This is a genomic window from Klebsiella sp. BIGb0407 (assembly GCF_024807845.1).
Taxonomy (GTDB): domain Bacteria; phylum Pseudomonadota; class Gammaproteobacteria; order Enterobacterales; family Enterobacteriaceae; genus JGM124.
Map to the genome: position 1 here is coordinate 173015 of NZ_JANUEQ010000004.1, position 115343 is coordinate 288357.

The following is a 115343-nucleotide window of genomic DNA, read 5'->3' on the forward strand; positions in this document are numbered from 1 at the left end:
ACCTGGAAAGTAAATATGGTTGGTTAGTCACCCGAGATGACATTGTTTATCTGACATTGCGATTAAATCGGCTGTCATTCGCGCCATAGTATTATTTAAAACAAACAACACCAGGGAAATAATAAAATTATTTCCTTCAGCTTTCTATCGCCATAAAAAAATATATCAGGTGAAATAATGAAATTCGAAACTGAGTCTCTAAATATTATTGAAAAGGTGGGAGGTAAAGAGAATATTGTCGGTCTTATTCACTGCGCCACGCGCCTGCGATTTACGCTCAAGGACTATGCCCGCGCCAATACCCGGGCGCTAAAAGAACTACCTTATGTACTGACAGCAATAGAAAGTGGTGGACAATATCAAATTGTTATCGGTAGTTCCGTGGTGGAATATTACGAGACTATTCTGGCACTCACCGGAAAAACGAAAGCTATAGCCGATAACGAACAAGAGAGCAGCCAGACTAAAAAAACAAAATTTAATATGGATGCAGTGTTTGAAATCATCTCCAGTGCCTTTAGCCCATTGATTCCGGCAATGGCAGGTTCCGGGATGCTGAAAGCATTGCTCACCGTATTAGTAGAAGCAAAGCTGCTTACTGACTCCAGTGATGTTTATGCCGTATTAAATGCGGCAAGTAACGCAATATTCTATTTTCTGCCGGTATTCCTGGGAATTACGCTCACCCATAAAATCGGCGGAAATATGTACGTCGGGGGGACTATCGGTGCCGCGTTGCTAGAACCCGCCTTTACGGGATTAATCGGTAAAACTGACGCCTCATTTTTAGGCTTAGGGCTTACCGCCGTTAGCTACTCAACAACGATTTTCCCTATCTTTATCGCGATATTTATTTACTCCTATTTGGATAAGCTACTAAAGCGCATTATCTATAAAGATATTCAGCTGTTCGCAGTACCCATGTTTTCTTTGATGCTGATGGTGCCGTTTACTGTTCTGTTCTTCGGGCCATTCGGCACGGTTCTCGGTGATGGTTTATCCCATGGCGTGATGTGGCTTATTAGCCAGAGTAAACTGTTATCAGGCATTGTTATCGGCGGTGGCTTGCCCTTTATGGTTATGCTGGGGCTTCACTGGGGCTTCTCACCGATAACCCTCGAAAACCTGCGCGTTGCCGGAGGAGACCCGATTGAAGGGATGGCTGTTGCCTCTGTTTTCGCTCAGATAGGCGTTGCCATTGGTTTTTATCTGCGCTCACGTAAACACTCAAAAATGCGCGCATTGACCGGGCCTATCATTCTGACCGGACTGCTGGCGGGTGTAACCGAGCCCATCGTCTATGGCCTGATTTTACGCTACAAACGCCTGATGGTTATCGTGGCGATTGCCGGCGCTATCGGCGGTGCCATCTGTGGCGTCACAGGCGTGACGATGAATGCCTATGTTTTCCATAATATCTTTGCAATCCCGGTCTATACGCCAAAACTGGGCTACTTAGTTGGCATTATTATGGCGCTGGTTTCCGGTGCCCTCCTCGCCTATTTCTTTGGTATCAAAAAAGGGGAAGACAGTGAGATGTTCCCTGAACAAAAAACGCCTCAACCCGAGAGTACTGTCCAGTCCGTTGAGACTTCCGGTGAAGTGGCTTCTACCGACAGCGTGATCTTTTCTCCGCTGAGAGGTGAAGTGATCCCTTTAAGTGAAGTTCCTGATGATATTTTCTCCAGCGGGGTTGTCGGCCAGGGGGTGGGTATTATTCCTTCAGAAAATACCGTTTATGCCCCATTCGATGGTGTTGTTTCCTCTATGTTCCCATCCCTTCACGCCATAGGTGTGACATCAAATAAAGGTGATGAAGTTCTTATCCATGTGGGCATTAATACCGTCCATCTTAACGGCAGCGTATTTATCCCCTGCGTCCAGGTCGGCGACTCAATAACCGCAGGCCAGGCTCTGATTATTTTCGATAGAGATGCCATTCTTGAAGCCGGTTTTTCGCTGGTGACTCCGGTGATCTATATCAACGATAACGATACTGCGAGTGACGTTCATATTGAGCAAACGGGCGTGGTTAATGAGCACCAGCCATTATTTAAGCTAATTCATCATAAATAAATTAACGCTATCCGGGATAGATCCGGATAAGCCTGAACATACAGTTAAACAGGAAAAGAATAATGCAGAAAGATTTTCTCTGGGGCGGTGCTGTCGCGGCTCATCAAATAGAAGGTGCCTGGAATATCGGTGGTAAAGGAATCAGTATTGCCGATGTTATGACCAACGGAACAAAAGAGACACCGCGTAAAATTACGCTGGGTATCCTTGAAGGAAATTTCTATCCAAATCATGATGCGATCGATTTTTATCACCAGTATCCGCAGGATATCGCATTATTTGCTGAGATGGGTTTTAAATGCTTTCGTACCAGTATTGCCTGGACGCGTATTTACCCTCAGGGGAATGAAATTACCCCGAATGAAGAAGGGCTAGCTTTCTACGATGCACTTTTTGATGAGTTACTGAAATATGGCATCGAGCCGGTTGTTACGCTTTCTCACTTCGAAATGCCCTGGTATTTAGTTGAGCAATTTGGCGGCTGGCGCAGCCGGGAAACGATTGACTTTTTTACCCGATTTTCAGTCACTGTAATGGAGCGTTATCAGCATAAAGTTAAATACTGGATGACATTTAACGAAATCAATAATCAGCAAATCATCGATAATCCTCTCTATGCCTTTACTAACTCCGGCATTATCTTTGAGAAAGATGAAGACCGCCAGCAGGTTGTCTATCAGGCCGCTCATTATCAGTTTGTCGCCAGTGCCAGGGTCGTTGCCGCGGGCAGAAAAATTAATCCCGCATTCCGGATAGGTTGCATGATAGCCGCCACGCCAAATTATCCGCTGACCAGCGATCCGCTCGACAATCTGATTGCTCAACGTGAAAACGAAAGGCAACTCTTCTTTACCGATGTTCAGATCCGCGGGAAATATCCGTCCTGGGTACTGAAAGAGTGGAAAATAAAAGGCTATGAGATAGATGTCACTGATGAAGACCTCTCTCTATTACCACATGGAATCGTCGACTATATCGGTATCAGTTACTATCTGAGCAATACAGTATCTGCCAGCGAAAGAGGTGAACGCCTTCAAGATAATCTGCTGGGCAGTAGCTGTCTGGTCAAGAATCCTCATATAGCGTCGACAGAATGGGGCTGGTCGGTTGACCCGACTGGATTACGTTACTTCCTCAATATGCTCAATAACCGCTATAACTTACCCATATTCATTGTTGAGAATGGCTTCGGTGCCAACGATGTCTTAACTCCAGAGGGGGTTAACGACCTTGATCGTATCGACTATTTGACGCTGCACATTGAAGAAATGAAAAAAGCGATAGAGATAGATGGTGTGGATGTGATGGGTTATACCATCTGGGGCTGTATCGACTTAGTTTCCTTTACCACCGGCGAGATGAAAAAACGCTACGGGCTGATTTATGTCGACCGGGATAACCAGGGTAACGGCAGCGGAGTACGCAGTAAAAAACGCTCCTTCCAGTGGTACAAAAACGTTATCGCTACTAACGGTGATACTTCCCTGCCAGACGCTGAATAGTTCAGGTAATAAATCGGGTTCGTAGAGTGCGAGCCCGATACCCACACCGGGCTCATATCGACCTTACGCTCATCCTTCATTCTCTTCCCTGTCTATTCCCTGTTATAAAGTGATTTCATATCAATACATAACATGTGCCTATTAATCATTATAATTAAAATAAATACATTATCTATTTGCATCAAAATAGTGCGTGCGCACTATTTTAGCCTTACATTAATTTAACTCATTAATAATACGGCTTATTTATATATAAGAAAAAACAATGAACAATGCATGATTCACCTTTATCGTGCAGCGTTAAGTTTATTATTAATTTATAACAATTGAGATTGAACGACTGTTCAACTCTATGCTACTTTGATTTCACGTTATAAAAAACCGACACCTTAGATTCAAGAGAAATCAAACAATGCCCACAAATCAAAGGCAAACCGAACTTATTTCAGCCACATTAAAATGCTTAAAAAAAGAAGGATTTAAAGGGTTATCAATAAGAAAAATAGCGGATAAGGCTAATGTTTCCGTTGGCTTAATAAACCATCATTTTGGTAGTTTAGATAAACTGATATCACTTTCCTATGAATATATGGCAGACGATATACTCTCTGCGTTGCAACAAGCCTGTGAGAAAGAAAAAGAAAACCCATTAATAAGCATAGATATATTTATCGAGGAAAGTTTCAACCCATCATTGCTTGATCCTGATTTGCTTAATGCCTGGCTTGTATTCTGGGCGATGAGCAGACACAGTCCGGAGATAGATAAATCTCACTCACTGACTTATTCGAGATATCTTGATTTTATTTCCCAGTTATTAACCGATATATGGGAAGCTGAACATAAAAATGAATGTGATATCAGATTAGCGACTATTTCTTTTTCGTCAATGCTTGATGGTTTATGGGTAGAGAGTTGTTTGAATTCGGCAGTGTTTAAATCTACCGATGCAATAATTATTTGTCAGCGCTGGGTAAAGTCCTTCCGCGCCGGAATGTTTGAAATGAGTATTTAATTCTGAGGTTAATATGATTAATGAAGTAAGAAAAGCGGTTTATAACTGTGTACCTTATGCTGCGGGTAAAAGCATGGAAGACGTGATGGAAGAGTATGGACTCGCTCATGTGATTAAAATGGGTTCTAATGAAAACCCTTACGCACCATTCCATCTGTCAGCAAAACGGATGATGGATGAAGTGGTTAAGATCAATAATTATCCTGAAAAAAACTTTATCCGCCTTAAGCATATTCTTGCTGAGAAGCACGGCTTTTCACATACACATGTTGGTTTAGGCCATGGTGCAGGCGGTGTGTTAGATACCCTGGCAAAGACCTTTATTAACCCGGGCGATGAGGTCATTACCTCTGTTGAAACCTATGGACTGTATAAAGAGATCTCAAAAGGAATGGGAGCAGAAGTGAAGTTTATCCCTCTTGATAAACAGTTCACTATTGATCTTGCAGCTATAAGCGCAGCTGTCAGTGAAAATACTAAACTTATTTGGGTTTGTAATCCTAACAACCCTACTGGCACCACGATTAAACCACAGGCATTTTATTCCTTTATTAATACCCTGCCTGACCATGTCTGGGTCGTTTTAGATGAAGCTTATATTGAGTTTGCCAGAGAAGAGAGTCTGATCGATGTACAGAAACTGATTGAATCTGGCAAGAAGATAATAAAAGTGGGTACCTTCTCTAAATACTACGGTTTAGCCGGTGGGCGAATTGGTTTTTGTATTTCTCATCCCGAGGTTATTTCAGCCTATGACACCATTAGCGAACCCTTTAATGCGAATAGAATCGGACTGGCAGGTGCCGTCAGTGTGCTGACTGAAGATTTAGAGAACTGTACTTTCTACGGTAATAAAATTATCGACTCCCGAGAAAAACTGATTAAAGAACTTCGCCACTTAGGCTGCGTCTGTGGCGAGTCGGATGCCAACTTTGTGTTTTTCTCGACCGATTATCTGGCAAATGATATCGCGAACGATTTATTAAAAGAAGGCGTTATCGTCAGGCCATGCGCGGGCTGGGGATATAAAAATCATATCAGGGTCACCGTAGGCACTGAAGAGCAAAATGCTATTTTCATTAATATATTCTCTACCACATTAGATAAAATGAAAGGATTAACGCTATGAATATATATAAAAAATATATCACTCTGCTGTTATTAGGTTTTTCCGGTGGAGCAATTTTTGTTTTCCCTTATCTTAAATATATTTTTTATGATGATGTTTTAGTCTCACTGGGGATCGGCAATGCTGATTCCGGGCTCTTGCTGACCGCCTATTCACTGGGTTGTGTTGCCCTTTATATACCCGGAGGCATACTGGCTGATAAACTTTCACCCCGCGTCTCGATTGTAACATCACTCTGTGCAACCACCGCGCTGACACTGGTTTTCGCCTTTTTCTTTAACTTTGCTGCAGCCATTGTTGTTTGGTTCTTAATGGCCTTTGCCTCAGGGTTTATTTTCTGGTCTGCGGTACTCAAAGCGGTACGTATTATCAGCGAAGAGAAAAATCAGGGCATGATGTACGGTGTCTATTACAGCGCAAACGGAGCGGCAACGGCGCTTATCAACTATGCATGTTTAAAGGTATTTGGCTACGCCGGTGGCGGAAGTGAGGGTTTACTGATGGCCGTGCTGCTAATGGCTTTCTGTACCGGGATTTCAGCACTCGGGCTCTTTTTCTTCCTTAAAGGATTCGAAAAGTCAGAAACTAAAAAAGAAGACCAGTTCAGTTTTGCCGACCTTTCACAGGTCGTTAAGAACCCATCTGTCTGGATGGTGTCAGTTATCTTCTTTTGTACCTATGCGGTCTATTCTTGTAGCTCCTACTACACGCCTTATTTAACCTATCTGGGTCTGTCATCTGATAGTTCTGCGGAGTTAAGTATTCTGCGAATTAATATTGCAATGATGGTTGCCTCACCTATTGGCGGCTATCTGGCAGATAAAGTCTTCAAATCAACAATAAAATGGATTGCCTACGGTTCAACACTACTGGCGCTGTCGATTCTGGCAACCTTCTATGTCGGAGGAAGTAATCTGATACTCACCAGCATACTTTCTATCCTCCCCGGCTGGGTAGTAATGTCAATGTACGGGATTATGTTCTCAGCATTAAAAGAGATTAATGTTCCGGTTAAAGTCTCTGGTACGGTTATTGGCGTCACATCTATTATTAGTTATTCACCCGATCTGTTTATGAACACCCTGTATGGTACGGTACTGGATCACTATAGCGGTACGGCAATCATCACTGCCTATCAAATAATATTTACCAGCCTGGCTGCTATTTCGGTACTCGCAGTGATTCTCTCTCTATGTGTACTGTATCGTATTAAAGAAAATAAAATCAGAACAGCTGAGCCTCTTATTAATTAAACACCAGAATTATTCAGCGAGTATTATTAATGAAAATAGTGATATGCGATCATAAAGAATCGCTTGATAGAGATGTGTCCGCAGAAATAAAATTATTTAAAGATATGCTGGGAGAAAAAACTCATGTTATTGTTCACGAGTATGATGGTGATAATGAAAAATTAAAAGAGGTTATTTCTGATGCCGACGGGGTGATGACTTCCTATGTCTCTTTCACTGATGAAATAATATCTTCAAGTCGAAAATTAAAAGCGATTTCAATAAATGCCACAGGATATAATTTCATTGATCTGGCATCAGCGCATAGAAATAATGTCAAAATAGCGGTTATCTCTGAGTACTGTACTCAGGAGGTTAGCGAACATGCATTCTCTCTTGCTTTAGCGGTTGCCAGAAATCTAAAGAAATATAGCCGAAGTATTGATATTGATAAAAAGTACAGCTTTAACTGTGTACAGGGTATGTTCAGACTCGAAGGCGCTACCTTTGGCATCATGGGGCTGGGTAAAATCGGGCGTTCTGTTGCCAGAAAGGCTCAAGGATTTGGTATGAAGGTGATTGCCTTTTCTCCATCCTGCCCGGAGTCTGCTGCTAGCGAACTCGATATTACTTTAGTCGATAAACAGCAATTATTCAGAGAGAGTAACTTTATTTGTCTGACGATGTCGCTGAATAAAGGGAATACCCGCATCCTTGATCATGAGGCATTTGCCATGATGGAGAAGAAACCTATTATTGTTAATGTTTCTCGGGGACAGATGATCGATGAAAATGCATTAATTTATGCGCTGGATAACAACCTTATTTTTGGTGCCGGACTGGATGTATTAGTCGATGAAAGCGATCAGTATATAGCCACTTCACCATTGACCGAAAGAGATAATGTTATTTTAACGCCTCACGCTGCATTTTATTCTGATTTTTCAATGCAGGAGAATCAAAGAATTGGAGTAAGTAATTTAGTTAATATATTAACCAATAAAATAGACAAGGTTGCGCGTATCGTTAGCTAGAGTATTAATACCCCTGTTATTTTATCGCTATTAAAACAATATGACTCATTAAAAATGGGCTTTCATAGTGAATGCCCATTTTCTTTTTTAATAAATAACCTTACAGCTATAACTAAGAATGATGTTACCTCTATCGTCAGTACCAGGCTAAACTGGAGCAACAGGTCTTGCTTTCGACGTTTTTCATACGAGGTAATACATGAACTCCAGAATCATTAAGTTACAGCCAACGGAATCCCCCCGCAAATTTGAACAAGTTCCGCCAGTCTTCCTTACCGATGAAACCCTGCTGTCACGTAAAAATAAAATTCTGGCGGCTATGGCAGCAGAGAATTTTGATGCCCTGGTTATCTACGCCGATAAAGAGCATGGCGGTAACTTTGAATACCTGACAGGTTTTATTCCCAGGTTTGAGGAAGGGCTGCTGATTCTGGAAAAAAATGGCCAGGCAACGGCCATTTTAGGAAATGAAAATCTTAAAATGGCCAGCCACTCAAGGATTGAAGTCACCCTTAAACACAGCCCGTATTTTTCACTGCCAAACCAACCAATGGATAATGAAAAATCGCTGGAAGATCTGTTTGCTGAAGCCGGTCTGAACAAAATGGCTCGAATCGGCCTGGCTGGCTGGAAAATGTTTACCTCAAGGTTCGCAGATAACAAAAAACTTTTTGACCTGCCCTACTTTATTGTCGATGCGATAAAAAACAGCACTTCAAAAAATGCAGTCCTGGAAAATGCGGCGCATCTGTTTATCAGTGGTGAAAAAGGGGCAAGAAGTACCTGCAATGCAAATGAAATAGCCCATTACGAATACGGGGCAAATCTGGCATCAAACTGTATTCTCAATGCGATGGATGCGGTTGAGTCTGATATCACTGAGGCCGAACTGGGTAGCTATTTAACAGCAGAAGGCCAGTACAATACCGTGGTGGTGATTGCCGCCACCAGCCCGCGCTTTGAAAAAGCCAATCTCTACCCTTCCTATAAGCCTGTCGAGAGAGGACAGCCATTATCCTTAACCACCGCGTTTAAAGGCGGACTTTCCAGCAGAACCGGTTTTGTGATTACGAATGAAAGCGAGCTACCCGCTAATCAGCATGACTATCTCGACCGGGTTGCGAAACCTTATTTTTCTGCCATAGCCACCTGGCTTGAGCGTATTGCAATCGATATGCCGGGAGGTGAACTCTATAACATCGTTGAAGAGGTTTTACCCCAGGATAAGTATGGCTGGCACCTGAACCCTGGCCACCTGACCGCAGATGAAGAGTGGATGTCTTCGCCAATCTATAAAGACTCCAGAGAAAAATTAACCAGCGGTATGATGCTCCAGATTGATATTATTCCTTCTATTCCCGGGTATACGGGAAGTAGTGCAGAAGAGTGTATTGTGCTGGCGGATGAGTCACTGCAGAAAAAAATTCAGTCCGCTTATCCTGAATTGTGGCAGCGTATTACTGTGCGTCGCGACTATATAATCAACACACTGAATATAAAACTGAGCAAAGATGTCCTGCCACTGTCTAATACGGTGGCTTACTTACGTCCTTTCTTGCTGGCGAAGAATACATCACTGACCTGTTAAATCAGTCAGGATCAGGTATCTCCGGGTGCCGAACACAGATAAAATATCTGCTTCGGCACAGCATTCAGGTAAGGGAAACGGTTAGATGATCCGCAGTATTTATATTGATAATTATCGTTCTGTTAAAAATGTATTTCTTGAGCTGGATAGACTTAATATTGTATTCGGCCCGAATGGATGTGGTAAATCTAATATTTATAAAGCGATTCAGCTTCTGTCAGGAGCGGCCTCAGGTCAACTTTCTGAGATGTTCAGTAGTGAAGGCGGGATACAAAACACCATGTGGTCTGGTAAAAATTCAGACGCAAAAGCTCGCAGAATTTGCTTATCCTGTGAAACCGATGATTTTGACTATGAGTTACAGATAGGGTTTCCTGACACTGCCCCTGATAATCCAACGCTCTTTAAGTTAGATTCCGTCGTTAAAGAAGAACATATCTGGACTGCGGGTTATAAGCGACGCCCTTCATCGCAAGTTCTTAAACGAAAAAACCAGGTGGTTTTTTTGTCCAATATCCATGGTGAAAAAATCACTCACAGTGATGCTATCTATGAAAATGAATCTTTCTTCGGGCAACTGGGTGAACCCCATCTTTACCCGGAGGTTTCACAGTTAAGAGAGACTATAAAGAACTGGCGGTTTTATCATGAATTTGACGTTTCAAGAAAATCACCAATAAGACAACCGCAAATTGGATTCAGATCGCCTGTTCTTTCAAGCGATGGTTCAAACCTTGCTTCTGCTTTCCAGACCATTGTTGAAATTGGTGATATTGAACTGCTCACAGACATACTGTTAACCGCATTCCCGGAGTGTTCTTTTTTCTGCAAGAACGATAATGCGCGTTTTATGTTGTACATGAACAGACAAGGGCTTGCTCGTCCCCTGGAAACCAGCGAGATGTCGGATGGCACACTACGCTTTTTATGCCTTGCGGTAGCATTACTCAGCCCTCGCCCGCCTAATTTTATCGTTCTCAATGAGCCTGAAAATAGTCTGCATCCGCAAATGTTACCCGCTCTGGCTAAACTGATATCACAAGCCAGTCGATACTCTCAGATTTGGCTGACAAGCCATTCTCATGAACTGGCGACACTTATCGGGAAATATGTTGAGTTTCAGCTATATGAGCTCTCTATAAGCAATGGGCAAACCTGTATTCACAGAGTCTGAGTCATTTCTTGCGCTGATATTTTTCTGGCAATAACGGTACCGGACGTTTGTCATCAATCAAATGAAGTATGGCTAAGATTGGGTGATGCCATAACATTCTGGGGCCTGCCCAGCGCATGATTTTTTTCATTTCTTCGCGTTTGGCCGGCTGATAACAGTGTACCGGGCATTGCTTGCAGGCTGGTTTTTCTTCGCCGAATACACATTTATCCAGCCGTTTAACGGCATATTCATACAGTGCCTGGTAGTGCTCGGGGCCGGCAACGGCATCCGGGTTGCTGCGCTCATAGAGTGCAATCATTTTATAAATAGTCAGCTTTTCTCTGGGTATCCGCTTTCCAGTCATAATATTGTTCACTCCAGCCTGAAGATGATGTTCTGATATCAAAATTGGCATGCAGTTTATCGTGTTTTAATCGAGGCTATATTGATCAAAGAGGGAAACCCGATGCTATGCATCAAGTTTCCCTCCGGGACTGACAAAATATCAAGGATTCAGTTGCTGGCTTAGCGCCTGCAATTCAGGGGTACTTTTTATCCCCTCGACTACCAAATCGGCAACAGCCCGAGCGCCTTTCTCCTGAAAATGCGTGGTATCCGGTGCGGTTCTTATTCCCGCTTTTTGTGTTTTATACCAGGGATAGCGGGGATCGTTTGCATCGACGGCCAGCCAGTAGTCCATCCAGTCATCGGAATGCGCGTTAGCAAACTCAATGGTCGCTTGTTCTAAGTCGATAAGCGGAACCTGATTAGCCGCAGCGGTTTGCCTGATTGTGGCAATATAGTCGCCGCTAAACAAATATCCCGGTTTTGCTGAGGTAAAATGACTACTGACAACTTTGTCCTGCGGGCCTTGCTGAAATGCCGTTTTACCCTCGCTATTTTTTACCCTGGTCGTCGGAGTGAACAGGATCGGGATTGCCCCTTTCTCACGGGCAAGTGCGATATATCTTTCCAGTGAATGCTGGAAAGAGAGCTCGGGTTTACCTTCCGGATACTGAGGGTGTCCCTGACTATCGTTCGGGTAAGAACACAGATTTGCCACATCCGCGGCGCCACGAACCGCTTTATTGCTATTACAATTCTGATCGTTATGACCGTGAGCAATAAAGACATAATCGCCCGGCTGTAAATAACGCCCCATCTGCTGATACCAGCCACCGTTGTAAAAATCACGACTCGCACGCCCGGCTCTGGCACCGTTCAGTACTACGACACCAGAATCAGGACGGAAAGACTCCTGAAAGACTTGCCCCCATCCCATACGAGGCAAACGGCTAACTTCATAGCTGGCTGCGGTTGAATCACTGACAATCAGCACCCGCGTCTGTGCTTTAGCTATTGCTTGTTTATCCTGTTCAGCCCGTTCAAGGTCAAAAGGCTCCCAGGCACCGCTATTATTCAGCCCGGCTATTGGGCGAAAAGCGCTGTCAGTCAGGGTGACATGCCCCGCCTGGCCAGTGTCATTGTGATAACCGCGATTAGTATTAATCACCGCCAGAATCCGGGTCATCGCATCCTGGCTTTGAACAGGGGTGCGAACCGGATCAATAACCGAAATATCTTCCCCTGCCAGGGCAAAGGCATCTGCCATGCCCTGGCGAAAATTCGCCAGAGGGAGATCCAGAGAAACCTGGCTCAGTTCAGCGGGTGTCACATTTTCAACAAACTGCTGCGGACCGATATATCCAAGTTTTCCGGCTGCTTCAGAAACCATACGATCGCTGAATGGCGTGATATTTCCGGTATTGACCTGATTGCTGTTCAGGGTCAGAACCAAGGATGCCATACAGCGAGCACGGGGGATATTATTGTAGAGACAATTATCGCCTTCGTTAGCCGCTATGGCACTTAAGACCAGAGGAGGTACAAGCCCGTCGACAGGTAATCTATAGCGCCCTTCACTGTTAGTATCAGTACTCAGCCGCTCTCCCCGGCTGTCCGTTACCTGCACTCGGGCATCTTTGAAAGGCGAGTCTGTAAGAACAATTCCCTCCAGGATAGTCGTAGCCTGAACCAGACCCGGAAGAGCACAAAGTAACGCTGCCATCGTCATTTTATGACGCATCACGAACCCCTTGCATTAGAAACGGTAAGTAAAACCGGCCTTTAACAAGGCCTCACGACTGTTGCTGGTTTTGCTTTTAGCCACATCTTCGGCGGCAAGATTGAGCTGCCAGTCAGGAAGGAATATCCAGTCGGCTTTTACGTCTTGCTGATAATCGCTCTTCTTATTATTGGCCAGAATATAATCAGCGTTATAGTAATTCGCCTGATAGGTCAGAATCAGCGTATCTAAGGCGGCAAAGGCAATCCCCCCCTCGAGACGGTGACGATGTCTGTTCTGCTCGCCTTCTCCGGCTGCGGAGCGGTTAATCTTGCGATAATCGTAACGATACTGGGTATATAAGGTCAGGGGGGAAATGACCTGCCAGCTTAATTTGAGCCCAGGCGTGTAACGCGCACCCGCTTTTTGCGTATCGCCTACATCACCTGTTGTTGCCTCGCCACTCTTACCTCCAGAGTAGAAACGCGCCTCCATATTCGGCGTTAACGTCAACGTATTGTTCAGCGCATAATCATAGCCGACGGTCATAGAGTAAGAGTTAGATACGACGTCATCCAGTGCAACATTTTTACCTTTGTTGTAAAGATGAATAGTAATATCCACCCACGCCTTTTCATCAGTCTGATGGAGTATTCCAAACTCATCGCCATGATATTTATTTTGTGTGCCATAGCTATGCTGATAATGGAAGTACGTTTCTGACGCGACTACACTGCCGCTCAGCAGCAATAAACTAGCGAGCATATTTCCCAGGTATAATTTTTTCATCATGATAATCACTTAATTATTTAGAATTAATTGAACTGGTAATTAACACCGATTTTGATTTTCCCTTGGCGGGATTTAGAAGTACTGGAAACAGAGACATCATCCACTTCCAGATAAGGTCGCCACTGCTGATAACGGTATTGGATTTTAAACTGATGTTCATAGTCAGTCTTCTTACCGTTATAAACAGCATATTGGTTTGACGTGAATACACCCTTACTGTATGACGATGACTCATTTAAGTTATCACCGACATAATAGTTAAACACATACCCTAAGGATATATTAGGAATACCGCTCCATGTCACCCCAGTATCAAAGCGATTACGTGCGGTATCTGATTTAGACCGATACTGATCTCCGGCATAACCAAACTTGTCACTGCTGCTGATGGTTTTATAACGATCGCTTCTGGATATTTTTTTAATTTCATAGCGATAGCGACCATAGACTGACCAGTCTTTATTAATGCTATAACTGTATTTAACGCCCGGCTGGTAGTTAACGGAAGTACTGCCGAAAGAGACTTCAAATGAAGGAGTTAGCGTATTTCCCTTCATTGGCATTTTGAAGTCTTTCTGAATAACCAGTCCTCCTGACCCGCCTTGCATATCATCCCACGCCACATCATAATTTTTGCCACCTCCGGAGGAAGTACCAAATTTCACTTCATATTGCCAGAGGGATGGCGTTTTATGGATTAACTTAAATGAATCGTTATGCCGTCGGTCCTGGGTTTTAAAATTATGTTCAATCTGTATTGTTGTTTTGCCTTCTGCGGCATACAGACTCTGTGAAAAACCGATAACGGACAAACCGATAACTATTTTTTTGATTGTATTACTGCTCATGGCTTCCTCATCATAAAATAATTAAATATCAAAAACAGTGAAAATTAAAAATTTAACTTAAGTTATACGCAGACACAGAATATCACTCTAAAAATAGAGATGAAAAAGAGGGTAAAAAGATAATCAGTTGTTAATGGTCAATGTTAAATCTCAAAAAACCTTAACATCACCAACGTATAAATATAGTCAAAACCACTACCCCATAAGGAAAATTTATGAACGGAAAGCAGTTTATGTTTTTTTGAAACATTGTTTTGAGATCACCATCAAGAAAAACAGATCAAATGTAAAAAACAGAAAATAACATCAAAGAATATCCGAAAGACGAAAGCCCACATTATTGCCAGGATATTTTCCAATTTCAGTTAATATTTACCTCTATCGTATAAGATAACAATAGCGATATTGAAGGTGGATATTGACCATGATTTTATGGCAGATGCGGAGATGTACCAGCGCACTAAGAAAGAATTTTCAGTAAGACTGAAGGTCATGAGGGGCTTAATATCCTGGAGAGGCTGGCGTGAAAACCCTGAGCCGAAATATTCGTCTATTGATTATTTTACCCGGAGATAACAAAAGCGCGACTATGAGAATGGAGTTCTGACGCCAGCATCAAGCCAATCCACTGATGAAACATCGCACCCTGAATGGCAAATTTTAAGGAAAAAAAACCTGCTCAGGACCTGAAATATCAGTTCCGTGAACAGGCTTCATGCGTCAAAAAAACACAAATGACAAGTTGCTCCGCTTTAACAGAGCAACGCTATGCTTTAACTGATTTTTCTGGCAAGCATGGTAGCAAATCGTAGTTTAATCGGATTGCCCTGCTCATCCGTTTTATGGAGTGCGCCAACATCTTCGTTATATTCAATAAATTCCCAGCCTTCATAATACTTCTGAAGCTCACCGGGTTTAAACGTAAATGAAAAGAAGGGTAAGGTGCAGGGATAATCTTCGGTATCCATAGCGGCGATAATTAAGTTATAGCCGTTGACCACAGTATGCTGCTGCATACGGGTGATGAGAGACGGAATCTGTTCTCTATTCAAGAACATAAAGACAACGGTCGAGAGAATAAAATCATAATTTTCTTTAATCTCAACACCATTAAGATCTTTCACCTCAGCATGGATATTAGCCAGATTCTCTAAGGCTGATAAATGTTTTACCTTCTCGATAGAGTTTTCATTAACATCCCAGGCCGTCACGTCAAAATTTTTCAAGGCCAGGTATAAAGAGTTACGTCCGCCGCCACAGCCTAAATCTAACGTTTTTCCCGGTGGGATGATTTTTGCCGCATCGATAACATCTGGATGCGTGGCGGTTAACTGATATTTTTTAGCAAAGTAGTCTTCTTTAGTGCAGTAGAAAGCCAGCTGGCATTGCAGATCGTCAGAGAATGAAACAATGCGATGCCATTGCTGCGGCTCGACAAAAGGCGTCTCGCTTTCCGGGGTGAAAATCAATGATTGCGTTATTTCACCCGCTTCAGTCATCAGGCCGAAAGTAAGAGAGCCTTGAAGAATCGTCAGTTTTCCCCAGGTTCCCTCTTTAGTATTGTGTTTCTGGGTGAAACTTTCTGGCAGGGTCTGGCTGTTCCACTGAGGCATGGTTTTATAAAGCATCAAATCATTCATCAAATTATTCCTATTTTTTTCAATTAGTTAATTCACGTAACATCATAAATGCTTTTGGCGTGTGCTGTTCGCTTACAATAAAAGCGCGCAACTGTTTCATCGCGTCAAAACCCCGGGCGGCGATACCTTCAGTACTTAAGCTTAGCTCCCAGTTCAAGTCATCGCGCTGAGTATCGCCCGCTAAAAAGAGCGGCAGATCGGGGGTTTTAACTTTTAACAGCATCGGCGGAAAAGTCACAGATTCTGCCGCGCCAAGCAGATTTTTAGCCAGCGTCATCGAGCTCATTTGAATCGGCTGCAGGAATGGCATGACCTTACCTTCGATTTCCGCACAATCGCCCAGGGCATAAATATCCCGATCCGAGGTTTGTAGCTGTCGATTAACGCAAATTCCACGTCCCGTTTTTAGCATCGCCGTCGTCGCAAGTTGGGTATTGGGCTGTATACCAATAGCCGCAATCACTGCATCAACCTTAATGATATGGCCATCAAGCAAATTTACCGACAATTCAGCGTCCGTTTTTTCTATGCTGACCAACTCATTATTGAGCAAAGTGCGAATGCCCATATGACTCAGTTTATGCTGTAAACGACAGCTAAGTTCAGCGGGCATCAGTGAAGCGAGCAAACTATGGGCTCTATCGATAACGGTCACCTGCTTACCCGCACGATGTAGATCCATCGCCAGTTCGGTGCCGATAAGTCCGCCCCCTAGTACCAAAATGCGCTTTGCCGTTTGTAACAGGCTCTGATGCTTACGGTACTCCTGCTGACTATTAAAGGTCACCATATATTCGTGACCGGGAACCTTCGGCACTATCGCCTGTGCCCCGGTAGCCAGCACCAGTTTCTGATAGCTGAATTGCTGCTCGCCACAAATAATATATTTCTTTTCACTGTTAATTGCCGTGACGCGGGTATTTATCTGTAACTTAAGATTATTTTCTTGAGCAAATTGCTCAGCAGACATCTGAGTCAAATCATCTGCTGATTGTTTAAGGCTAAACACATGACTGAGATCGGGCTTGTTGTACTGAGTGCAGCTATCCGCGGCAACCAGCATAATCGGGATCTGTTTATCCTGGCGACGAATATTGGTCACTAACTGACGAGCAGCGAATCCAGAGCCAATAATGATAATCTGTTCTGACATATTTACTCCGATTACAGTGGATCAAAAACAGATTTACCCAGAGCACAGCCAGGGCATAAGAACGACTCAGGAACATCAGACCAGGTTGTTCCTGGCTCAACACCCTGCATCGGCTCGCCAATAGCGGGGTCATAAATCCACTGGCAGACCGTACATATCATTGACTGCCCGGCGTTAACGGCGTCTTGAGCCACTGGCTCTGACACTTCAGCGATAGCCACTTCTTCAAGGGGATGCAACGCCCACTCACGGGCGATCTTGCGACCATGCTCACGGCACTCTTCAAGCGCTTTGCCATCCGGACGCCATTTCATTTTCAGCGCCAGAGATATATCAAAACCGGCATCCATCAGTCGGGTCTGAATGCGATCAACCGCCCCACCCGTCCAGCCAAAGCTACCAAATGCCGCTGCTTTTTTATTCCGGAAGCGTAAACCAGCCAGCTCCTCAAGCATGCCTGCCACTTTAGGCATCATGACATTATTCATGGTTGAAGAACCCACGAGGACTCCTTTAGAGCGGAATACTTGGGTCAGAATTTCATTCTTATCATGGCGCGCTACATTATAGATTTTTACCGCGACAGAAGGGTCAGTCTCATGAATACCTTGTGCAATCGCATCCGCCATCATTCGGGTATTGGCTGACATGGTATCGTAGAAAATAGTGATACGGTCTTCCTGGTAATCATTCGCCCATTCAAGATATTTGTGAACAATCTGCGTTGGGTTATCACGCCATACCACGCCGTGGGAGGTGGCAATCATATCAACGGGCAAATTAAAGCCGAGTATTTCATTTATTTTCGGTGCAACCAAACGACTGAATGGCGTCAGGATATTGGCGTAGTAGCGGGTGCATTGCTCATAAAGCTCAATTTGATCCACTTCATCATTAAATAAATGTTCGTCACAATAGTGCTGACCGAAGGCATCATTACTGAATAATATTGCATCGCCCGTCATGTAGGTCATCATACTGTCAGGCCAGTGCAGCATAGGTGTTTCAACAAAAATAAGTTTCTTTCCATTACCGATATCTAAACTATCACCGGTTTTCACCGTATGGAAATTCCACTCCGGATGGTGATGATGACCGTTAATCGAATCGATAGCATTGGTGGTGCAATAAATAGGGGTATTAGGAATAAGCGCCATTAGCTCGGTTAATGCGCCCGCATGATCTTCCTCGGCATGGTTAATCACAATGAAGTCGAGGGCATTCAGGTCTATTTCTTGCTGTAGGTTACGTACAAACTCGAGACTGAATTTTTGATCAACAGTATCGATCAGAACATTTTTTCCCTCTTTGATTAAATAGCTGTTATAGCTGCTGCCTTTCAGGGTTTTGTATTCAGTACCATGAAAATCACGTACTTCCCAGTCACGCTGTCCGACCCATTGAACGTTGTTTTTTACTTTAATCGCCATGTCAGTTTACCCAATAAAGTTATTTGTCTTCACTTACTAGAGCAAACCGCGTGCCAGTTTTTATCTATATGATTTTAAACAAAATTAAAATATGACAAGTCATTTTGACACAGATAAAGTATAGTCATAAAGACAATAACTGTGTCGGAATGACAAATATGCGTTTATCCATTCAATCTCTGGCAAAAATTGCCATCGAGTTACAGCATGGTTTATCTGGAAAAGATCGTTTTCAGACATTGATCAGTAGCGTCCGGGAAATCCTGGACTGTGACGCTTCAGCCCTGCTTCGCTATGAAAATCAGCTCTTCAGGCCTCTGGCAATTGATGGTTTATCCGCCGATGTTTTAGGTCGCCGTTTCTCACTCAATGCTCATCCCCGACTAGAGGCTATCGCTCGCGCCGGGGATGTAGTACGTTTTCCTGCTGACAGTCAGTTACCCGATCCTTATGATGGCTTAATTCCGGGACACGATGAACTAAAGGTCCATGCCTGTATCGGCCTGCCGCTCTTTACCGATCAGCAACTTATTGGAGCTTTAACCTTTGATAGTCTGAATCCTGAGCAATTTGATGATTTTAGTGATGAGGAGTTACGTTTAATCGGTGCCCTGGCATCATCAGCACTCAACAATGCCTTGCTCCTTGATGCACTAGAAAAGCAGGCATTACCCGGCTCTAATCGTCCTTTGGGGAATAAACAACATATCACCAGCACTGATGAAGAAATGATTGGCCTTTCTGCCCCCATGCAACAGTTAAAACATGAAATCACGGTGGTAGCAGGTTCGGAACTTAATGTACTGATAACCGGCGAAACGGGCGTAGGTAAAGAACTGGTCGCTAACGCAGTACATCATTTATCGGCACGAGCATCTCAGCCACTCATCTATTTAAACTGTGCAGCACTGCCAGAAAATGTTGCTGAAAGTGAGCTTTTTGGTCACGTGAAAGGGGCATTTACCGGGGCGATACATCATCGTATGGGCAAGTTTGAAATGGCCGATAACGGCACGCTGTTCCTTGATGAGATAGGCGAGTTATCGCTAGTGCTCCAGGCGAAATTGCTGCGCGTTATTCAGTATGGCGATCTCCAGCGTGTCGGGGATGATAATACCCGACGCGTCAATGTCCGTATTCTGGCAGCAACCAACTGTGACTTAAAAAAAGCCGTGCTGGACGGGACTTTCCGTATGGACTTGTTCCATCGTTTAAGCGTTTTCCCACTCTCGGTTCCCTCACTGAGAGAGCGTCGCGACGATATCGTGCTATTAGCCGGGTTCTTTGTGGAACAGATTCGAAATAAGCTGGGTTTACTACAATTGAGTATTCCGGCTGATACCTTAGAGATGCTACAAAACTATGCCTGGCCGGGTAATGTGCGCGAGATGAAACATGCTATTGAGCGCGCTGCGGTACTTGCCAGGGCATCACAGAACTCTGCCGAAGTGAAGTTGTCCCGTGAACTGTTTAATCTGGCAATCGCTGATTTATCAAATACTAACCTGCCAAGTGTTACACCTGATGATGACTGGTCTCAGCAAAGTCTTCAGCAGGCTACCACAGTATTCCAGCGCGAGTTAATCAGTAAAACATTACAGCAAAATAAGATGAATTGGTCTGCCTGTGCGCGGGCGTTAGATCTAGATGCTGGTAACCTTCACCGACTGGCAAAACGTTTAGGGATAAAGTAGATATCTCTTATCAGAATAATGCCGCATGACGGGGGCAGTTATCATGCGGCATAAACTTGCTGTTTATGGGTAAAGAAGATAATTCTCACGCATCTTACGGTAAGCTTCTGAGTTCTTCTCCCAGCTCGCCTCAACCAGTTTGATGGCTTGTTCTTTAGGCATCTTTTGCTTCGTTGCTTCAAGCAACAGAGTTTCCAGAGAGCGGTCACCCGTTACTTTGGCAAGCCAGGTAGGACGTATTAAGAATGCCTCATCCTGATGTTTCAGATACTGAGCCTCTTTGTCATCTGCCAGCACAGGGGCATAACCGGCATTGACCATCTGATACCACCAGTCGACAAATAACGCGATACTCGGCTTAAGCCCCGGAATAGACTCACTGGTAAGACGTTCCCCGCAGACTTCTTTACCCGCCTGAGGCCAGCCCGCTTTAGCCTGATTAGGGTCGACGTTATAACAAGTATCCACATAGAAGCGCTTATCCGGGAAACCTAGCTGTTCAAAAGGATGATCCGATCCACGTCCGCTATTGACGCTCGTCGCCTCAAATACGCCAAGAGAGGGATAAAGCGCAATCGCTAAATCACTGCGTAAATTAGGTGACGGGTATACCGGTAATGAATATGGCGTCTGGTGAGTGTAATTACCCATCTTCACGACGTGTAAATTTGACTCAGGCATTTGCCAGCTTTTATTACCGTGACCACTCCAGCTCTTATCATCAAAATGGGTCAGCCAGCCTTCTCCGACGATCATTTTAGCAAACTCACCGGAAGTCAGGCCGTGTACCATAGGAACCGGATGAATACCAATCCCCGAGATATACTTCTCATCCAGCAAAGGTCCGTAGACAGCGCCACCCAGGGGGTTAGGCCGGTCTAATACCATCAGCTCTTTCTTTTCCTGCTGCAGACTTTCCATCACATGATGCATAGAGACGGTATAGGTAAAATAACGCACCCCCACATCCTGCAGGTCATAGATAACCACATCAACATTTTCTAACTGCTCTGCGGTCGGATGAGCGCGGCTACGGTTATCTTTATCGCGCCCATATAACGAAACAATCGGCAGACCGGTTTGCTTATCCAGATGGTCATCATCACCGAAACCTGCATCTTCTTTTCCACGCAGCCCATGCTCTACGGAAAATAGTGTTGTTACGGTAAAACCATATTGTTTTTCCAGCGCACGCAGTTTTTCAATTGCATGCTTGCCCTGCGAGTCAATAGAGCTTTGATTAACCATCAGCCCTACCCGCTTACCTTTTAACAGCGGGCCATAAACCTCAGGCTGGTCGAGGCCCAGGACAATTTTCTCTTCAGCATAGCTATTACCAGCTGACAGAGTTAGAGCGAAAAAAAGTATCTTAAGAAAACGCATCTTAATGTATCTCTCTGTTTAAATATTAGAAATTATGGCGTAATTCTAATGCCCAGAACCAGAAGTGATTCTGTGTTCTATTATTCGCACTATCCCAAGTTTGTTCAGGACGATAGTATACATCAGCAAATAACGATGTTTGTTTCGTAAATGGATAAATCGCTTGTATACCGTAACGACTACGGTCTTTTTCTTTATGTAAAAACTCTCTATTTGTCGAGTCACGGAAACTTTGCTGACCACGAACTAAAGAGTAACGCGTATAAGGCATCAGGTTAATGCCATTATCAAATTTATACCGATAGATAGCCCAGAGGAAATGCTCTTTATTATATAAAGTATTTACCAGTTGCTCATCAATATAAAGATAGTTCAGCCAAAGTGAATTATGTTTATTAAACGTAAAGTTAGCGCCGGCAAAATGCTCATTAATCTGGCTCCAGTCACGTTTATAAACGCCGTAATCTCCTTTCGCTCTGGCATAATCCAGTTTTCTGTCGATAAGCCTGAAGGACAAACTGGCATTTAAACTCACGTTAGGGTTCAGCGTATAGTTGATTTGTGGGCGGAGCCAAATTTCATGACGTTCTTCCCCTTTTCTGACATCTCCCATATAAGAAGGTGCGGCCAGAGCAGGATTACTGATTGAAGGATAATGCCAGTTATCATTACGATACCCAAGACGGAACTTAGCATTACCTTTACGATCCGCAAGTGTGAAAGGGAAAGTGCGGGTCGCGCCAACCTGCCAGCGTGTTCTGTCATACTCTGAATTATGATCCAGATAGGTTTTCAGGATCTGAACATCGTACATCCACAGGGAATTGTTCTGGTAGATGAAGGCACCAAAATAGGGAGACGTTGCCATGCTGCCGTCAAGAAATTTCCAGTTAGCATCACTGTCAATTTCCTGCTCTGTTCCAATATAAGTCTCAAAATTCCATTTTTGATCTTTAATTGTTTTTTGCGCTGCATCACGCTCATTTTCGAGTTTTTTTAGTTTTTCATTTAACTTAAAAATCTCCTGATCATAATCTGTTTCAAAAGCATCAGCACTTACAACATGCGTGGTCAGAGATAAGATTATTGCGATATTAATCTTTATAATACTTTTTATTATTTTCACCGAACAATTCCTTGCTATTATAATTTACCAGGATAATCCATGACCACGAGCATAAAGAGTGGTTTTACCATCAGGAGATTTAATATTAACCGGCAGCTTACCTTGCGGAATATTTAAAGGTACAGCACCAGGTTTATCACTAACAAACAGCGTCCGTAGTCCACTTAAGATATTGGTCTCGAGTGCATTACGTACATTATTCGTGACGTCAAAACCCGTTATACCGTAAATAGCAATGTTCGACTTAACATCATGTAAATAAGCGATGTCATATGGATTTCGGGTCGAAATAACTACCAGAGGTATGTTTTTAATTTTGGCACGGTCAATAATTCTTTGGGCATTAGCCGGATTTTCTTTTAAGTTATAGGTCGCAAGAATAATCAAGTCTTGCCCCTCAATATCACTATCAATAGTCTGATTATCTAAACCATCCTGCCCAAGCTTGGCCACCCGAGTATCGAGAGTCATATTAACCTTGGTCTCTTTAGCAATACTGGTAAGGTGTTTAGCAATCAGCTCGTTGCGAGGCTGCTCATCAGAGTAGATGAAAAACTTGTTATGATTTTTCAGTTTCCAGGGAAGCATCCCTTCATTTTTAATAACAGTAATCGCTTTCGCAGAGATATCGTTTTCAGTCGCTTTATGCTCAGCTGAGGCCACAATAGTCGAAGCCTTCTCGGCTGACTTATGGCCTGCCGAAATTTGTTTCTCAAGCTTGGTTTTAACAATACGCGTTGCAGACTCATTAATGCGTTGCATCAACTGAGGATCTTTTTCTGCCTGCTCTTTAATCGTGCCATAGAGCGCATCTAGCTTTGTCACTTCCTGAGGATTGCTGACAGCTACTGGCATCAGAATAATATCATTACCGGCTTTTATTGCTTCGGCAACAGCCCAGTTAGTATCAAAATTACTGCTAATAGCCCCCATTTCCATCGCATCGGTGACAATCAGTCCCTTGAAACCAAGTTGATTACGCAGTGTTTCCGTCAAAATAGGGTGTGACAGAGTCGCCGGGGTTCCTATTGTTTCGCCCTTTATATTGGTTAATTGGGCATTATCCAGAGCTGGCAGAACTACGTGGGCGGTCATAATGGCATCGGTATAAGGCATAGCATCAACAAAAGGAGGCAATTCGGTAGTTTGCCATGCCGCTTTGTCTATTTTTATAACAGGAAGCGCAAAATGCGTATCTGACACAACGTTACCGTGTCCGGGGAAATGCTTCAGTGAGGTCATAATACCGTGGTGATGAATACCACGAATATAGCTTTTGGCTAAGTCGCTGACCCACTCTGGGGAGTCGGAATAAGAACGGACTCCGATAACGGGGTTATTCTGGTTGTTATTAACATCCACCACTGGGCCAAAGTTAAAATTAAAACCCAGCGCAGAGAGTTCCTGACCATGAATATCACCTGCTATTTCGGTAAGTTTCTGTGAGCGAGTCGCACCAAGAGCCATATTACCCGGCATTTCTGTACCGACACGCAGACGAGTGACATAACCCCCTTCCTGGTCTGTGCTAATCATGAGCGGCAGATTACTTCTCGCATCCTGAAGCGCATTAATTAATTTTACCGTTTGAGGAGTGTCTATCAAGTTTTCACGGAACAGAATGACCGATCCCAGATGATACTTAGCGATAATCTCAGCAAGGGCTGAATTCAGTTCGGTAACAGGTTGCTTTTGCTCCTGCCCCTCTCCCTGCCAGGAACGAAAATCCATCATCACTATCTGACCTATTTTCTCTTCCAGACTCATCTCTGCCACCAGCTTTTCCGCGGCAGTCTGAGGCGCCTTCCACATTTGGTGTAACTGAGAGTCTGGAATAACTTCAGCATGACTTATTGCGCTACAAAGTAGAGTGACAAGTAGTAGTTTTTTCATGAATCTAGCTCCTGACATAGCCCTGGATATTATTAAAAATAAAAAATCATAATTAATTAGCAACTTCTAAGAATTGTCTAAATCAGTTAACCATACAGCTGGTTTCACTTATGCTTTTACGACAATTTTCCATTAATCAGTTCCCTGAAATCATTTCAATGACTGTTTATTTACCATATTTATTCAGGTAAGGAATAAAATATTCCTATCAATGTGAAATGAGTCACATTAAAACTAAAGACACCGTAAAAAAGCATACCAAACGACAAACAAAACAAATAACTAATTGTTATTAAACACATTTATGATAGCGTTTTATGTAGGAATGTATGATTTATTGGAATTTTTTATTCTAAGAGACCAAGAAAAGTCTTAGCAAAAGAGATTTCCCAGCCAAGAAATCGGCTAACTTCAGCGCTGTGCTGGTTCACAAAACCCAAAAAACAGCGTTAAGCAAACACCGAATTGCAATAAGAATAAGCTTAATATTTTTTATACGTTAATTAATTATAAAAACAGTCTTAATTTATCTTTTCCATTCAAGTCTTTTTAACCCCTCTCAAATAATACACGGATCCCGGAACAGCTATCACAACTACATCTCATTAACAAATCCATAATAAAATTTTTAATCAGCAATCATAAAAAGCATGAACGTTTAATAAAAAACAAAAAAACACACTAAAACACCATTTAAAAAAAACCAAATTAATCATATACTTTCACTTTCTGTATAATAAATAATTGTCAGCATAGAATCAGCTAAGGCATTAAGATTAAATATTAACTAAAAAACAAAATACAAAACTTGGCTCTAGCCAGGATAAATAAAGAGTGATTTTATCGCTGTAACGTAAAGGCAAACATAAGTATGAATGCAGAATCATGGGATACCGTTACCATCGTCGATGACCACCCACTGGCAAGAATGGCCATTCGTGGCGTTCTTGAAAAACAAAGTTTGACAATTGTAGATGAATTCGAAGATGGGCTTTCAGCATTCAACTCTCTGATAAATAAACCTTCAGATATTGTTATTATCGATGTTGAAATTCCAGTAATGAATGGCGTTGAACTGGTAGAGAAACTGCGTAGTTGTGGGTTTAGCGGCCTGCTGATTGTCGTCTCTGCGAAAAATGAACGCTATTACAGTAAAAAATGTGCCGAAGCCGGTGCAAATGCATTTATCAGTAAAAGACAGGAAATGGGTAGCATTATTTCTGCTATCGAATCAGCAAAAAAAGGGTACAGTTTTTTTCCTTTCTTTCTAAAAGAAAAAAATGACATATTGACGGATACTGAGCGTCTGGAATCCTTGTCAACTCAGGAATTGAAGGTGATGAACCTGATGCTAAGCGGGCTCGATAATCAGCACATTAGTGAAGCTATGAAGATCAGTAGCAAAACGGTAAGCACATATAAAACCAGACTGATGGAGAAACTAGGTTGCAACTCGCTGATCGCACTTATTTCTTTTGCCCATAAGAATAAATTAAGTAAACAATGATAAAAATCGTTCTGTTTATCCTGACCATCCTGACGACCACTGTTTGTCTCAGCTCAGCTCAGGCTATGGCCTTCGATAAGCTGGAACTTATTTCACAGCAGAACTTCCCCCCTGTACCGGTTATTTTAACAGAGGATGATAAACAGTGGCTTAAACGTAAAAACACTCTGCATATCGGCGTTTATCCTCAAACTCACTCACCTGTCGTAGAAAGCATGTTTACGGGTCAATATCGTGGGATTAATGCCGATTATCTTACGGTTATTGAGCGCTCTCTTGGAATCAAGGTGGAAGTGATTAATTTTGGTAATCAAGAGAATGCAATAAAAGCGTTGAATAATGGTGAGCTGGATAGCGTTTTAACCGGACTTGAATATCCTGTTCAAATCAGCCCGTCAATTATATCATCGGTTACAGTCGCACACTCCTGGCCTAATTTAGTTGCAAACATATCAAATATTATGTCCCCTCTTGCCAGTAAAGAGAAGGTACGAGTTTCTACTGTCGGAGACTATCCTGGTAGCGAATTTATCTATGAATCATTTCCCAATGCTGAAGTCATACATTACAAGGATTATGAAACAGCACTCAATGCTATATCCTCAGGAGAGGATAACTATTTCATCGGTGATTCATTAACGACCAGTATCTGGCTTGCTCAAGAGTATAGAAATACATTAGTCACTTTAAAATATTGGAATCAGCCGCAAAAGAAAAGCGTATTCTTATTTTCTGAAAAACAGTTAAGATTACAAAACATTTTCAATAATACATTGAATAGTATAGATAAAGGCATACATAGCCTGATAGCACACTCCGCTATTGATATAGGTGATTTATCCTTTCTTCTTGAACCAGTCAAATTTACGACAGGTGAAAAACAGTGGCTAAGCCAGAATAAAAAAATTCGGGTCATTGTTAACCCCTGGTATATTCCTTTTACTCTGATGGACAGTGAACAAGAAATTAGAGGCATCAGTGGTGATGTACTAAATTTAATCAGCTTGCAGACTGGATTAACGTTTGAATCAGTAATAGTAAACTCTTATGAAGAAATGGTTGATGAAATAAATAAAGGTGGCTGGCATATTATGGTGCCGGCGATTTATGATGATAATAGTAATATATTTTCTTATACACAGCCGTTTGTCATTACTCAGTTTGTCAGCGTGGTAAATAAAGAACAACATAGCAATGCAGCATTAATACCAGGAATGCGTGTTGCCATAACGGATGAACACCCTTTACAGTCAGCATTAAAAAAACAATATCCAAATATAGAGTGGATACCGGTAAAAAATGCCAGCATTGCGTTAAATTTACTTGCCAGTAATAAAGTCGATGCCGCTATTGCAAATCGCTTAGTGGCACGTTATCTAAGTGAGCACTATTATCCCGATCAGCTTATCTGGCAGACAGTACCAGGAGCAATACCCGCTGCACATTCTATTGCAGTAGCCCCCGATCAACCCGAATTAAAAGCAATTTTAGACAAGACCCGGAATACCATTCCGCAACGTGAAATATTCCAGATAGTCAGTAAATGGCTACGCATGCCCGGCTATAATATTGACACTTGGGAACTGTACAATAAACCTTTTTATCTTGTTGCTTTACTCGCAACTTTACTGGTCGTCAGCAGTATCATATGGGTCATCTATCTGACAAAAGAAATACGTAAAAGAAAACGTTCACAACGTTTGCTGGTTAAAGAGAAACTTAAAGCACAACGCGCAAGTAAAGAAAATAGAGAATTTCTCTCCAGAATGAGCCATGAAATCAGAACACCTGTTAGCGCCATTATCGGATATCTTGAATTATTGCAAAATGCATCGGCCAATTTTAAATCAGAAGATAAAGTTTCAGTTAACCAGGCCACTCAGGCTTCGCATTCACTGCTTAAACTGATCGGTGAAATCCTTGATCTTGAAAAGGTCGAGTCAGGTATTATTGAAGTTACGCCGACATGGGGAAAAATTAACGACCTGATAACAACTAAAGTTGCTTTATTTCATGCTGTTACCAGTAAAAAAGGTATCGCTGTCGACTATATATCGACCCTTCCTCCCAGCCAGATGGTCTTTCTGGATTTTCAGCTTTTGGGGCAGGTGCTGAACAATATCATTGGTAATGCGGTGAAGTTTACTCAGCAAGGTAGTATTAATATCTCTGTTTCATTACAAGATAAGACACTTATTATTGTTGTTACTGATACCGGCGCAGGTATTTCGAAAAACGTACAATCACATATTTTTGAAGCCTTCATTCAGGCAGATAATCAAAGTGCAGAGCAGGGTTCAGGACTTGGACTCACCATCTGCAAAGTACTGATGACTAAAATGGATGGGACGATATCTTTAGAAAGCGAGGTAAATAAAGGTACCACACTGACGATTACCCTTCCGACAGAAACAATAACGGATGATAACCTGGAAGCCGTTCCTGCAATCACTCTTCCTACTAGTGTTGATAGTCAGTTACGTATACTGATTGCAGACGATCAGCCTGCCAGTCGTTTATTGTTACAACGCCAGCTTGGCATACTGGGTATCGAATCTGATGGGGCCGCTGATGGTCAGGAAGTGCTTTCCCTGTTAAGCCAGTCTCCCTATGACGTTTTAATAACTGACATTAATATGCCGGTGATGGACGGCATTAACCTGGCTAAAACAATACGCGAGCACAATACCAGCCTGATTATCTATGGGCTGACGGCAACAGCACAAATGCATGAGCGTGAACGCTGCCTGGCCGCAGGCATGAATGATTGTTTTTTTAAGCCGATAAATATTTCACAACTCAACTTTTTGCTTTCAGAGATAAAGCCCCAAGATTACCCCTGCTTTGATATTAAGCGCCTGACGGTATTAACCCAGGGAAACAGATTATTGATGTTAAATGCCCTAAAAGACGCGCAGCAGGAGAACTATAACGATCTTTCTAACGCGCATCAGGCCCTCGCTGGCTCTGACTATCAGGCGATGAAGTATCATATTCATCGCATACACGGGACTGCTCTTTTATTAGGTGCCAAAGATCTGGCCTGCCAGGCGCTGCTACTGGAGGATAAATTACAGGGATATGAACCTGATTCCGGTATCGATTCTGATAACGACTTCTTAGCCATGCTGGAACATATTCGTCAGTTACTGGCTGAATTGGATCTCGCAGTAGAAGATTTCAAACCATGAATGACATCCACTCATCTGCCATTTTTAGCGAGATGAAATTAGTGATTAAAATAAAATACATTGAACAAGTTCAAGCATGAAATTAGATATTAAAATTCACCTGTGAATTATAGATATGCTAATGTTTTTTATTTTTAACTACATCCAGAAATAAAATAAAACCTCTTAATCGAATAAAAAGACCACTTTCCCCCGCCATTTTCGCATTACCATATAATACATCCATAGGATGTAAAGAAAAGTTCCGTTTTTAAGTATATTTCGCAGTAACAATCTTATTTAATGCCCGTCATAAAATATTAAAACCAATATCAATACCACTGGAAAGTATTAACAACTCAATCAAAAAACATACTGAGAGAAGGCTTACGCCAGGGAATCGTATTATAATGAAGAGAGTTCCAAGAGGACTAAAGCATGCAATTATATTCCGGCTATTTTGCGGCCTGTTACTATTTTCAGTAACTCACCGAATAGCACAGGGAAATACATCCCAGACAGCGGAGCAACATTTCTCCCACTTACTTCAACAGCAAGAACAGCAGCAGAAAGCGCGTAATGAAACATTAATACCACGGGTACCTGATATTCATATTACCGATGATTCCCCACTGATTTCCCGGATTCAATTTCCGGTAGAACAACCCTGCTTTATGATTCACACCGTAACACTGAATGGGCAGGACACACTGCCGCACTGGGTACCTCTTACTCGCCTGGCAAATCAGGCCAGCGGACATTGTTTAGGCGTTAAGGGAATTAACCTGGTGATGGAAACCCTTCAGAACCGCCTGATAGGCCATGGCTGGATAACAACGCGTGTTCTGGCTCCATCACAAGACTTAAGTTCAGGTGTACTTCGCCTACAAATCGTCCCCGGGAAAGTACGTGATATTACTCTGACCGCGAGCTCCTCGACCTATAGCAACCTCTATACCCTGTTACCTGCCCACTCAGGTCATCTGCTGGACGTGCGTGATATTGAACAGGGGCTGGAGAATCTACAGCGCTTACCCACTGTCAGCGCCAGTATGAAGCTGAGGCCAGGCGATATTCCCGGCGAGAGCGATATCGTTATTGAACGCACTCAGTCACGCATGTGGCGCCTCGGTGCATGGCTGGATGATACCGGAAGCAAAAATACCGGGTTGTACCAGGGTGGGGTCATGCTGGCTCTCGACAATCCAACATCATTAAGCGATCTGTTTTATCTCACCGCTGGCAGAGACCTACGGTTTGGCGGCCAGCATAAAAGTAGCCAGAATTATTCCGCCCATTACTCCGTTCCCTTCGGCTACTGGCTGGCAGCCATAACTGCCAGCGACTATCTCTATCACCAGACACAGCCCGGCAAATATCACGATATTAACTATTCAGGCCGCAGCCAGTCACTGGACTTGCAGCTGAACAGGGTACTGCATCGCAATGCCACCTCAAAAACGACAGTAAGCTATAAAGTACGGGTTCGTGACACAAAAAACCTCATCAATAACACCCCCTCTCCTGACCATAAGATTCGACGAACCAGTGCCTGGCGTACCGGGCTGTCACACCGTCATTATCTCGGTCCGACAACCTTGGATACTGGAGTGAATTATCAGCAGGGAACCCGCTGGTTTGGCGCATTGCCGGTATATACAGAAAACGGCAATGACTCTGCAACATCAAAAATTCTTACCTGGAATGCTTCCCTTACGACACCCTTCTCCGTAGTCGGACAAGACTTTAGCTGGAACATCTTATGGCGTCGGCAAATCAGTCATACCCCTCTGACACCGCTGGATGAGTTCGTTATAGGTAACCGCTGGACGGTACGTGGTTTTGATGGCGAACGAACCTTGAGTGCTATCAACGGCTGGATGCTGCAAAACACCCTCTCCTGGCGCACGCCACTGCCATCACAGGAACTGTACTTTGGAAGTGATTATGGTGCGGTGAGTGGCAGTAGCTCCACACAGACTGACTTGACGGGTAAACATATCGCCGGACTTGCACTGGGTCTCCGAGGTACAGAATCTCTATCCGGTCTTAGCTATGACCTCTCTGCGGGTATCCCGCTATCAAAACCCGACGGCTTTAAAACAGCGCCCATGACAATGACCTTTAGCCTGAACTGGAACTGGTAATTTTTCAGTGCCGACGTAAGCCTGGCTGTCTTTTACCCCTGACGGTGGACTGATATATGAATAAGCTTCTTTACCGTATTATTTTCAATAAAGCCCGTGGCATGCTGATGGTCGTGGCCGATATTTCCCGTAACGGTCGAACAGGTGGCTGCCATAGTGAACGCAGTGAACCAATATTGCCCCTGCTGGCCCGTGTCGCTCCGCTTCGATTTGTTCTCTGGCTGGCGGCAGGATGGGTCAGTCTGCCGCTGAATGCCGCTATCGTGGCTGACGGCAGCGCACCGGGTAATCAGCAGGCAACTATCCTCGCCACAGCAAATGGCCTGCCACAAGTCAATATTCAGACTCCGAATGAACACGGCGTTTCGCGTAACCAGTATAGCCAGTTTAATGTCGACAGCCGCGGTGCCATCCTCAATAACAGTCAACATAACACCCAGACACAGCTGGCTGGCCAGATAACCGGTAACCCCTGGCTGGCACAGCAGGAAGCCCGCATCATTGTTAATGAAGTTAACAGCCGTAACCTCAGCCAGCTTAACGGATTTATTGAAGTTGCAGGACGCAGAGCCGATGTGGTGATTGCTAACCCTTATGGGATCCACTGCAATGGCTGCGGTTTTATCAATGCCGAAAAGGTGGCTCTGGTCGCAGGCCAGGCCCGTATGGAAGGGGGCAAGCTTAAGGGCTTCGACGTTAATGGCGGGCGTATCAATATTACCGGCCAGGGGCTGAATACCCTTGGTACTGACTACACCCAGCTGATAGCCAGGGCAGTAAAGATCAATGCCCGGTTGCAAGCTGGCAGCGAGCTAAAAGTGTCTGTCGGACATAACGAAACCGATGCCAGGGGTAATATTACCCGCGTTAAAGCGCAGGATAAATCTGAGCGCCCCGTCTTTGCGCTTGATGTTGCCGTACTAGGGGGAATGTATGCGAATAAAATTGTTCTGGAAGGTACTGAACAGGGAGTCGGCGTACGCCACGCCGGAGAACTGGGTGCTCTGGCAGGTGAGTTATCACTTAGCAGCAACGGCAAACTGTTTAATAGCGGTCAGATCTCCGGGCAAGATAGTCTGAAAATAGCGGTCAAAGACGAGATACATAATACCGGAGGCCTGACCACAAACGGCAACCTCAAGTTATCCGCGGGCGGGAAGCTACATAATGAAGGCCTTATTCGTGGCGGCAAAGATGTCAGCCTCGCCGCTGCCGTAATCGATAGCACCAGAAAAAGTACGCTGGCAGCAGGTGGGGATCTTCAGCTTACAGCTAACGGGGAACTCAAAGCGCAAGGACAGAACCTGGCAAGTGGCAGTCTGTACGCCAGCGGCAGTCATATTTTTCTGGAAAAGAGCCAGACAGATGCCCGAACCGTGGCGCTCAAAGCCAGACAAGGAGAAGTACGCACAGCTAACGCTGCTATTCGGGGCCGCGACAAAGTCACCGTAAAAACGCAGAGTAAACTGGATAATAACGGCGGCCAGATATCTGGTGGCATTCTGAACCTGCACGCTCCTGAACTTAACAATACTGACGGGTTACTACAGCAGGAAGGAACTCAGGATCTGGTACTGTCAGGCGACCTGATAGGCAATAACCGGGGTAAATTACTCAGCGGGGGTAATACCTACCTGCAGGCTGCTCGCATCGAAAACCAGGCCGGTACCCTGGCAAGCAATGATCACCATCTGTCGCTCCGGGCTGACAGCCTGAATAACCAGCATGGCAGTATCCTCGGGGGCACCCTGTCGGTTCATATTGCTGACTCAATTGACAATATGAGTGGACATCTCATGTCACAAGGCTTTCTGTCGCTGGAAGCGGCTAAACTGAATAATCAGCAGGGAGTGGTAACCACGCTCGGTGACGGGCAATTGACTCTGCGCAATAAGCTGGATAACACGGCGGGTCTGCTACAAGCAGGCGAGACATTAGAGCTGGATGCACGACAGATAGCCAACCGCAATACGCGACGGCCGCGCAAAGGGCTGGAAGCCAAAACACTCAGCCTCACGGCTGACAAAGTGGATAACACGGAGGGCAACATGCGGGCGACACACCATTTGAACATCACCGCCAATGCTCGACTTGAGAACCCGCAGGGTTTGCTTTCCTCGGGAGGTCAGCTACAGATCCAGGGGCAGAAGACGGACATCAATAATCATCGGGGCACGCTGATTGCGACGGGTGATACAACTATTCAGATTTCAGCACTCAAAGGTCATGGAGACTTGCTATCAGAAGGGAAACTTACCGTCCAGCTGCAACAAGACCTTCATCACACAGGGACCATAAAAGCTAAGGATAAGCTGACGCTCAGCAACAACGGTAAAATAATAAACGCGGGTACTCTTGCCGGGCAGAAAAACCTTAACTTGGACGCCCGCGAGATAATCAATAACGCAGAAGGCCATATCAGTGCTCGGGAAACCCATATAACAGCGGAAAAATATCTGAACAATACCGGGCTTATTGATGGAGATCTGACATCTCTGAAAGCAGACACATTGAACAATACAGGCACCGGACGGATTTTTGGTGGCCATGTGGCCATCACGGCGAAGGAAATGAACAACCTGAAGAGCAAGAGTAACGCCGCCGTCATCGCCGCACGCGACCGGCTGGATATCGCTGCCGGGACGGTAAACAATCGCGACCATGCGCTGATTACCAGCCAAGGAGACATCATTTTTGGTGCTGCACTGGATAGTACGTTGCAGGCCACTGGTCAGGGCCACATCCTGAACAATCACGGCGCATCCGTTGAAGCGGGGCGTCATATTACTATCGGAATGCAGCAGGTCAATAATACTAACCGTCACCTGACCACGCAGACCCGTGTGGTGGAAAATGCCCGCTACCACGAAGCCGTGTTGCGTGGTCAGACTACCCGCTACCCCTGGGCACAGGTGGATACCCGCGACAGTAATAAATACGGTGTCCATGATGCGATAATGCCCGACGGTAGCCGGAATGATGATTTCTATGAGTATAACTACCGCAGACGGGTGACAGAAACACAGCTGAAAAGTAGCGAACCGGGCAAGATACTCGCCGCTCAGGACATAATCTTTAATTCCACTTCACTGAGAAATTATGACAGCCAGATTATCGCCGGTGGCACTCTGGGAGGCGATATCGGAACTCTGGATAACCACGCGACCTTGGGCGAACGTATCACGACCGACAGAGGCAAGCAGGTACACTGGTACGCAGAGAAGAAAAAGAAAAAATTGGGTGGTACGGAAACGTCTCAAGGTCATGATCATGCGCGTTATCGGCCAGACCCCATAACGACAACCGTAGATTTAAAAACACATTACTGGCAAGGCGCGACTCCGATGCAGAGCCATCCTGTCCAGCCGGGAACACGCCAGATGCCGGGTTTCGACCAGTGGCAAGAGAGTTCCGCTCAGAAAGGTACTGTCACCCTTACACTACCGCCTGAGAGGGTAAACGGTCAGTCCGTCACGCCAGTTATCCGTACCGTCAGTCCGAATATTCGGTTGCCTGAAAATAGCCTGTACACACTTCACCCCGGCTCTGACAGCCATCCGCTGGTAGAGACTGACCCGCGTTTTGTGGATAAAAAACGGTGGCTGACCAGCGACTATATGCAGCAAGTTTTCACTGCTGACCCCGGCCATATCCATAGACGTCTGGGGGATGGTTACTACGAACAGCAGCTGATACGCGACCAGCTAATCCATCTGACGGGTCAGCGCTATACGGGCAACCACGCCGAAAATGAAGCTCAGTATCGGGCGCTGATGAACAGGGGTATCACCTTTGGAAAACAACATAATCTCCAGCCAGGAATCGCCCTCACCTCCTCTCAAATGGCATTGCTGACCAGCGATATTGTCTGGCTGACTGACCAGAATGTGCGCCTTGCCGACGGCAGCATTCAAAGAGTGCGGGTCCCGCAAGTCTACGTGAAACTCACACAACAGGACCTGACAGCTAATGGTGCTCTGCTGGGCGGAAAACAGATAGCTCTGAGCGCGCAGGAAAATATCATCAATAGCGGCAGTATCCGCGGCCAGGAAACAACACAGCTAACGGCAAAAAACATCACCAACAGCGGCACGGTTAGCGGTAACCGGGTAACGCTTGACTCACGCGATGATATACACAATCGCGGGGGGCAGATTCGTGGTGGATCAGCTTTATCGCTGCTTGCAGGCCAGGATATCAGCAGTCAGACCACCACGCGCACCGACGGTATCCGTAACTGGATAGACAGACCTGCGGGTATCTACGTCAACCAGGCTGATAGCAGTCTGAAACTTAGCGCACTCAACAATATTACCCTTTCCGGAAGCACACTCGACAATCAGGGAGAGCATGGTAGCACCCTGCTCAAAGCAGGAGGCGATCTGCGTCTTAGCACAGTCGGTACCACGCAGACTGAAACCGGTGACTGGGATGACGATAACTGGCGTCACCTGATACAACATACCGAGAAAGGAAGCCGTATCACCACCTCCGGTCCGCTGACACTCTCTGCCGGACGAGATATTACTGCCAGAGCGGCAGACGTGACCGCAGATAGCGTGCTGGAGGTACAGGCAGAACGGAATATCCGGCTTAGCGCAGGTAAGAGCATCACCCATCTGAGTGAACACAACAAACAGAGCAGCAGCGGGCTGCTATCGAAGACATCCCTGGAAACGCATGACGAGGTGCATAAACATCAGGCTCTGGAGACCACCTTCTCAGGTGATACTGTCCGCATGCAGTCAGGCTATGACCTGGTGGTCTCTGGCAGTAATATCGCTGGTACCCAGGATGTCAGCCTGAATGCAGGCCATGACCTGACTGTCAGGCCCGAGGCAGAATTACATCAAGAATTTCACTACCGGGAAGAGAAAAACGCCGGGCTGATGGGCAGTGGAGGAATCGGCTTTGCTGTCGGGAGCGCATCACAGCAAATGAGTACCGACCAGATTGATAATCTCAACCACGGCAGTGTAGTGGGCAGCAGCAAAGGTAATACTCTATTTAAAGCCACTAATCGGGCAACGGTACACGGAAGTGACAATATAGCCGGGAAAAATTTGGTTATCTCAGGCTGTGAGGTACAGATAACCACCGCCGAAAATAGCCGCACTACTCTGACCAAAATCGAACAGAAACAGAGCGGCCTGACGGTGGCTCTTTCTGGTAGCGCTGGCAGCGCACTGAATGCCGGTGTGAGCAGTTTGCAAGAGGCCAGTAAAGAAAGTGACAGCCGACTCAGTGCTCTGCAAAACACCAAAGCGGCCCTGTCGGGTATCCAGGCAGTCCAGGCCTATGGACTGGACCAGGCTCAAAGTGAGGCGGCCAATAATGGCGCTGCACAAGGTGCGACGAATACCGTCGGTATCAGTGCCTCTTATGGCAGCCAGTCATCAAAAAGTGAAACACGTACCGAAAGTCGCCAGGCCCAAGGCAGCATGCTGCTCGCCGGGGAGAATCTGGCGATAATCGCTACGGGAAACAATACCGCGCCCCATTCTGGCGATATTACCGTCACAGGCAGCAGGCTAAAAGCGGGCCAGGATTTATCGCTGGATGCCACAAAAGATATCACCCTGCGCTCCGCACAGAATAGTGAGCGCACCACCAGTAAGAACAGCAGTAAAGGAGGAAGTTTGGGGGTGGGGATCGGGGTTGGTTCGAGTGGTTACGGTATCAGCGTCTCGGCCAGTATCAATGCCGGCAAAGGTGATGAAAAAGGAAAGGGTATCACCTATACCGAAACACTTCTGGAGGCAGACAAACGCCTGAATCTGACCAGTGGGCGGGATTCCACTCTAAAAGGAGCCAGGGCCCGCGGAGACACGCTCAGCGCCAGCGTGGGGCGTAACCTGACAATCCAGAGTGAACAGGAGAGCGACCACTACACGGCCACGAACCAAAGTATCAGCGCGGGCGGCAGCTTCAATTTTGGCTCCATGAACGCTTCAGGTTATCTCAGCGCCACTCAGGACAAACTCCGTAGTAACTATACCAGCGTCAGGGAGCAAAGCGGGTTATTTGCGGGCAAGGAAGGCTATGATATTCGCGTCAAAGACCATACCCAGCTTGATGGCGCGGTTATCGCCAGTCGCGCAGATAAAGACCGCAACCGCCTTGACACTGCCACCCTGGGCTGGAGAGATATCCATAACCGGGCTGATTTCAGCAGCGAGCATACCGGAGTCTCTGTCAGCAGCGGGGCTCCGTCAGGCCTGCAACTGTTGACCAATATGGCCAGCAATGTGCTCTCAGGAGGTAATCACCATGACCAGACGCAAGGAACCACCCGGGCCGCGGTCAGTGAAGGCTCTGTCACCATCCGCGATGCCGCCAGACAGCAGCTGGATATAACGCAGTTGAACCGAAATACCGCTCAGGCTAATGACGGCAGTATTCGTCCGATATTTAATAAAGAGAAGGAGCAAAAACGGCTCCGGCAGGCACAGCTGATAACCGATATCGGGCAGCAGGTATTAGATATCTATCAGACTCATGAGTCGATAAAAGCAACACAAGCCGCAACGCGGAGCATGTCGCAGAGTGATAAACGCCAGGCCTTGCAGCGCGAGGCACAAACAAAGCTCGATAAAGCACACCAGAAAAATCCCCTCGCAGACAACGGCCCACAAGCCGTAAACGAGCTGGCCTGGCAACTGGCCTATGATACCGCCCTCACCCGGCAAGGTGCCGCGATGGGCGGCAATGTCAGAACAGGAGTTCATGCCGTGGTTGCAGCCCTGCAAGGGCTGGCAGGCGGTAATATCCAGGCCGCCCTCGCCCAGGGTGCCGCTCCTTATCTGGCTGCAGAAGTAAAAGAAATGACCACCTCAGGGAAACCGCACAGTGAACTCAGCCAGCAGGAGAAACTGAACAACCTGGTCGCCCACGCCCTGCTCGGCGGCGTGATTGCCGAACTCAGCTACGGCAATGCCCTGGCAGGCGCCACCGGAGCCGTCACCGGGGAACTGGCTGTCCCGGCCATCGCGCTGACTCTCTATGGAAGCGCAGACAGCGACACACTCACCTCACAACAGAAACAACACCTGAGCTCACTCGCCACCCTCGCATCAGGCATCGCAGCAGGCCTGAGCAGCGACAGCACCGTCGGGGCCGTGGCTGGGGCGCAGGCGGCGAAGAATGCGGTTGAGAATAACTGGCTGGCAGTGCCAGTTCCCGCTCCTGTACCGGGAGCTCCAGTTGGCTCTGGCAATAAGGTGAAGCAGGATGCGGATAAGAATATCGCCTCAGGGCTTCAGGGATTGATTGACAATGCTGTTGACTGGCTGGATAAAATAACGGAGTGTTCGTTTGGCCGGGTCTGTTCGTCAGGTGACGATGAGAAACAGAGCCAGCCAAATATTGGTAAGGGTCTTACTGATATTGAGAAAGCTGAGCTTGGCGGCGCTGGCTCTGGAACACCGGGTGGCTGGGGGCCTCAAGATGAAGAAAATGCGCGGAATCAGCTATCCAGTAGTAGAACAAATGAGTTATCTCAACTATTTGAATACGACAATCCGAGATCGGGAATCCAAATTGGTGGCAGGACTCTTATAGAAATGCCGAACAAGGGAAACTCTAAAGTTTTTAGTGGTGCTTCAGATACTGAGGTTAAGCAGTATTTTATGGATTTAACTGGAAGTAAAAATATGCCTGAAGCGAGAGTTATTCCAGGAAAAGGTAACACATATACGATACGAACATCACAAGGTACCTTTAACTTGAGGGACTTTTCTTCTTCGGCAAGTGAAACAGGTGATGCTTGGACAATAGATATACCCCGAGGGGTAGGGAAGTCTAATGCCTCTGTAGAAATTAAGTTTTTGAAATGAGAGTTATTATGAATAACATACCTAATTTTAAGGAAATAGTTTCAGAATCCGATGGATTATGGGTATCTGCTTTATTTGGGGCAATAATTGGTTGGAATCCAAACCAAGAATTTACTGTATATAAACATATGTTTTTTGATGTAGTAAAAGAGTTATTGGATAATCAGATCATTCGTTTTTGTAGTCCAGAAGATCCACTAGGTAAAAATAAACCATATTGGAACGCTGATAGCGATACAATCATTAATTACTTGAAAGAAAAATGGCCTCAGGGAGTATCAGATGAAAATGATGAAGAGTTAAATAATTATTTTTATTTTATTCCTGCCATATTATGGTCTGATGGTGCTGGTCATTATATCGGTTCATGACAATAGTATCCCGGCCTTACACCGGGATTATTCTTATCAGTCAGTTACTTCTCACCTGCTAACCAGATGAGCAGTTTTCCCCTCTCCGGGATTAATTATTCATTATAAATCAGAGTACGAAGTTACTTTTCCAGGACCAGCAACGGGAAAATATAGTCATTGCGAGGCGGGCTTATGGATTAAAGGCTCACATACTCAACGCTGGATTAAACTTTGTACAAACAAATCAGATTTATATAAACAAAGGAAGCAAGGTATGAATGCGGTATGGGTCACTGCTCATACCAATAGCGTGGATACTCATATTATTGAATACCAGTTTATTTATAAAGAAAAATCGAGCACCCTCTTCAGCCAGTTTTGTCGTTAACCCTCCCAGCCAGGCAATCACCCTGTCGGTTAAGCAAACATCTGGGATTAATACACCAGGAACAAGCAACAAATCAGGATATGCTTCACTGGTCAGAGGATAACAATGCTATGATCGTTCAAGCTTAACCCTGTTGATGACTGGCGGGAAAATATCGCCCGCGCACTTTATCGTAGACTCGGAAAATTATGTCACTGAAAGCGATTGCTAAAGAACTTGGGATCTCGGTTACCACGGTCAGCCGTGCGCTGAACGGCTATGATGATGTTTCATTGGAGACTCGAACACGCGTTGAGGAAGAAGCCCAGCGTCGTGGATACCGTCCCAATACTCTGGCCCGTCGTCTTAAAATGGGCAAAATAGATGCCGTTGGATTAGTTTTTCCTGCAAGTTCTTCTTCGCTCGTCAGCCGCGTTTTTTTTGATATGGTGGCTGAAATCAGTCACGAGCTAGCACGCTATGACATTGATTTGTTATTAATTTCTGACGACGAGCATGCTGGCAGAAACAGTTATATGCGCCTGGTACAGAGCCGCCGGGTCGATGCCCTGATTGTTGCCCATACTCTGGATGACGACCCGCGTCTGGTACAGTTACTCTCTTCTGGCTTCCCCTTTCTTGCCCTGGGTCGCAGCCGCCTGCCGCAACCTTACGCCTGGTTTGATTTCGATAATCAGGCCGGAGCATTGACGGCAACACGCTATTTGATTAACCAGGGTCACCACAAGATTGCGCTACTGGGGGAAAATAATAATCAGGCCTTTATCATTCAGCGTCGAAATGGTTATCTGCAAGCGCTAAACGAGGCCGGATTAGACAACCACTGGCTGCGAAATATACCGGCAACTCGCCGCGCCGGATACCAGGCGACTCTGGAACTTCTACAATTGCCAGACCCGCCAACCGCCATTCTTACCGACTGTAATATGCACGGAGACGGTGCCGCGATGGCATTATCACTGCAAGGACGTCTGACGGGTGATAATCGTGTCTCTCTGGTGGTTTACGACGGTTTACCCCAGGACAGCATCATTGACACTCAAGTTGGCGCCGTTATTCAATCGACCCGTCAGGGGGTTGGCCGCCAGATAGCCAGTATGGTTCGGCAATTAATTGCTGGCGACGATCCTGCTTCTCTTCAGGTGCTCTGGCAACCTGAATTTATCCCCGGTGAAACTGCCTGATTAACGCCTTTTAAAGCTAATTATCTGAACTCGATCACGCATCCGAAACGTTTTGGATGACAACCGAAACGTTTCGGATCAACAGTAAGGCATACCTTGTTGTGGAGATGTCTAATGTCTGATTCGATTTTATACCTACAAAGCCCCCTGACTGATGTCGTGATCAAAACCCATCCATTTGCGGAAATTATCTACTGGGGACCGCATTTAAACCATTTTTCCCCGCAGGATGTGGCCAGCCTTGCTCGCCCGGTTGCCAATGGTCGTTTGGATGTCGATTCCCCAGTCACTTTAATGGCTGAGCTGGGCCACGGCTTATTCGGATCGCCCGGTATTGAAGGCCATCGCCAGGGACTGGATGCCTCCCCCATTTTTACCACCACCGGTGTCGTTGTTAACGGACAACATGCCACCATTACCAGCGAAGACAGCCTGGCAGGCCTGCGACTCTGTAGTGAAATTCAGCTCGACAGTAGCGGCGTACTCAGCATTCGTCATGGTTTAACTAACCTGCGCGCACAACCCTGGCAGGTTGATCGTCTGGCTATAACGATTCCGGTCGCCGAACGCGCCCGGGAAGTGATGGCCTTCCATGGTCGCTGGATCCGGGAATTCCAGCCCCATCGTCTGACTCTCGAACATGACAGTATTGTGCTGGAAAACCGACGGGGCCGTACTTCCCACGAACATTTCCCGGCAATGATTACCGGGAGTAAAGCCTTTAGTGAGATGCAAGGTGAAGTATGGGGAGTGCATCTGGGCTGGAGTGGTAACCATCGTTTACGCGCAGAAGCCAAAACGGATGGCCGCCGCTATTTGCAGGCGGAAGCACTCTACCTTCCGGGAGAGATAGAACTGGCGGAAGGCGAAACACTCTGGACACCAAGTCTGTTTGCCAGCTATTCGGCAACAGGGCTCAACGGTATGAGCCAGCAGTTCCACCGTTATCTGCGCGAAAACATCATTCGTTTCCCGGATAACAAACCTCGCCCGGTGCACCTCAATACCTGGGAAGGGATCTACTTTGACCATGATCCGCAATATATCATGCGTATGGCAAATGAAGCCGCCGGGCTCGGTGTAGAACGCTTCATCATTGATGATGGTTGGTTTAAAGGACGTAATGATGACTGGGCGGCCCTGGGTGACTGGTATCTTGATGAGAAAAAATACCCCGATGGTCTGACGCCGGTTATCAGTCATGTGAAATCTCTGGGTATGGAATTTGGTATCTGGGTAGAGCCGGAAATGATTAATCCGGACTCCGATTTGTACCGCGCACACCCGGATTGGGTACTGGCGTTACCGGACTATCCCCTGATTTCAGGGCGCCATCAGTTAGTATTGAACCTCAATATCCCGGAAGCTTTCGATTATCTGTTAGAGAGAATGAGCTGGCTGTTGGGCGAACATGCTGTGGACTACGTTAAGTGGGATATGAACCGCGAACTGGTTCAGCCAGGACATCAGGGCAAAGCAGCAGCCGATGCCCAGACTCATCAGTTCTATCGCCTGCTGGATACTCTGGTCGCCCGTTTCCCACAGATTGAATTTGAGTCTTGTGCCTCTGGCGGCGGGCGTATCGACTATGAAGTACTAAAACGCAGTCATCGTTTCTGGGCATCAGATAATAATGATGCGCTGGAACGCAGCACTATCCAGCGTGGTATGAGCTATTTTTTCCCGCCAGAAGTCATGGGGGCACATATTGGCAACCGTCACTGCCATGCGACTTTTCGCCAGCACAGTATCGCCTTCCGTGGTCTGACCGCACTATTTGGTCATATGGGCCTCGAGCTCGATCCTGTCACTTCCGATGAAAAAGAACGAGCAGGCTACCGTAAATACACCACACTGCATAAACAATGGCGCGATGTTATTCACCATGGCGTGCAATGGCGTCTTGATATGCCCGATACCACCACGCTTGCACAGGGTATTGTGAGCCGTGATAAGAGCCAGGCCATTTTCCTTGTCAGTCAGCTAGCAATGCCAGATTACACCTTAATGATGCCTCTGCAGGTTGCCGGGCTGGATCCCAACGCACGCTATCAAGTGACGCTGCTTGACCATCCGAATATACAAATTACCGGAGAAGGTGGCCATACGATGCGTAAGCTTCCTGAATGGATGATAACGCCGCAGACCATGAGCGGCGAGTGGTTACAACAGGCAGGTCTGGTGTTGCCTGTTCTCGATCCGGAAAGTGCCATTTTAATTGGCCTGCAACGCGTGTAATTGTTACGGACCGCCAGTCGGTCCACTTTAAGGAATACACAATGAACCAGACTGCTGTTAATCATAAAAATAACCCTAACTTCTGGATTTTCGGGCTATTCTTCTTCCTTTACTTCTTTATTATGGCCACCTGTTTTCCGTTCCTGCCAATCTGGCTTTCAGATGTTATCGGCCTGAATAAAACCGAAACCGGCATCGTTTTCTCCTCCCTTTCACTCTTTGCCATCTGCTTTCAGCCTGTTCTTGGCATCGTTTCAGATAAACTGGGACTGAAGAAAAATCTGATGTGGATAGTGACGATTTTACTGGTCTTTATCGCCCCCTTCTTCCTCTATGTTTTTGCACCACTCCTGAAAATAAATATCTGGCTGGGTGCCTTGAGCGGTGGAGCTTATATCGGGTTTGTTTTCTCTGCCGGGGCCGGTGCAATGGAAGCCTATATTGAACGAGTCGGCCGTCATTCCGGATTTGAGTATGGTAAGGCGCGTACCTTTGGCTGCCTTGGCTGGGCGTTATGTGCCACCACCGCGGGGATCTTATTTAGCGTAAATCCAGAATGGGTATTCTGGATGGGCTCCTGTGCTGCTTTACTACTTGTGGTACTTGTAGCTATAGCCAAACCGCAAGCCAGCCAGACTGCTCAAGTTATGGGACAACTGGGAGCCAACCGTCCAGCGGTTGATTTAAAAACGGCATTACGTTTATTCCGCCAGCGAAAAATGTGGATGTTCATTATCTATGTGGTCGGTGTCGCTTGTGTATATGACGTTTTCGATCAGCAGTTTGCCACTTTCTTCAAATCGTTCTTTACCACCTCAGAATCAGGAACCCGTGCCTTTGGTTATGCGACGACTGCCGGAGAAATTTGCAACGCGATTATTATGTTCTGCTCGCCGTGGATTATTAATCGCATTGGGGCAAAGAACACGCTGTTGATTGCCGGAATGATTATGGCAACCAGAATGATAGGCTCAGCATTTGCGACCACAGCGATGGAAGTCGTTGCGCTCAAAATGTTGCATGCGCTGGAAGTTCCCTTCTTGCTGGTGGGCGCGTTTAAGTACATTACTGGTGTATTTGATGTTCGGCTATCAGCGACAATTTATCTGGTTGGCTTCCAGTTTTCGAAACAGGTAGCCGCCATTTTCCTGTCCGCTTTTGCAGGTAACATGTATGACCGGATTGGCTTCCAGGAGACCTATATGATACTTGGCGGGATTGCACTCACAGTGACGTTAATATCCGCATTTACTTTGTCCGGACGGTCTATTTTTAATAATAACAAACCGATAACAGTGTAATAAATCGACGAGTACTCAAAGCGGGAGTGGTAATCCAGATTTGTACGGATATAACTCCCCGCTAAATAATACACGTCATATTTAGCCTGAGCGGGTATAAAGATACGCTTTGAAATTAATCAATTATATAGATAACCATAAATAGCCATTGAATTAGCGGGCCCTTGAGAGTATAAAATAATTCATGCCGTCATAACATTGAAAAATATGTTCTGTTTAGGATTCGTTTATTTTGGTTTGATGCAATAAATGATTGATATTTACTCGCTTACTCATCACTACAATTATTGATAATGATAAAGAGATTCATTTTAATTTTAGTTACCAACAACACGATGATTATTAATCTTATCCATTTCAATATGTTACAAAAGCAACGATGAATTAAACATCTATCGGTCACAGTAAATCCCGCCCCCCCATAATACGTCCTCGATCATTTGCTTGATATTAAATACAAAAATAATTAAATCAGACAATTACAAGTTTTCATTAACAAAACAGATTAAATACTCACATTTATTTTACGCGTTATAATGATATATTTTATTCAATAAATTCAGGCTAATAAAATATATTTAAAAATAGTTCATTGCGCATATTAAAATGCTGAACTAGGCTCATTGTCAGATAAAACTCAAATTGAATAAACACTATCATTTGCTCTATTAAAAATGACACGGGGGTACTATGAAAAGAATTGTGACTGTCGCCGCTACGCAGATGCATTGCAGCTGGGATATTGAGGAAAATATCGCACGGGCCGATAAACTTGTTCGTGAAGCTCATGCCAAAGGAGCAAATGTTATTTTGCTTCAAGAGTTATTTATGGCGCCTTATTTCTGTATCGATCAGGACATGAGACATTTGACCCTGGCACAGTCAGCAGATGATAGCCCACTCATCAGACATTTTCAGGCATTAGCAAAAGAACTGAATGTTGTTCTGCCGTTATCATTTTTTGAGAAAGCCAATAACGCCTATTTTAACGCACTGGCCATGATTGATGCAGATGGGAAAGTATTAGGTTATTACCGTAAAACACATATCCCAAATGACTTTGGTTACCAGGAAAAACAATATTTTACCCCTGGCGATACCGGATTTCAGGTCTGGGATACCCAATTCGGCAGAATCGGGGTGGGAATCTGCTGGGATCAATGGTTCCCGGAAACACAACGCTCTCTGGCTCTGATGGGCGCTGAGCTGATTTTCCATCCAACCGCCATCGGCAGTGAACCAGGCGAAGGTGTTGAACACTACGATAGTCAGCCTCACTGGACTCATGTCCAATGCGGTGCTGCCGGTGCCAACCTGGTTCCGGTGATCGCCTCCAACCGTATAGGTACCGAGGAAAGTAAATTCACCAAAGGTCTGAATATGACCTTCTATGGCAGCTCATTTATTGCCGACCAAACCGGTACGCTGGTTGCTCAGGCAGATAAAGTTTCAGAGGGTGTGCTGGTTCACTCCTTTGATCTTGATGCCATTAAAGAGCAAAGAGACTGGTGGTGTGTATTCCGCGATCGTCGCCCGGAAATGTACAACATTCTGTTAACTGCTGATGGTAAACATCCTTTCCGTGTTACTGGAGAAAAATAAGATGAACTCAACAACCCTGTCTTCTCGTCCCGGAAATGATGGCTTCTGGATGCCAGCCGAATGGAAATCTCATGAAGCAGTCTGGATGTTATGGCCGTACCGTAACGATAACTGGCGTGAAGATGCCAGACCTGCACAGAAAAACTATGCTGCCGTTGCCGAGGCAATTAGTGTAGCCACACCGGTATTTATTGGTGTTCCGCATGCCCATCTTGATCAGGCAAAACGCATTTTACCCTCAACGGTGACTATCGTTCCGATGGAAAGTGACGATGCCTGGATCCGCGACTGTGGCCCGACAATTGTGATTAATGAAAAAGGCGAACGTCGCGGCGTGGACTGGATTTTCACCGCATGGGGTGGCGTCAAAGGCGGTTTGTATAATCCATGGGATCAGGACGAGCAAGTTGCACCCCAGGTTCTCGCACATCATGGTTTTAAACGTTATCAGGCTCCGCTGGTGGTAGAGGGTGGTGGTATTCACGTCGATGGTGACGGTACCTGTATCGCGACTGAGGAAGTACACCTTAATCCTGACCGTAACCCGGCCCTGACAAAACAGCAGATTGAAGATTACTTAAGAGATTATCTGAATATCGATAAAGTTATCTGGCTGCCTTATGGTGTCTTTGAAGATGAAACCTCCGGTCATATCGATAATATGTGCTGCTTTACGGCTCCGGGTGAACTGGTACTGACCTGGACTGATGATGAAACAGATCCGCAGTACAGCCGTTCGAAAAAAGCGCTCGAAGTTCTTGAAAATGAAACCGATGCCAGAGGAAGAAAATTACTGGTACGTAAACTTCCTCAACCAGGTCCGCTTTATATTACTGAAGAAGAAGCCAGCTCTATTCAGCCAAGTCCGGGGATGAACCGCGCAGCAGGTCAACGTCTGGCAGGCTCTTACGTTAATTACCTGGTAACCAATGGTCGAGTAATATTTCCACAGTTTGATCCTAAAACAGATGCTCAGGCAATCGCCGTAATTCAGGAGGCATTTCCTGACCATAAGATTGTCGGCGTTAACAGCCGGGAAATTCTATTAGGTGGCGGTAATATTCATTGTATTACCCAGCAGATACCGAGCGGTAGAATCTGAACAACACCATGATAATTAATTAACATATAAAATAAAAAAAATTAATCTATGCCATGCGGTTTGATAAAGCTGAGTAAACTCTACATCTGGATTATTTATATCAGTGATTTTCAATCGTCATAAAGACGTTGCATATTCATTTATGCACGCATGGCTCTTCTTAATATTTATATTATCAATTATCTTGAAGAGGATAATATGGCAATCTCCCAGAAACATAAGATGGGCACATTGCAGCTCACTATCATTACCGTGGTTAACATGATAGGGTCCGGCATTATTATGCTTCCATCTCAGCTCGCGGGTGTAGGTAACATTACCATTTTCTCATGGATTTTAACCTCTATGGGTGCAATGGCGTTAGCCTATGGTTTTGCGAAATGTGGCAGATACAGTAAAAATATAGGTGGCATGGGGGGATATGCTCAATACTCCTTCGGCCGCTCGGGAAATATGCTGGCAAACTATACCTATGCGATAGCTATTGTTATTGCTAACGTCGGTGTCGCTATTTCCGCAGTGGGTTATTTCTGTAAATTCTTTGAAATTGAAATCGGTGGCATTGCAACCGCACTCTGGACCATGTTGTTTATCTGGCTGACAACTCTACCTAACTTCTGGAGTTCTAATATTACCGGACGTATCGGCTCCGTGACCGTATGGGGCGTTATTATTCCGGTTGTCGGTATTATTATTTTCGGCTGGTTCTGGTTTGAAAGTGATATCTATGTTGCCGGATGGAACCCGCATAATCTTGGCTTCTTTGATGCTTTACCGCAGGCTCTGGCACTGACTATGTGGGCATTCTTAGGTCTTGAGTCAGCGAGTGCTAACTCCGATGCCGTAGAAAATCCAGAAAAAGCGGTACCCATCGCAGTACTGGCTGGCACGCTGTTTACAGCCGTTATTTATATTCTGTCTACCGCAGTGATTGGTGGAATGATCCCTTACCAGGAACTGGCAAATTCATCAGCACCATTTGGCCTGGTTTACACCCATATGTTTGGCAGTTTCACGGGTAAAACTATTGAACTGTTAATGTGTATCGCCTGCCTGGGTTCATTACTTACCTGGCAGTTCACCACCGGTCAGGTATTCAAATCCTGCGCTGATGTCGGTTATTTCTATAAAATATTTGGCAAAATAACTAAGCGTGGCGCACCGGTTATTGGCATGATCATCATCTGTATCATCCAGTCCATATTCTTATTGATGTCTGTTACGCCAAGCTTTAGCCATGAATTTAATGTCATCGTTGATTTCTCCGTCGTCATTGATTTGATTCCTTATATTCTGTCAATGTCCGCTTGTTCAACAATCATTAAATCGTCCGATGAATACAAACAAGGAAAAATTAGTCACTCTAAACTTGTCATGATTGGTGTTATTTGCTTCCTTGCAAATGCCTATACATTCTATGCCATCTACAGTTCAGGTAGCGAAGCGCTGGTATATGGTTCACTGGTGACATTTGCAGGTTGGGTAATCTTTGGACGCTACACATCCAGCCAGTTAAATACAAATCAGGCAAATGATGTGAGTAAACCAATAACAACAGAAAAACAAGAGCAACCGGTACAGCCTTAGCTGTAATGGAATAATCTGACTCATTTTTACGATAAACAGTAAATAATAAATTTAATATTCAGAGGTCTATCATGAGCACACAATTAAAACCTTGCGACAAAACCTTTACCATCGGCAAATGGATGCCATCAGATCAAAAAACCCTGACTGAATGGCTATTACGTATTATGTCAAAAGCAGAGAAAAGTAATGAGCCTCTGCTACCGAGCATTGAAAATTTCAAAAACTTTATTGAATCCGATCCGAAAGCATATATGTTTTTTAATCAAATGTTTGATCAGGTCGCAAGAGATAAGCCGCAGTCGCCGGGTGGACTGCCACAAGTTCGTGACTATCATCATATGCTACAGATGATGAATGTGATTATGACCCATGCTCCTGACTTCGACGAAACCGGATTAGTCGGCTGCCCGTTTAATGCTATTTTTGACTGGTCAATGGCGACTGAAGGCGGCTGGGCAGGATTTTTAGACGACAAAGTGAATGTACATTTAAAAGCTATCTTGAATGAATGGTCTAAGTTCCTGCGCTCCCCAGAAAGTGCTTATGTATTGAGTGATGACCCTAAAAAAGGCTGGTTCGGCAGTGATGCTTTAAAAGCCATGCCAACCTTCGTACAGGACTTCCAGTGCGAACCCGAATTGCCACACTATGGATTTAACTCCTGGGATGACTTCTTTACTCGCCAGTTGCGTGAAGGTGCTCGCCCGATTGCAGAACCTGATAACGATGCAATTATCACTAATGCCTGTGAATCTGCCCCGTATCGTATTGCGAAAAATATCCAGCTACGCGACAAATTCTGGATTAAAGCTCAACCCTATGCGCTGCAATTTATGATGGATAACGATCCCTTTGTTCCTCAGTTTGTAGGCGGAACCATTTACCAGGCATTTCTGAGCGCACTCAGCTACCACCGCTGGCATTCACCGGTATCTGGACGCATTGTCAAAACACGCATGATTGATGGTACCTATTATTCTCAGTCTCTTGCCGCAGGCCGTGATGCCGCAGGCCCTGACCTTTCCCAGGCTTACATTGCAGAGATTGCAACGCGCGGCCTGATATTTATTGAAGCAGATAACCCGGATATCGGCTTAATGTGTGTGATGGCTATTGGTATGGCAGAAGTTTCAACCTGCGAAATTACTGCTTTTGAAGGCCAGCACGTTAAAAAAGGCGATCAGTTAGGTATGTTCCATTTCGGCGGCTCAACTCACTGCCTGTTCTTTGGACCACAGGTCAATATCGAATTTGATTTGCATGGCCAGGAGCCGGGACATAATAGTCATAATATCCCGATTAATTCACAAATAGCTAAAGTCACTCCAAGAATAAAATAGAAACTATTACGTACCATGGTATTAAGATAGTTTTAGTGTAACAGGCAACACCACTATAAAACGGCATAGTGGTGTTGCTCATTTATCATTAATCACTCCAGACTTAATATTTACTTTATTTATGACAACTCAACCTTTTATTTATAAAAACACAGCCAGCACCTCGACCAATAATAACCAACGGTAACAGCCAATGAAAATCTCAAACATTCTATTACCTCTATTATTATTAAGTAGCTATGCTATTCAAGCTGAAGAATTCACCCCGAATGGAACTATCGGTTTCACTCAAACATTCTACGGTAATTCAGGTGGATACAAAACATCCACGTCACATCCATCGTTATTGCTGGATTACAACTTCAGCCCTGAGATTAACTTTCAGCTAGTCTGGGACAGAACATGGAATATGTACCATTATGATGGCGGAGATAAACAGCAAGATAATCGTTTAAGTCAGCCGAAAGGCACTCTTAGCTATAATTATGGTCAGCTTGGACAGTCTCAAATTAACTGGTCATCATCCGTTGCCTTTGAAAATCAAAATAGCTTTAACTCTAATCAGAACTACTCAACATTGAGTACAGCTTTTGATTTTTCATCTTATATTCCTGATGCGAGTTTTATAAAAGCAACTCAGTTTGCCATTTCACCGATGTATATTTATGGCTGGGAATCAAAATATGATTCAGGTCATGTCAACACAGCGGCTGTAGGCCTATTGACTAACTGGCAACTACCAGAAAACTTTTCATTTACCTTGAATGGTTATGCTTTCAGAGACTGGTATGACGGTTCAATGCAAGTCAGCGGCGATGATAGCAGCTACAGCAATGTCAATTATTTCATGGTGATGGCATGGTTAAACTATACCAATACACTCTATAACTTCAATGACCAGACGGCTCTTACCTTTAATTTCATTGGTGGATTTGACCCGTATATTTCATCAGGTCACAAAGGAAGCTGGGATCCCTACCTTGCTGGCGATCAGATGTATGAGTGGCTTGGCCCAACCGTGATGAACGGTAACTACAGCAGCACTTACACGCTTTTTGCATTACCGCAATTAAACTTAAATTATCAATATGACAAACACCTTCAGTTATCCTCTTTTATACAGGTTAAATATTCTAACCAAGTCTGGGGAAGTACTGAAAAGGACTGGCGCTTGCAGCCACAGGTGGGTGTTGGCGTAACTTACGGTTTTTGATTGATAAATCAAAAACTAATCAGAAACAGAGATGATGCTGGAGTTATCTTCAGCATCATTCCCGTTAAACCGATCAGAATTTTTTATTCAGGTCTATATAGCCCATCTGCCGGGAGATAGTGGTACAAATACTCTGTAAATTCGCTATCACCATTTCTAGTTTATTTTTCATTCGATAGGTTGGCCCTGCAACACTGATTGCACCAACAATTTTGCCGGTATAATTGAAAACCGGTCGAGCCACACAGGTCAGCCCCTCCTCGTTCTCTTCGTTATCAAATGAATAGCCATCAACACGAATTTTAGCCAGCGTATTATAGAGTTCAATTCGGTCAACAATTGAGTTTTCGGTTATCTTTTCCAGCGGCTGACTTAATACTCTGTCGATTTCATCGAGTGGCTGATGGGCCAGTAACGCCTTACCAATACCGGTACAATAAGCAGGCATACGGCTTCCCAGACGCGCATTGGTCTGAATCGACATATTCCCTTCGCTTTTATACAGATAAATAACATATCCGTGATTATAAACGCCCAGGAAGCACGTTTCGTTTGTCACTCCTGAGAGATTTTTTAGATATGGAATAGAAACATCAACAAGGTTGATGTTCAGCAACCCTTTGATGCCGAGCTCAAGCGCTTTAATGTCCAGCAGGTAACGTTCGCTCATCTCTTCGTAGGCAACGTACTCGCGATTCCTCAAAGCCTCAAGAATACGGAAGGTGGTGGTCTTCGGTATTTTTGTCAATTTTGCCAGCTCGGCCAGAGAGATTCCTTTTTGCGAATCACTGATCGCTTCAAGGATGGTTAGCGTTTTATCTATATTGGATGAGTTCTCTTTATCTTGCATCTCGCAAACACCCTGAAAAATGGAATACCGTACCATTATAGCATTCAAGATATTAGGCTTGATAGCGAGTTCTTCCTATTCCTGATACTTAAAATATCTCACCTCACCGTAAAAATAACTCAACATACTGATATTTAAGTAACTTATATTAAATCAAAAAAATTAATTTGATTAACATCACAATAACAAATTATGGAACTATGGTTCGTTTTCAAAATCTATATATTGATTATGGAATGTCATTCCGATTTAACGCATGAGTAAAAGCTCACTTTCCAGGTTTAAGCCCGTATCTACATGTAAGGAAGTAGTATGTCTATTGTGACCATTGATTCTGGCACCACCAATACCAGAGCCCGTGTATGGCAAAATGATGTGGTTATTGCACAAGCGTCAGAAGCGATTGGTGTACGAGACACTGCATTGACAGGAAGTACCGAGACCTTGATACGCGGTGTTAAAAATGCGCTTAATCAAGCGTTATCGCAGGCAGGTATAGAACTGGATAGTTCGGTTTTTATCGTTGCATCCGGAATGATCACTTCTAATTTTGGTTTATGTGAAATACCGCATTTAGCCACGCCGGTTGATTCCGGCGATTTAGCGAAGGGAATGGTACAAAAAATCATTCCTGAAATATGCCCTTTCCCTATCTGGTTTATTCCCGGAGTCAAAAACCACGTTTCGCACATTGATATCAGTAATTGCGATGCCATGGATATGATGCGTGGAGAAGAAACAGAAGTTATCGGTGCCATGCATTACTTCAAGCTCAAACAAGAGACCTTGATTATTCTGCCCGGGACACACAGTAAATTTATTGCCGTTAACGAAAACCAGCAGGTAATGGGTTGTGCCAGCACTATGGCTGGTGAATTACTGGCAGTACTGACCAATAACACTATTTTGACGCAATCATTAGGCAATCAGTTTGCCCATCAGCTTGATGAAGAATATTTGCTCCGTGGTGCGGAGTCCTGCAAAAACGTCGGCCTCGCACGTAGCTGTTTTTTAGTGCGTATTCTCTCCATGTTCAGTGAGGCGACAGAAAATCAGGTCGCTAATTATCTGCTCGGTGCTGTGCTCTATTCCGATATTTTAACCATTAAAAATAGCCAGGCGCTGAATATTAGCCCGGATGTCAATGTGGTGGTTTGCGGTAAAAAAATTCTCCGTCAGGCATTAGCCCTACTGATTCAGAATGATGATTTTTTCCAGGGGCAGGTTATTTCCCAGGATGAAGAAGAAGGACAGCCTCTGTCCGGTATCGGCGCAATAACCATTGCCCGGCAAATGTCGCAATTAAATCAGTCTATCCGCGTAGGAGGAATTTAAATGAGCTGGAGCCAGCGTCTGCCATTGATCGCCATTTTACGCGGCATCAAACCGACAGAAATACATCAGCACCTGCCTGCGTTAATTGAGGCCGGTTTTGAGGCAATCGAAATTCCGCTAAATTCACCTGACTGGCAGATCAGTATTCGTGATGCAGTACAGTCTTATTCCAGCAAGGCGTTAATTGGCGCGGGTACCGTACTGGAAGTCAGTCAGGTCGATACCTTAGCTGAGCTCGGCTGCCAGCTTATTGTCACCCCGAATATTAACCCCGATGTTATTAAGCGTGCGGTCAGTTACGGGATGGTAGTTTGCCCCGGATTTGCCACCGCAACTGAAGCTTTTAGCGCAATTGCTGCGGGAGCCAAAAATTTAAAACTGTTCCCCTCTCATTGTTTTGGCCCTGATTACGTACAGGGATTAAAAGCCGTTCTTCCGAAAGAAATTCCGGTGTTCGCTGTCGGTGGAATTACGCCAGATAACCTTCATCAATATATCGCTGCCGGATGTATTGGTGCAGGTTTAGGCGGAGACCTCTATCGGGCAGGACAGACCCCAGAGAAAACGCAACAACAAGCAGAAGCCTTTATCAAAGCCTACCGAGATACGCAAAAATGAAAATTACCAAAATAACGACTTATCGTTTGCCGCCACGCTGGATGTTTTTAAAAATTGAAACTGATGAAGGTATTGTCGGTTGGGGTGAACCGGTGATTGAAGGCAAAGCCAGAACCGTTGAAACCGCTGTCCATGAATTAAGTCATTATATTATTGGTCAGGATCCCGCGAGAATTAATGATATCTGGCAAACGCTTTATCGCGGTGCTTTTTACCGTGGCGGTCCGATTCTGATGAGCGCTATCTCGGGTATTGATCAGGCTCTCTGGGATATTAAAGGTAAAGCATTAGGCGTGCCGGTTTATCAGCTACTGGGCGGTTTAGTCCGGGACCGTATCAAAGCCTATAGCTGGGTTGGTGGCGATCGCCCATCCGATGTAATTAGCAGCATTAATAAGCTGCGTGAAATTGGCTTCGATACCTTTAAGTTAAATGGTTGCGAAGAGATGGCGCTGATTGATAACTCGAAGAAAGTTGATAGCGCCGTGGCGGTCGTTGCTGAAATCCGCGAAGCCTTTGGAAGTGATATTGAATTTGGCCTTGATTTCCACGGCCGTGTTTCTGCACCAATGGCAAAAGTATTAATTAAAGAACTTGAGCCTTACCGCCCACTGTTTATTGAAGAGCCGGTACTGGCAGAACAAGCAGAATACTATCGCGTACTGGCTGATATGACCCATATTCCGATTGCTGCCGGTGAACGTATGTATTCACGTTTTGAGTTTAAACGTGTCTTTGCCGATGGCGGTTTGGCCATTGTACAGCCAGACCTGTCACACGCAGGCGGTATTACCGAGTGCTATAAAATTGCCGCAATGGCCGAGGCTTACGATATAGGTCTCGCTCCTCACTGCCCGTTAGGCCCTATCGCCCTGGCATCTTGTCTGCATGTTGATTTCATTTCGCGCAATGCTGTGCTCCAGGAGCAGAGTATGGGTATCCACTACAACAAAGGAGCGGAATTACTGGATTACGTGATTAATAAAGAAGACTTCGCCATGACCGATGGCCACTTCTATCCGAATAACAAACCAGGATTAGGTGTGGAGATCAATGAAGAATTAGTGATAGAGAAGAGTAAAAATGCGCCTGACTGGCGTAACCCGGTATGGCGCGGCTCTGATGGCGCGGTTGCTGAATGGTAAGATGTAAAATAACAGAAACATAAAGTAGTTCATTGATTTAATTATTTTTTATCCGATTATGAGGAATACCCTATGCATTCTACATTTTTTAAAAACGGTAAAAAACTGATGCTCAGCATGGCAGCCACGCTGATATTGAGTACCAGTGCTCTGGCCGCGCCCTTAGTGGGCAAAATTGGCCATTCCATGCCAACTGAACATCCTCAAACCAAAACGGTAGAAAAATTTGCAAGCCTGGTCAACGACTATACTGATGGCCGTGTAAAAGTTCAGGTTTTCTCCGGTGGCACCCTGGGTGGTGATGAGAAAATGCTGCGGGCAACCCAGGCCGGTACTCAGGAAATGTATTACGGTTCACTGGCCCCTATTTCAGGTCGCGTAAAAGAGTTACAAGCTTTCGATATTCCATTTGTTTTTAATAATATGGAAGAAGTCGATGCGGTTTTCCGCGGGCCAATGGGCGAGCGTATTATTAAGTTGTTAGAGCCACTTAATCTGGTCGGTCTGGTGTGGGTTGAAACCGGATTCCGTAACGTATCCAACAATAAACACCCGATTCATTCTGCTGATGATTTTAAAGGTCTGAAACTACGCGTGATGCAGAATCCTATCGCGCTGGAAACCTTTAAAAATATGGGCGCTAATGCCTTACCAATGGACTTCTCCGAAGTATTTACCGCATTGGAAACCGGTGTTATTGACGGTCAGGAAAACCCACTGATCCATATGTATGCCAACAAAATGCAGGAAGTTCAAAAATACATTACCGTGACTAACCATGTATTTACCCCAAGTATCATCATGGTTTCTAAGCGTTTTATGGATAAAATGACACCTGAAGATCGTGAAGCTGTCCATAAAGCAGCAAAAGAAGCCCAACTGTTCCACCGTGGCGTGATGACTGAAGCTGACAAAAATGTGGTTCAACAATTAACTGACGCTGGCGTCATCGTCGAAACCTTACCTCCGGCAGAAGTCGACAGATTACGTGCAGCGGTAAAACCTGCGGTTGATAAATTTGTTCCAATCATTGGTGAGCAATTTGTCGCTGACTTCTATGGTGAAGTAGATAAAGTCCGCGCCAACGCAAATCAGAAATCCTGAAACCAGCAATAAGGTGTTATTCAGCTAATACCACCTTCAGTATTAACTGACGGTGGTATTCTCAGATATTATGTAGGGAGTATATGATGTTGCGATTTCTAAAGATACTCGAACGTTTTTTCTATAAAGTACTGGATAATATTCTCGTTGCTTGTATGACGATAATGTTTATCCTGTTATCAGCCAATATCTTATTACGCTTTGTCTTCAATGATTCAATAGATGTAGCAGAAGAATTACCACGCTTCTTATTTGTCTGGATTACCTTTATTGGTGCAATCATTGCATTAAAAGAAAACACCCATATCAACGTTAATATTTTGATTGTACGCCTCCCCAAAAATGGCAAGAAAGTATGCTGGTTTTTAAGGCAAGCATTAACTTTCGTCTGTGGCGGTTATATATTGTATGGCACTTACTTACAGCATGAGATTTTATTATATAACTTATCCCCGGTAATGATGATCAGTATGATACTGGTTTATGGTGTCAGCTACGTCTCTGGTTTTATGTTTATGCTGCATTCTCTTATGAATCTTATTCGCTTCTGTACTGGAAAGGTACGCGATGGTGAGCTTGAGCAATCCATGCTCGATAACCCAGAAGAAGATATGGTTAAAAACATTTCCCAACAAAATCAATAATTCAGCAAATTAAGAGATTAAGCGTATGACACTATTAATTTTTGTAGGGATCCTTTTAACCTGTATCATGATAGGTATTCCTATTGCCTTCGCCTTGATGGTAAGCGGTATCTCGTTAATGTTCTGGTTAGGATTTACCGATCCTGAAATTGTTATTCAAAATATGTGGGATGGTGCCAACAACTTCCCTCTGTTAGCCGTACCTTTCTTTATGCTCGCCGGTGAACTGATGAATCACGGTGGCATTACACAAAAAATTATTAATATTGCTCAGGTTTGTGTGGGCCATATTAAAGGTGGTTTAGGTTACGTCGTTATTATTACCGGTCTGGTATTAGGGGCTTTATCCGGTTCTGCTGTTGCCGATACAGCAGCCCTAACCGCGATGTTGCTCCCCCTGATGCGCGAAGCGGGTTATAACCCATACCGGGCAGGTGGATTGATTGGTTCCAGCGGCATTATTGCTGCCGTTCTGCCGCCGTCTATTCCGATGATTCTCTATGGGGTAAGTGGCCAGGTTTCTATTACTAAACTCTTTATGGCGGGTATTGTTCCCGGCATGCTGATGGCGCTGTCATTGATACTGGCGTGGAAATTTTTTGGTGTTAAATCAGAAAACGTCTCGACATCTCCACGCGTGCCAATGAAAAATCGTTTTAAAATTATTGCCGAAGGTGTCTGGGCCCTGATTTTACCGGTTATTATTATTGGTGGTTTAAGATTTGGCGTATTCTCACCTACTGAAGCCGCGGTCGTCGCCGCAGTTTATTCCCTGTTAGTGGGCATGTTTGTCTATAAAAAGATTAAAATCAAAGATCTGTTCCAGCTGATGCTTAACTCAGCGAAAACGACTTCCATCGTTATGTTTTTGGTGTGCGCAGCGTCATTATCTGCGTGGCTGATTACCGCAGCCAATATTCCAAGTCAGTTGATTGATATTTTAGAACCGATAATGCACAACAAGACCTTGCTGCTAATAACCCTGATGGTATTAATCATGATTATTAGTACCGCAATGGATCTGACCCCAACAGTACTGGTCCTGACGCCAATTCTGATCCCTATTTTAAAGACGGCAGGAATTGACCCGGTATACTTTGGCGTTCTGTTTATTATGTGTGTCTCAATAGGATTATTAACACCACCGGTAGGGGCAATATTAAACGTCGTCAGTGGTATCGGAAAGATATCCATCGAAAAACTGATTGTCGGTGTACTACCCTTTATTCTGGCGGAAACCATCGTCTTGTTCCTGCTAGTTCTGTTCCCTGACATCGTCATGGTGCCGTTAAATTGGTTTATGTAGCCTATCCATAGTTAAAGTTGCCTGGGCAGTTCCAGGCAACTCAAATTATTTTGAATTCAGGAAAATAATGATGCAAGAATATACCGGCCGGGCCTGCTATATCAGCGGCACTCAACAACTCAGTGTAGAACCTCTTACTGTACCGGTGGCTGATGATAAGGTCCTGGTAAAAATGACCCGGGGCGGTATCTGTGGGTCTGATATTCACTACTATTATCACGGCGGCGTGGGCGATTTACCGCTACAACACCCGATGATCCTCGGACATGAGGTTGCAGGAAGAGTGGTGAATGCTCCTGCGGGTTCGAAACTCACTCCCGGGCAAAAAATCGTTATTAATCCTTCACTGCCTTGCGAAAAATGCCGTTACTGTCTCGAAGGGCATGAGAATCATTGTAGTGATATGCGCTTCTGGGGCAGCGCGATGCGCAACCCTCATATCCATGGTGGTTTTTCAGACTATTTATCGGTCGATATTAAACGCTGTATTCCCTATAACCCAGAAATTGACGACAAGGTCATGGTATTTGCCGAACCCCTTGCGGTTGCAATCCATAGCGTCAATCTTGCTGGCGGGCTTATCGGTAAACATGTTCTGGTTTCTGGAGCAGGCCCGATAGGTTGTCTGATTATTGCCGTCGCTAAAGCCTGTGGTGCCGAATCCGTGACGGCATTTGATATCAGCGATAAAAGTTGCCAGTTAGCATTAAGTATGGGGGCAGATATTGCCATAAACTCTTCTGATGCAAAGAATGTTGCTCATTTTAAAGCAAATAAGGGCTATTTTGACGTGGCCTTTGACGCTTCAGGGGTACCCGCAGCTATCCAACTGATGATTCAAATAACCCGCCCTACCGGGACATTAATTCAGGTTGGAAATAGCCGTGGTTTTACCGAGATCCCACTGATGGATATCGTTGCTAAAGAGCTGACTCTTAAAGGCTCATTCCGTTTTGGCAAAGAATTCCTCTCCGCGGTTAACTGGCTGGAAAATGGGCGTATCGACCCGCTTCCTTTGCTCAGCGCTGAAATCAATATTGATAATGCGGAAGCTGCCATTCTGCTGGCCGCAGATAAAACACAGTCAGCTAAAGTGCAGCTGACCTTCGACTAAATGAAGCTAATCCGGTAGAATAAATGATCCAGATTATTCTATCGGGTCGTCTGATACAGTAAAGAAGGAAAGTCTATTTTCCTTCTTTTTATTTTATTATCGTGTTAATTAGTGATTAACTTCAGCATGTATAACAATTAACCTTCATCATATTCATTACTATCTTTATTATTATATTCATCACTATCGTAATAATCATCCAAACATCCATTATCTGAAAGGTATTTCCAAATAGCGATCTCTTTATCTTCTATTTCACTTGTTGAATATTGTTTATAATTTTTCATTGTATCAACGTAAAATTCATCAAAATTTTTATTTTCCATAATAGACTCTGCAGCCATAATTAGTGTTGTCACCTTTCTTTTTATTATGAGTTCTTCCATATATTCACTCTTTGTCAACGCCTTCAACAGATCATGCTCATCTATAAGCAGAACCTCATCTACTATAAAATCATCAATTATATCACTCAGATTACGAAGTAAAGTACACCTTTGGTTTACATCGCCTGTATAAGCTTGTTCAATTGCAGGTTTAATTAACTCTGAATAACAAAAATCGGATATCTGAGCATGAAATTTTGGACCTAATGGTTGAGCATTATCATCATCTCGCATTAGCGCATTATAAAGAATAGAACGCATCTTATCATGAGTTTCAGATATATCTGGAGCGGACGTTTGCTTCGTTTTCATATATGCTGAAGTTGAGGAGCTTGTCGTTATTATATCCGGTTTATCTGTTGTGCTGACTGATGTCTGATGGCGGATTTGACTTTGCGTTGCCCTGTCCCCATAAATTTTTTCATAATAAGAATAGGGGGAAAATGATGTTTCTGGAGTCGCCGTCGAATCAACTTCAGGCCTCAAAGTATAGCCTGCTGTAGTTGATGAGCCCTCACCAATGTTCCACAAAACTCTATCTACCGGAGCTGGAACTTTTGGAAGGCAAGGAGGCGGCATATTTTCTAAACAATTACTTGTACTCTGTCTTCCTAAAAAATAGTAAACCCCACCTGCAACCAGTGCACTTACTCCTGTCAGAATAGTGCCGCCAATAAATATACGCTTCGCCAAACTTTTTTTCGTGGAAATATCTACTGTTTCAGTATCAAAAAAATGAACGACACGATCAACCTTAGTTTCGGTATTATTTCCCACCCCAGTAATTACCCTACTAATTCCTGGTGGCTCATTTAAATCACCCTTAATTATATCACCACTTACTCCTCCTATATTATCCGGACGACTTTCATTCAGCTTCATATATGAAAACCCCTGAAACATACATTCTCCTTTAATTATTTCACTTGGATTTTTGAGACAATTAAATTATAACGCCCACCGTTACAAATCGGACCGTAGCAGGAGTACAGACCCATTTAATTTCTCTTCATCCGGAGAATAACCTTGATGCTCCAGCCTTACTTTCAATTAACATTTTTCCGAAAAAATATATCACCTAAAAAACTTGAAAAATGGCGGTAATATATTATTGCTATTTGCGTAACATCCTTGTTACTCATTAAAAAATAGTCTTTGCATCATTGTACTCAACTATCTTTTGTCGTAATACAGACAGTCTGCTTTACTTCCCCATCTTCGACAGCATTTCCGGTCGCATAAATTTATTAATCACCAGCATAAAGAGTATCGAGGGTACCAACAGGATCAGTGCCGTAATTGACGATATCTGATAATTTCCTGACATGCTGGCATTATACAGCAGCAGCGGTAAGGTGGTTATCTCCGGCGCGCCAACAAAAAATGTTCCGGTAAACTCATCAAGCGATTCAAGGAAGACAAAAATACCGGCTGCAATAATGCCAGGTGAAGCCTGGGGCAGAATAATATGCCAGAAGGTAAATATCGGACCGGCCCCCAGATTACGTGAAGCTCTTGCCTGGAGTGGGTCAACGGAAGAAAAAGCCGCGACACAAATCCAGACCGCATACATCAAGCCATGAACACTGTGCACCAGTACTACGCCAGCAATCGTCCCGTTTAATCCCCACTGATAAAAAATACGCGCGATATTCATATACACCGTCAAGTTTGGAAACGCTTGCGGGATAAGAAACAGCAGCATAAAAAAGACTCTGAACGGCATGCCACGCCGGGATAATGCATAACCTGCAGGAATGGCAATAAGCAGGCAGACCACCACGGAGAGTATGGCAATAAAAATACTGGTGAATAGCGAACTGGAAACGTCACTATAAGGGCTGAATACCTGGTACCAGTATTTTAGTCCCCACTGATTAGGCAGGGTATGGGGGAAATACCAGCTTTCCGCCACGGTCCAGATCAGTAGATTAAGCAAGGGGCCAAACATTACAAAGGTTATGAGGATAACCAGAATGGTTTGTAGCAACAGGTTACCAGATAATCTTTGGCGCCCTTTTACCCATAATCTTGCCGGTAATGTCATTGCTAGTTCTTTCATTATTCTCCTCCTTTCTGGCGCAGGCTGTGCCGCAGATAAAACCAGGAAAGCGCCCCGCAAATTAGCAGCGAAATTACGCCCAGGGCATTTGCCACGGCATAATCACCGTACGAATTTACACGGAAAGCCATATCAACGGTCAGCATAGTCGGTGATCCCGTTCCTATCATTAGCGGAACGGAAAGGACTGACATCATCACGACCGTTGACAGGACTAATGCCACGCCAATCGCAGGCATCACCTGCGGCAGAATAATGCCAAATAAAATACGTGGTCGGGAGGCTCCAAGATTTCTCGCAGCCAGAATTTGCGCTTGTTCAAGAGAGGCCATCGCCCCACAAATTAATAGTGTTGCGAAGGCCAGCTGCTTCCAGACAAAAGTAATAATAATGCCTTTCCAGCCTAACCAGGATACGGTATCCATGGGTGTTACCCAGTCGGTCGCCACCAGCATATTATTCATCAGGCCATTTTTAGCCAGAAATGTACGCATCATCTGGGCGGCGACAATAAAAGGAATAAACAACGGTAAGCGATATAAAAAGGCCAGTGCCCGTACTACTGGTTTACAGGGCGACAGAGTAATTACCGCAGAAAGCGTAATAGAGATAACCGCCAGCAGCGCGACGGAAATCAACACGATAAGCACGGTAAACAGAATATCATTGGAATAAAGGGTAAAAACTTTACTGAAATGTTCCAGCGTAAATTGTTGCGTTTTAGAGGTAAAAGCCGAAATCAGTGAGAAGCCCAGAGGATAGAGGAATAACACCACAATCATCAAAGCAGCCGGACTCACCAGCAGCAGATATTTTAGCGATAAGCGCATGACGAACCTTATAGCGATAAGAAAAATGCTCAGAGTGAAAGCAGAATCACTCTGAGCATCGGGAAATCATTAGTTACTGACCTGGCTTTCATAGCCTTCTTTGATATCGTCAAAATAAGGTGCTATCGGGAAGCTTTTGCCATATTCAGCCAGGGCTTCAGGCGATATTTCAGCAAATAATTTCTGCCAGGTTTTTTCATCCAGTTTTGATTTCACATTTTCGGCATCAATACCCGGATACCAGTTGAATTGCTTAACAATACCTTCAGCCTGGACTTCCGGACTGGTGGCCAGTTCAATAAACTCGCGGGCCAGTTGCGGCTGCGCTGCCTTAGCAGGCGTCACGTAATACATCGGTTGTCCCGGCATACCCGGCGCCAGTAAAGTCAGCTTCAGTGATGGCGGTAATTTACCCTGATCTTTCCAGCTGTAGAACATATCAACCCATACCGGGCCCATCGTAATTTCACCACGCGACAGCATATCGAGTGTCCCGGCGTTACCAGGGGTAAAGGTCACGTACTTATTAAACTCTTTCAGTTTTTCAAATGCCTGAGGCCAGTTTTTTTCAACACCTTTATCGTAAGGTAGTGCCGATAAACGCTTGGCATCGGTGCCATAGGCATAAATCCAGCCCACGACAAAACTCACACCGGACATACCATTTTTAATACCGTTATAGCCAAAAGCTTGTGGATTCTTTTGTGCCCAAGTGACCAGCTCGTCATAAGAAGCTGGCGGCGTTTTTATCGCTTCACTGTTCCAGGCAATGGCTGTCTGGCTTAAGAACATCGGCATAACATAGCCATCAACATTCACACCAAGCGCATTTTTAGCATTATCAGCGCTGACCATTGAACCGGTTTTAATCTGCTGACGATATTTTTCTAGCAGACCTTTCTCTACCAGTTCACCGCCCGCTTTCTGATGTACCACGGCAACATCGATATCCCAGGTTTTAGCGCCACTCTCTTTTTGGGCGGTTAATTTTTCAATCACTTTGTTGGAACCCGCATCACCAGGACCGGTGCCTACCACTCTGACTTTCACACCAGGATGGGTCGCTTCAAATTTTGGTCCCAGCCAGGTTTTAACGTAATCCACCATATTTTGATCACCTGCAGTGGCGACATTTAACACAGTTTCCGCTTGCGCTGCGCTGCTCAGTAATAATGCAGTGATTAGCGCGAGTTTTGTTTTGGTAAACATGAATTGCCCTCAGAGTAATTGAATAATTTTAGTGCGTATGATGTGTGTTAAAAATATGCAGAGCGGATGCGGGGATCTGTAATCTAACCGGGCAGTTTACAGGCCAGCATTGTGGTGAATCGGCTAGAAATAGTCTGTCGTGGCAACGAATGCCGTGACGGTAATGATGTCCGAGAAAAGCATTCTGTTCGACTATCCCCTCAAGCGTTAATCCCTTTCGTGGCGTATCCTGATTTAATACTGAAAGCGCGACATCGGTACTACGAAAATATATCAAGCTTTCTGCCTGATATTCACCTTCCAGATTAAGATGATATTTATCACCCATCGACGTTGTGATTTCATTTAATGAAATACGGTTATCAGCACCCATAAAATCAGCCACAAATGGCGTTTCCGGGCGCTGGTAAATATCTTCAGGCGTACCAACCTGTTCAATATGACCATTATTCAGAACCACAATACGGTCTGCCATAACTAAGGCTTCTTGCTGGTCATGGGTGACAATAACCGAGGTAAACCCGAGTTTTTTTTGCAGCAATTTAATTTCATGGCGCACGCTTAAACGCACCTTTGCATCAAGGTTAGAGAGCGGTTCGTCAAGCACCAGTACATCCGGTTCAATAGCCAGCGCACGTGCCAGCGCAACGCGCTGCCGCTGGCCACCAGAGAGCTCGGTTATTTTGGCATCAGCTAAACCAACCAGATTGACGACCTGTAATAACTCATCAACCCGCTGCTTAATATCATGATTTTTCCATTTACGTAGCTTCAGGCCATAACCAATATTACGTGCCACCGACAGATGCGGCCATAAGGCATAGCTTTGAAAAACCATCGTAATATTACGCTGTTCCGGTTCGCTAACCGTGATATCCCGACCGGCTACAACTATGCTTCCCTGCTGAACCGGAATAAAACCACAGAGAGCATTTAATAACGTGGTCTTTCCACAGCCGGAAGGGCCAAGTAGAGCGATCATTTCGCCTTTATTGACCGCAAGATTAATATCTTGCAGGACAACTTTGTCTCCATAACTTATTTTGAGTTGGGAAATATCCAGGTAGCTCATTATTGTGTCCAGACAGTCTGTTTAATTTTTTTTATGCCGATGAACACGTGTTCATTAATTTGTAAAAAAAATGAAACGCAAATCCGACACTATGTGAGCCTACTCTGGCGTGTCTTTGTGACACTTTAATTAAGCGCGAAAAATTTTTTGGCGAGGAAAAATGAAAATAGACGTTCTCGGCTGTGGTAGCGCGTTCTCCCGCTGGCAAAATACTTCTGCGTTAAGAGTGATGGATGAGCGTTACCAGTGGCTTATCGATTGCGGCCCGACCATTCCCAGAGCACTGTGGCAGCGAGAAGGAGATATTAATGATATTGATGCGATATTTTTTACCCACGTCCACCCGGATCATTGCACCGGGCTGACGGCATTACTCAATTACTGGAAAAGTTTTTCACGTCATAAGCCGCTGATTATTTATAGTCAGCCAGAACAGCGTCCGGTGCTAATGCAATTAGCCAGGCTGGCAAACTGGCCTGCGACCTCACTGAGCTTTGCTATTGAATGGCGGGACAGCGACACGAGCTGGAACTGGCAGCACTGGCATATCCAGACCGCTCCAACTCAGCACGAAATCGCCAACCAGGCAATCCGGATAGACATCGGCCAGGATAGCCTGTTTTACAGCGGTGATGGTCGTCCGACTCCCGAATCGCTGGCGTTAATGGTGGGCAGTCGGTTGGCTTTTCAGGAATGTGCGTCACTGACCGCTCTGGCAAATGATTCCTCCCACGGAGACTATCCTGGCTGTCTCGCACTATTTCAGCAACTCGCCCTACCCCGGCTTGGGCTCTATCACTGTAATGACGCTATTCTTCCGGCGCTGCGGCAAGCCTGCCTGCTCTATCCGGGACTGTTTGTCAGCGAGGACGGTTTACAATATGACTTTTCTCAACAGCAGTTTTTTCATACCGAGTATCCGCTGTGAGTCCGTTACCCGACAGGCAGCATGTGACCGCCCAGGATGTCGCCAGCAAGGCTGGCGTTTCCCGTGCCGTGGTCTCTCGTGCACTCAGTAATAACGGCAGTATTTCTCCGGCAACACGCGCCCGGGTCTTACAAGTCGCAGAGGAGCTGGGTTATCAGGTTAATTTTTTAGCACAAGGACTAAACCGCCAGCGCAGTCATTTAATCGGGGTTATTGTCTCTCATATCAGCGATCCTTTTCGTAGTTCGCTGCTGGATGGGTTGCTCACTGAGATACAACGCCTGGGTTTTCAGGCGCTGGTGTCTGAAATTCATAATGAGCAGGAGCTGGCGGAAACCCTACGCAATTTCACCCAGTTTCGCGTTTCCGGCGTGATAGTTACTTCAGGCAAACCCCCGGAGGCACTGGTCAATCAATGCGTACAACAGCATATTCCGGTGGTCGGGATTAATCGTCAGCCTGATATTCCCGGCGTCGACTATGTCTGCTCCGATAACGTTGCTGGCGCGACCCTTGCGGCTAATCAATTAGTGCGTGCCGGTTGTCGCCGTTTTGGCTGGCTGAATACCGAGAATTCAACCTGGGCAGGCAGAATGCGCGGCGAAGCCTTTACCCGGGCACTGCAGCAATCAGGCGTAAATACCGGGCTGGATTTAGTTTCGCTGATTGCCGGGCAGGAAGGATACCATGGCGGTTTCCATGCGGCGTTACAGGCAGCGGAAGACCTCAAGGGTATATTTTGCGCCAACGCCCAATTAGCCTGTGGCTTTCTCGACGGTATGCGAAAGCGTGGTAAAGATGCCCCGCAAGATTTTCAACTGATCGGCTTTGATAATACGCCGCAAACCGAGCAGTATAGTTACCAGTTAACCACGCTACATCAGGATATTACTGAGCTATCCCGGCAAGCGCTGGCCCATCTGCTGGCACGCACCAGTAACCCGACACAACCCTCTCAAACCTCCTGGGTTAAGGTGTCTTTAATTTACCGGCGCACATCGCCATCTATTTGATAAGAGCGAGAAATATGACGGAACAACAACAGCAAGGGTTATGTGATTTAATTCGCCAGCTAGGTGCCAGAGCCCAAGCGTTACGTGACGCAGGATTACAGATTGAAAGCAAAGGTCGCCAGGATTTTGTCTCTGAAGCGGATGTCTATGTTGAAAGTGTGCTGAAGCAGTGGCTGGCGGAACAGTTTCCCGAAGACGGTTTTCTTGGCGAGGAGAGCGGTCTGGTTGCCGGGAAGTCCGGGATTTGGGTGCTTGATCCAATAGACGGTACGACTAACTTTATCCGCGGTATGGACTACTGGTGTATTTCGCTCGCTTATGTTCAACAAGACATCATCGAACTGGGTATCATTTATGCCCCTGATCGTAATGAATTTTTCTTTGCACGACGTGGCGCAGGGGCATTTCTCAATGGTAAACGCTTGAGCTTGCAAGAGCCTGCCTCTGATGCCGTAGTGATAGGTATGGGGCGCTCAAGTCGCACTACGGTGGCGCGCTATACTCAGACACTTGAATCAGTACTTAGTGACGGAATCGAATACCGTCGTTTTGGTGCCGGCGCGCTGATGCTGGCACATGTTGCATCCGGCTTAGTTCATGCCTATTACGAAGAATATATTAACAGCTGGGATGTACTGGCTGGATTACTGCTTATCACCGAGGCCGGAGGAAAGAGTAATGCATTTTTAGACAACGAAGGATTACTGAAAGGCAATGCCGTGCTCGCTGGCTGTCCTGCTGTTCTGTCCAGAATATCTGAAATTCTTCCTCCCCTGAAATAATATCGTGGCTATTCGCTGTCTGATAAGGCAGCGAATTTTCTACCTCACCGATAAAAAATACACCTGATATAATCGCCCCTCAATCCAACGAAAATTAACAAAACATCATCTTTTAAGGGATAATTTATGACCCAACGGAAGCACGTTACCGCCCTGTTCAGCAGACTGAGTACGCAACTCGTACTGTCTGGACTGGCGTTAGCTATCTCTGGGAGTGTACAGGCAACTCAGATACCAGAGGCGGTCAACTTTACCCACAAAGACTGGGATCTGGTTTGTGATAATACCCTGACCTGCCGCGCGGCTGGCTATTCTTCTGATGATATTGACCCGGCAGCAACGGTTCTGATTACCCGTGAAGCCGGAGTAGCAACCCCCGTCACTAACAAGGTGATGCTGGCAGACTATGACGGTGAAACGGCTCAGAACACTCCCGGAATACCGCTATTACTGATTAATAAAATATCTCAGGGGCCATTATTAACCCTGGATGGTGATAGCTGGAAAATGAGTGAAGCGCAGTTCAGCGCCTTTAAACAAGCGCTTCAGCGTGATAGCACCATTAGCTTTATAGATAATATCAATGAGTACATCTTCTCCGGGGCAGGCTCCAGCGCTGTACTACTGAAAATGGATGATGTTCAGGGGCGTATTGGTACCCCTGATGCTTTGATAAAAAAAGGGACAGCCAGCGAAGCCAGTATCAAACCACCTGTTGCAGTTCCGATTATTGTTAAAGCCCCAGTGATGGATACTGACAGTCGCGATATGACCGCTGAGGAAATTGCATTAATTAAACCGCAGATCCTCGAATTAAAAAGTTCGACTACAGATTGCGATGAAGAGTTGCTCGCCGAAACATGGCAGATAGCCAGGCTGAATAATGAACAATCCCTCGTGACCGTACCCTGCTGGAGAGCGGCTTATAACAGCGGTGATGTCTATTATGTTATTCGGAACGATATGAGTATCCCACCCGAGGTAGTAACTGACAGCGCTACCGACTATGAAGACGGCCTGCTGTCGTTTGCTATGAAAGGTCGTGGATTAGGAGACTGCTGGAACTACCAGCAGTGGGTCTGGGATGGGCAGAAATTTGTTGCCAGCTCATCGGGTAATACCGGACGTTGTCGCTTAATTCGTGCAGGTGGCGCCTGGGATATGCCGCAACTCGTGACGCGAAGTATCGCCCGCTGATAGCGTGAATGACTGGCAATAAAAAACCGGAGAGCCATTTAATGCTATCCGGTTTTTTCATTCACGGCTCAGAATCTCTGGAAACCCTCAGTGACTCTCACGCCGTTATCGTCGTTCCGGGTCTATTTTTTATCCGGACCATTGTTTGCACTATCTTGCTTGTTTTCCAATTTATCATTATGCACCAGGTGCCAGAAAGAACGTGCACGCGGGTGAATAAAGAAGTGGTTCGGTGGCGCATTGTGCGTTTTGATATGCACCATAGTGATACCGGTTTCTTTGCCTCTCTTATCGTGCAGCGCATAGATAATAAACGGCACCAGGAAAATCACCACAAAGCTAACGCCCAGTAAGATGACGTAAGTATCTGCACTTCCACCAACAGGTAAAGAACTTGGTGGGAAGAATGACACTACAAACGCGAAGATAGAGATGATAAGCCCTGCAAAAGCAAGTATCAGCTTAACACCTTTACCACCCGGGATATTAAATGCACGTTTCTTTTCTGGCTGTTTACGAACCAGATGGATATAACCCAGGAACAGCATAAAGTAGCTGCACAGATAAATAACCACTGTCAGTGCCAGGGCAATCAGGAACGACATATTCCCGCCGCCGCCGGTGTTGGTCAACACGGTCAGCGCGACTGTGGTAATCAGTAACTGAGAGATAACCAAAGTCACAGGCACGCCATTTTTGTTAACTTTAGAGAATGCTTTTGGCAAAATGCCCTTCTGAGCAGCAACGAACATACCGCGTGAAGGTCCGACAATCCATGAAGCAATCTCTGCCAGTACACCTAATAGCAATAACGCAGCGATAACACGGACTGCCCATTCAAGCGTGGTGCTGAAATGGCCAACCAGGACACTGAAGGTTTGCACCACACCTGCCGACAGGTTGATTTCATTGCTTGGAATAACCGCTGCAACGGATAACCCGCCGATTGAGCTTAAGCAGATGGCCGCTATCATCAGCAACAGCATGGCCGCCGGATAATCTCTACCCGGGTTTTTCATTTCATTGACGTGAGTTGCCGAGGCTTCAACACCCATATAACTTAAAATAAAGGCAACAAATACCACCATGGTGCCGATTTGGGTGAAGTCAGGGAAGAAAGTATCAGCACTGATTTCAATTGCCAGTGGCGCACCGCTTACCAGGTAGCTAATTGCCAGAACAACTAAAATCAGGGCTGGCAGTAAGATACCGGCAAAGAAACCGACTTTAGCAATCGTTGCAGTATATTTAGTTCCACCAAACTGAGTGAATGCGAGTCCCCATAGAATGACTAATGCGGCAATAGTTTTAATAACCGGATCGGTATTCAGTTCTGGCCAGTTCAGAATATAGGACAAGGCCCCGAGGACAAAATAAAGCATTGGAATAAAACCAACGGCTATTTGCAAATAACCAAAAGATATCGCTGCAAACCCCCACCGTTCACCCAATGTATTAGAGACCCAGGCAAATACGCCGCCCTCTTCCCAGCCCTCTACGGTTGCCATTTCAGCAGCACAGAGTGCAACCGGAATAAACCACAACAATCCGCCTAATAATAAAAAGAAAACTAAACTGAAACCGGATGTGGCGAAGGTCGGATATTCATATACCGCCATAACCATCGATGCCGTAATTGCAAAAAAGCCCAATAACGTTAGCTGTTTTGCCGCCGGAGCTGTCGTTGTTGTTGCCATACGCACTCTCTTAATAACTATTTTAGTAAAAGTAATCAGTCATTAACTGATACTTGAAGTTCAAAGAGCCAAGGGCTCTTTGAACTAGCGGGGATAGAATGATTAGCTATGGTTGAAGCTAGTACCGTCTTTATCAGACAGAGGAACGCTGACAGGGTGTTTTTCGAAATACTCTAAAGTGCGTTTGAAATCTTCAATCAGTAAGGAAGCCAAGTCGAGGCTGACACCGTGACGTACCAGAATACGCTGAATAATCATATCCTCACGATTTGCAGGCATTGAGTAAGCCGGTACTTGCCAGCCGCGGCTACGCAATTTGTCGGCAATATCATATAAAGAGTAGCTGACTTTCGCGCCGTCTTTGATTTTCCATGCCAGGGCTGGAATACCTGTTTTACTGTCGCCATCGAAAAGCATTTCGAATGGACCCAGTTTTTCAATTTCACGAGACAAGTATTGTGCAGTGGCGTAGCAAGAATTATGAATTTTTGCATAACCATCACGTCCCAGGCGCAGGAAGTTGTAGTACTGAGCGACAATCTGGCCACCAGGGCGAGAGAAGTTTAGTGCGAAGGTTGGCATGTTACCGCCAAGATAGTTCACATTGAAAATCAGCTCTTCAGGCAGGTCTTTCGCTTCACGCCAGACAACCCAGCCAGCACCCAGAGGGGCTAGACCAAATTTATGGCCAGAGGAGTTAACGGACTTAACGCGTGGTAAGCGGAAATCCCACTCCAGCTCTGGTGCACAGAACGGCGCCAGGAAACCACCACTCGCCCCATCCACATGGATAGGAATATCCAGACCAGTGTCTTGCTGTAATTTGTCCAGTGCATCGTGGACTTCTTTAACCGGCTCGTACTGGCAGGTAAAGGTGACACCTAAAGTGGGTACAACACCAATAGTATTTTCATCAACACGTTTTAATACTTCTTCGGCGTTCATAATCAGGCGATCGCCCTCAAGTGGGATCTCACGAAGTTCAACATCAAAGTAGCGGGCAAATTTATGCCAGCAGATTTGTACCGGCCCACAAATCAGGTTTGGTTTATCGGTTGATTTGCCCTGAGCAGCGCGTTTTTTACGCCACTGCCATTTTAATGCCAGACCACCCAGCATCGCGGCTTCTGATGAACCAATAGTGGAGCAACCGAGGGTATTTTCTGGATCTGGAGAATTCCATAAGTCTGCGAGCATTCTCACGCAACGACTTTCCAGCTCTGCGGTTTGCGGGTATTCATCTTTATCTATCATATTTTTATCGATAGATAAGTCCATCAACTCACGGATTTCGTCATCAACCCATGTTTGACAGAAAGTCGCTAAGTTTTGGCGCGAATTACCGTCAAGCATGAGCTCATCACGTATGGCACTGAATACATTGCGAGGATCACGTTCTTCTGTAGGAAACTGACTTTTTGGTAATGATCTGGATAGCTCAAGCGATCCATAGACATCATCCAGCTCGCTATAATTTGAAGATACTGATTTCTTATTCATAAATAATTCCCTCACCTAATAAGTGTTTACTATCCGATGAATCTAAGCTCATATAAAAAATAGGTCGAATCTGAGTTTTTACAAATCAAATTTAAAAAAAATAAATCTATATCATCGAACGGCTCGTCAAAAATAATATAATTACCATAAAATAAGAAATAACCATTTGTAAAAAAACGAATTTTTAACACAATAAATCTATCATGATAAAATTTCATTTTAGTTACCGTGAAAGGTCATAACAAAATATAAAAGTATAACGAAATACGTAACCTGACAGATTTCCTCTGAGGAAATTAATTTCCCCCTATGTATAGAAATAATTTCTCATGTCAGAAAACATAGTTCATGTATTTCATCATGCACATCGCAATTTATGACAGTTAGATCAAAATCAATTAAATCGCCAAAAGAATTCAGAACGTTATTTTTTGACTCTTTTAGTCAAAAAAATAATAAAACACAATAATAACAATAGGTTATTTTTTGCTTTAGATGATAAAAATGAGAGGGGAGAGAAATTCTGGCATGAATGATATCAATAATAAATATTATTTTTATTTATTAATTAAATACCATGCTAATTATTATTGTGCGGAATTATTTATCGATACGCAAAATATATCGCCCGCCATCAAGTATCATGATGACGAGAGATATACCATTGCAGTTACCTTTCAACATATTGAAAGCCAATGAAATAACGATCTAGTGGCTTAGTATTTGCTCTAAAAATTGCTGTGTTCTTGGATGCTCAGGCTGGTTGAAGAATTGCTCAGGCGGGGCAGACTCTACAATTGCGCCATCCGCCATCAGGATAACTTTGTCTGCTACAGTCCGGGCAAAACCCATTTCATGAGTGACGACAATCATGGTCATTCCACCCTCGGCAAGATCTAACATCACGTCCAGAACTTCTTTGATCATTTCAGGATCAAGCGCTGAGGTTGGCTCATCAAACAGCAGTATTTCTGGCTCCATGCAGAGTGCACGGGCAATAGCCACGCGCTGCTGTTGCCCGCCAGAAAGTTGCAAAGGAAATTTATATGCCTGGTTACCAATATGCACTTTTTCCAGATAGTGCATGGCAAGCTCTGTTGCCTGCTTCTGGCTCATTTTACGCACAAGCTTAGGGCCGAGCGTTAAGTTATCCAGAACGCTCAGATGGGGGAACAGATTAAACTGCTGAAATAACATGCTGATACTCTGACGAATGCGATTGATATTTCGCAGGTTGTCATTCATCTCAATGCCATTAACCCAAATCTGTCCTTGCTGATGTTCTTCCAGCCGATTAATACAACGGATGAGTGTCGATTTTCCTGAACCAGAAGGCCCGCAGATAACGACTCGTTCGCCTTTGGCTACTTGCATTGAGACATTGTTGAGAACCTGGAATTTCCCGAACCATTTACTAACTGCATTAATTTCTATGACTGGACGTTGTAACATCAGGCTATTCCTTGTTCATTACGGCTGGAATCAATACGTTTTTCTACCCAAATGGCGTAGCGAGAAAGCGCAAAACCAAACAGAATATAAATGGCTGAGATAAAGAGGTAGGTTTCAATGTAATACCGTCGCCAGAGCGGATCTTGCATGACAGCACTGGTTGCCGTCAGCACATCAAACAGGCCGATGATAATGACAAATGAGGTATTCTTCATCGCGGCAATAATATGATTCGTCACGCCAGGCAGACAGATTCGCAAGGCCTGAGGCAAAATAATTTTAGTAGTGGTATGCCAGTATCCCAGGTTGAGTGCCGCCGCCGCCTCATACTGACCGCGCGGGACCGACTGAAGTCCTCCGCGGATAACTTCAGCCTGATAACAGGCAAAAAATAATGCTATCGCCACCACAATACGCAGAAGTTTGTTCACCTCCATATCCGCAGGCAGAAATAGCGGGAAGATATTCACTGCGACAAACAGTATCGTTATCAAAGGCACACCACGTAGCCCTTCAATAAAAATAACCGATAATCCACGCAAAAAAGGGAGCGGCGATCGGCGACCTAAGGCGAGCGCAACCGAAACCGGCAGGCCTATCATCACCGTACCGGAAAAGAGTAATAGTGTTAGCGGCAAGCCGCCCCAGTCAGCGGAAGGAACCGGAACCAGCCCGAAGACACCGCCACTCATCAAAATGGCCATCACGACCAGAGCAACGCCCCACAGCGGCCACAAATAGCGCGATTTCCAGCAAGCGGGTGACAATGACACCACCACGCTCACCAGCCAAATCAGCATACAAAGGGCAGGACGCCACTGCTGTTCGTAGGGATAAAGGCCAAATAAAATGGGACGATGCTTTTCTGCAATAACGGCCCAGCATGCTCCCGTCGCCACGCGACACTGCTCAACTGTGCCAGTAAATACCGCATCATAGATGCCCCAGCGCAAAAGTTTTGCACCTGCCAGCACAATAACGATACCCAGGGTGATAGTGAGAATAGACTGTATCAGGCTGCTGAATAAATTACGTCGCAGCCAGTAAATTGCTGAATGTTGCATATTCAATTCCTCAGCGTTCTTTAATGGCAACGTAACGGTTGAAGATATTCATCATCAATGACGTGCTGGCACTGATAATAAGATAAACCACCATCATGATAGCGATGGCCTCTAACGCCTGGCCGGTCTGGTTCATTAGTGTATTACTGATATTGGCAAGCTCCGGATAACCCACTACCACGGCAATCGAACTGTTTTTCGTCAGGCTGACATACTGGCTAGCAAGCGGCGGTACCATCACCCGCATCGCCTGAGGAATAACGACATGGCGGGTGATATGCCAGGATGACAAAGAGAGGGAGCGAGCAGCCTCAAGCTGTCCTTTCGGTACCGACTGAATACCGGAGCGCACAATCTCAGCGATAAAAGCAGACGAATACAGAGCAATCCCCAGCAATAGCGCCGTAAATTCCGGGCTGACCGTAAAGCCACCTTTAAAATTAAAACCTCGCAGTTCCGGGCTATTTAACTGTGAAGGGGCTCCGGCCAGCCACCAGACCAGAAGCGGCAGACCAATCACTAAGCCAACACGAAGTCTGGTGACGGAAAAAGTACGCCCGTGCTGTTCACGTAAACGTCGGGAAATAAACGCCAGTAAACTGCTCAGTATCAGTGCCGCGACGAATGCAATAAGCGTCCATAACCACCCATCATGATGCTCTAAAACAGTGACTGTCAGCCCGCGGTTGGTCAAAAAACCAAAATTGAAGAGTTCAATAGCTTCGCGGGGTGCTGGCAGATTACGGATTAATACCGACCAAAAAATGACCTGTAAAATAACCGGAACATTGCGCAGAAGCTCGACATAAACTTCCGCCAGTTTAACCAGCAACCAGTTTTTTGAGACGCGCCCCAGACCGACAATAAACCCCAGTACTGTCGCCAGAACAATGCCACAGATAGCGACATACAGCGTATTCAGCAACCCAACCAGCACAGCACGGGCATAGTTATCGCTAGACTGGTAATCAATCAGCGTTTCACCAATCGCAAACTGGGCACTTTGTTCAAGAAAAGCAAAGCCCGTGGTAATACGCTGAGTGCGCATATTGTCCACCGCATTACTGTATAGCCACCAGGAAAACACCACACACAGCAAAACCACTAGAACCTGGTAACACCAGGCACGGGTCGTCTTGCTGCCAAAAAAGGTAAGCAAAGGGTGGCGCGAACCTCCGGTTGAAGAAAGTGCGCGGTTTACATTGTCGATTGGTTTCATTATTTCAAAGTCAGTGACAGACATAAAAAAGAGAAAGATCCCTCTCACAGGGATCTATCAGTTAGCGAATCGGTAAGCCGTACAACAGGCCACCTTCGGTCCACAGATTATTTAAATCACGATCCAAAGGTTCTGTGGTTTGCGGGCCAAAGTGGCGGTTATAGATATCACCGTAGTTCCCCACCTGTTTCACCAGGTTATAGGCCCATTTATTATCCAGGCCCAGTTTCTGACCATAGTCACCGCTTACACCTAACAGGCCTTGTACATCGGGATCCACTGACTTCAGCTGTTCATCAACATTGTTCTGATTCACTTTTAGCTCTTCAGCATTGAAGGTGGCGTAAACCACCCACTTCACAATATCAGCCCACTGGTCATCACCCCGGCGAACGGCCATTGCCAGCGGTTCTTTGGAGTAGATACCAGGTAAAATAATGTGGTCGTCGGCATTTTCGGCATCAAAGTTTTTCACGCCAGATAACGCCACTTTATCCCGGGCAATCACATCACAACGCCCGGCAAGGTACGCGGCGACATACTCCTTATTATTTTCAATCACCACCGGCGTGTAGTGCATATTGCGCGAGGCAAAAATCTGCGCCACATTCTGCTCGGTGCTGCTGCCTGGCGTGATACACACTGTCGCACCATCCAGATCTTCTACTTTTTTAACCCCACTGTTAGCGCGGACCATAAACCCGGTGCCGGTATAAAAATTCGGTGGTGCAAAACTCAGCCCGAGTGAAACATCCCGAGTCAAAGAAGCGGTGATATTGCGCGAAAGCACATCAACTTCACCGGACTGAATAGCCGGAAAGCGCTGAGCAGTTGAAAGCGGAGTGAAACGGACTTTACTGGCATCACCAAATACGGCCGCTGCCAGAGCGCGGCAAAAATCCACATCCAAACCTTGCCACTGGCTTTTACTATCAATAGAGGCAAAGCCATGCCGTGCCGGATGGACACCGCAGACCACCTCACCTCGGGCAAGAATTTTTTTGAGCGTATCGCCGCTTGCGACAGGCGCTTCATTCGCTAATGCCTGACCTGTTAAGGCGCTGAATGCCAGCAACAATGCCCCCGCCACGAAAGTCGTTTGTTTCAACATGAAAGTTCCTTCTGCTACTCATCATCAATATTTATTAAGGGTTAAATGTGACCGGCACAGATAACGTTATTTTTTTCAAAATGAGCCGTCCTGGCAAAGACAAAATCCAGCAAAGCAAATGCGAAAATGGTCTGATAAAATCAGTGACTCATGCCCTGCCATAACAATTGCAGGCCTAATATCAGCATCGTCAGCCTGAACACCACGCGAAAGAAGCGTTCAGGCAAATGATCCAGTAAACGTGTTCCAAGCCAGGTGCCTAAAACCCCACTGACTATCATGGCAGCCAGGACAGGTAACCAGGCAGACCAGGCGAATCCCAGCAATCCAAAAGCGAGGATCTTCAGGCCATGCTGAAGGACCATGCAGATTGAGTGTGTCGCAATCAGCGGTTGCTTGGTCAGCCCCTGAGAGCTGATAAGCCCTGCCACCATCGGCCCTGTTGCCCCTACAATCATCGACCCCAGACTGCTTAATCCCCCACCGAGAATAAATAAGGGCCGGTTGAGAGGTTTACTTTTGCGACGTGGACGGCAAACCGACCACAGCACAAACAGACCTAAGGCTATACGTGCCGCACTGTCCGGAATAATCGCCACCAGTGGCGTACCCAGCGCAATCCCGATGACACAACCCAGTAAAAACCACAGCACCAGCGGCCAGACGATATAGATTCGTTGGATCAGACTACGGCTCAGATTCGACCCTAGCTGCACAATGCCGTGGACCGGCATCAGGCTACTGACCGGCATCCCCACCGCCATGATGGCGAGTAATACTGTGCCTCCTCCAAGCCCCAGGGCCGCTGTCAGCGCAGAGGTCACAAAACTACACAGCACCATCACACAGGCAAATACGGGTGAAATATCAGCGGGAACCCATTGCTGAATCAGCTCTATTCCACTCAACGATAATCATCCTGTAATAACCTCTGATAGAGTGACTTCGCCGCTTCAAGCGGCAGTGCCCGGGTCGCACAATCAAAGAATTTCTCGACAAGCACCCCTTCCGGAAGCGGGCGAGATGGGCTGGAACCCAATGCACCAGCAACTGACTGATGGAACTGCTGTCCATCAGTGGTGGTTAAGGTGACATAAGCGGTATGGGTGACCGTATCCTGATGGGTCGTCAGGGTGACTTTATTCATTAATGCCTGGGTTTGGGGGTCAGAAAAACGGGCATTATCGACAAAATCATCCAGCGTCAGCGTTCCTGTGACAAAAGCCCGCGCCACGCAGTAATGCAGGCTAAATTTTCCTGCCAGCGGGTTTTCAGGCTGCGGAATATTGATATGCGGAAAACGGATCGGATGAACCTGTACCTCAATGCGGGCAATCTCTTCAGCCTGTAGTTCGGTCTGTTTACGCAATTCAAGTACGCCATCGACAGGAGACAAAATGGCATAACAACAAGAGAAGTATTTGAAGTTATTACTTTTCTCCGTATCAAGGATATGAACCTTTCCTTCCCAGGATTCTGTCAGGGGTAAGGCATCAGCATTGGCGCTGCCATTAAAGACATTGAAATAACCATGGTGATGTTCAAACGCTGTTTTACCGGCGCTAAAATCCGCTTCAGCTAATAACACGGCCAGCACGGCGCTGCGTGCCGCCTGTCCAACCCCCAGCGCTTTGGTCTCACTACCAAAATTAGACTTAATTCCACTGGCCAGTGAGGTACAAATAGAGAGCGCCGTTGCCGTCTGCTGTTCGCTTAAACCTACTAATACTGCCGCCGCGGCAACGCCCGCAAAGATTCCCACCGTGGTGGTTGGATGCCAGCCATGGCGATACTGGAAAGGACTAACTGCTTTACCCATCCGTACCGCGGTTTCATATCCTGTCAGATAGGCACGAATAATCGCATCACCGTTAAGGTTACGATCGTCCGCCAGGGCCAACAAAGCAGGTAGCACGGCAACCGAGATATGACCATGTAACCAGGAGTTGGAATCATCAAAATCCAGCAAGTGGGCCGCAGTGCCATTTAATAACGCGGCATCAAGCGGGTTTAAACGCAGGTCAGTTCCGAACACCCGACTGTTACCCTTCGCCGCTGACAGAGTAATTACGCTACGTAATTTACCCGCCTCTTCCTGGACAGCCCCCGCCAGAGTCACGCCCAGGGTATCGATAATGGCAATACGCGCCTGTTCACGCGCCAGCTCAGAGAAGGGTTGCTGCGAAAAAGAGAGTAAGTTCTTCGCAAATTGTTGCGCCACGGTCATCAAAGAGTCCTTAAAAATCAGTAGTTACCAGCGAGTAAAGCCGTTATCGTTGCCAGAGATCCCGGTCGTTCAAAGTGCGCGGCGGCCTGATAAAGGGCGGCACTACGTTCTGCGCCGAGTACCGGTATCGTTAAAGCGGCAAATTTTTCGTACAGCTCTTCTTCGGTCAATGGATTCTGTGGATGCCCGCGATAAACATCGGTATGCGCATGAATGACCTCGCCATCGCTCAGCAAAACGTCGATAAACGCGGAGCTAGCGGACTGCCCTTCAACGGCTTCGATAGTCAGTAATGGCAGGAACTTACGGGCATTAACATCACTCGTTGTTTGCGGAGTAAAATCAGCATCAGTCAGGCGATAACCGCTCAGCGCGAGGGCAATGCAGTAGGGAATACTGAATTTACTTTCCAGCGGATTTTTCGGATCCATTATCCCGGCATTCACCATCCCCATCGGGTGTACCCGGGCGCTAATACGTTCAATCTCGCGTCCGTTTAACTGCGGGTAAATTTTTAGTGCAGTCTCAATCGAGGCATGGGTTCCACGGCAGCTGGCATAAAGTTTGTAGCCGTTAGTCAGCAGCTCCCAGCTATCACCAAAATCCAGCTCGGGAATATCCACCTCACCCTGCTGAATAAAATTACGTACCCAGCCATCGGTTTCATAAAAGTGATGAGCGCCAACGAAACCTTCACTGGCTAGCTGTGCAGCAAGGATGCCATCCATCGCCGCTTTCCCTGCATGGAAAGGTTTCCCGTGCGTGCCGGAGGATTTTTGCAGGCCCCCCATCATGGTCGCCGCGCCACCCAGCGCATTCGCGATTTGTTCAGTGTTAAGCCCAAGGATCGAGGCAGCTACCGCAGTCGCACCGGCTCGTCCAACTACGGAAGTGGGATGAAAACCACGGCGTTGTAAATGGCGCCCGACGCCCGGAACCCAGCCACCACCGAGTTTGGCCATGACTTCAAACCCGGCGATAAATGCCCGTAATGTCTGTTCTTCGTTAGCAGAATGGGTCTGAGCCATAGCCAGAGCCGTTGCCCAGCATGGTCCTCCGGGATGGCCTGAACCTGCCGGATGGGTGTCATCAAAATCAGTTGCGTGGGCCATAGTGGCGTTGATCAACGCGGCCAGTGCCGGGGTAGTCGTTGCCCCGAGAAAAATACGCGCATCACCGGTGGCACCCCACGATTTAGCGACCTGACGAACAGCCAGTACCGCCTCATCGTTAACAGCACCAATAGCCACAGCCAGGTGATCGATTAGCGCCCTTTTCGCCTCATGGAATACCGCCGGAGGAATGTTCCATTCATAAGCATGTGCAATGAAATAACTGAGTTGTGAACCACGAGGGTAATCAGTTTGCGATGTTTCTGTTGTCATTTTTATTTCCATCTGGCAGATAAAAAATATTGCAAAACATACTCATGCAAAAATGCATTCAATTGTATACAATAAAAAACAATGCAAACATAACAGCCAAATCGCGCCAGACAAAAGATGTAAAATGAATATGCTAAGAACAAAATTAGCATTAGCCTGGCATTGAGTATGGCAATATAGTGACGCCACTCCCGATGCGTGCTTTCATATCCGGACTGTGGTTATCACTCCAAAACCTGACGGTTAATAAGAAAAACATGAATTTAAAATCCTCCACCGCTGCTGTGGTTCAAACCCCTTTTGAAATATTGATCGCTGCTATTGAACGGGGGGAGCTGTTACCTGGAGAACGGTTGCAGGAGATAAGGCTGGCAGAAAAGTTTGGTATCAGTCGCACCCCGATTCGGGAAGCATTGCATCGTCTTGAAACTCTTGGCCTGGCAGAACCCGGCACCAAACGGGGCTTAATTGTTGCCAGCATCAGCTATGAAAAATTACGTCAGCTTTTTGCGGTGCGCGAAGGGCTGGAAAAAATGGCCGTTCAGCTAGTCGTTTCCGCCGCCTCAGATGAAGAAATAGCGCTGTTGCAGGATATGGTAAACAGTGAAAAAACGCTGACTGACAGTAAAGCCCTGCACGACCATAATCGTCTGTTTCATCGGCAGATTTATCGTTCAGCACATAACCCGTATCTGAATGAAATGCTGGATAACTTGCGTATTCACCTGTCATTACTGCAAGGCACCACTTATGCACTCCCTGACCGCACGGAAGAAGCCAAACAGGAACATCAGGCAATAGTCGATGCGCTGGCCCGCCGGGATAGTCAGGCCGCTCAGGATGCGGCCTGTGAACATGTGCGCAATGGTTACCGTGCCAGGCTGGCGATTATCAGTCAGATTGACCGCTGATATTCAGAACGTTTTCCTGATAGTTAGCCCATCAATATCGAGGTTCTATGAGCTATATCCTGCAAGTTGATTTCCCTTACGCTGGCCCATGGGGCGATGAAATGACACAGGCGATGGAAGGTCTGGCCGTTTCCATTGCCAGTGAGCCTGGTCTTATCTGGAAGATATGGACAGAAAATAAAGCGGATAATGAAGCCGGAGGAATTTATCTGTTCAGTACCCGCGAGGCCGCTCAGGCCTATCTGGAAATGCACACTGAGCGGCTGAAAAGTTTTGGTATTTCACCGGTAGATGGCAAAATATTCGCGGTAAATGAGGCTTTATCGTTGATTGACAGAGCACCGTTGTAAACGTCGATGGCTTAATTGGGCGTTGTAACAAACGCCCATCACTAAAGCCTTCATTGCCGTTCATTACCAGGGTATCAATAGTCCCCAGCTCTCCATCAGCCCGGGCAACTGTGATAGCAAATAGAGCACCAGACCTATCGTTCCCCCCACCAGGGTGCCGTTGATACGGATAAATTGCAGGTCTTTACCAATATTGAATTCAATTTGGTCGGCCAGCTCTTTACTGTCCCAGCTATTCACCGTATCGCTAATATGACGCGTGATAAAAGCGGCAAAATCGGGCGTCATGCGCCGCACGGCCAGTTCCAGATGTTCATTCAATGAAGCCTGTAGCGCTTTATCACTTAATAATGTTTCACCAAACCATTGCCCAGCCAGGGCGATACGCTGCTGTACTCGAGAATCATCGCTGGCACAGTCCGTTTTTAACCAGCTACGTAAATCCCCCCATAATTCACCGAGATAGCGATTAAAAGCTTCATCATCTTTCAGATAGCGTTTGATACCGTCCGCTTTCGCCATCAGATCCGGAGAGGTTTTTAATTCAGTAATAAAGCGCTGCACCGCCCTGTCAAATCCCTGACGAATCTGGTGCTGTTTATCATGGTTAATATCGTCGAGTAAGCGGTTAACTGCATCCGAGACCCACTCGGCGCTCTGCTCTCCCAGCCATTCCGTAGGCAACAGCTTCGCTTTACGCGGGTGTTCGGTATTCAACCAGCCAGTTATCTGACCGGCAATAAACTCCCGGCTACTCGGTTTTTTTAATAACCCGAGCAACTGTCCAATCAGCGCCTCAAGCAATGCCTGGTGACGATTATTCTTCGTCATACTCTCTAGCAGGATGGCTCCCGAGTGACTCAAGTCGACATTATCAATCGCCTTATGTACCCCACGACGGATAAGTTTTTGGATCCGCGTATCATCCGCGAGCTCCAGAAAGGTTCCCATGATGTTCAGTAAGTATTTTCCCAGCAGGCGAGCGTTTTCAGGCTTATTCAACCATATTCCCAGCAGCCGGACTGGCTGATGGCGGTGGATCAGTGAGACAAGGGACTGCGTATCGAGAAACTTTTCCTGAATAAAAACACCAAGGTTAGTCGCTATTTTCTCCTTATTACGCGGAATAATCGCAGTATGCTTGCTAATAAAGGGTATCGGCACCGGGCGAAAGAGTGCGTATACCGCAAACCAGTCCGCCAGCGCACCAATCATGGCCGCTTCAGAAATCGCTTTCAGCCCACGAACCCAAAAATTGGCCGGCAGGAATAGCGTGATGATAAAGGTCGCTGCCGCCAATAGCAGCAGCGCCAGCGCCAGGCGCTTGGCTTTTTGTAGCTCTCGTTTTTGATATACGTTTTTTTGTGTCATGGCTTCATCATAGCGTTGGCGGTGAAAAGCAGCCAGTTACGTCTGTATCGCTGGCAAGAGAGTAAACTCTAACACCGTAAAACATTACCGTCATATTACGAATAAAAATCACAATATAGTAATATACGATATTGTTACTATTATTTACCGTCAGAAAAAATAATATTACAGAAAGTATTATTCATAAAACGCTCATTTAAAATATGCACCAGGAACTATCTATTGACCTGAATTGCAAATTAATACGATTATAATCACCATCTCGCCACCAATAATATGAAAAACCTAAAAAGATCATGAAATATATAACCATCATATTGACCACTTGTGTATTAACAAGCTGCAGTATATTCGACTCAACTCCTGAGCGCCCACTACATGAGCTAAATAATGATGAATTATGCCGAATGCTTGGAGAAAAAAACCATAATGGAGGTTTAATATTAAATATATACGAAGAACTGAATAAAAGAACAGATAAAGTAGACTACGAAAGGTGTTTTGCACTTGAAGTCACTGAAAAAGAGAAAGATAAATTAGAAAAATTCAGAGCTGAAACAGTTACAGAAATGGGAATGGGAAGAGAGATCGGCACAGGGATGGGGCAAAATCATCGCCTGCCTGGTTCTATAATAAAAGATGCTGACATGATAAATAGCATCAACAAACCCGGCGTTAAATTTAGATATTCATCTAATGGGATAAAATAACAACCTTATATTCCGACTCACCCCAGAAGCTGACAAAAAAAACGGATTTATATAAACAAGAAAGCGTTATACATTAAACGTACATTTTTTCATTATTTGCTCTGCCCGGCTGATCCCCAGCCGTTGTGCAATTTTCTGCCACTTCTTCACAGCATTTAGTATGTCATCGTAAATCTGTGTTGCTTCACTTTGAGAGAGTCTGAAAAAATATTTTATATAAAAAAACCTCCCATTCGGTAAGGATCATGTACACCAGGCAAATAATCAAGTTCAGTCAGTCTATCGCCCCATAGGACTATGCCCCACTGTTAAACCTACTGCCGTCGCTCTAAGCTAGCATAATGATATGACGCAGGTTTGCACAATCCCTGACTTTCCCCGACAATAGCATTTTCAGTCTCGGGTCAATATCACATGGATAACTCTTATCAGGCGCTGGTGAGCGCGGGCGGTATTTTACTGCTGGCCTTTCTCTCTTGTTTACTACTCCCGGCCCCGGCGTTAACCGTGACGCTGGCTCAACAGCTGGTCGAAACCTTACATCTGCTTGATATGAATCAGCTGTATATCCTTATCTTTTGTGTCTGGTTTCTAGCGCTGGGCACTATTGAGTATTTTGTTATTCGCTTTATCTGGCGCCGCTGGTTTTCAATTCAACGTTTGTAGCAGATTCGTTACTGATGGCTCCCGGGCAAGCCCGGGATACCGCCTCCCCCACCACATGGTCCTACCAATTCCTTTAAAACTGTGTGCCCTGCGCCAGATTACTGAAAAACTCCCCCCACAGCATTGCCTTTGATTAACATAACGATAACCATCAGGTATCTTTTTAGCAGCAGAGCACTTCGGTCCTACCAATTTTTTACTTATTCGTGGAAAACCAGCCTGGATTAATTAATGAATCATCGTGAACCCCGTCTGACTGACAAAATAGTACTGCTTATAAAAGAGCTGATACAAAAGCAGGGACTGGAAGCAGGCATGCGCTTACCCGCTGAACGCATGCTCGCCAGTGAACTGGCTTGTTCGCGATCTATCTTACGGGAGGCAATTCAGAAACTGGTGGGAGAAGGTGTGCTGGTCAGTCGTCGTGGGGGCGGAACCTACCTCTGCTATGAAAAGCAGCCCTGGTCAGAACAGCGTCTGGTGCAACCGCTTAAAACGCTGGTAGAAGAAGATCCCAGTTATCGGCTGGATATCATTGAGGCCCGTCATACTATTGAGGCCAGTACCGCATGGTATGCCGCATTAAGAGCGACCCCGGAAGATAAAGAGAAGTTGATTGCCTGCTTTGATGCCACGCTGAAATTTAAAGAAAGTGATGACCCCGCTCTCGCCGCCCAGGCTGATGTCCGGTTTCATCTGGCAATTGCTGAGGCCTCACATAACCTGGTACTGCTCCAGACGATGCGCGGTTTTTTCGATTTACTGCAATCCTCTGTGCGGCATAGCAGACAGCATATGTATATCACCCCGGCAATTTTTGCCCAGCTTACCGAGCAACACCATGAGTTACTCCAGGCCATTCTTGCCGCAGATCCTGAGCGTGCAAAGCAAGCTGCCCAATTACATTTAGGTTTTGTGCATTCCACTCACAAAACCGAACAAGAAGACAGAGCCCGACAGTCACGCTTAACCCGCCTGCCGGATGACAATAATTCAGTTACAAGGGAAAAGAAGTCATGATTATTTCTGCAGCAACCGACTACCGTGCCGCCGCTAAACGCATTCTGCCCCCCTTTTTGTTTCACTATCTTGATGGCGGTGCCTATGCAGAACATACCCTGCGCCGCAACGTTGAGGATCTGGCAGATGTGGCACTGAAACAACGCGTGCTGAAAAACATGTCGGAACTGAGCCTTGAAACGACGCTGTTTAATGAAAAACTGTCGATGCCAGTCGCGTTAGCGCCGGTAGGGCTCTGCGGTATGTATGCCAGACGCGGTGAAGTTCAGGCCGCACAGGCTGCAGCGGCAAAAGGTATTCCTTTTACGCTGTCGACCGTATCAGTCTGCCCTATCGAAGAAGTTGCCCCCGCTATCAGCAGACCTATGTGGTTTCAGCTTTATGTTCTGAAAGACCGGGGCTTTATGCGTAATGCGCTGGAGCGCGCGAAAGCGGCGGGCTGTTCAACGCTGGTTTTTACCGTCGATATGCCGACCCCTGGAGCGCGTTACCGTGATGCCCACTCAGGTATGAGCGGGCCAAATGCAGCCATGCGTCGTTACCTGCAAGCCGTCACTCATCCTCAGTGGGCCTGGGATGTCGGGCTTCATGGTCGTCCTCACGATTTGGGCAATATCTCGACCTATCTCGGTAAACCTACCGGACTGGAAGATTATATCGGCTGGCTGGCAAACAACTTTGATCCCTCCATTTCCTGGAGCGATTTAGAGTGGATCCGTGAGTTCTGGGAAGGTCCGATGGTGATTAAAGGTATTCTCGATGCCGACGATGCCCGGGATGCGGTTCGCTTTGGTGCCGATGGCATTGTGGTTTCTAACCACGGAGGCCGTCAGTTAGACGGGGTGCTCTCTTCTGCCCGTGCATTGCCTGCTATTGCTGATGCGGTGAAAGGTGAAATCGCGATTCTGGCCGACAGCGGCATTCGTAATGGGCTGGATGTTGTAAGAATGATAGCCCTCGGCGCGGATAGTGTATTACTGGGACGCGCGTTTATCTATGCTCTGGCAACCCACGGCGGAGCGGGAGTAACCCATTTACTGAATCTGATTGAGAAAGAGATGCGTGTCGCCATGACGCTGACCGGAGCGAAGTCGATTGCGGATATCACGGCTGATTTACTGGTACGTGAGGGAATTCATCTGCGTTAATAAAACTATTTCTGACCCACGCTTCCCTTATTAACGGGGGAAGCGCAAGACCAAAAACGATAGCTACTGAATCAGCGTATTCAAGCGAGTAAATATCCCCGGATCGCCAGCATGACGAATCAGCTTAACCACATCTTCAAGCTTCTCGACCTGACTTATCATCTGCTCAAGTCGCTTATCATCCGCAACCTGTAGCCAGATTCGACTGTGTAGCTCATCGTTGAGCGGCAGACACAAAATACCTTCAACGTTAAATGCCCGGCGGGCAAACAGACCGCAAATATGAGACATCACGCCCGGATGGTTACGCACCGTAAGTTCCAGAACAACGGTTGATAGCTGCATAATTACTCTCCAATCATCTCAATATTGGCAGCGCCTGGTGGCACCATCGGATAAACTTTCTCGTTAGTATCAATACGTACATGAATAAGACAAGGCCCCGGACGCGAAATGGCTTCCTGCAAGGCAGCAAACGGGTCAGCTGCAGCGTTTAAGTCGCAGGTTGCCAGACCGAATCCACGTGCGATGGTCAGAAAATCAATCGTTCCCGGATAGGTGGCCGCAAAGACATTTTGCTGATAAAACAGCGTTTGCTGCTGATGCACCAAACCTAATGCCTGGTTGTCCATCAGGATAATCTTCACATCCAGCTGATTTTCTGCCGCTGTCGCCATCTCCTGAATATTCATCATCAGGCTACCATCGCCGGTAAAACATAAGACTTTATGCGCAGGATTTGCCAGGGCGGCACCGACCGCAGCAGGTAAACCAAAGCCCATCGTCCCCAGCCCCCCCGAGGTCAGCCACTGACGAGGACGATTCAGGGGATAAGCCTGTGCCACCCACATCTGATGCTGTCCAACGTCTGTCGTGATAATCGCCTGGTCATCAACGCAGGCAGCTGCGGCACGGATCAGACCGTAAGGCATTAATGGATTATCCGCTCCCGGCATCGCAAACGGGAATTCACGCTGTAAACCACTGACTGTCTGACGCCATTCGGTACGGGGTTGTGCTTCAATGTGCGGCGTCAGTTGGCTTAATACTTCGCTGACATCACCCTGGATGGCAATATTAGCCTGTTTAATTTTGCCTAATTCAGCGCGGTCAATATCGACGTGGATTATCTTCGCATTCGGACAAAAAGCTTCTGTTTTACCAATCGCCCGGTCATCAAAGCGCGCCCCCAGAACAATCAGTAAGTCAGCTTCCTGAAGAATAAAGTTGGTACTGCGTGCCCCATGCATCCCCAGCATACCTAAGGATAATGGATGATTCGCTGGCAAAGTTCCGAGCGCCATCAGTGTCATAGTGGTCGGTAGGTTTGCCTGTTCAGCCAGAGCACGGGCTTGCTCTGCCGCTCCGGCGCTGATGATTCCGCCGCCGAGATACAATACCGGACGTTTAGCCTGGTTAATCAAAGCAGCAGCGGCAGCAATAGCCTGACTTTCAGCAGCTACCGGAGCCTTTATTTCAGCAATAGCGGGAAGTTCACTGATGTCAATTTCAGCCGTTTGAACATCTTTGGGAATATCAATCCATACCGGTCCTGGCCGCCCGGACTGAGCAATACGGAAGGCATCGGCAAAGACCTGCGGCAGTTCACTGATATCACGTACCAGATAGTTGTGTTTAGTAATAGGAATTGAAATGCCGTAGGTATCCACTTCCTGGAAAGCATCCGTTCCAATCATCGCGGTTGGAACCTGGCCAGTAATACAAATCAGTGGAATAGAATCAAGGCGGGCGTCGGCAATAGCAGTAACAAGGTTGGTTGCCCCCGGTCCGCTACACGCGATACAAACCGCAGCTTTACCACTGGTACGCGCCATTCCTTGAGCCATAAAGCCCGCGCCTTGTTCATGACGCGCCAGAATATGACGAATAGTACGACTTTGGCTGAGAGCGTTGTAAAGCGGGAGAACAGTACCACCCGGAATACCGCTGACGGTAGAGATACCATGATGCTCCAGCAATTTTACGATCAGCTGTGCACCAGTTATGCGTTGTGTGGGTGTATCCGAAATTGCCATGCTCCAGTCCTTCTTATTATTCGTCGGCTGACTTACTGGGCAGGCTTAAACAAGAAACCCCGCCCGGTTTGCGCCGGCGGGGTTTGGAATCGATGCGTTGATTCAGTCCCTACGGCGCGTTGCCGACGACCACCACCACACGCACGACGACTACCGCGGCTGGTAGCGCGGTAAGTAGTAGTCGAGAAGTGTAACGTTGAGTGGTCATAGGTTTCCTGAATCTTTATTAAAAGTCGTTATTGATACAATCACACTCATTAATATCATACAACTGGAATTTTACCTCAGAGATATAAATGTGACCCACATCTCATTTAAATGTATATGAGTGCCAGGCGTGTTTATTACGCTAAAGATTGTCACAAACGATAACTAACATAAGTTTTTCGTATGAGACCAACCAGGAGCAGCATAAGTTTTTCATATGACCCTGCGTAACAACCTCGCGAAGTAACAATTTATTAACACCACCCATCATAAACACTAATCTCTGCTAATGAGTAAGTAATATTGTTAATCAACTTATTCAAATCAACACTCACCCTATAATATGGCAGAGTAGACTTTAAAAATCAGAACATATAAATGGTTTTAACCCTAAAAGGTAAAATTATATCTCACATAAAATCAATAAAGCATAATAATGACGGGCAAAAAGTCAGGATAGCCCGTAGCGTTAAACAGCAAAGTAATAAAAAATATGAAAGCGGATCCATAACCGTGCACGGTAAGATAATAAATAGCATTTGATAAATTAATCAGCACTAGATCCCATTGAAATTAAAAAAAGCAGACTATAACTCTGCACCGTAACCCCGTAAGACCCTTGTGGCACAAGACTTTGCATTGATAACCCACTCACTATTTGATTTAATCGCAGCGGTAGCGTTCTGGAAATACTACCTTATTTTTTGATGTTATTGCGGTCATTACGGGCTGTTATTGGTGTTTGAAAAGGATAATCTCTCCCCGCCAGTTCATTTTTTTCTTTCGAGTAAAAAAACTGCTTGATGTCCATTTATCAGAAAATGTTATAGTCAAATCACAAATACAGAAATTGATTGCACATAATCGTCCGTTTATCAGAGGAATTAATTAGTATGCCGCAGTTGTTAACTCTCGAAGATTTTTTATCCTCCGTTCAATCACGTGATCCACATCAGGTTGAGTTTGCTCAAGCCGTTCGAGAGGTAATGACCACACTGTGGCCTTTCCTGGAAAACAATCCACAATATCGCCAGCAGAGCCTGCTTGAGCGTCTGGTGGAACCTGAGCGTGTAATTCAGTTCCGTGTACCATGGGTTGATGACAAGAATCAGGTCCAGGTTAACCGTGCCTTCCGCGTACAGTTCAACTCAGCGATCGGTCCATTCAAAGGCGGTATGCGTTTCCACCCTTCTGTTAACCTGTCAATCCTTAAGTTCCTGGGCTTCGAGCAAACTTTCAAGAATGCTCTGACAACCCTGCCTATGGGTGGCGGTAAAGGCGGAAGCGATTTCAATCCAAAAGGCAAAAGCGAAGGCGAAATCATGCGCTTCTGCCAGTCATTAATGCTGGAATTGTATCGTCACTTAGGTCCGGATACTGACGTTCCAGCGGGTGACATCGGTGTGGGCGGTCGTGAAGTCGGCTATATGGCTGGCATGATGAAAAAACTGTCCAACAATACCGCTTGTGTGTTCACCGGTAAGGGTCTGTCATTTGGTGGCAGCCTGATCCGTCCGGAAGCTACCGGTTATGGTCTGGTTTACTTCACCGATGCCATGCTGAAGCGCCACGGTCTTGGTTTCGAAGGTATGCGTGTTTCGGTATCTGGTTCAGGTAACGTTGCTCAGTATGCTATCGAAAAAGCAATGGCACTGGGTGCACGCGTTATCACTGCATCTGACTCCAACGGTACTGTGGTTGATGAAGCTGGCTTCACTACCGAGAAATTAGCGCGTCTGTGTGAAATTAAAGCAAGCCGTGACGGCCGTCTGTCTGATTACGCTCGTGAGTTTGGCCTGACTTACCTTGAAGGCCAGCAGCCATGGGGTGTACCGGTGGATATCGCTCTGCCATGTGCAACTCAGAATGAGCTGGATGTAGAAGCCGCTCGCGCACTGATTGCTAACGGCGTTAAAGCGGTTGCAGAAGGCGCCAACATGCCAACCACTATCGCAGCAACCGATCTGTTCATTGAAGCAGGTGTATTGTTTGCGCCAGGTAAAGCAGCTAACGCCGGTGGTGTTGCAACTTCAGGTCTGGAAATGGCTCAGAATGCGGCACGCTTTAGCTGGAAAGCAGAAGAAGTGGACAGCCGTCTGCAACACATCATGCTGGATATTCACCACTCTTGTGTGGAATACGGCGGTGAAGGTAAGCAAACTCAATACGTACGTGGCGCGAACATCGCGGGCTTCGTTAAAGTTGCTGATGCCATGCTGGCCCAGGGCGTTCTCTAATTTCTGGTCTGCCTGGGTCTTGAGCCCAGGCTAACAGCAAAAATACCTGCTTAATAAGCAGGTATTTTTTTGTCTGTTGCTCAGGGTAACAACCGCTGGCTCATTTCATATTGCTTTATCGGCTCTTCAATAAAACCGCAAGTGAGAAACAGAGGCGATAACGATTCAGGAATGGCAACCGCCGTGGATAAGTAGCCAAATTTTTCACGTAATAGCATCAGCAATGCTTTTGCCTCTCCCCGTCCACGCGCCTCGGGTTCCACATAGAGCATGCGTAATTTTGTGGGCTCTCCGGGAATAACCATGCCATAAGCAACGTCATTGAGCGCATAGGCTTTGCCCGGTAGTTTATATAGCGTTTCAGCCGCAGTTAACCAGGGCAAATGATGATGAGGGTCGACCATCATTTTACGAGCCATATACAGGGGATCTATTTCTGTTAATTCGCCAGCTGATGGAGCCGTCGGAAGTAACGGGGCATGAAAACCAATAAGCGATTGCTGCAGGGTAAATCCCATTCTCTGATAGAGAGCAATACCGCTCTCATTTCCGACAATAACCTCAAGAGACAGGGTTTTATCACCCCGCTCACGTGCAGCATCGATCAATTGCTGAATACAATATTTACCTAACCCTTGCCCACGCAGCGCAGGGCGAATAGCAAAGGCAGCAAGCCGGCTGGTTTGCCCGCGACGGGCAATTAAAGCAAGGGCAACGGGCTGACCCTGCTGAAGCCAGACCAGGCTATCATTCAGGCTGACGTCTTCAGCAGCAAAGCGGGCGCTAAATACATCGCCCTGAATGGTGAAAGGGGTCAGATATCCCTCAAAACAGGATGTCAGAATCGCTGCCAGTTGATAGCTGTTCCAGTGTGCGGCCGTCGTGCAACTGATAGTATCTTGCATAGAACCCTCAGGAATAACCAAAGATTCACCACAATATATCAAGCATTCAATATCTTATGATACAGGTATATTCCAAAAGAATCCGGCACTATTCCGCAACCGTTTCAGCTACAGCAGGGAGCGGTTTTTTAGTCGCAGCAATCTGGAACCAGGGTAGAAAGAACTGGATTAACGGCCCGATAGCCAGGGCATATAATACGGTTCCGACTCCAAAAGCTCCACCCATTAACCACCCGGCAGATAATACAGTCACTTCTATTGCGGTGCGGATACTGCGTATTGACCAGCCTGTCCGGGCATGTATCCCGGTCATCAGCCCGTCACGTGGCCCGGCGCCTAATCCAGCACCAATATACATTCCCGTCGCTATGCCATTAACAATCAGTGCCGCGATCAGTAACCCTATTTTGAGCGCTAATGATTCGACCGGTGGCATTAACGCTAATGTCGCATCAGCGGCGAGTCCTAAAACAATAACATTACTGATAGTCCCTATCCCCGGACGGGTACGCAGTGGGATCCACAGCAGCAGTATCAATGCCCCGACGCCAATCATTACGACACCGAGGTTCAGTGAAAAAATTCTCGCCACGCCTAAGTGGAAAACATTCCAAGGGTCAGCCCCTAAATCGGCCCGGACATACATCGCGACTGAAACGCCATATAAAATCAGTCCGATATAAAGTTGTATTAGTCTGCGTGCCATCATAATCAATCCCCTTCTCTTTTATGCCTTACACTGGATGTATACTCTGAATGAAAATGGATTTAGTATTAATATCCAGTTATGAAAAAGTGGACTGCTATGAGCCAGCGCAGAATCGGAGCAACATCGTTATCCCGGCTACTGGGAGAGTGGCATCAGGAAAACTCAAGAACACCGGTTTATCAGCAGCTCGCCAGTGGGCTACGGCTGCTGATCCTCGATGGCCGGTTGCCGCTCGACTGCCGCCTGCCCGGCGAAAGAGACCTTTCCACCTTACTGAATGTCAGTCGTACAACCCTGGCTTCCGCGCTGGCATTACTGCGTGAGCAAGGTTATCTGGTCAGCCGTCAGGGTTCAGGTTCGATAACATTGTTACCTGAAGGTAACCCGGCGATTTCACCGCTTCCCGGTATTGCCCCGGTTCTGGATTTATCCGGCGCATCACTGAGTGCGGGTCCGGAAATTCATCATGCCTATTCCTCTGCACTCATGGCTCTGCCAGAACATCTGGGTTCAACCGGCTATAACAGCCAAGGATTACTGTCGTTACGGGAAGTGATTGCAGAGCGCTACTGCAGTCGTGGTCTGCCAACAGATGCGGATCAGATTATTATCGTCAATGGTGCGCTTAGTGGGCTGGGGCTGGTATTACGTCTGTTAACGGGGCCGGGCGATCGGGTGGTGATTGAAAATCCGACTTACTCCGTCGCTCTGGCAACTATTCGGGGAGCCTCATGCCGCCCGGTGGCCGTCAGTTTACCGACCAGCGGATGGGATGTAGAAGGTCTGGCTGCAACTATCGCCCAGACCTCGCCACGTCTTGCTTATTTGTTACCTGATTTTCATAACCCGACCGGCCGCTGTATGGACGAGGTGACCCGACAACGAATTTGTGATGTTGCTGCCACCAGCCGAACTGCTCTGGTTGTGGATGAAACCATGGTCGATTTATGGTTCGATAAACCGCCACCGCCGCCCATGGCCGCTTTCGATAAAGCCGATAATGTCATTACCCTGGGTTCGGCGAGTAAAAGTTTCTGGGGTGGACTGCGTGTGGGCTGGATAAGAGCATCAAAGAAAACCATTAATGCACTGATTCAGGTGCGTAATACTTTCGATCTTGGCACACCGATACTGGAGCAGCTGGCAACCATTACTCTGCTTAATGAAGCGGATAATTTTTTGCCCCAGCGGCGTAATCTGTTACGCCTGAGACGTGATGCCAGTTTTGCGGCGCTCGGGGAACGCTTTCCGGACTGGAAAACCAGTCAGCCAGAAGGCGGGCTTTCCTGGTGGATTGAACTGCCCAGAGCCCAGGCAACGGTATTTGCAGCGCATGCAGAAAGTGCCGGGATCAGGATTGGTGCCGGGCCAAGATTTGGCGTTGATGGGGCATTTGAACGTTATTTACGCCTGCCTTTTACGCTCGAAACGCCAGCTATGTGTCAGGCTCTGGAACGATTACAACCTATCTGGCAGCAGCTGATGGAAGAGCCATCAGAAAGAATGCGCAGCATTATTGTTTAAATGCAGGCGGATATTGTTTAAAAGCGGTCCAAATTGACCGCTTTTATTTATCTTTGCTCTGGTTTACTTTTTCTTCTTCAGAAGTTTTCGCAATGATTTGATTTCATGGTCACTTAAAGGAGATACGCGTTTTTCTTCCGTATGCTGATTATCAACTTCGCCTTCTTCAACGTGTTCCTCGGCATGTTCCTCGACGGCTTCGCCATCTTCAGAGATCAGAGCCAGCGCTTTAGTTAATAATTCTTCAGTGACAGAACCTAACGTTTCTTGTTTCTCTTCAGCATAAAGACGAATTCTTTCTTTTAATTCACTGCTAACTTTCACATTAAGTGTGACGTTGGTCATAATTTGCCTCTGAGAATAAAAAAAGTAGTGTTTTTAATACTATAAGGAAGAATAAAAATCCAGCCAGCGAAGTAAATTTAATATTTCTGTCACAATTGCTGGCCTGACTCTTATTCCACCTTTGTTATTCTTATCTGCGATTGAGGCTAGCTCTGGCGACGCCGGGACTGAATAATTCTGTCAATAATAATCGCACAGATAAGAATGGCGAATCCGGCCAGAATACCCTTTCCTTGAGCAGCATACTGCAAAGCGGATAGCACTTCTTCCCCTAAACCACGAGCACCAATCAGCGCTGCAATCACCACCATCGATAAACTCATCAGGATAGTCTGGCTCACTCCAGCCATAATCGACGACCTGGCAATAGGTAAATCGACTTTGAATAACATAAACCAGCGCCCGGCACCAAAAGCCAGTGCCGCTTCGCGCACGGTTTCCGGCACGCTGGCAATACCAAAAGAGGTCTGCCGGATAACAGGTGCAATACCGAAAATAACCGTTGCTACAATACCAGCCGTTTTACCTATGCCAAACAGCGCTATCACCGGAATAAGGTAAACAAAGGCAGGAGTCGTCTGCATAAAGTCCAGTATCGGGCGGATAATCGCAGCGGTTCTCCGGCTATAGCCACACCAAATCCCTATCGGGATCCCCAGCACCAGAGCAATCATTGAGGCGGTGCCCAGTAATGCAACGGTTTGCATCGCCTTTATCCAGTAGCCAAATGCCAGTAAATAACCTAACCCTAAGGCAACGCCCAGAGCCAGTAGCCAGCCAGCGCGCTGAGCAGCCAGAGCGACAATCACAATCGTGATAACCGGCCAGGGCGTAGCGGTAAGAGCAAATTCCAGACCATCCAGTAAGCGTTCAATCACCCAGGTCACCTGCTGCGCTATCGGGCTCAAGGCCGATGAGATGCCCAGCATATAACCATCAACCACCAGAGCTGCACGGCTGACGAGATCGGGAATGCCTGAAGCATCAAATACGTTCGCGGGAATAAGCCCGGCAAAATTTAAGAAGGTCAGCGGAATAACCAGTAACCAGATAACGGCCGCCTGAAGTGCGGCAAACCACGAGAATCCGGTATTCCCGAGTTGCTCGTTAATATGGGCGTGGCGTAACTGACTTGCGACCAGCGGCACGGCACCAAAGCCTAAACCAATACGGCTGGTCAGTAAGATAACCAGTCCCAGCCCCAGTAAACCTAAGCGAGGCCCCGTCTCTGCCAGTTTATGCTGAGCTTGTTTCGCCGCCTGTTCCAGGGATTGTGCTGAGCGAGTCAGTGAGGCGGTCATTTGGCTGTCAGGATCTTGTGCCCGGGCAGCAGTAGCCTCATTCACCCGACGCTCGGCGAGTTGCACCAGGGTGTTCACTCTGATCTGTTCAGTACGATCCAGTCCGCCCCCCAAAGCCAGTACTATCAATACCACGCTGACCAGCTCAAGAGTCAGAAAGAGCCAGAACCAGCCTCTTATCCTGCGTGCGCCCAGCCAGAAACTTCCCAGTAATGCTGCCAGCGGCAGGAAGGGTAAGCCGCGATGATTTTCATCTTGCATCCGGGCAAATGCGCGCTGATAAACACGGGCGCCGGGTCCAATAAAACTACGCACCGCCACATCGTCGCTGGAAAGTTCACTCATCTCTTACTGCTCCTGTTTGGAAGGGAAAGTCGACTGACCCAGCCCGACAAAACGTGCAACGTACTCATTAGCGGGAGCCGCCAGTAATTCACCTGGTGTTGCGATTTGTTCAATCTGCCCCAGACGCATCACCGCAATTCTGTCCGCAATACGAAAAGCCTCTGCTACATCATGCGTAATAAAGACGGTGGTCTTACCCAAATCACGCGAAAGACTACGAAACTCATCCTGCAGTTCGACGCGAATTAAGGGATCAAGCGCACTAAAAGGCTCATCCATTAGCAAAATATCCGGATCTGCCGCTAAGGCTCGTGCCAGCCCGACACGCTGCTTCATACCACCCGAAAGTGAACTGATCCCATGACGTCCCAGTCCTCCGAGCCCCAGACGACTGAGTAGCTCCTCAGCCCGGGCTTCTCTCTTGTGGCGCGGTACGCCGAGGATCTCTTGTGGCAAAGCCACATTTTCATGAATCGTCATATGCTCTATCAGAGCATGGCTCTGAAACACCATGCCGATGCGCTTTGCGCGCAGCGCACGCAAAGCAGGCGGATTCAGAGTGGCAATATCTTCACCAGAGATACTCACTCGCCCATGACTTGGCGAAATTAAGCGATTTATCATGCGCAGAAGCGTCGATTTACCACACCCCGACAGTCCAAGGATACAAAGTAGCTCGCCACGATTGACGGTTAAATCCACACCACGTACCGCAGCAACCTCCCCCGCCGCTAATAACGCGGAGGGGTTATGACGCAGCTTTTCAATAACGCTGGCAGGTTCAGGAGCAAACACCTTCCATACCCCTTCAAGCTGGATCATGATTTAGCAAGCCAGCCTGCAACACGTTTCTGATTTTTACTGACCCATTGCTGTGCTGCCTGCTCAGGCGACAGCCCCTGAACCGCTATCGCATAGGCCAGCTCGTTGATATCTTGGGTGGTAAATTCGATAGCTTCGATAATTTTTACCCCTTGAGGATTGTTATCCGCAAAGTGTTTGGTATAGGCGATATGAATAGCCGCATCCTGGTAACCGGAGCCAATTTTTGATTTTGCTAACCATTGAGGATCAGTCCCTTCTACCGTCACCCAGGTCGCTGGGTCATGGGCAGGTTCGGTAAGATTGGTCAGTTTATAACGCGCATAGTTCTGGTGCGGTGAGTAGCAGTAGCCTATCCAGGCTCCATCCGTTTTGTCTGCGTTATCAAGGTTGGCTGTCGCTACCGCTTCATCAGAACGGACTAAATTAAAGAAAGGAGCAAAACCGTAATCACGGGCGCGGATCTCTTCATAGTTAGTAGAAAGCCAGCCCGGAGCGCCGAGCCAGATCTGGCCTTGATCGGATCCTTTGGCAGCAAAGACTTTGGCTTTCTCGGGATCCGTCAAGTCATAAACAGAGTGAATGTCATATTTGTCTGCCGTCTTGGTTAAGGTGCAGTAACCCTGGCCTCCCAAGTAGGAATTTGCCGTTAAGGTCACGTTTTTGCCGTTACCCGTATACTGGCTGACCAGCCCTTGCTGGTTAGGGAGCCAGACATCAGTCCAGACGTCAATTTCCCCTTTATTACGGTTCAGGGCTTCCCAGATAACCGGCACTGAGGTCGCCGGAACAATTTTCGTTTCTGTCCCGAGCTGTTGTTCCAGCAATGTTTTTACAATAAAGGCCGATCCTTGCTGGGTTGCATAGCCAGCATCGGCAATCGTCACGGGTTCAGCCAGGACGGGAGCGGCAACAAAAATAGCCAGGGCAGTCATCAGTCGTTGTGGTAAATGGGTCATAATATGTTCCTTCGCACCAGAATTAGAGAGTATTAACAGGATGTGGAAGACCCAGGCGCTGATGTAACGTCCCCTGGAAATCAAGCGGATTAAGTAACCCGCGTTTACGTAGTAAAGGCACCACTTCAGAGATAAAAAGATCTAAACCTTCAGGTAGGGTTGGAGGTAATAACATAAAACCATCGGCCCCTCCTCGCTCATACCATTCAACCATCCGATCGGCGATGTGTTCAGGCGTTCCGGCTATCTGCCAGTGGCCCCTTGCCCCGGCAATGCGGCGAGCCAGTTGTAAAACGTTCAGGTTCTCGCGCTCCGCCAGTTCCTGGAGCAACGTTTGCCGACTGGCAATCGAATTAGATGGCGGTAATTCAGGTAACGGACCATCCGGGTCAACATCACTTAAATCAATATCCCCCAGATAGCTTCCAAGCAATGCCAGAGCAACCTGAGGAGAAACGCGTTCTTGCAGTGCCTCAAATTTGGCTTTTGCTTCAGCCTCGGTACTGCCAATCACCGGGAAAATCCCCGGCAATACAAGCAAGGGGTCCGCATGACGACCCGCTTTTTCACGCCTGGCCAGTAAATCACTGCGATATGCCTGGGCAATAGAAAGATCCGGGGCTGCGGTAAAGACCAGGCTTGCGTAACGTGCCGCCAAATCGCGTCCGGCACTGGATGCTCCAGCCTGAACCAGGACTGGGTGACCTTGCGGAGACGGGAAGACGTTCAGCGCCCCTAAGCTACGAAAATATTTACCCTGAAATTCAGCGGGACGCAGGGCATCCGCTTCAAAAAATACGCCACTCTCTTTATCACGCGGAAAACGTTTAGGATCCCAGCTCTGCCATAATTTCAGCGCTGCCTGAATAAACTCTTCAGCACGTTCATAGCGGGCATCATGACGAAACTCGGTGGCATTAAAATTAGTGGCTTCACTGGAAAGCGATGAGGTGACGATATTCCAGCCCACTCTCCCGCCACTAATAAGATCAATAGATGCGAGCTGGCGAGCCAGTAAATAAGGTTCATTAAAAGTCGTACTGGCAGTGGCAACTATTCCGATTCGTTCTGTTGAAGCGGCCACTGCGGTAGCCAGAGTTAAAGCTTCAAAACCATGGGACCACTCATCAACACGACGTGTCGCTTCAAGGGGGCCTTCAGGAATACCGAGTCTGTCCGGAAAAAAAGCAATATCAAAACCCGCAGCTTCGGCTGCGCGCGCGGAGTCAATATAATGAGAAAGCGTAATATTCGCTTCAGGTGAAGTAGCAGGATCGCGCCATGCGGCGACATGATGGCCTGTAGGATAATGCATTAAAGAAAGTATTAACGGCTTTTTTTTACCAGACATAACAGAGACTCCACGTTGTTCTGTGAAAAAATTATCTGCTATTTTTGTAATCTACAAATGCTTTAAATTGCTAAAGAAAGCGTTATTTTTATCTATGCAGTACGATAAAGGGCTATTTACAACCCTCTGTTTAGTCAGTATTTCTAACAAACAATGAGTTAGTCGCAGCGAGACAGATTAGTAATCCCAGACTATTATAATTTTTCGTTTCCTCAGCAAAGATAACGTTATAAGAGAACGAACTACCCGCTATCTTCGATAAAACATATTTATCCTCATCAAATATTAATTCTGATGATGAAATAAAAATATTAATTAACAACCCCTCAAGTTAATTATATTGAATATCACAAGCACAACTTATCAAATTAATAAAACTAGTTATTAAGAATCATTATTATTCACAAAAAATACCACAATGCATATTAACCAAAACACCATAAAAAGTTAGCCTAATAGATATTCATCGGTTATTATTACCGGGTTGTAATATTTTAATCTGAAGAGTATCAGTAATGACAAGTATAAATATAGAAAATGATAATAAATATCATGAGCGTTCTCGTGCTGCTCGCAACAGTACTTTAGTGAGCGTGGTAGTGAATCTTTTTTTATCCTGCTTCCAGGTTATCACTGGCGTATTCTCTGGATCTCAGGGGCTTATTGCTGACGGGATGCATTCCTTTTCAGATTTAATCGCTGACTTTGTCGTACTGGTTGCCAATAAAAAAAGTCGTAAGCCTTGTGACAATGACCATCATTATGGTCACTGGCGCTATGAAAATGGCGCCTCACTGATTATTGGCGCGATACTTTGCCTGGTCGGGGCCGGTATGCTGTGGTCGGCAATGGGCAAATTATGGCATCCGGAAACAATACCTGAAGTCCATATGGTTGCACTGTGGGTTGCCTTAGGCGCCATCTTCATTAAAGAAATTCTGTTTCGCTATATGTTAAAAGTAGCCAAACGCGTACAGTCTTCGATGCTGATTGCTAACGCCTGGCATGCCCGTTCAGACGCCGCTTCCTCAGTGGTTGTAGCAGCCGGTATTATTGGTAACCTGGCGGGATTCACCTGGTTTGACCCAATAGCTGCGATGATTGTTGGTGTGATGATTGCGCTGATGGGCTACCGTTTCACCGCCGAAGCGCTAAATGACTTAATGGACCGCTCTGCCGATACCGAGACCGAACAAGAGATTAAAAATACGATCCTCGCAGTGGAAGGCGTCGATGGATTACATGATGTGAAAACCCGTAAAGCGGGTGACCTTATTCTGGTTGATGCTCACCTGGAAGTGAACGGCTCGTTGTCAGTAAAACAAGGCCATGATATTGCCGTTGCCGTCAGAAAGCAGGTGCTGAAAGACCACGATGTGCTGAATATTATGTTGCATATTGACCCGATTATTCCTCAGAAAGAAGAACACTGAGGCGTTTCCACGTAAAATCAGCGGGTCTATTGATATAATTCAATTCCATTTGCGACATCACTCGGTCCTCTTCAGCACCCGAGCCATACCCTCAGACTTGTTACCGAGTACAGAGATATTATATTCAGACCAGCTATTAATGTGGCAAACTAGATGCAACGTTGGGCCTTGCTGGAATAACCCCCAGGCAACTTGAAGTGTGGCGGGTATATCATGAGTTATCTGATTGCGTTCGTTAGATTTGCAGAATCTGATCTGGATTATCCGGTGGAGTGTTATCGAACGGATATCAAACCTGGCGAAGAGGTCGTTATCCGGCTGGCAAACTCAATACTTAAGTCAGCCACGGTCGTGAGGATGGCCTATTTAAACTGGGACTGTAAGGGGCGCATCGAGTGTAAGTTGTCAGAAGCCGCAACCCGAAAACTCAGCCCGGAGTACAAGCCTGATATTGCGGAGATTACCGTTGGTCTCACGACTATCGAAGCCATGATGATACAGCTTAGGAAAACGGGATGGACTCCGCTTAAACCGGTATCAAAGCAGTATCGAATCGCTGCCACCCATTGCAATAAGACACAAACTGCCAATATATTTTTCCGTAAAAATGGCGTCGATCTGCAAATTCTTCCAGGACTCCCCCCTTCTCGCCCGGGCAATTTTAGCAAAATTAATATCAGCCTTAGTGAAGGACGTGTAGTCAGGCACTTTTTATCGCAGACCACATTCAATCTGTATGAAGGAATTGGCCGATTCGCCCGCTGTTTTCTGGCCAATGAAGATAACTACGATCGATTTTTTAAATCCGTGGGTTCATCCGACAGGGCCAGACAAGAGGTGAAAAACAGAGTACATGACTCAAGCCCTGAACAAGAGATGAGCTTAAGAGAAGCACTTAAAGGCTGCGAAGACGGAACCGGCAGGATCTATCTTTCTGACGGGATTTATATTTAAATAATAGTTGTTACGCATATTGTTTAAATAAATCATTAATACGCATCAACCCGCTTCATCAGTTCATAACCAAAACAATTATTTCAAAGGGCAGAATATATGAATGCTAATATACAGCTTATATACGCTGCCCTGCCGTATATTACTCGTATACAAACGTCACGCCAATAATGGACTGAACGTTTCCCGCAGTAAGTTGCCCGCTGGTTCGCGCATAGTTAGCAGACAGGCCTAAATCAACTGCTGAGGTTCCCACCGGCCCTAATGATATGAGGCTGTTGGTCGGGATAGTATTGCCATTACGAGAAATCTGAATGCCAACGCCTTTAGCCGGAGATGTGGAAGCCGAATTAGTAAAGGTATATCGCGCGACATCCTCCGTAGTCCCGGAAAGAAAGTAGCCTATATTTTGCTGCTGAACACAGTGAATCATCAGCGGAATGGCAGTAGAGGCTGGATATTCCGGTAGCGTTACCGTCACATTACGGGCAGAGACATCACAGCCACCGGTTGGAACAACTACGTCATTGTTCGCATAAATATTCCAGACAAACTGAAAATTATCGCTATTGACGTTGTTAGTTTGCCTGAGGATGAGTACGGCAATTAATGATCCAGCAGAAACAGCGACCCCACCTGCAGTATTCACGGGCGTGAGATAGAGTATCGTTGGCCAGGGTCTGTCGGCTTTTGAGTTATAAATGACCCGAGCCGTTTCGCCAGTGGTGGGAAATGGATATCTGATCCTGTCATAACTGACCGTACCCGAGAAACTCGCCAGTACACCACCGTAGGCGGAGCCACGATTTAGCGTCACGTAGTCAATCATGGTATCAGGCCAGTCGTTATGACAAAAAATCTGTGTTGAAAGATCGACCACCAAGTTTTCCCCGAGACTGACGGTAGGAGCAAGATTGACGTAAACATTCGCCGAACCACCGCCGATAGGGATCACTGTTCCATTTGCTGTTTTGCAGGCAAAAGACCAGGCATTCAGTGACCAGCACGCCAGCAGTAATGTTGTCATCAGGGTAACTATTTTTTTCATTATTTTCTTCTCTTCACTCAGGCGTAGGTATAAGTGATGTTAATCACCGCCTGAATAGTGCCTTGAGTGGCTCCACCCTTGACGGTTAATGCGCGGACTTGCAGCGGAAATAGAGCAGACTGGGTTGCCTCATCCACCCGCACCTCTTTTTGTGATCCCGTGTTCAGCGTGGTGCCTGTGTCATCTTGTAACTCAAGCTGGATATTTCCGGCTGTGCCGCCATTTTTGTAGTAGCCGGTGGCATCTGATGTACCACTAAAGCGGGCAGTGACTCTGGATGTCCCCTCCGGACAATTACTCAGACTGAGTGCCGCGTCATGCCAGACTGAGGCTGAACCGGCATTCATCAGATCGAAAGTATAAAGATCTCCGAGATTAACGGTCGCGTTAGTCGTGGAAACAGTGCAAGGTTTAGCCACGACTTTACCGTTAACGGTGATGGTCACATCGGCAGCCTGTAGCATCGGTACAGATACCACGAGCAGCGCAGCCAGAAGCCACCTGACAGAGTTAAATTTCATCAGTGTCTCCTGTTACTGAAACTCAAGGGTGAATGTTGCTGTGGCATTGACGAGCCCGGCAGTAACTGGAACGCGTGTTGCCATCAGGCGGGCATGAAAATTAAGCGTATTACTCTGTCCCGGAGTCAGGGAGGTCCAGGGAATAGCAGATGAAGGTGCATTCATGGGCAGTATCGCCTGTTGCCCATCAAGGATTTGTACTCCCATGCCCGCCGCTGCAGAAGGCCCGCTATCGAGTTTTAGCAGATCGGTATTGAGCGTGTCAGCAATACCAACAAAACCAACCTTTACGGCTGTAACCACATTGCTACAGGCTGACAGTACGATATTAAATGGAACCAAGGGTGTAACAGCGCCAACCGCGTGAAACTGCTTTGCACCATTCCCCATCAGGTCAACGGTAAAATTTTTCGATTCATCACTAACGATGCAACCGCTATCCCGAACCTGGCCGCTGATGGTAATAGTGCTATCAGCTGCGTAAGCGCTACTGGCAATAGCGAAGGATACGCAGGCACTCAGTAGTTTCAGAATATTTCTCATGATGATAGCTTCCTTAACGACACTCAGCGGAGAGTTGGCTCAGCATCTGGTTCTGGCTTTCTGGCGGCAACTGATACTCAGCTTCACAGCTAGCGTCAGGATCGTCTCCCCACTTTGCCTTTACCTTTCCGCTCAATGGCATCCCACTCATATAGACCTGGCCGTTGTCAGCCACAATGCTGTTATGGTTACCCTCAGAGGTGACTAATGCACCAAATGGGACGGGCTTCCCCTTATGAACAAGCGATATCAGTAACTTGAGCCCCACATTTGCTTTAAATTCAGCGCGGACAATCGCGCCATGAGTCGGAACCACCCAGGCAACCGCATCATCCAAATCAATGTTAGTTGCCAGGCTATTGGTATCCAGTGCGACTCTATTTTCCCGATATTCGGTTGCGTATGGCAGCACGGCGTAACCGCGCCAGTCAGTCCTGACGCCAGTCTGGTTTTCTACTTTTACATTATCCGCGCCAGGCGCCTTAATCAGCACTACCGTGTCGTTCATAGGCTGGCTCAGAGTCAGTCCATTAGCATGAGCCAGCACGCCACCGCTCAGGCCATAATAAAACTGTTTAATATCGTTGCTGCGACTGTAGCCAATGTTGGCATTGCCGTAGCCACCACGATAATTTAATGCTGTATAGCCGGATTCACCGCTTTTGCCGCCGCCGCCTCCTGTGTAGCCGGCCTGGGCGCTGTAGCTCAGGTTGTTATCCTCCAGCAATGTACCGTAGAGTCCCGCAAGGCTGGTTGTCCGTCCGTTAAGATCATTCGACATGCTGTAGCTGGTGTTAGCATTTCGCCAGACCGATTTACTGTCAGATCGCATCCAATGGCTAAATGGAATATTGACGTTAACCGCCAGCATTTGATCGCGCCCCTGCTGCCAGGCATTTTTCGTCAGGCTATAGCTCAGTGTTAAGTTGATATCATCGATGGCAGTGTTCAATCCTGCCTGAAATTGCTGGTCGGTTTTACTGGTATTCCAGTAGCTCTGGTGGCTGGCACTCAGATAAAAGGTCGCCGTGCGCCCGAGCTGCTGAGTAACGCTAGCCTGTACTTTCCCGCGTTTATTAAACGAAAGATTATAGTAATCGGTAAACTTCGGTTGGATCTCGATGACACCGTCCTGAGTCTCCACGGTATAACCACTCATCCGTTTGTAAGTGGTATCAGCAAGGCTGAAAAAACCTTGTGTGGAATAGCGATAGCCGACTAGCTGGATATTAGTCCCGGTTTCCGTAAGCGATTTATTATAGAGAAAACGCAGTGATTGCCCCTGATCTTCACTGTCATCGGGCAACCGGGCCTTTGCATGAGTGATATCCATAGAGAACGCCCCCAGATTACCCAAGTTTTTTCCTATACCAAAATTAAGTGCACGATAGCGATCGGCCAGTTGCAGACCACCAAACAGCGTCCAGCCTGCTGAGAGTCCGCGTAAAAGAGTTCCCTGGAAAAATTTTGGCTTTTCCTGCTGGTCACTGCCACTACGAAACGATCCTGCCGCAAGGGTATAGCGCGTATGACCTTCACGCTGAAGTAGCGGTACAGATGAATACGGAACACTGAATGACTGAGTGCTACCATCAGCCTCTTTGATTGTCACCTGCAGGTCGCCGCTATTACCCGCCGCATAAAGATCGTTAATGACAAAGGGGCCTGGTGGAACCGTATTTTGGTAGATCTCATAGCCATTTTGTTTAATCGATACTTGAGCGGTACCGCGCGCGATCCCGTGGATAGTCGGGGCAAATCCCTTCAGACTATCGGGCAACATATTGTCATCAGTGGCCAACTGCACTCCGCGGAAATTTATACCGTCAAAAATATTATCCGTGGTGTAGCTATCACCCAGCGTCAATCTGGAGCGTAAAAATGTTATATCGCGCTCAAGCCAGGTATTGATGTGCTGCCATTTATTTTCATTGGTAGAAGAACTGCCACTGCTGCTGTAGCTCCATGTACTATTATCACGCAGGCGCCATACACCTAAATTCAGCCCACTTTGTAAGTTCAGGTACGCGTAGGTACTACTACCGCTCACCCCATTCTGGACGTTATTACCCGTGAAGTTGTAGTTCAGCAAACCCGCATTAATTCCGTGATCCCAGAGATCTGGCGATATATAGCCACGAGCATGGTTACCCATATAAATCTGGGGAATAGTCAGAGAGAGCCGCTGCTGGCCGGTATCAAAACTTGTTGTCGCATCTTTGATAAGCTCCGTTAAGGGTACGCAGGTATCAGCTGACAGCACATTAATGCCACTGATAGACGACGTATTAACCCCCATACTGGCAAGCTGATCGCGAGTCAGACAGGGCGTCAGACCTTGACCATTTTCGCCAGCACTAAAGGTAATATCACGGGTAGTTATATATCCGTCATTGAGATAGATATCGGTGCGATAGGTTCCTGGCGGTAATTCCTGACCTTTTTCAAAGTTAGACAGATCCGCAACAGCAGCAGGATCGTCAGATAAAAAACGCGGGTTAAAATAAAGCTCTGCCTGTGCGGAAAAGACGGGTAAAACAAGCAAATAAATAATCGGGAACCGTACCAACTCGCGAATAGAACCCAGGATAATACTCCGGCTATCCAAACAGTTAAGTCCATATTTAAGATGTGACACAGTCCCTCCAGCCCAGTATTGTCCGGAAATCGATATTTTTAGTTCAGGGAGAGAATGACTTCCCGATGAGTTACTGCACTATGCCTTGCATGCGCGGAGTGAGTGCGCCGTAGTCATTAATAGTCCGATAGGTGATATCTCTTCCTGCATCGGAAGGTAAATCGACGCTGACTTCCCCCATCGGTGGGACTAAAGCATTTTTCAGGACCCGAGTACCCGCATTCAGGTCAGTAACCGTCAGGTAGTAAGGGGTCGGATTAATCAGAGTCAGTGAGCCGGTATTACGACGAAATGTCAGTTTCTCAGCAGCCTGATCCGGTGGCAGGGACAAATTCGCCGGGCGATAATAGAGTTTGATACGACTAATAATGGCTAGCTGAAGAGTATTTTCGTTCAGCTTTGATTTGTCCATGGAGGGAATAGCTTTCACATTCATCCAAAACAGACTTTCCCGATCCTGAGGTAACTTGTTATTACTGGCATCAAGAATACGCAAGGTATTCTCTTTTTTTCCCTGCATCGCAACCAGCGGTGGGGTAATAATAAAATTGCCGTCTTTAGCTCCATTATCATTTTCTATCCATGACTGAATCAGATAGGTATTGTCGTCATTATTTGTAACGGCTAATTGAACCTGCTTCTGTCCGGCCGGATAAATGACGCGTGTCGCTCCCAGCGCTACGCCTGCTTGTGCATAATTGACATAACCAGTAGCCGCTACCAGTAAAAGTCCTGCGAGTAAACCACGCAGGGTGCCTAATATATTGTTCATACTTACCTTTTCCTACTTACTAATATTTTCTGCCTACACGTATTACTGGTAGGTCAGAGAGAACCAAGCCTGAGCATTGGCAGCTCCACCGGTAATGTGATTCCCGGTAGCGCGATATTTGGCGACAAAATGCAACGTGGTCGGGCCCGTATACAGCTGTGTCCATAATGAGGGTGGCGCATTAAGCGGGATAAGGCTGCCTGATTTATCAAACAGAGCGACACCAATGCCGGTGGCGATACCCGGCCCCTCACCCACGGAGAGTACATCGGGGTCTTTGCCATCGGCGACACCCTGAAACGTTACGCTGACTCGCTGACTGACAGCAGTACTACACTCTTGCAGATGGATCTCGAAAGGAATCGGATTTTTATCTTCTCCGACTGAATGAAACCAATTACTGCTTATTTGCCCCATGTTGACCGTCATTTGCCGATCGGAAGCTTCAACACGACAAGATTCAGCAATAACAAGTCCCTGAAAATGCATCATTCCACCAGCCAATGTGATGGCGCTAGTGGAAAGCGGAAGTAGCAAAAATATCAACAGACCTGACTTCACCCTTTGCATTGTTATCACCTTCTTCTTATTCAGATAACGAGCCATCCTTGGCTCAAGATGCATCCTTATACTGCTAAGAAATTACTCGTACTGAACTTTAAACGTTGCATCGGCATTAGCTGTACCAGCGGTCGCAGCACCTGTTGCATAGTAGCGAGCCTGAAGTGGGATAATGTTGGTGCCATCAGTAAGCACCGTTTGCTCGCCGATAGTCGCACCATCCAGCGCTAATGGAACACCGGTACGGTCCAGGATCTGGATACCAACGTTAGTTGCGCCACCCGCAGCTGAACCTTGCAACGCAAGGACAGTTGGGTTAGTGCCATTAACAGTGGTGCCAGAAAACGCGATAGCTGCCTTTTCTGAAACGGTTGGGTCACAATCATTCAGCTGAATGTTGAAACCAACGGCTGAGCTGGTGCTACCCGCGCTGGCGAGTTTAGCTGAACGAACCTGGCCTAACTGGACGATTTGATCGATAGAACCAGCATCCACTGCGCAGGCTGCGTTAACAACTTCACCTTTAAAATGTACAGTTCCGCCATTTACAGTAACGGCTTGAGCAGCTACAGAACCAAAGGAAAGTGCTGAGATAACGATAAGTGCCAATTTGTTCATGATAAATCTCCAATTTATTAATATTATTAAAAATGCCTGAAACGATATTTCACTTTATAAAACAGGTACAACTAGATATAGAGCTTTTGAAAAGCCATTCTGTTTTTAAAACCTAACTTTCTCATTAGATTACGTCGATGCGTATAAATAGTTTTAATTGTTATACCAAATTCATCTGCTATCTCTTGGTTGCTTTCACCCCGACACAACATACTTAGTATTTGTTTTTCACGCATACTCAGATTAAATTTAGTATGATAACCCCCTGAAATTTCTTTCTTTAAAAAGAAATCCAGGATACTTTTCGCATTACACTTTTTATCCAGAACAGTTACCTTTTCAAATGACTCAGACTTATAAAAAGCCAAATCACTGGAGGCAAAAGCAACAACCTTCCTGTCCGGAAAATAAATCAAATCCTCACTTGAAAGGCTATTAGAGTCCAGATCTACAATTACATAAAAATTATCAATAAGTTCCACGCCGAGTAGTTCAATAATACCCAGGGTAAAATACTTATCTTTAGAGAAAATATTCTTTGATAGATTCATACATCATCACGATCTCATCCTATGTTGATCTTTATTTCATCTCAAATAACACCACCCCACGAGCTGAGAGTAATTTACCATTATCTTTGTTAACTAGGTACACATCTAGTAACCGAAAGTATCTTACACTAACAAAATGACGTAAAACAACATATCACACAGACGATTAATCCTAATATCGAATTTAAAGACCAGAAAAATTCAATTTAACAGATGTTAATATAAGTATAACGATAGGGCTTGGTTATCATTTATTAAGAAACAATAGGCGCACTCTTTGTATTAGAATTTTCTTAGGTACATTTCCTTACGATATGACCATATTGCAAAAATGTTAAATATTAGTGTTTTTTTATTCTCGATTATTTAACACTGTTTTCCATCATATTTTTTACTGACTAAAACTTGAATGATAAAAAATAAATTTTAAGATTTTTTCTTCTTATAAATAATGAGTTATTCGTATATTGATTTATCAGTTAAAAAATTAACCTAAAAAACCAGAGTTTACTAAGAATATTCTGGGGCTCACGGATTCAGGGGTAAATACTTATATGTTAAAGGATTAAAAGAGCCTGAAGATGGATATACTCCGCAGAGACAATATGTTACTGAGGTTAGCCAGGGGAATCATACGTAAAACCAGAGTTAACAATAACATCATAAGCCATTGATAAATATAAAAATTATAAATTAATAACTATAAAGATCTTGTCATAAGGGTCGTTATTACTTGGCCCGTAGACAGAGTTATCCGTGTATTTTAATTGCTGAGATAAAGAAAAGCCGGAGAGTTGCCTGAGGCGGAGTCAGGGAAAGTAAAATAGACTAAATTTCTTTATCCAGAGAAGACGCCAATTCGTTGTAATGTAAAGATTTATATTAAAAACACGCAGTGCACTAGGGATAAAAAACGCGATAAACTATTTCTATTAACTGTAATACAGCAATACATGATACGGTTTCGATTAACTTGAATGCTGTGATTCAGAGGCCTTTCGCAGAAGGAAGAATTACGGCTGACAAGCATAAAAATTTGCATAAAATTTTTAGATAAAATCTGACTTGTCTGGAAAATATCGAAATACTTATTATCCTTTGCCCCGTCATTCTATTAAGATTACTCCGAATAATGGATTTCACGCGCTCTTAATTACACGAAAGAATTGCATTTAACAAAATAACCTCCGCGATAAATATGCCAGGATTAAAAAGATAGCTCGTTTTCCCATCATGGTAATAGATAGGTTATATCTAAAATTCATGCCGCTTTTTAGCAGACGGGTTATACATTGCGATTTTTAGGAATTATTCTTACACGCTATTATTAAAAATTCATTTTATTGCCCCTATTACTGATTGGACGCAAACGCTTTCGTTGAGACATAAAAGTCGCAAGATGAGTCAATCTTGGTTGAAATATATAACCAAACGCACAATGATGGGCTCTTCTTACTCTGCCATTCATCTCTACAATAAAATGGAGGTGCTCTTTTTTCTGTTTTGAAAATATTATTGTTAATTATGGTGTTATCTGTCTCTTATCTTGCTAGCAAATGATTAAATGATAACCATGGCAGAGAACCTTAAATCCATGTGCTAACACCCGGCATGCCTGGAAAAACTGAAAAGAGGAGAGTTCAGTATTGGGTGAGGCCTGCCTGGTAAGTCAATTTCAATATAAACAATTATTTTCAATACGCTAAAAAGCAGTGCGGCAAATAATTTTTAGCGGGCCAGTTATACAGCGCTCCGGACATGCTTACTGTGAGAGTAAGTGAACATAGATTATTGCGGTCAACATTCCCTGCCGTGCAAACTGGGTGCATAGTTTTAACCCCGACGGTTTCCTATATACTTAACGCCTTTATTTTATTTGCAGAAAACATATGACCCGTACCCAGCGTTTACTGACATTACTGCAACTGCTAAAAGAAAATCGCTATCCAATGACAGCCGGGCAACTCGCCGCTCAGTGTGACGTCAGCGTTCGATCTATCTACCGCGATATTGAAACTCTGCGTCAACAGGGGGCTGAAATTGTCGGTGAAGCGGGTATCGGCTTTCTTTATAAATCAGGCTTACTGCTTCCTCCTTTGATCTTTGATATCGCTGAACTGGAGGCACTGGTTCTGGGTTTGCGTTGGGTTGAAAGCCATGGCGATAACGAGCTTGCAGCCTCAGCAAAACGTGCCGCAGATAAGATAAGCGGAGTGGTTAAGCCGGAATCACAGTCTGTTTTTCAGCAAAATTCACTTTTTGCTCCCAGCACCCGCCTTTCACAAGTCAAGGATCCTATTGCCATTGCCTTACGCCGTAGTCTGAGAGAAGAGTGTAAAATTCGAATTAAGTATCAGGATCAGGCGCAACAGTTAACGCAGAGAGTGATTTGGCCAGTGGCATTGGGTTATATGCATGAGGTTCAAGTGGTTGCCGCCTGGTGTGAACTGAGAGGTGACTATCGCCATTTTCGGCTGGACAGAATCAATGAACTCTTTCCCCTGGCGGATAAATACCCTTATCCGAAAGGATATTTGCTGGCACAGTGGCGAAAAAGCATTTTGACAGAGGCTCCTGACAAGAACTGACACACCCCCTCCCTATACTCTCCTGGCTGAATATTACATTTTTCAAGGAGAGCAACATGAGTACATTGACGCTGTATACCAATGCGATGTCCAGAGGTAATACTATCGACTTGCTGTTCAGATTCTTAAATATTCCCTACCAACGTATAGAATTAGCTTATGGAGAGGAGATGCATACTCGCGAATATCTCGCTCTTAACCCGATGGGAAAAGTACCGACTCTCACTGACGGTGACATTGTCGTGACCGAAAGTGCAGCAATTTGTCTCTATCTTGCAGATAAATTCCCGGAAAAAGGTCTTTGCCCAGCATTAAATGCACCTGAAAGAGCCAGTTATTACCGCTGGTTTGCTTTTGCTGCAGGTCCTTTGGAAGCGGCTTTTACCGTTCAACAAATGGGAATCGAATTAACGGAAGATCAGCAGCATATGTCAGGTTTTGGATCCTGGCAGCGCGTGATGGCGTGCATAGAAAGCGAGTTTAATAAACTCTCACCCTATATCTGCGGTTCCTCATTAACTGCGGTGGATATTTATCTGGGCTATTTTTTAATTTTTCTCGAAAAGATAAATATGCTGCAGGGTTATCCGGTCATTACCCGCTATCTTGATACTTTGAAGCAGCTACCCGAGTTTAAGGCGGGAATGGAAAGTTAATATTGGCTTCCTGAGGCCTATCATTCAATTTTTTGTAGTGTATACCCAAAATAATTCGAGTTGCAGGGCAAAACATTAACTTTCTTAACAACGTATGAGCGTTATCCCGTCAGGACGAGGCGAATTAATGAGTCTTAAAACGCGGCAAGTGATTCGGGTGCACGAATTCAGCCAACGCGTATGCAACTTGAAGTATGGCGGGTATATAACAACAATTCACTGTCCACGCTCGTTAAACACTATGGCGAGATTGGGCTGGTGAATTGGCCTGATCCGCATTGATTAGCGTCTAAGGTGAGACACAACTTTGATACCACTGGAACTTTGGGGAGAGTATTCAGTACTTTTATCGTTAAAGATTAAGTACTTACCCAGAATTGGGTGGGGGCCCTACCAGCTACATCCCGGCACACACGACGCCTGCTGCGGCTGCTTCCTTCCGGACCTGACCGAGTTCACAAGTTAGTGTTGCGGGAGAACCAATAGGGCCCCCATTGAGGGCGTTGTTATCCAACGCGCAGCCGCATTATCCACATTGACCAGGGCAATTGCAAGGCGTGACAGATTAGATGTTGTTTTATTGTGCATTTATTACTTGGCGTCCGGGCTAAGCCCGATTATTCTTAGCTGGCTTTGATTCAGGAGACTGGCATGGATAACAATGATTCCTTCCCACAGCGGGTCTACCACATCCTGGCCGCTATTCCTGAGGGCTATGTAACCACCTATGGTGATATTGCAGCTCTGGCAGGCTCACCGCGCGCAGCAAGGCAGGTCGGAGGGGTGTTGAAGCGTTTGCCTGAAGGGAGTCGCCTGCCCTGGCACCGGGTGGTTAATCGTCTGGGGCTTTTATCTTTAACAGGGCCAGACTTTCTACGTCAACGTGAAGCATTAGTCGCCGAAGGTATTCAGGTATCAGGTAGCGGCCAGATAGATATGGCACGCTATCGCTGGCGTATCTAATCGTTTAATCGTACCTGAGACTTTCGTATTACCCCACCCAAGTGCCCTATTTTTACCTGATTCAGCATTAGCCCCTGCTAAAAGGGGTAGCATGATATAATCACTTCTGTATCGCTTTACCTTTTTGAGGACACGTTATGAGTCAAGCGCTTAGCAATTTATTAGCATTACTTAATCTGGAAAAGATTGAAGAAGGACTGTTCCGCGGTCAAAGCGAAGACTTAGGGCTACGTCAGGTATTTGGCGGACAAGTGGTCGGGCAGGCACTGTATGCAGCAAAAGAAACTGTCTCAGCAGACAGACTGGTGCATTCATTCCATAGCTATTTCTTGCGCCCCGGCGATAGCCAGAAACCTATTGTTTATGATGTAGAAATATTGCGTGACGGTAATAGTTTCAGCGCACGCCGTATATCGGCGATTCAAAATGGTAAACCTATCTTTTATATGACCGCCTCTTTCCAGGCGCCGGAAACCGGTTTTGAGCATCAAAAACAGATGCCCGAAGTACCCGGTCCTGCGAAACTACCATCAGAGACTGAAATAGCCCGTTCTCTGGAAAAGTTTTTACCTCCGGTGTTTAAAGAGAAATTTCTCTGCGAACGTCCTATCGAAATGCGTCCAGTGGTGTTTCATAACCCACTGAAAGGCCATGTTGATGTCCCGACTCGTCAAACCTGGATGCGGGCGAATGGCCCTATGCCTGATGACTTCCGCACTCATCAGTCGTTACTGGGTTATGCCTCTGACTTTAACTTTCTGCCAACCGCTTTACAGCCTCAGGGACTCGGTTTTCTTGAGCCCGGAATGCAGGTAGCCACCATTGACCACTCTATGTGGTTCCACCGTCCATTCAATCTGAATGACTGGTTATTATATAGTGTGGAAAGTACCTCTGCTTCAGGTGCGCGTGGTTTTGTTCGCGGTGAATTTTATAATCAGGAAGGCGTGCTGGTTGCATCGACGGTACAGGAAGGTGTTATCAGACAGCGTAGTTAAAATGCTTATCCCTCGCCCTTTCAAGGCGAGGGATGATAATTATCAGTCAAACTTAGTTGTTATAAGCACTCTCGCCATGGCTGTTTACATCCAGGCCTTCACGCTCTTGTTCTTCGCTGACACGGACACCAACAGTGAGGTCTGCCAGTTTGAAGCCGATATAAGCCACCACACCAGACCAGACTAAAGTGATAGCGATACTTTCCAGCTGTACCAGTACCTGGGCACCCATGGTCATATCTCCTGCGTATCCAACACCGCCCAGTGAAGTTGCCGCGAAGACACCGGTCAGGATACAACCGACAATCCCGCACACACCATGAACACCAAACACATCACAAGGGTCATCTACACGCAGCCATTTTTTCAGCAGCGTCACGCCCCACAGTCCGGCGAAACCGGTCACGACACCAATAATCATCGCGCCACCCACACCGACGAAACCACAAGCCGGGGTGATACCGACCAGACCGGCAATCGCACCAGAACAGGCACCCAGTAACGAAGGCTTGCCGCGTAATATCCACTCACCAAATACCCAGCCGAGGATACCTGCTGCGGTAGCAACCACGGTATTCACAAACGCCAGTCCGGCAATTTCGTTGG

At 45.9% G+C, this 115343-nt stretch carries 93 protein-coding genes and 1 other RNA gene (2 of these 94 running past the window's edge); 48 read left to right on the forward strand and 46 right to left on the reverse strand.

Annotated features, from left to right (window positions below):
• The 9 genes from M2387_RS13760 to M2387_RS13800 form a co-directional block, all read left to right on the forward strand.
• On the forward strand, positions 1–89 hold the end of the coding sequence (locus tag M2387_RS13760) for a PRD domain-containing protein (RefSeq protein ID WP_259050178.1). The gene continues 748 nt to the left of window position 1, outside the view; the window shows 89 of its 837 coding nt (coding positions 749–837); its start codon lies beyond the left edge, outside the window; the stop codon is at positions 87–89.
• 88 nt (positions 90–177) lie between these two features.
• Complete coding sequence (locus M2387_RS13765) at positions 178–2076, forward strand: glucose PTS transporter subunit IIA (RefSeq protein WP_259050179.1); 1899 nt, start codon at positions 178–180, stop codon at positions 2074–2076.
• A gap of 62 nt (positions 2077–2138) precedes the next feature.
• On the forward strand, positions 2139–3578 hold the full coding sequence (locus M2387_RS13770; protein WP_259050180.1) for a 6-phospho-beta-glucosidase: 1440 nt from the start codon (positions 2139–2141) through the stop codon (positions 3576–3578).
• A gap of 412 nt (positions 3579–3990) precedes the next feature.
• Positions 3991–4593: a TetR family transcriptional regulator C-terminal domain-containing protein gene (locus M2387_RS13775; RefSeq protein WP_259050181.1), complete on the forward strand. Its 603-nt coding sequence runs from the start codon at positions 3991–3993 to the stop codon at positions 4591–4593.
• A gap of 13 nt (positions 4594–4606) precedes the next feature.
• Positions 4607–5722, forward strand: a complete 1116-nt coding sequence (gene hisC / locus M2387_RS13780; RefSeq protein WP_259050182.1) for a histidinol-phosphate transaminase — start codon at positions 4607–4609, stop codon at positions 5720–5722.
• Entirely contained in the window at positions 5719–6975 is a 1257-nt protein-coding gene (locus M2387_RS13785) for an MFS transporter (protein WP_259050183.1), read from the forward strand. The genes hisC and M2387_RS13785 overlap by 4 nt, the downstream gene beginning before the upstream one ends.
• Before the next feature lie 29 nt (positions 6976–7004).
• Positions 7005–7988: an NAD(P)-dependent oxidoreductase gene (locus M2387_RS13790; RefSeq protein WP_259050184.1), complete on the forward strand. Its 984-nt coding sequence runs from the start codon at positions 7005–7007 to the stop codon at positions 7986–7988.
• Positions 7989–8187: 199 nt separating this feature from the next.
• Positions 8188–9576: a M24 family metallopeptidase gene (locus M2387_RS13795; protein WP_259050185.1), complete on the forward strand. Its 1389-nt coding sequence runs from the start codon at positions 8188–8190 to the stop codon at positions 9574–9576.
• Positions 9577–9661: 85 nt separating this feature from the next.
• Positions 9662–10750 (forward strand): AAA family ATPase, encoded by a 1089-nt coding sequence (locus M2387_RS13800; protein ID WP_259050189.1) that lies wholly within the window; start codon positions 9662–9664, stop codon positions 10748–10750.
• A gap of 1 nt (position 10751) precedes the next feature.
• Here the strand turns inward: M2387_RS13800 and M2387_RS13805 are convergent, their stop codons facing one another.
• The 7 genes from M2387_RS13805 to norV all read right to left on the reverse strand — a co-directional run bounded on the left by M2387_RS13805 (position 10752) and on the right by norV (position 18660).
• Entirely contained in the window at positions 10752–11096 is a 345-nt protein-coding gene (locus tag M2387_RS13805) for a nitrous oxide-stimulated promoter family protein (protein ID WP_259050569.1), read from the reverse strand.
• Positions 11097–11237: 141 nt separating this feature from the next.
• Positions 11238–12818, reverse strand: coding sequence for a rhamnogalacturonan acetylesterase (locus M2387_RS13810; protein WP_259050190.1), 1581 nt, complete (start codon positions 12816–12818; stop codon positions 11238–11240).
• A gap of 15 nt (positions 12819–12833) precedes the next feature.
• A complete protein-coding gene (locus M2387_RS13815; RefSeq protein ID WP_259050191.1) occupies positions 12834–13589 on the reverse strand; it encodes an oligogalacturonate-specific porin KdgM family protein in 756 nt (251 codons plus the stop codon).
• Between the two features lie 23 nt (positions 13590–13612).
• The gene (locus M2387_RS13820; protein WP_259050193.1) at positions 13613–14437 is read right to left on the reverse strand and encodes an oligogalacturonate-specific porin KdgM family protein; all 825 of its coding nucleotides are present in this window, start codon (positions 14435–14437) and stop codon (positions 13613–13615) included.
• Positions 14438–15210: 773 nt separating this feature from the next.
• On the reverse strand, positions 15211–16077 hold the full coding sequence (tehB, locus tag M2387_RS13825) for an SAM-dependent methyltransferase TehB (protein ID WP_259050194.1): 867 nt from the start codon (positions 16075–16077) through the stop codon (positions 15211–15213).
• A gap of 19 nt (positions 16078–16096) precedes the next feature.
• Positions 16097–17230, reverse strand: coding sequence for an NADH:flavorubredoxin reductase NorW (norW, locus tag M2387_RS13830; RefSeq protein ID WP_259050196.1), 1134 nt, complete (start codon positions 17228–17230; stop codon positions 16097–16099).
• Positions 17231–17241: 11 nt separating this feature from the next.
• Positions 17242–18660, reverse strand: a complete 1419-nt coding sequence (gene norV, locus M2387_RS13835) for an anaerobic nitric oxide reductase flavorubredoxin (RefSeq protein WP_259050198.1) — start codon at positions 18658–18660, stop codon at positions 17242–17244.
• A gap of 158 nt (positions 18661–18818) precedes the next feature.
• On the opposite strand from norV, the gene norR reads away from it, so the two are divergent.
• Positions 18819–20354 (forward strand): nitric oxide reductase transcriptional regulator NorR, encoded by a 1536-nt coding sequence (gene norR / locus M2387_RS13840; protein ID WP_259050200.1) that lies wholly within the window; start codon positions 18819–18821, stop codon positions 20352–20354.
• Between the two features lie 63 nt (positions 20355–20417).
• Here the strand turns inward: norR and M2387_RS13845 are convergent, their stop codons facing one another.
• The 3 genes from M2387_RS13845 to M2387_RS13855 are packed head-to-tail and all read right to left on the reverse strand — an operon-like array spanning position 20418 to position 24756.
• Complete coding sequence (locus M2387_RS13845; protein ID WP_259050203.1) at positions 20418–21737, reverse strand: exo-beta-N-acetylmuramidase NamZ family protein; 1320 nt, start codon at positions 21735–21737, stop codon at positions 20418–20420.
• 25 nt (positions 21738–21762) lie between these two features.
• Complete coding sequence (locus M2387_RS13850; protein ID WP_409040059.1) at positions 21763–22857, reverse strand: porin family protein; 1095 nt, start codon at positions 22855–22857, stop codon at positions 21763–21765.
• Positions 22858–22887: 30 nt separating this feature from the next.
• Positions 22888–24756 carry a glycoside hydrolase family 3 N-terminal domain-containing protein gene (locus tag M2387_RS13855; protein WP_259050207.1) on the reverse strand — a complete coding sequence of 623 codons (1869 nt, stop codon included), beginning with the start codon at positions 24754–24756 and terminating at the stop codon, positions 22888–22890.
• 871 nt (positions 24757–25627) lie between these two features.
• Here M2387_RS13855 and evgA point away from each other — a divergent pair.
• From evgA to M2387_RS13920, 13 genes are all read left to right on the forward strand, one after another.
• Positions 25628–26263, forward strand: coding sequence for an acid-sensing system DNA-binding response regulator EvgA (evgA, locus tag M2387_RS13860; RefSeq protein WP_259050210.1), 636 nt, complete (start codon positions 25628–25630; stop codon positions 26261–26263).
• Positions 26260–29454: an ATP-binding protein gene (locus M2387_RS13865; protein ID WP_259050212.1), complete on the forward strand. Its 3195-nt coding sequence runs from the start codon at positions 26260–26262 to the stop codon at positions 29452–29454. Before evgA ends, M2387_RS13865 begins: the two co-directional genes overlap by 4 nt.
• 389 nt (positions 29455–29843) lie before the next feature.
• Positions 29844–31580 carry a ShlB/FhaC/HecB family hemolysin secretion/activation protein gene (locus tag M2387_RS13870; RefSeq protein ID WP_259050214.1) on the forward strand — a complete coding sequence of 579 codons (1737 nt, stop codon included), beginning with the start codon at positions 29844–29846 and terminating at the stop codon, positions 31578–31580.
• A gap of 56 nt (positions 31581–31636) precedes the next feature.
• Positions 31637–39415 carry a two-partner secretion domain-containing protein gene (locus tag M2387_RS13875; RefSeq protein WP_259050215.1) on the forward strand — a complete coding sequence of 2593 codons (7779 nt, stop codon included), beginning with the start codon at positions 31637–31639 and terminating at the stop codon, positions 39413–39415.
• 8 nt (positions 39416–39423) lie between these two features.
• Entirely contained in the window at positions 39424–39786 is a 363-nt protein-coding gene (locus M2387_RS13880; protein ID WP_259050216.1) for a hypothetical protein, read from the forward strand.
• Between the two features lie 558 nt (positions 39787–40344).
• The gene (locus tag M2387_RS13885; protein WP_259050218.1) at positions 40345–41340 is read left to right on the forward strand and encodes a LacI family DNA-binding transcriptional regulator; all 996 of its coding nucleotides are present in this window, start codon (positions 40345–40347) and stop codon (positions 41338–41340) included.
• Positions 41341–41454: 114 nt separating this feature from the next.
• Positions 41455–43578, forward strand: coding sequence for an alpha-galactosidase (locus M2387_RS13890; protein ID WP_259050219.1), 2124 nt, complete (start codon positions 41455–41457; stop codon positions 43576–43578).
• Positions 43579–43619: 41 nt separating this feature from the next.
• A complete protein-coding gene (locus M2387_RS13895; RefSeq protein WP_259050220.1) occupies positions 43620–44879 on the forward strand; it encodes an MFS transporter in 1260 nt (419 codons plus the stop codon).
• Positions 44880–45569: 690 nt separating this feature from the next.
• Entirely contained in the window at positions 45570–46481 is a 912-nt protein-coding gene (gene aguB / locus M2387_RS13900) for an N-carbamoylputrescine amidase (protein WP_259050222.1), read from the forward strand.
• A gap of 1 nt (position 46482) precedes the next feature.
• Entirely contained in the window at positions 46483–47583 is a 1101-nt protein-coding gene (aguA, locus tag M2387_RS13905) for an agmatine deiminase (protein WP_259050225.1), read from the forward strand.
• A gap of 198 nt (positions 47584–47781) precedes the next feature.
• Positions 47782–49170 (forward strand): putrescine-ornithine antiporter, encoded by a 1389-nt coding sequence (gene potE, locus M2387_RS13910; protein ID WP_259050226.1) that lies wholly within the window; start codon positions 47782–47784, stop codon positions 49168–49170.
• A 71-nt stretch (positions 49171–49241) separates the two neighbouring features.
• The gene (locus tag M2387_RS13915) at positions 49242–50513 is read left to right on the forward strand and encodes a phosphatidylserine decarboxylase family protein (RefSeq protein ID WP_259050232.1); all 1272 of its coding nucleotides are present in this window, start codon (positions 49242–49244) and stop codon (positions 50511–50513) included.
• Between the two features lie 193 nt (positions 50514–50706).
• Positions 50707–51726: a FomA family porin-like outer membrane protein gene (locus M2387_RS13920; RefSeq protein ID WP_259050233.1), complete on the forward strand. Its 1020-nt coding sequence runs from the start codon at positions 50707–50709 to the stop codon at positions 51724–51726.
• Positions 51727–51799: 73 nt separating this feature from the next.
• On the opposite strand, the gene M2387_RS13925 is transcribed toward M2387_RS13920, so the two are convergent.
• Positions 51800–52576: an IclR family transcriptional regulator gene (locus tag M2387_RS13925; RefSeq protein ID WP_259050234.1), complete on the reverse strand. Its 777-nt coding sequence runs from the start codon at positions 52574–52576 to the stop codon at positions 51800–51802.
• Between the two features lie 312 nt (positions 52577–52888).
• Between M2387_RS13925 and M2387_RS13930 the strand changes: the two genes are divergently transcribed.
• From M2387_RS13930 to M2387_RS13960, 7 genes are all read left to right on the forward strand, one after another.
• Positions 52889–53911: a 2-dehydro-3-deoxygalactonokinase gene (locus M2387_RS13930; protein ID WP_259050237.1), complete on the forward strand. Its 1023-nt coding sequence runs from the start codon at positions 52889–52891 to the stop codon at positions 53909–53911.
• On the forward strand, positions 53912–54529 hold the full coding sequence (locus M2387_RS13935; protein ID WP_259050238.1) for a 2-dehydro-3-deoxy-6-phosphogalactonate aldolase: 618 nt from the start codon (positions 53912–53914) through the stop codon (positions 54527–54529). It begins immediately after the preceding gene.
• Positions 54526–55674 (forward strand): galactonate dehydratase, encoded by a 1149-nt coding sequence (gene dgoD, locus M2387_RS13940; RefSeq protein ID WP_259050240.1) that lies wholly within the window; start codon positions 54526–54528, stop codon positions 55672–55674. The genes M2387_RS13935 and dgoD overlap by 4 nt, the downstream gene beginning before the upstream one ends.
• A gap of 72 nt (positions 55675–55746) precedes the next feature.
• Positions 55747–56778, forward strand: a complete 1032-nt coding sequence (locus tag M2387_RS13945; protein ID WP_259050241.1) for a TRAP transporter substrate-binding protein — start codon at positions 55747–55749, stop codon at positions 56776–56778.
• A gap of 83 nt (positions 56779–56861) precedes the next feature.
• Positions 56862–57422, forward strand: a complete 561-nt coding sequence (locus M2387_RS13950) for a TRAP transporter small permease (RefSeq protein WP_259050242.1) — start codon at positions 56862–56864, stop codon at positions 57420–57422.
• 25 nt (positions 57423–57447) lie between these two features.
• Positions 57448–58728 carry a TRAP transporter large permease gene (locus M2387_RS13955; protein ID WP_259050245.1) on the forward strand — a complete coding sequence of 427 codons (1281 nt, stop codon included), beginning with the start codon at positions 57448–57450 and terminating at the stop codon, positions 58726–58728.
• 67 nt (positions 58729–58795) lie between these two features.
• Complete coding sequence (locus M2387_RS13960) at positions 58796–59842, forward strand: zinc-binding dehydrogenase (RefSeq protein WP_259050246.1); 1047 nt, start codon at positions 58796–58798, stop codon at positions 59840–59842.
• 137 nt (positions 59843–59979) lie between these two features.
• Here the strand turns inward: M2387_RS13960 and M2387_RS13965 are convergent, their stop codons facing one another.
• The 5 genes from M2387_RS13965 to M2387_RS13985 all read right to left on the reverse strand — a co-directional run bounded on the left by M2387_RS13965 (position 59980) and on the right by M2387_RS13985 (position 65401).
• Positions 59980–61110 (reverse strand): hypothetical protein, encoded by a 1131-nt coding sequence (locus M2387_RS13965; protein ID WP_259050247.1) that lies wholly within the window; start codon positions 61108–61110, stop codon positions 59980–59982.
• A 322-nt stretch (positions 61111–61432) separates the two neighbouring features.
• On the reverse strand, positions 61433–62290 hold the full coding sequence (locus M2387_RS13970; protein ID WP_259050248.1) for an ABC transporter permease: 858 nt from the start codon (positions 62288–62290) through the stop codon (positions 61433–61435).
• Positions 62290–63120 carry an ABC transporter permease gene (locus M2387_RS13975; protein WP_259050249.1) on the reverse strand — a complete coding sequence of 277 codons (831 nt, stop codon included), beginning with the start codon at positions 63118–63120 and terminating at the stop codon, positions 62290–62292. The genes M2387_RS13970 and M2387_RS13975 overlap by 1 nt, the downstream gene beginning before the upstream one ends.
• 69 nt (positions 63121–63189) lie before the next feature.
• Positions 63190–64329 (reverse strand): ABC transporter substrate-binding protein, encoded by a 1140-nt coding sequence (locus M2387_RS13980; protein WP_259050250.1) that lies wholly within the window; start codon positions 64327–64329, stop codon positions 63190–63192.
• Positions 64330–64357: 28 nt separating this feature from the next.
• A complete protein-coding gene (locus M2387_RS13985) occupies positions 64358–65401 on the reverse strand; it encodes an ABC transporter ATP-binding protein (RefSeq protein WP_259050251.1) in 1044 nt (347 codons plus the stop codon).
• A gap of 160 nt (positions 65402–65561) precedes the next feature.
• Between M2387_RS13985 and M2387_RS13990 the strand changes: the two genes are divergently transcribed.
• The 4 genes from M2387_RS13990 (at position 65562) to M2387_RS14005 (ending at position 69321) form a co-directional block, all read left to right on the forward strand.
• Entirely contained in the window at positions 65562–66329 is a 768-nt protein-coding gene (locus M2387_RS13990) for an MBL fold metallo-hydrolase (RefSeq protein ID WP_259050252.1), read from the forward strand.
• Positions 66326–67342: a LacI family DNA-binding transcriptional regulator gene (locus M2387_RS13995; protein ID WP_409039971.1), complete on the forward strand. Its 1017-nt coding sequence runs from the start codon at positions 66326–66328 to the stop codon at positions 67340–67342. Before M2387_RS13990 ends, M2387_RS13995 begins: the two co-directional genes overlap by 4 nt.
• Before the next feature lie 14 nt (positions 67343–67356).
• Complete coding sequence (locus tag M2387_RS14000) at positions 67357–68124, forward strand: inositol monophosphatase family protein (RefSeq protein ID WP_259050253.1); 768 nt, start codon at positions 67357–67359, stop codon at positions 68122–68124.
• Positions 68125–68250: 126 nt separating this feature from the next.
• A complete protein-coding gene (locus M2387_RS14005; protein WP_259050254.1) occupies positions 68251–69321 on the forward strand; it encodes a DUF1176 domain-containing protein in 1071 nt (356 codons plus the stop codon).
• A gap of 122 nt (positions 69322–69443) precedes the next feature.
• On the opposite strand, the gene gadC is transcribed toward M2387_RS14005, so the two are convergent.
• The 9 genes from gadC to M2387_RS14050 form a co-directional block, all read right to left on the reverse strand.
• Positions 69444–71018 (reverse strand): glutamate:gamma-aminobutyrate antiporter, encoded by a 1575-nt coding sequence (gene gadC, locus M2387_RS14010; RefSeq protein ID WP_259050255.1) that lies wholly within the window; start codon positions 71016–71018, stop codon positions 69444–69446.
• Positions 71019–71120: 102 nt separating this feature from the next.
• The gene (locus M2387_RS14015) at positions 71121–72518 is read right to left on the reverse strand and encodes a glutamate decarboxylase (protein ID WP_259050256.1); all 1398 of its coding nucleotides are present in this window, start codon (positions 72516–72518) and stop codon (positions 71121–71123) included.
• Positions 72519–73226: 708 nt separating this feature from the next.
• Positions 73227–73970: an amino acid ABC transporter ATP-binding protein gene (locus tag M2387_RS14020; protein ID WP_259050257.1), complete on the reverse strand. Its 744-nt coding sequence runs from the start codon at positions 73968–73970 to the stop codon at positions 73227–73229.
• The gene (locus tag M2387_RS14025; protein WP_259050258.1) at positions 73970–75034 is read right to left on the reverse strand and encodes an amino acid ABC transporter permease; all 1065 of its coding nucleotides are present in this window, start codon (positions 75032–75034) and stop codon (positions 73970–73972) included. Before M2387_RS14025 ends, M2387_RS14020 begins: the two co-directional genes overlap by 1 nt.
• A 10-nt stretch (positions 75035–75044) precedes the next feature.
• Positions 75045–76253, reverse strand: coding sequence for an amino acid ABC transporter permease (locus tag M2387_RS14030; protein WP_259050259.1), 1209 nt, complete (start codon positions 76251–76253; stop codon positions 75045–75047).
• A 61-nt stretch (positions 76254–76314) separates the two neighbouring features.
• Positions 76315–77364 (reverse strand): amino acid ABC transporter substrate-binding protein, encoded by a 1050-nt coding sequence (locus tag M2387_RS14035; protein ID WP_259050261.1) that lies wholly within the window; start codon positions 77362–77364, stop codon positions 76315–76317.
• A gap of 140 nt (positions 77365–77504) precedes the next feature.
• On the reverse strand, positions 77505–78206 hold the full coding sequence (locus M2387_RS14040; RefSeq protein WP_259050573.1) for a sulfite exporter TauE/SafE family protein: 702 nt from the start codon (positions 78204–78206) through the stop codon (positions 77505–77507).
• A gap of 62 nt (positions 78207–78268) precedes the next feature.
• Complete coding sequence (locus M2387_RS14045; protein ID WP_259050263.1) at positions 78269–79591, reverse strand: MmgE/PrpD family protein; 1323 nt, start codon at positions 79589–79591, stop codon at positions 78269–78271.
• A 17-nt stretch (positions 79592–79608) separates the two neighbouring features.
• Positions 79609–80976: an MmgE/PrpD family protein gene (locus tag M2387_RS14050; protein ID WP_259050264.1), complete on the reverse strand. Its 1368-nt coding sequence runs from the start codon at positions 80974–80976 to the stop codon at positions 79609–79611.
• 257 nt (positions 80977–81233) lie between these two features.
• On the opposite strand from M2387_RS14050, the gene M2387_RS14055 reads away from it, so the two are divergent.
• Both M2387_RS14055 and M2387_RS14060 read left to right on the forward strand, forming a co-directional pair.
• Positions 81234–81887, forward strand: a complete 654-nt coding sequence (locus M2387_RS14055) for a GntR family transcriptional regulator (protein ID WP_259050265.1) — start codon at positions 81234–81236, stop codon at positions 81885–81887.
• A 47-nt stretch (positions 81888–81934) separates the two neighbouring features.
• Complete coding sequence (locus M2387_RS14060) at positions 81935–82237, forward strand: monooxygenase (RefSeq protein WP_259050266.1); 303 nt, start codon at positions 81935–81937, stop codon at positions 82235–82237.
• Positions 82238–82300: 63 nt separating this feature from the next.
• Here the strand turns inward: M2387_RS14060 and M2387_RS14065 are convergent, their stop codons facing one another.
• Positions 82301–83608: a DUF445 domain-containing protein gene (locus tag M2387_RS14065; protein WP_259050267.1), complete on the reverse strand. Its 1308-nt coding sequence runs from the start codon at positions 83606–83608 to the stop codon at positions 82301–82303.
• A gap of 407 nt (positions 83609–84015) precedes the next feature.
• Here M2387_RS14065 and M2387_RS14070 point away from each other — a divergent pair, with 407 nt between their 5' ends.
• The 4 genes from M2387_RS14070 (at position 84016) to lldD (ending at position 87152) form a co-directional block, all read left to right on the forward strand.
• A complete protein-coding gene (locus M2387_RS14070; RefSeq protein WP_259050268.1) occupies positions 84016–84318 on the forward strand; it encodes a hypothetical protein in 303 nt (100 codons plus the stop codon).
• Positions 84319–84732: 414 nt separating this feature from the next.
• Complete coding sequence (locus tag M2387_RS14075; protein WP_259050269.1) at positions 84733–84984, forward strand: DUF1158 domain-containing protein; 252 nt, start codon at positions 84733–84735, stop codon at positions 84982–84984.
• 231 nt (positions 84985–85215) lie between these two features.
• Positions 85216–86004, forward strand: coding sequence for a transcriptional regulator LldR (gene lldR, locus M2387_RS14080; RefSeq protein ID WP_259050271.1), 789 nt, complete (start codon positions 85216–85218; stop codon positions 86002–86004).
• Complete coding sequence (lldD, locus tag M2387_RS14085) at positions 86001–87152, forward strand: FMN-dependent L-lactate dehydrogenase LldD (RefSeq protein WP_259050273.1); 1152 nt, start codon at positions 86001–86003, stop codon at positions 87150–87152. Before lldR ends, lldD begins: the two co-directional genes overlap by 4 nt.
• Before the next feature lie 63 nt (positions 87153–87215).
• Here the strand turns inward: lldD and ilvN are convergent, their stop codons facing one another.
• From ilvN to ivbL, 3 genes are all read right to left on the reverse strand, one after another.
• Positions 87216–87497: an acetolactate synthase small subunit gene (gene ilvN / locus M2387_RS14090; protein WP_259050275.1), complete on the reverse strand. Its 282-nt coding sequence runs from the start codon at positions 87495–87497 to the stop codon at positions 87216–87218.
• A gap of 2 nt (positions 87498–87499) precedes the next feature.
• Entirely contained in the window at positions 87500–89188 is a 1689-nt protein-coding gene (gene ilvB / locus M2387_RS14095) for an acetolactate synthase large subunit (protein ID WP_259050276.1), read from the reverse strand.
• Positions 89189–89297: 109 nt separating this feature from the next.
• Positions 89298–89396, reverse strand: coding sequence for an ilvB operon leader peptide IvbL (gene ivbL, locus M2387_RS14100; RefSeq protein ID WP_259050277.1), 99 nt, complete (start codon positions 89394–89396; stop codon positions 89298–89300).
• Positions 89397–90288: 892 nt separating this feature from the next.
• Here ivbL and gdhA point away from each other — a divergent pair.
• Positions 90289–91632, forward strand: coding sequence for an NADP-specific glutamate dehydrogenase (gdhA, locus tag M2387_RS14105; protein WP_259050278.1), 1344 nt, complete (start codon positions 90289–90291; stop codon positions 91630–91632).
• Positions 91633–91712: 80 nt separating this feature from the next.
• On the opposite strand, the gene M2387_RS14110 is transcribed toward gdhA, so the two are convergent.
• Both M2387_RS14110 and yczE read right to left on the reverse strand, forming a co-directional pair.
• On the reverse strand, positions 91713–92537 hold the full coding sequence (locus tag M2387_RS14110) for a GNAT family N-acetyltransferase (RefSeq protein ID WP_259050279.1): 825 nt from the start codon (positions 92535–92537) through the stop codon (positions 91713–91715).
• Positions 92538–92625: 88 nt separating this feature from the next.
• Complete coding sequence (gene yczE, locus M2387_RS14115) at positions 92626–93243, reverse strand: membrane protein YczE (RefSeq protein WP_259050575.1); 618 nt, start codon at positions 93241–93243, stop codon at positions 92626–92628.
• Positions 93244–93342: 99 nt separating this feature from the next.
• Here yczE and yczR point away from each other — a divergent pair, with 99 nt between their 5' ends.
• Entirely contained in the window at positions 93343–94770 is a 1428-nt protein-coding gene (yczR, locus tag M2387_RS14120) for a MocR-like transcription factor YczR (RefSeq protein ID WP_259050280.1), read from the forward strand.
• 63 nt (positions 94771–94833) lie between these two features.
• On the opposite strand, the gene M2387_RS14125 is transcribed toward yczR, so the two are convergent.
• The 5 genes from M2387_RS14125 to M2387_RS14145 form a co-directional block, all read right to left on the reverse strand.
• Entirely contained in the window at positions 94834–95115 is a 282-nt protein-coding gene (locus M2387_RS14125) for a hypothetical protein (protein ID WP_259050283.1), read from the reverse strand.
• Between the two features lie 146 nt (positions 95116–95261).
• Positions 95262–96761 carry an ABC transporter permease gene (locus tag M2387_RS14130; RefSeq protein WP_259050285.1) on the reverse strand — a complete coding sequence of 500 codons (1500 nt, stop codon included), beginning with the start codon at positions 96759–96761 and terminating at the stop codon, positions 95262–95264.
• Positions 96762–96764: 3 nt separating this feature from the next.
• Entirely contained in the window at positions 96765–97583 is an 819-nt protein-coding gene (locus M2387_RS14135) for an ATP-binding cassette domain-containing protein (RefSeq protein WP_259050287.1), read from the reverse strand.
• Positions 97580–98542 carry a glycine betaine ABC transporter substrate-binding protein gene (locus tag M2387_RS14140; RefSeq protein WP_259050289.1) on the reverse strand — a complete coding sequence of 321 codons (963 nt, stop codon included), beginning with the start codon at positions 98540–98542 and terminating at the stop codon, positions 97580–97582. The genes M2387_RS14135 and M2387_RS14140 overlap by 4 nt, the downstream gene beginning before the upstream one ends.
• A 22-nt stretch (positions 98543–98564) precedes the next feature.
• The gene (locus tag M2387_RS14145) at positions 98565–99893 is read right to left on the reverse strand and encodes an LLM class flavin-dependent oxidoreductase (RefSeq protein ID WP_259050295.1); all 1329 of its coding nucleotides are present in this window, start codon (positions 99891–99893) and stop codon (positions 98565–98567) included.
• Between the two features lie 515 nt (positions 99894–100408).
• Between M2387_RS14145 and M2387_RS14150 the strand changes: the two genes are divergently transcribed.
• Together M2387_RS14150 and M2387_RS14155 are read left to right on the forward strand one after the other, a co-directional pair.
• On the forward strand, positions 100409–101326 hold the full coding sequence (locus M2387_RS14150) for a cation diffusion facilitator family transporter (protein ID WP_259050296.1): 918 nt from the start codon (positions 100409–100411) through the stop codon (positions 101324–101326).
• 213 nt (positions 101327–101539) lie between these two features.
• Positions 101540–102280, forward strand: a complete 741-nt coding sequence (locus M2387_RS14155; protein ID WP_259050298.1) for a hypothetical protein — start codon at positions 101540–101542, stop codon at positions 102278–102280.
• Between the two features lie 142 nt (positions 102281–102422).
• On the opposite strand, the gene M2387_RS14160 is transcribed toward M2387_RS14155, so the two are convergent.
• The 8 genes from M2387_RS14160 to M2387_RS14195 all read right to left on the reverse strand — a co-directional run bounded on the left by M2387_RS14160 (position 102423) and on the right by M2387_RS14195 (position 109532).
• The gene (locus M2387_RS14160; RefSeq protein WP_259050300.1) at positions 102423–103328 is read right to left on the reverse strand and encodes a fimbrial protein; all 906 of its coding nucleotides are present in this window, start codon (positions 103326–103328) and stop codon (positions 102423–102425) included.
• Positions 103329–103345: 17 nt separating this feature from the next.
• Positions 103346–103849 carry a type 1 fimbrial minor subunit FimG gene (gene fimG, locus M2387_RS14165; protein ID WP_259050301.1) on the reverse strand — a complete coding sequence of 168 codons (504 nt, stop codon included), beginning with the start codon at positions 103847–103849 and terminating at the stop codon, positions 103346–103348.
• A gap of 12 nt (positions 103850–103861) precedes the next feature.
• Positions 103862–104392, reverse strand: coding sequence for a type 1 fimbrial adaptor subunit FimF (gene fimF, locus M2387_RS14170; RefSeq protein WP_259050304.1), 531 nt, complete (start codon positions 104390–104392; stop codon positions 103862–103864).
• 13 nt (positions 104393–104405) lie between these two features.
• On the reverse strand, positions 104406–106979 hold the full coding sequence (locus M2387_RS14175) for a fimbrial biogenesis usher protein (protein ID WP_310572779.1): 2574 nt from the start codon (positions 106977–106979) through the stop codon (positions 104406–104408).
• A 121-nt stretch (positions 106980–107100) separates the two neighbouring features.
• A complete protein-coding gene (locus tag M2387_RS14180) occupies positions 107101–107802 on the reverse strand; it encodes a fimbria/pilus periplasmic chaperone (protein WP_259050312.1) in 702 nt (233 codons plus the stop codon).
• A 42-nt stretch (positions 107803–107844) separates the two neighbouring features.
• A complete protein-coding gene (fimI, locus tag M2387_RS14185; RefSeq protein ID WP_259050315.1) occupies positions 107845–108372 on the reverse strand; it encodes a type 1 fimbrial minor subunit FimI in 528 nt (175 codons plus the stop codon).
• 72 nt (positions 108373–108444) lie between these two features.
• Positions 108445–108981, reverse strand: a complete 537-nt coding sequence (gene fimA / locus M2387_RS14190) for a type 1 fimbrial major subunit FimA (protein ID WP_259050316.1) — start codon at positions 108979–108981, stop codon at positions 108445–108447.
• 71 nt (positions 108982–109052) lie between these two features.
• Positions 109053–109532, reverse strand: a complete 480-nt coding sequence (locus tag M2387_RS14195; protein WP_259050317.1) for a helix-turn-helix domain-containing protein — start codon at positions 109530–109532, stop codon at positions 109053–109055.
• A gap of 1889 nt (positions 109533–111421) precedes the next feature.
• Between M2387_RS14195 and M2387_RS14200 the strand changes: the two genes are divergently transcribed.
• The gene (locus tag M2387_RS14200; protein ID WP_259050318.1) at positions 111422–112120 is read left to right on the forward strand and encodes a helix-turn-helix transcriptional regulator; all 699 of its coding nucleotides are present in this window, start codon (positions 111422–111424) and stop codon (positions 112118–112120) included.
• 56 nt (positions 112121–112176) lie between these two features.
• A complete protein-coding gene (locus tag M2387_RS14205; protein ID WP_259050319.1) occupies positions 112177–112776 on the forward strand; it encodes a glutathione S-transferase family protein in 600 nt (199 codons plus the stop codon).
• A gap of 388 nt (positions 112777–113164) precedes the next feature.
• Here M2387_RS14205 and ffs read toward each other — a convergent pair.
• Positions 113165–113261: signal recognition particle sRNA small type (ffs, locus tag M2387_RS14210), an RNA gene on the reverse strand.
• Positions 113262–113427: 166 nt separating this feature from the next.
• Between ffs and M2387_RS14215 the strand changes: the two genes are divergently transcribed.
• Positions 113428–113739, forward strand: a complete 312-nt coding sequence (locus tag M2387_RS14215) for an MGMT family protein (RefSeq protein ID WP_259050320.1) — start codon at positions 113428–113430, stop codon at positions 113737–113739.
• A 137-nt stretch (positions 113740–113876) separates the two neighbouring features.
• Positions 113877–114737, forward strand: a complete 861-nt coding sequence (gene tesB, locus M2387_RS14220; RefSeq protein WP_259050321.1) for an acyl-CoA thioesterase II — start codon at positions 113877–113879, stop codon at positions 114735–114737.
• Between the two features lie 52 nt (positions 114738–114789).
• Here tesB and amtB read toward each other — a convergent pair whose 3' ends face one another.
• Positions 114790–115343, reverse strand: partial view of an ammonium transporter AmtB gene (amtB, locus tag M2387_RS14225; RefSeq protein WP_259050322.1) — the 3' portion only. It continues 742 nt past the right edge of the window; the window shows 554 of its 1296 coding nt (coding positions 743–1296); the start codon falls outside the window, past its right edge; the stop codon is at positions 114790–114792.

What these genes read in the sequence shown, in the direction of transcription:
- M2387_RS13765 (WP_259050179.1), top strand. Translation starts at nt 178, where the DNA reads ATGAAATTCGAAACTGAGTCTCTAAATATTATTGAAAAGGTGGGAGGT.
- M2387_RS13770 (WP_259050180.1), top strand. Translation starts at nt 2,139, where the DNA reads ATGCAGAAAGATTTTCTCTGGGGCGGTGCTGTCGCGGCTCATCAAATA.
- M2387_RS13775 (WP_259050181.1), top strand. Translation starts at nt 3,991, where the DNA reads ATGCCCACAAATCAAAGGCAAACCGAACTTATTTCAGCCACATTAAAA.
- hisC (WP_259050182.1), top strand. Translation starts at nt 4,607, where the DNA reads ATGATTAATGAAGTAAGAAAAGCGGTTTATAACTGTGTACCTTATGCT.
- M2387_RS13785 (WP_259050183.1), top strand. Translation starts at nt 5,719, where the DNA reads ATGAATATATATAAAAAATATATCACTCTGCTGTTATTAGGTTTTTCC.
- M2387_RS13790 (WP_259050184.1), top strand. Translation starts at nt 7,005, where the DNA reads ATGAAAATAGTGATATGCGATCATAAAGAATCGCTTGATAGAGATGTG.
- M2387_RS13795 (WP_259050185.1), top strand. Translation starts at nt 8,188, where the DNA reads ATGAACTCCAGAATCATTAAGTTACAGCCAACGGAATCCCCCCGCAAA.
- M2387_RS13800 (WP_259050189.1), top strand. Translation starts at nt 9,662, where the DNA reads ATGATCCGCAGTATTTATATTGATAATTATCGTTCTGTTAAAAATGTA.
- M2387_RS13805 (WP_259050569.1), bottom strand. Translation starts at nt 11,096, where the DNA reads ATGACTGGAAAGCGGATACCCAGAGAAAAGCTGACTATTTATAAAATG.
- M2387_RS13810 (WP_259050190.1), bottom strand. Translation starts at nt 12,818, where the DNA reads ATGCGTCATAAAATGACGATGGCAGCGTTACTTTGTGCTCTTCCGGGT.
- M2387_RS13815 (WP_259050191.1), bottom strand. Translation starts at nt 13,589, where the DNA reads ATGATGAAAAAATTATACCTGGGAAATATGCTCGCTAGTTTATTGCTG.
- M2387_RS13820 (WP_259050193.1), bottom strand. Translation starts at nt 14,437, where the DNA reads ATGAGCAGTAATACAATCAAAAAAATAGTTATCGGTTTGTCCGTTATC.
- tehB (WP_259050194.1), bottom strand. Translation starts at nt 16,077, where the DNA reads ATGAATGATTTGATGCTTTATAAAACCATGCCTCAGTGGAACAGCCAG.
- norW (WP_259050196.1), bottom strand. Translation starts at nt 17,230, where the DNA reads ATGTCAGAACAGATTATCATTATTGGCTCTGGATTCGCTGCTCGTCAG.
- norV (WP_259050198.1), bottom strand. Translation starts at nt 18,660, where the DNA reads ATGGCGATTAAAGTAAAAAACAACGTTCAATGGGTCGGACAGCGTGAC.
- norR (WP_259050200.1), top strand. Translation starts at nt 18,819, where the DNA reads ATGCGTTTATCCATTCAATCTCTGGCAAAAATTGCCATCGAGTTACAG.
- M2387_RS13845 (WP_259050203.1), bottom strand. Translation starts at nt 21,737, where the DNA reads ATGCGTTTTCTTAAGATACTTTTTTTCGCTCTAACTCTGTCAGCTGGT.
- M2387_RS13855 (WP_259050207.1), bottom strand. Translation starts at nt 24,756, where the DNA reads ATGAAAAAACTACTACTTGTCACTCTACTTTGTAGCGCAATAAGTCAT.
- evgA (WP_259050210.1), top strand. Translation starts at nt 25,628, where the DNA reads ATGAATGCAGAATCATGGGATACCGTTACCATCGTCGATGACCACCCA.
- M2387_RS13865 (WP_259050212.1), top strand. Translation starts at nt 26,260, where the DNA reads ATGATAAAAATCGTTCTGTTTATCCTGACCATCCTGACGACCACTGTT.
- M2387_RS13870 (WP_259050214.1), top strand. Translation starts at nt 29,844, where the DNA reads ATGAAGAGAGTTCCAAGAGGACTAAAGCATGCAATTATATTCCGGCTA.
- M2387_RS13875 (WP_259050215.1), top strand. Translation starts at nt 31,637, where the DNA reads ATGAATAAGCTTCTTTACCGTATTATTTTCAATAAAGCCCGTGGCATG.
- M2387_RS13880 (WP_259050216.1), top strand. Translation starts at nt 39,424, where the DNA reads ATGAATAACATACCTAATTTTAAGGAAATAGTTTCAGAATCCGATGGA.
- M2387_RS13885 (WP_259050218.1), top strand. Translation starts at nt 40,345, where the DNA reads ATGTCACTGAAAGCGATTGCTAAAGAACTTGGGATCTCGGTTACCACG.
- M2387_RS13890 (WP_259050219.1), top strand. Translation starts at nt 41,455, where the DNA reads ATGTCTGATTCGATTTTATACCTACAAAGCCCCCTGACTGATGTCGTG.
- M2387_RS13895 (WP_259050220.1), top strand. Translation starts at nt 43,620, where the DNA reads ATGAACCAGACTGCTGTTAATCATAAAAATAACCCTAACTTCTGGATT.
- aguB (WP_259050222.1), top strand. Translation starts at nt 45,570, where the DNA reads ATGAAAAGAATTGTGACTGTCGCCGCTACGCAGATGCATTGCAGCTGG.
- aguA (WP_259050225.1), top strand. Translation starts at nt 46,483, where the DNA reads ATGAACTCAACAACCCTGTCTTCTCGTCCCGGAAATGATGGCTTCTGG.
- potE (WP_259050226.1), top strand. Translation starts at nt 47,782, where the DNA reads ATGGCAATCTCCCAGAAACATAAGATGGGCACATTGCAGCTCACTATC.
- M2387_RS13915 (WP_259050232.1), top strand. Translation starts at nt 49,242, where the DNA reads ATGAGCACACAATTAAAACCTTGCGACAAAACCTTTACCATCGGCAAA.
- M2387_RS13920 (WP_259050233.1), top strand. Translation starts at nt 50,707, where the DNA reads ATGAAAATCTCAAACATTCTATTACCTCTATTATTATTAAGTAGCTAT.
- M2387_RS13925 (WP_259050234.1), bottom strand. Translation starts at nt 52,576, where the DNA reads ATGCAAGATAAAGAGAACTCATCCAATATAGATAAAACGCTAACCATC.
- M2387_RS13930 (WP_259050237.1), top strand. Translation starts at nt 52,889, where the DNA reads ATGTCTATTGTGACCATTGATTCTGGCACCACCAATACCAGAGCCCGT.
- M2387_RS13935 (WP_259050238.1), top strand. Translation starts at nt 53,912, where the DNA reads ATGAGCTGGAGCCAGCGTCTGCCATTGATCGCCATTTTACGCGGCATC.
- dgoD (WP_259050240.1), top strand. Translation starts at nt 54,526, where the DNA reads ATGAAAATTACCAAAATAACGACTTATCGTTTGCCGCCACGCTGGATG.
- M2387_RS13945 (WP_259050241.1), top strand. Translation starts at nt 55,747, where the DNA reads ATGCATTCTACATTTTTTAAAAACGGTAAAAAACTGATGCTCAGCATG.
- M2387_RS13950 (WP_259050242.1), top strand. Translation starts at nt 56,862, where the DNA reads ATGATGTTGCGATTTCTAAAGATACTCGAACGTTTTTTCTATAAAGTA.
- M2387_RS13955 (WP_259050245.1), top strand. Translation starts at nt 57,448, where the DNA reads ATGACACTATTAATTTTTGTAGGGATCCTTTTAACCTGTATCATGATA.
- M2387_RS13960 (WP_259050246.1), top strand. Translation starts at nt 58,796, where the DNA reads ATGATGCAAGAATATACCGGCCGGGCCTGCTATATCAGCGGCACTCAA.
- M2387_RS13965 (WP_259050247.1), bottom strand. Translation starts at nt 61,110, where the DNA reads ATGAAGCTGAATGAAAGTCGTCCGGATAATATAGGAGGAGTAAGTGGT.
- M2387_RS13970 (WP_259050248.1), bottom strand. Translation starts at nt 62,290, where the DNA reads ATGAAAGAACTAGCAATGACATTACCGGCAAGATTATGGGTAAAAGGG.
- M2387_RS13975 (WP_259050249.1), bottom strand. Translation starts at nt 63,120, where the DNA reads ATGCGCTTATCGCTAAAATATCTGCTGCTGGTGAGTCCGGCTGCTTTG.
- M2387_RS13980 (WP_259050250.1), bottom strand. Translation starts at nt 64,329, where the DNA reads ATGTTTACCAAAACAAAACTCGCGCTAATCACTGCATTATTACTGAGC.
- M2387_RS13985 (WP_259050251.1), bottom strand. Translation starts at nt 65,401, where the DNA reads ATGAGCTACCTGGATATTTCCCAACTCAAAATAAGTTATGGAGACAAA.
- M2387_RS13990 (WP_259050252.1), top strand. Translation starts at nt 65,562, where the DNA reads ATGAAAATAGACGTTCTCGGCTGTGGTAGCGCGTTCTCCCGCTGGCAA.
- M2387_RS14000 (WP_259050253.1), top strand. Translation starts at nt 67,357, where the DNA reads ATGACGGAACAACAACAGCAAGGGTTATGTGATTTAATTCGCCAGCTA.
- M2387_RS14005 (WP_259050254.1), top strand. Translation starts at nt 68,251, where the DNA reads ATGACCCAACGGAAGCACGTTACCGCCCTGTTCAGCAGACTGAGTACG.
- gadC (WP_259050255.1), bottom strand. Translation starts at nt 71,018, where the DNA reads ATGGCAACAACAACGACAGCTCCGGCGGCAAAACAGCTAACGTTATTG.
- M2387_RS14015 (WP_259050256.1), bottom strand. Translation starts at nt 72,518, where the DNA reads ATGAATAAGAAATCAGTATCTTCAAATTATAGCGAGCTGGATGATGTC.
- M2387_RS14020 (WP_259050257.1), bottom strand. Translation starts at nt 73,970, where the DNA reads ATGTTACAACGTCCAGTCATAGAAATTAATGCAGTTAGTAAATGGTTC.
- M2387_RS14025 (WP_259050258.1), bottom strand. Translation starts at nt 75,034, where the DNA reads ATGCAACATTCAGCAATTTACTGGCTGCGACGTAATTTATTCAGCAGC.
- M2387_RS14030 (WP_259050259.1), bottom strand. Translation starts at nt 76,253, where the DNA reads ATGAAACCAATCGACAATGTAAACCGCGCACTTTCTTCAACCGGAGGT.
- M2387_RS14035 (WP_259050261.1), bottom strand. Translation starts at nt 77,364, where the DNA reads ATGTTGAAACAAACGACTTTCGTGGCGGGGGCATTGTTGCTGGCATTC.
- M2387_RS14040 (WP_259050573.1), bottom strand. Translation starts at nt 78,206, where the DNA reads ATGGTGCTGTGTAGTTTTGTGACCTCTGCGCTGACAGCGGCCCTGGGG.
- M2387_RS14045 (WP_259050263.1), bottom strand. Translation starts at nt 79,591, where the DNA reads ATGACCGTGGCGCAACAATTTGCGAAGAACTTACTCTCTTTTTCGCAG.
- M2387_RS14050 (WP_259050264.1), bottom strand. Translation starts at nt 80,976, where the DNA reads ATGACAACAGAAACATCGCAAACTGATTACCCTCGTGGTTCACAACTC.
- M2387_RS14055 (WP_259050265.1), top strand. Translation starts at nt 81,234, where the DNA reads ATGAATTTAAAATCCTCCACCGCTGCTGTGGTTCAAACCCCTTTTGAA.
- M2387_RS14060 (WP_259050266.1), top strand. Translation starts at nt 81,935, where the DNA reads ATGAGCTATATCCTGCAAGTTGATTTCCCTTACGCTGGCCCATGGGGC.
- M2387_RS14065 (WP_259050267.1), bottom strand. Translation starts at nt 83,608, where the DNA reads ATGACACAAAAAAACGTATATCAAAAACGAGAGCTACAAAAAGCCAAG.
- M2387_RS14070 (WP_259050268.1), top strand. Translation starts at nt 84,016, where the DNA reads ATGCTTGGAGAAAAAAACCATAATGGAGGTTTAATATTAAATATATAC.
- M2387_RS14075 (WP_259050269.1), top strand. Translation starts at nt 84,733, where the DNA reads ATGGATAACTCTTATCAGGCGCTGGTGAGCGCGGGCGGTATTTTACTG.
- lldR (WP_259050271.1), top strand. Translation starts at nt 85,216, where the DNA reads ATGAATCATCGTGAACCCCGTCTGACTGACAAAATAGTACTGCTTATA.
- lldD (WP_259050273.1), top strand. Translation starts at nt 86,001, where the DNA reads ATGATTATTTCTGCAGCAACCGACTACCGTGCCGCCGCTAAACGCATT.
- ilvN (WP_259050275.1), bottom strand. Translation starts at nt 87,497, where the DNA reads ATGCAGCTATCAACCGTTGTTCTGGAACTTACGGTGCGTAACCATCCG.
- ilvB (WP_259050276.1), bottom strand. Translation starts at nt 89,188, where the DNA reads ATGGCAATTTCGGATACACCCACACAACGCATAACTGGTGCACAGCTG.
- ivbL (WP_259050277.1), bottom strand. Translation starts at nt 89,396, where the DNA reads ATGACCACTCAACGTTACACTTCTCGACTACTACTTACCGCGCTACCA.
- gdhA (WP_259050278.1), top strand. Translation starts at nt 90,289, where the DNA reads ATGCCGCAGTTGTTAACTCTCGAAGATTTTTTATCCTCCGTTCAATCA.
- M2387_RS14110 (WP_259050279.1), bottom strand. Translation starts at nt 92,537, where the DNA reads ATGCAAGATACTATCAGTTGCACGACGGCCGCACACTGGAACAGCTAT.
- yczE (WP_259050575.1), bottom strand. Translation starts at nt 93,243, where the DNA reads ATGGCACGCAGACTAATACAACTTTATATCGGACTGATTTTATATGGC.
- yczR (WP_259050280.1), top strand. Translation starts at nt 93,343, where the DNA reads ATGAGCCAGCGCAGAATCGGAGCAACATCGTTATCCCGGCTACTGGGA.
- M2387_RS14125 (WP_259050283.1), bottom strand. Translation starts at nt 95,115, where the DNA reads ATGACCAACGTCACACTTAATGTGAAAGTTAGCAGTGAATTAAAAGAA.
- M2387_RS14130 (WP_259050285.1), bottom strand. Translation starts at nt 96,761, where the DNA reads ATGAGTGAACTTTCCAGCGACGATGTGGCGGTGCGTAGTTTTATTGGA.
- M2387_RS14135 (WP_259050287.1), bottom strand. Translation starts at nt 97,583, where the DNA reads ATGATCCAGCTTGAAGGGGTATGGAAGGTGTTTGCTCCTGAACCTGCC.
- M2387_RS14140 (WP_259050289.1), bottom strand. Translation starts at nt 98,542, where the DNA reads ATGACCCATTTACCACAACGACTGATGACTGCCCTGGCTATTTTTGTT.
- M2387_RS14145 (WP_259050295.1), bottom strand. Translation starts at nt 99,893, where the DNA reads ATGTCTGGTAAAAAAAAGCCGTTAATACTTTCTTTAATGCATTATCCT.
- M2387_RS14150 (WP_259050296.1), top strand. Translation starts at nt 100,409, where the DNA reads ATGACAAGTATAAATATAGAAAATGATAATAAATATCATGAGCGTTCT.
- M2387_RS14155 (WP_259050298.1), top strand. Translation starts at nt 101,540, where the DNA reads ATGAGTTATCTGATTGCGTTCGTTAGATTTGCAGAATCTGATCTGGAT.
- M2387_RS14160 (WP_259050300.1), bottom strand. Translation starts at nt 103,328, where the DNA reads ATGAAAAAAATAGTTACCCTGATGACAACATTACTGCTGGCGTGCTGG.
- fimG (WP_259050301.1), bottom strand. Translation starts at nt 103,849, where the DNA reads ATGAAATTTAACTCTGTCAGGTGGCTTCTGGCTGCGCTGCTCGTGGTA.
- fimF (WP_259050304.1), bottom strand. Translation starts at nt 104,392, where the DNA reads ATGAGAAATATTCTGAAACTACTGAGTGCCTGCGTATCCTTCGCTATT.
- M2387_RS14180 (WP_259050312.1), bottom strand. Translation starts at nt 107,802, where the DNA reads ATGAACAATATATTAGGCACCCTGCGTGGTTTACTCGCAGGACTTTTA.
- fimI (WP_259050315.1), bottom strand. Translation starts at nt 108,372, where the DNA reads ATGCAAAGGGTGAAGTCAGGTCTGTTGATATTTTTGCTACTTCCGCTT.
- fimA (WP_259050316.1), bottom strand. Translation starts at nt 108,981, where the DNA reads ATGAACAAATTGGCACTTATCGTTATCTCAGCACTTTCCTTTGGTTCT.
- M2387_RS14195 (WP_259050317.1), bottom strand. Translation starts at nt 109,532, where the DNA reads ATGAATCTATCAAAGAATATTTTCTCTAAAGATAAGTATTTTACCCTG.
- M2387_RS14200 (WP_259050318.1), top strand. Translation starts at nt 111,422, where the DNA reads ATGACCCGTACCCAGCGTTTACTGACATTACTGCAACTGCTAAAAGAA.
- M2387_RS14205 (WP_259050319.1), top strand. Translation starts at nt 112,177, where the DNA reads ATGAGTACATTGACGCTGTATACCAATGCGATGTCCAGAGGTAATACT.
- M2387_RS14215 (WP_259050320.1), top strand. Translation starts at nt 113,428, where the DNA reads ATGGATAACAATGATTCCTTCCCACAGCGGGTCTACCACATCCTGGCC.
- tesB (WP_259050321.1), top strand. Translation starts at nt 113,877, where the DNA reads ATGAGTCAAGCGCTTAGCAATTTATTAGCATTACTTAATCTGGAAAAG.